At 30.7% G+C, this 115,343-nt stretch carries 95 protein-coding genes and 2 pseudogenes (1 of these 97 only partly in view); 72 read left to right on the top strand and 25 right to left on the bottom strand.

Annotated features, from left to right (window positions below):
- The 3 genes from ES045_RS00720 to ES045_RS00710 form a co-directional block, all read left to right on the top strand.
- On the top strand, positions 1–19 hold the final stretch of the coding sequence (locus ES045_RS00720; protein ID WP_147110856.1) for an exodeoxyribonuclease III. The gene continues 743 nt to the left of window position 1, outside the view; the window shows 19 of its 762 coding nt (coding positions 744–762); its start codon lies off the left edge, out of view; it ends in the stop codon at positions 17–19.
- Between the two features lie 116 nt (positions 20–135).
- Complete coding sequence (locus ES045_RS00715) at positions 136–1,620, top strand: lytic transglycosylase domain-containing protein (protein ID WP_147110853.1); 1,485 nt, start codon at positions 136–138, stop codon at positions 1,618–1,620.
- Between the two features lie 2 nt (positions 1,621–1,622).
- Entirely contained in the window at positions 1,623–2,606 is a 984-nt protein-coding gene (locus ES045_RS00710; RefSeq protein ID WP_147110850.1) for a DUF4837 family protein, read from the top strand.
- 133 nt (positions 2,607–2,739) lie between these two features.
- Here the strand turns inward: ES045_RS00710 and trpS are convergent, their stop codons facing one another.
- A complete protein-coding gene (gene trpS, locus ES045_RS00705) occupies positions 2,740–3,708 on the bottom strand; it encodes a tryptophan--tRNA ligase (RefSeq protein WP_147110848.1) in 969 nt (322 codons plus the stop codon).
- Between the two features lie 309 nt (positions 3,709–4,017).
- On the opposite strand from trpS, the gene ES045_RS00700 reads away from it, so the two are divergent.
- Both ES045_RS00700 and trhA read left to right on the top strand, forming a co-directional pair.
- Positions 4,018–4,611 (top strand): lysophospholipid acyltransferase family protein, encoded by a 594-nt coding sequence (locus ES045_RS00700; RefSeq protein WP_317131291.1) that lies wholly within the window; start codon positions 4,018–4,020, stop codon positions 4,609–4,611.
- Positions 4,608–5,249: a PAQR family membrane homeostasis protein TrhA gene (gene trhA, locus ES045_RS00695; RefSeq protein ID WP_147110842.1), complete on the top strand. Its 642-nt coding sequence runs from the start codon at positions 4,608–4,610 to the stop codon at positions 5,247–5,249. The genes ES045_RS00700 and trhA overlap by 4 nt, the downstream gene beginning before the upstream one ends.
- A 236-nt stretch (positions 5,250–5,485) precedes the next feature.
- Here the strand turns inward: trhA and ES045_RS00690 are convergent, their stop codons facing one another.
- Positions 5,486–5,959, bottom strand: coding sequence for a CYTH domain-containing protein (locus ES045_RS00690; RefSeq protein ID WP_147110839.1), 474 nt, complete (start codon positions 5,957–5,959; stop codon positions 5,486–5,488).
- Positions 5,960–6,046: 87 nt separating this feature from the next.
- On the opposite strand from ES045_RS00690, the gene ES045_RS00685 reads away from it, so the two are divergent.
- Genes ES045_RS00685 through ES045_RS00675 form a run of 3 tightly spaced genes read left to right on the top strand, consistent with a single transcriptional unit; the run spans position 6,047 to position 11,571 of the window.
- Entirely contained in the window at positions 6,047–8,374 is a 2,328-nt protein-coding gene (locus ES045_RS00685) for a two-component regulator propeller domain-containing protein (RefSeq protein WP_147110836.1), read from the top strand.
- Complete coding sequence (gene recO, locus ES045_RS00680; protein WP_147110833.1) at positions 8,375–9,097, top strand: DNA repair protein RecO; 723 nt, start codon at positions 8,375–8,377, stop codon at positions 9,095–9,097.
- Positions 9,097–11,571, top strand: coding sequence for a TonB-dependent receptor plug domain-containing protein (locus ES045_RS00675; protein ID WP_147110830.1), 2,475 nt, complete (start codon positions 9,097–9,099; stop codon positions 11,569–11,571). The genes recO and ES045_RS00675 overlap by 1 nt, the downstream gene beginning before the upstream one ends.
- Here ES045_RS00675 and ES045_RS00670 read toward each other — a convergent pair.
- From ES045_RS00670 to ES045_RS00660, 3 genes are read right to left on the bottom strand one after another with little or no spacing between them, the layout of a single operon-like run.
- Complete coding sequence (locus ES045_RS00670) at positions 11,561–11,920, bottom strand: SdpI family protein (RefSeq protein WP_147110827.1); 360 nt, start codon at positions 11,918–11,920, stop codon at positions 11,561–11,563. The genes ES045_RS00675 and ES045_RS00670 overlap by 11 nt on opposite strands.
- A gap of 34 nt (positions 11,921–11,954) precedes the next feature.
- Complete coding sequence (locus ES045_RS00665) at positions 11,955–12,824, bottom strand: acyl-CoA thioesterase (RefSeq protein WP_147110823.1); 870 nt, start codon at positions 12,822–12,824, stop codon at positions 11,955–11,957.
- 6 nt (positions 12,825–12,830) lie between these two features.
- Entirely contained in the window at positions 12,831–13,997 is a 1,167-nt protein-coding gene (locus ES045_RS00660) for a GNAT family N-acetyltransferase (protein ID WP_223267146.1), read from the bottom strand.
- Between the two features lie 438 nt (positions 13,998–14,435).
- Between ES045_RS00660 and ES045_RS00655 the strand changes: the two genes are divergently transcribed.
- The 8 genes from ES045_RS00655 (at position 14,436) to ES045_RS00625 (ending at position 23,047) form a co-directional block, all read left to right on the top strand.
- Positions 14,436–15,551, top strand: coding sequence for an efflux RND transporter periplasmic adaptor subunit (locus tag ES045_RS00655; protein ID WP_147110821.1), 1,116 nt, complete (start codon positions 14,436–14,438; stop codon positions 15,549–15,551).
- A 3-nt stretch (positions 15,552–15,554) separates the two neighbouring features.
- Positions 15,555–18,755 (top strand): efflux RND transporter permease subunit, encoded by a 3,201-nt coding sequence (locus ES045_RS00650; protein ID WP_147110818.1) that lies wholly within the window; start codon positions 15,555–15,557, stop codon positions 18,753–18,755.
- On the top strand, positions 18,742–20,061 hold the full coding sequence (locus ES045_RS00645) for a TolC family protein (protein WP_147110815.1): 1,320 nt from the start codon (positions 18,742–18,744) through the stop codon (positions 20,059–20,061). Before ES045_RS00650 ends, ES045_RS00645 begins: the two co-directional genes overlap by 14 nt.
- Before the next feature lie 66 nt (positions 20,062–20,127).
- The gene (locus ES045_RS16705) at positions 20,128–20,259 is read left to right on the top strand and encodes a hypothetical protein (RefSeq protein WP_262712844.1); all 132 of its coding nucleotides are present in this window, start codon (positions 20,128–20,130) and stop codon (positions 20,257–20,259) included.
- Positions 20,260–20,382: 123 nt separating this feature from the next.
- Complete coding sequence (locus ES045_RS00640; RefSeq protein WP_147110812.1) at positions 20,383–21,015, top strand: Crp/Fnr family transcriptional regulator; 633 nt, start codon at positions 20,383–20,385, stop codon at positions 21,013–21,015.
- 52 nt (positions 21,016–21,067) lie between these two features.
- The gene (locus ES045_RS00635; RefSeq protein ID WP_147110809.1) at positions 21,068–22,078 is read left to right on the top strand and encodes a DUF3365 domain-containing protein; all 1,011 of its coding nucleotides are present in this window, start codon (positions 21,068–21,070) and stop codon (positions 22,076–22,078) included.
- A gap of 15 nt (positions 22,079–22,093) precedes the next feature.
- A complete protein-coding gene (gene trxA, locus ES045_RS00630; protein ID WP_147110805.1) occupies positions 22,094–22,390 on the top strand; it encodes a thioredoxin in 297 nt (98 codons plus the stop codon).
- 75 nt (positions 22,391–22,465) lie between these two features.
- Positions 22,466–23,047, top strand: coding sequence for a methyltransferase domain-containing protein (locus tag ES045_RS00625; protein WP_147112060.1), 582 nt, complete (start codon positions 22,466–22,468; stop codon positions 23,045–23,047).
- A 39-nt stretch (positions 23,048–23,086) separates the two neighbouring features.
- Here ES045_RS00625 and ES045_RS00620 read toward each other — a convergent pair whose 3' ends face one another.
- From ES045_RS00620 to ES045_RS00610, 3 genes are all read right to left on the bottom strand, one after another.
- Positions 23,087–25,117 (bottom strand): TonB-dependent receptor domain-containing protein, encoded by a 2,031-nt coding sequence (locus tag ES045_RS00620; protein ID WP_223267145.1) that lies wholly within the window; start codon positions 25,115–25,117, stop codon positions 23,087–23,089.
- A 135-nt stretch (positions 25,118–25,252) separates the two neighbouring features.
- Complete coding sequence (locus tag ES045_RS00615; RefSeq protein WP_147110798.1) at positions 25,253–25,561, bottom strand: hypothetical protein; 309 nt, start codon at positions 25,559–25,561, stop codon at positions 25,253–25,255.
- Between the two features lie 186 nt (positions 25,562–25,747).
- On the bottom strand, positions 25,748–26,359 hold the full coding sequence (locus ES045_RS00610) for a TlpA family protein disulfide reductase (protein WP_147110795.1): 612 nt from the start codon (positions 26,357–26,359) through the stop codon (positions 25,748–25,750).
- Positions 26,360–26,712: 353 nt separating this feature from the next.
- On the opposite strand from ES045_RS00610, the gene ES045_RS00605 reads away from it, so the two are divergent.
- The 3 genes from ES045_RS00605 (at position 26,713) to ES045_RS00595 (ending at position 29,567) form a co-directional block, all read left to right on the top strand.
- A complete protein-coding gene (locus ES045_RS00605) occupies positions 26,713–28,044 on the top strand; it encodes a cytochrome ubiquinol oxidase subunit I (protein ID WP_147110792.1) in 1,332 nt (443 codons plus the stop codon).
- A 3-nt stretch (positions 28,045–28,047) separates the two neighbouring features.
- A complete protein-coding gene (cydB, locus tag ES045_RS00600; RefSeq protein ID WP_147110788.1) occupies positions 28,048–29,121 on the top strand; it encodes a cytochrome d ubiquinol oxidase subunit II in 1,074 nt (357 codons plus the stop codon).
- Positions 29,122–29,258: 137 nt separating this feature from the next.
- A complete protein-coding gene (locus ES045_RS00595; RefSeq protein WP_147110785.1) occupies positions 29,259–29,567 on the top strand; it encodes a hypothetical protein in 309 nt (102 codons plus the stop codon).
- 178 nt (positions 29,568–29,745) lie between these two features.
- Here the strand turns inward: ES045_RS00595 and ES045_RS00590 are convergent.
- Positions 29,746–30,876, bottom strand: a pseudogene (locus ES045_RS00590) (IS3 family transposase).
- A 116-nt stretch (positions 30,877–30,992) separates the two neighbouring features.
- Positions 30,993–31,118, bottom strand: a complete 126-nt coding sequence (locus ES045_RS16700) for a hypothetical protein (RefSeq protein WP_262712843.1) — start codon at positions 31,116–31,118, stop codon at positions 30,993–30,995.
- Between the two features lie 302 nt (positions 31,119–31,420).
- Here ES045_RS16700 and ES045_RS00585 point away from each other — a divergent pair, with 302 nt between their 5' ends.
- The 6 genes from ES045_RS00585 to ES045_RS00560 all read left to right on the top strand — a co-directional run bounded on the left by ES045_RS00585 (position 31,421) and on the right by ES045_RS00560 (position 39,748).
- Positions 31,421–32,878 carry an NAD(P)/FAD-dependent oxidoreductase gene (locus ES045_RS00585; RefSeq protein WP_147110782.1) on the top strand — a complete coding sequence of 486 codons (1,458 nt, stop codon included), beginning with the start codon at positions 31,421–31,423 and terminating at the stop codon, positions 32,876–32,878.
- 61 nt (positions 32,879–32,939) lie between these two features.
- Positions 32,940–33,077 carry a hypothetical protein gene (locus ES045_RS16245; RefSeq protein ID WP_189662986.1) on the top strand — a complete coding sequence of 46 codons (138 nt, stop codon included), beginning with the start codon at positions 32,940–32,942 and terminating at the stop codon, positions 33,075–33,077.
- 157 nt (positions 33,078–33,234) lie between these two features.
- Positions 33,235–34,545: a TolC family protein gene (locus ES045_RS00580; RefSeq protein ID WP_147110779.1), complete on the top strand. Its 1,311-nt coding sequence runs from the start codon at positions 33,235–33,237 to the stop codon at positions 34,543–34,545.
- Between the two features lie 159 nt (positions 34,546–34,704).
- On the top strand, positions 34,705–35,781 hold the full coding sequence (locus ES045_RS00575) for an efflux RND transporter periplasmic adaptor subunit (RefSeq protein WP_147110776.1): 1,077 nt from the start codon (positions 34,705–34,707) through the stop codon (positions 35,779–35,781).
- Positions 35,782–35,937: 156 nt separating this feature from the next.
- Positions 35,938–39,132: an efflux RND transporter permease subunit gene (locus ES045_RS00570; RefSeq protein ID WP_147110773.1), complete on the top strand. Its 3,195-nt coding sequence runs from the start codon at positions 35,938–35,940 to the stop codon at positions 39,130–39,132.
- Between the two features lie 406 nt (positions 39,133–39,538).
- On the top strand, positions 39,539–39,748 hold the full coding sequence (locus tag ES045_RS00560; RefSeq protein WP_147110768.1) for a DUF2892 domain-containing protein: 210 nt from the start codon (positions 39,539–39,541) through the stop codon (positions 39,746–39,748).
- Between the two features lie 88 nt (positions 39,749–39,836).
- Here the strand turns inward: ES045_RS00560 and ES045_RS00555 are convergent, their stop codons facing one another.
- Entirely contained in the window at positions 39,837–42,578 is a 2,742-nt protein-coding gene (locus tag ES045_RS00555; protein WP_147110765.1) for an outer membrane beta-barrel protein, read from the bottom strand.
- Positions 42,579–42,787: 209 nt separating this feature from the next.
- Here ES045_RS00555 and ES045_RS00550 point away from each other — a divergent pair, with 209 nt between their 5' ends.
- Together ES045_RS00550 and ES045_RS00545 are read left to right on the top strand one after the other, a co-directional pair.
- Entirely contained in the window at positions 42,788–43,369 is a 582-nt protein-coding gene (locus ES045_RS00550) for a methyltransferase domain-containing protein (RefSeq protein WP_147110762.1), read from the top strand.
- Positions 43,370–43,516: 147 nt separating this feature from the next.
- Complete coding sequence (locus tag ES045_RS00545) at positions 43,517–44,353, top strand: ion transporter (RefSeq protein WP_147110759.1); 837 nt, start codon at positions 43,517–43,519, stop codon at positions 44,351–44,353.
- 776 nt (positions 44,354–45,129) lie between these two features.
- On the opposite strand, the gene ES045_RS00540 is transcribed toward ES045_RS00545, so the two are convergent.
- Positions 45,130–45,312, bottom strand: coding sequence for a hypothetical protein (locus tag ES045_RS00540; protein WP_147110756.1), 183 nt, complete (start codon positions 45,310–45,312; stop codon positions 45,130–45,132).
- 49 nt (positions 45,313–45,361) lie between these two features.
- On the bottom strand, positions 45,362–46,540 hold the full coding sequence (locus ES045_RS00535) for an acyl-CoA dehydrogenase family protein (RefSeq protein WP_147110753.1): 1,179 nt from the start codon (positions 46,538–46,540) through the stop codon (positions 45,362–45,364).
- 163 nt (positions 46,541–46,703) lie between these two features.
- Here ES045_RS00535 and rnpA point away from each other — a divergent pair, with 163 nt between their 5' ends.
- From rnpA to ES045_RS00445, 18 genes are all read left to right on the top strand, one after another.
- Entirely contained in the window at positions 46,704–47,102 is a 399-nt protein-coding gene (gene rnpA / locus ES045_RS00530) for a ribonuclease P protein component (protein ID WP_147110750.1), read from the top strand.
- Entirely contained in the window at positions 47,083–48,717 is a 1,635-nt protein-coding gene (locus ES045_RS00525; protein WP_147110747.1) for a S41 family peptidase, read from the top strand. The genes rnpA and ES045_RS00525 overlap by 20 nt, the downstream gene beginning before the upstream one ends.
- A 27-nt stretch (positions 48,718–48,744) precedes the next feature.
- The gene (locus ES045_RS00520) at positions 48,745–50,433 is read left to right on the top strand and encodes a DUF6909 family protein (protein WP_147110744.1); all 1,689 of its coding nucleotides are present in this window, start codon (positions 48,745–48,747) and stop codon (positions 50,431–50,433) included.
- A gap of 19 nt (positions 50,434–50,452) precedes the next feature.
- Positions 50,453–51,508, top strand: a complete 1,056-nt coding sequence (locus tag ES045_RS00515) for a hypothetical protein (protein ID WP_147110741.1) — start codon at positions 50,453–50,455, stop codon at positions 51,506–51,508.
- Between the two features lie 2 nt (positions 51,509–51,510).
- Entirely contained in the window at positions 51,511–52,518 is a 1,008-nt protein-coding gene (gene rfbB / locus ES045_RS00510) for a dTDP-glucose 4,6-dehydratase (protein ID WP_147110738.1), read from the top strand.
- Position 52,519: 1 nt separating this feature from the next.
- Complete coding sequence (rfbA, locus tag ES045_RS00505; RefSeq protein ID WP_147110735.1) at positions 52,520–53,374, top strand: glucose-1-phosphate thymidylyltransferase RfbA; 855 nt, start codon at positions 52,520–52,522, stop codon at positions 53,372–53,374.
- Entirely contained in the window at positions 53,374–53,913 is a 540-nt protein-coding gene (gene rfbC, locus ES045_RS00500) for a dTDP-4-dehydrorhamnose 3,5-epimerase (RefSeq protein WP_147110733.1), read from the top strand. The genes rfbA and rfbC overlap by 1 nt, the downstream gene beginning before the upstream one ends.
- A gap of 3 nt (positions 53,914–53,916) precedes the next feature.
- Complete coding sequence (locus ES045_RS00495) at positions 53,917–55,185, top strand: hypothetical protein (protein ID WP_147110730.1); 1,269 nt, start codon at positions 53,917–53,919, stop codon at positions 55,183–55,185.
- 46 nt (positions 55,186–55,231) lie between these two features.
- Positions 55,232–56,455, top strand: a complete 1,224-nt coding sequence (locus tag ES045_RS00490; RefSeq protein ID WP_147110727.1) for a polysaccharide pyruvyl transferase family protein — start codon at positions 55,232–55,234, stop codon at positions 56,453–56,455.
- A 2-nt stretch (positions 56,456–56,457) separates the two neighbouring features.
- Positions 56,458–57,702: an oligosaccharide repeat unit polymerase gene (locus tag ES045_RS00485; RefSeq protein WP_147110724.1), complete on the top strand. Its 1,245-nt coding sequence runs from the start codon at positions 56,458–56,460 to the stop codon at positions 57,700–57,702.
- Positions 57,703–57,714: 12 nt separating this feature from the next.
- On the top strand, positions 57,715–58,980 hold the full coding sequence (locus ES045_RS00480; RefSeq protein WP_147110721.1) for an O-antigen ligase family protein: 1,266 nt from the start codon (positions 57,715–57,717) through the stop codon (positions 58,978–58,980).
- Positions 58,973–60,064 carry a glycosyltransferase family 4 protein gene (locus tag ES045_RS00475; RefSeq protein WP_147110717.1) on the top strand — a complete coding sequence of 364 codons (1,092 nt, stop codon included), beginning with the start codon at positions 58,973–58,975 and terminating at the stop codon, positions 60,062–60,064. The genes ES045_RS00480 and ES045_RS00475 overlap by 8 nt, the downstream gene beginning before the upstream one ends.
- Positions 60,051–60,596, top strand: coding sequence for a putative colanic acid biosynthesis acetyltransferase (locus ES045_RS00470; protein WP_147110715.1), 546 nt, complete (start codon positions 60,051–60,053; stop codon positions 60,594–60,596). Before ES045_RS00475 ends, ES045_RS00470 begins: the two co-directional genes overlap by 14 nt.
- A complete protein-coding gene (locus ES045_RS00465) occupies positions 60,589–61,755 on the top strand; it encodes a glycosyltransferase (protein WP_147110712.1) in 1,167 nt (388 codons plus the stop codon). Before ES045_RS00470 ends, ES045_RS00465 begins: the two co-directional genes overlap by 8 nt.
- Before the next feature lie 34 nt (positions 61,756–61,789).
- Positions 61,790–63,145 carry an exopolysaccharide biosynthesis polyprenyl glycosylphosphotransferase gene (locus tag ES045_RS00460; RefSeq protein WP_147110709.1) on the top strand — a complete coding sequence of 452 codons (1,356 nt, stop codon included), beginning with the start codon at positions 61,790–61,792 and terminating at the stop codon, positions 63,143–63,145.
- Entirely contained in the window at positions 63,145–63,897 is a 753-nt protein-coding gene (locus ES045_RS00455; protein ID WP_147110706.1) for a glycosyltransferase family 2 protein, read from the top strand. Before ES045_RS00460 ends, ES045_RS00455 begins: the two co-directional genes overlap by 1 nt.
- A gap of 113 nt (positions 63,898–64,010) precedes the next feature.
- On the top strand, positions 64,011–65,285 hold the full coding sequence (gene purD, locus ES045_RS00450; protein ID WP_147110703.1) for a phosphoribosylamine--glycine ligase: 1,275 nt from the start codon (positions 64,011–64,013) through the stop codon (positions 65,283–65,285).
- Positions 65,285–66,334: a glycosyltransferase gene (locus tag ES045_RS00445; RefSeq protein ID WP_147110700.1), complete on the top strand. Its 1,050-nt coding sequence runs from the start codon at positions 65,285–65,287 to the stop codon at positions 66,332–66,334. The genes purD and ES045_RS00445 overlap by 1 nt, the downstream gene beginning before the upstream one ends.
- Here the strand turns inward: ES045_RS00445 and ES045_RS00440 are convergent.
- Together ES045_RS00440 and ES045_RS00435 are read right to left on the bottom strand one after the other, a co-directional pair.
- Positions 66,299–67,339 (bottom strand): sensor histidine kinase, encoded by a 1,041-nt coding sequence (locus ES045_RS00440; protein ID WP_147110697.1) that lies wholly within the window; start codon positions 67,337–67,339, stop codon positions 66,299–66,301. The genes ES045_RS00445 and ES045_RS00440 overlap by 36 nt on opposite strands.
- Before the next feature lie 10 nt (positions 67,340–67,349).
- Entirely contained in the window at positions 67,350–68,048 is a 699-nt protein-coding gene (locus ES045_RS00435) for a response regulator transcription factor (protein ID WP_147110695.1), read from the bottom strand.
- A gap of 366 nt (positions 68,049–68,414) precedes the next feature.
- Here ES045_RS00435 and ES045_RS16830 point away from each other — a divergent pair.
- Together ES045_RS16830 and ES045_RS00425 are read left to right on the top strand one after the other, a co-directional pair.
- Positions 68,415–68,507, top strand: a pseudogene (locus ES045_RS16830) (T9SS type A sorting domain-containing protein); the annotation flags it as partial.
- Positions 68,508–68,603: 96 nt separating this feature from the next.
- Complete coding sequence (locus tag ES045_RS00425; RefSeq protein ID WP_147110689.1) at positions 68,604–69,320, top strand: 3'-5' exonuclease; 717 nt, start codon at positions 68,604–68,606, stop codon at positions 69,318–69,320.
- 107 nt (positions 69,321–69,427) lie between these two features.
- Here the strand turns inward: ES045_RS00425 and ES045_RS00420 are convergent, their stop codons facing one another.
- Together ES045_RS00420 and ES045_RS00415 are read right to left on the bottom strand one after the other, a co-directional pair.
- On the bottom strand, positions 69,428–71,299 hold the full coding sequence (locus ES045_RS00420) for an ABC-F family ATP-binding cassette domain-containing protein (protein ID WP_147110687.1): 1,872 nt from the start codon (positions 71,297–71,299) through the stop codon (positions 69,428–69,430).
- 609 nt (positions 71,300–71,908) lie between these two features.
- Entirely contained in the window at positions 71,909–75,298 is a 3,390-nt protein-coding gene (locus ES045_RS00415; RefSeq protein ID WP_147110684.1) for a GEVED domain-containing protein, read from the bottom strand.
- 667 nt (positions 75,299–75,965) lie between these two features.
- Here ES045_RS00415 and ES045_RS00410 point away from each other — a divergent pair.
- The 7 genes from ES045_RS00410 to ES045_RS00380 all read left to right on the top strand — a co-directional run bounded on the left by ES045_RS00410 (position 75,966) and on the right by ES045_RS00380 (position 84,819).
- Positions 75,966–76,982, top strand: a complete 1,017-nt coding sequence (locus ES045_RS00410; RefSeq protein WP_147110681.1) for a sugar nucleotidyltransferase — start codon at positions 75,966–75,968, stop codon at positions 76,980–76,982.
- Positions 76,982–77,956: a tetratricopeptide repeat protein gene (locus ES045_RS00405; RefSeq protein WP_147110678.1), complete on the top strand. Its 975-nt coding sequence runs from the start codon at positions 76,982–76,984 to the stop codon at positions 77,954–77,956. Before ES045_RS00410 ends, ES045_RS00405 begins: the two co-directional genes overlap by 1 nt.
- Complete coding sequence (locus ES045_RS00400; protein ID WP_223267144.1) at positions 77,871–78,728, top strand: DUF4292 domain-containing protein; 858 nt, start codon at positions 77,871–77,873, stop codon at positions 78,726–78,728. Before ES045_RS00405 ends, ES045_RS00400 begins: the two co-directional genes overlap by 86 nt.
- Entirely contained in the window at positions 78,728–79,963 is a 1,236-nt protein-coding gene (locus ES045_RS00395; protein WP_223267143.1) for a murein hydrolase activator EnvC family protein, read from the top strand. The genes ES045_RS00400 and ES045_RS00395 overlap by 1 nt, the downstream gene beginning before the upstream one ends.
- 117 nt (positions 79,964–80,080) lie before the next feature.
- Positions 80,081–83,062: an ATP-binding protein gene (locus tag ES045_RS00390; RefSeq protein ID WP_147110675.1), complete on the top strand. Its 2,982-nt coding sequence runs from the start codon at positions 80,081–80,083 to the stop codon at positions 83,060–83,062.
- A gap of 10 nt (positions 83,063–83,072) precedes the next feature.
- Entirely contained in the window at positions 83,073–84,104 is a 1,032-nt protein-coding gene (locus ES045_RS00385; protein ID WP_147110672.1) for a mechanosensitive ion channel family protein, read from the top strand.
- Between the two features lie 154 nt (positions 84,105–84,258).
- On the top strand, positions 84,259–84,819 hold the full coding sequence (locus ES045_RS00380) for a type 1 glutamine amidotransferase domain-containing protein (protein WP_147110669.1): 561 nt from the start codon (positions 84,259–84,261) through the stop codon (positions 84,817–84,819).
- A 145-nt stretch (positions 84,820–84,964) separates the two neighbouring features.
- Here the strand turns inward: ES045_RS00380 and ES045_RS00375 are convergent, their stop codons facing one another.
- From ES045_RS00375 to ES045_RS00365, 3 genes are all read right to left on the bottom strand, one after another.
- Positions 84,965–85,474: a mechanosensitive ion channel domain-containing protein gene (locus ES045_RS00375; RefSeq protein WP_147110666.1), complete on the bottom strand. Its 510-nt coding sequence runs from the start codon at positions 85,472–85,474 to the stop codon at positions 84,965–84,967.
- A gap of 11 nt (positions 85,475–85,485) precedes the next feature.
- Complete coding sequence (locus ES045_RS00370) at positions 85,486–85,995, bottom strand: acyl-CoA thioesterase (RefSeq protein ID WP_147110663.1); 510 nt, start codon at positions 85,993–85,995, stop codon at positions 85,486–85,488.
- A gap of 74 nt (positions 85,996–86,069) precedes the next feature.
- Positions 86,070–86,981, bottom strand: a complete 912-nt coding sequence (locus ES045_RS00365; protein ID WP_147110660.1) for an SPOR domain-containing protein — start codon at positions 86,979–86,981, stop codon at positions 86,070–86,072.
- Positions 86,982–87,076: 95 nt separating this feature from the next.
- Between ES045_RS00365 and dprA the strand changes: the two genes are divergently transcribed.
- Together dprA and ES045_RS00355 are read left to right on the top strand one after the other, a co-directional pair.
- Positions 87,077–88,177 carry a DNA-processing protein DprA gene (dprA, locus tag ES045_RS00360; protein WP_147110657.1) on the top strand — a complete coding sequence of 367 codons (1,101 nt, stop codon included), beginning with the start codon at positions 87,077–87,079 and terminating at the stop codon, positions 88,175–88,177.
- 34 nt (positions 88,178–88,211) lie between these two features.
- The gene (locus ES045_RS00355; RefSeq protein WP_147110653.1) at positions 88,212–89,279 is read left to right on the top strand and encodes a hypothetical protein; all 1,068 of its coding nucleotides are present in this window, start codon (positions 88,212–88,214) and stop codon (positions 89,277–89,279) included.
- Positions 89,280–89,452: 173 nt separating this feature from the next.
- On the opposite strand, the gene ES045_RS00350 is transcribed toward ES045_RS00355, so the two are convergent.
- Positions 89,453–90,316, bottom strand: coding sequence for a DMT family transporter (locus ES045_RS00350; protein WP_147110650.1), 864 nt, complete (start codon positions 90,314–90,316; stop codon positions 89,453–89,455).
- Positions 90,317–90,459: 143 nt separating this feature from the next.
- Entirely contained in the window at positions 90,460–93,789 is a 3,330-nt protein-coding gene (mfd, locus tag ES045_RS00345; RefSeq protein ID WP_147110647.1) for a transcription-repair coupling factor, read from the bottom strand.
- A 127-nt stretch (positions 93,790–93,916) separates the two neighbouring features.
- Here mfd and ES045_RS00340 point away from each other — a divergent pair, with 127 nt between their 5' ends.
- The gene (locus ES045_RS00340; protein WP_147110644.1) at positions 93,917–94,456 is read left to right on the top strand and encodes a hypothetical protein; all 540 of its coding nucleotides are present in this window, start codon (positions 93,917–93,919) and stop codon (positions 94,454–94,456) included.
- 28 nt (positions 94,457–94,484) lie between these two features.
- Here the strand turns inward: ES045_RS00340 and ES045_RS00335 are convergent, their stop codons facing one another.
- Positions 94,485–94,958 (bottom strand): thioredoxin family protein, encoded by a 474-nt coding sequence (locus tag ES045_RS00335; RefSeq protein WP_223267142.1) that lies wholly within the window; start codon positions 94,956–94,958, stop codon positions 94,485–94,487.
- 10 nt (positions 94,959–94,968) lie between these two features.
- Positions 94,969–97,269 (bottom strand): TonB-dependent receptor, encoded by a 2,301-nt coding sequence (locus ES045_RS00330; RefSeq protein WP_147110638.1) that lies wholly within the window; start codon positions 97,267–97,269, stop codon positions 94,969–94,971.
- A 128-nt stretch (positions 97,270–97,397) separates the two neighbouring features.
- Between ES045_RS00330 and ES045_RS00325 the strand changes: the two genes are divergently transcribed.
- The 12 genes from ES045_RS00325 to ES045_RS00270 all read left to right on the top strand — a co-directional run bounded on the left by ES045_RS00325 (position 97,398) and on the right by ES045_RS00270 (position 111,532).
- Complete coding sequence (locus ES045_RS00325) at positions 97,398–98,054, top strand: metal-dependent transcriptional regulator (protein ID WP_147110635.1); 657 nt, start codon at positions 97,398–97,400, stop codon at positions 98,052–98,054.
- Complete coding sequence (locus tag ES045_RS00320; protein ID WP_147110632.1) at positions 98,051–98,887, top strand: ZIP family metal transporter; 837 nt, start codon at positions 98,051–98,053, stop codon at positions 98,885–98,887. The genes ES045_RS00325 and ES045_RS00320 overlap by 4 nt, the downstream gene beginning before the upstream one ends.
- A 140-nt stretch (positions 98,888–99,027) precedes the next feature.
- On the top strand, positions 99,028–102,174 hold the full coding sequence (locus tag ES045_RS00315) for a UvrD-helicase domain-containing protein (RefSeq protein ID WP_147110629.1): 3,147 nt from the start codon (positions 99,028–99,030) through the stop codon (positions 102,172–102,174).
- A gap of 49 nt (positions 102,175–102,223) precedes the next feature.
- Positions 102,224–103,417: a glycine C-acetyltransferase gene (kbl, locus tag ES045_RS00310; RefSeq protein ID WP_147110626.1), complete on the top strand. Its 1,194-nt coding sequence runs from the start codon at positions 102,224–102,226 to the stop codon at positions 103,415–103,417.
- 116 nt (positions 103,418–103,533) lie between these two features.
- The gene (locus ES045_RS00305) at positions 103,534–104,889 is read left to right on the top strand and encodes an OmpA family protein (RefSeq protein WP_147110622.1); all 1,356 of its coding nucleotides are present in this window, start codon (positions 103,534–103,536) and stop codon (positions 104,887–104,889) included.
- Between the two features lie 161 nt (positions 104,890–105,050).
- Complete coding sequence (gene atpD / locus ES045_RS00300) at positions 105,051–106,562, top strand: F0F1 ATP synthase subunit beta (protein WP_147110619.1); 1,512 nt, start codon at positions 105,051–105,053, stop codon at positions 106,560–106,562.
- Positions 106,563–106,630: 68 nt separating this feature from the next.
- Entirely contained in the window at positions 106,631–106,924 is a 294-nt protein-coding gene (locus ES045_RS00295; RefSeq protein WP_147110616.1) for a hypothetical protein, read from the top strand.
- A 344-nt stretch (positions 106,925–107,268) separates the two neighbouring features.
- Positions 107,269–107,883 (top strand): hypothetical protein, encoded by a 615-nt coding sequence (locus ES045_RS00290; RefSeq protein WP_223267141.1) that lies wholly within the window; start codon positions 107,269–107,271, stop codon positions 107,881–107,883.
- 621 nt (positions 107,884–108,504) lie between these two features.
- Positions 108,505–109,257 carry a sensor histidine kinase gene (locus tag ES045_RS00285; protein ID WP_147110610.1) on the top strand — a complete coding sequence of 251 codons (753 nt, stop codon included), beginning with the start codon at positions 108,505–108,507 and terminating at the stop codon, positions 109,255–109,257.
- Positions 109,254–109,898, top strand: coding sequence for a response regulator transcription factor (locus ES045_RS00280; RefSeq protein WP_147110608.1), 645 nt, complete (start codon positions 109,254–109,256; stop codon positions 109,896–109,898). The genes ES045_RS00285 and ES045_RS00280 overlap by 4 nt, the downstream gene beginning before the upstream one ends.
- 20 nt (positions 109,899–109,918) lie before the next feature.
- Complete coding sequence (gene rbfA, locus ES045_RS00275; RefSeq protein WP_147110604.1) at positions 109,919–110,314, top strand: 30S ribosome-binding factor RbfA; 396 nt, start codon at positions 109,919–109,921, stop codon at positions 110,312–110,314.
- Between the two features lie 15 nt (positions 110,315–110,329).
- The gene (locus ES045_RS00270) at positions 110,330–111,532 is read left to right on the top strand and encodes an ABC transporter permease (RefSeq protein ID WP_147110600.1); all 1,203 of its coding nucleotides are present in this window, start codon (positions 110,330–110,332) and stop codon (positions 111,530–111,532) included.
- Position 111,533: 1 nt separating this feature from the next.
- Here ES045_RS00270 and dusB read toward each other — a convergent pair whose 3' ends face one another.
- The gene (gene dusB / locus ES045_RS00265) at positions 111,534–112,535 is read right to left on the bottom strand and encodes a tRNA dihydrouridine synthase DusB (RefSeq protein WP_147110597.1); all 1,002 of its coding nucleotides are present in this window, start codon (positions 112,533–112,535) and stop codon (positions 111,534–111,536) included.
- A gap of 261 nt (positions 112,536–112,796) precedes the next feature.
- Here dusB and ES045_RS00260 point away from each other — a divergent pair, with 261 nt between their 5' ends.
- From ES045_RS00260 to ES045_RS00250, 3 genes are all read left to right on the top strand, one after another.
- Positions 112,797–113,072, top strand: coding sequence for an EF-hand domain-containing protein (locus ES045_RS00260; protein ID WP_147110593.1), 276 nt, complete (start codon positions 112,797–112,799; stop codon positions 113,070–113,072).
- A 110-nt stretch (positions 113,073–113,182) separates the two neighbouring features.
- A complete protein-coding gene (lepA, locus tag ES045_RS00255) occupies positions 113,183–114,979 on the top strand; it encodes a translation elongation factor 4 (RefSeq protein ID WP_147110590.1) in 1,797 nt (598 codons plus the stop codon).
- A gap of 49 nt (positions 114,980–115,028) precedes the next feature.
- On the top strand, positions 115,029–115,208 hold the full coding sequence (locus ES045_RS00250) for a hypothetical protein (RefSeq protein ID WP_147110584.1): 180 nt from the start codon (positions 115,029–115,031) through the stop codon (positions 115,206–115,208).
- The last annotated feature ends 135 nt before the right edge of the window (positions 115,209–115,343 follow it).

Here is a 115,343-nt window from a genome sequence, read left to right as displayed (position 1 = left end):
TGTAGAATTAGACCTTTAAAATAAATAAAAGCTATCACATAAAAATATAGTCTGTATTTCTATGTGGTAGAAAAATTATAGAGTTCTCGAGAGGTTTTATTAGACTTCGACTGCACTCCATCAGACAAATGTTTTATGAAAAAAATCCTCCTATTATTCCTTTTTACTACAAGTGTTTTTGCGCAAACGCCAAAAGAGACAATTCCTAAAAAAATAACACAAGCAGATTTATTTTCTGATTATGATATTGTGTTGATCGATAGCTTGTTAATGGATACAAAATACAAGTCTCCGTTATATGAAACACCAACCTATATTATAAAAGATGCAGAAACAAAAGATGTTTCTAATGTGGCATTATCTACAGAGGTTTTAAAAGAAAGATTGCAAAATATCAATTCAAAAACTCCTTTTCATATTGCATACAACCCTGCATTAGAAAAAGTAATAAAATCTTATTTAAAATATAGAAAAAGGTACTATCCAGCTTTAATGGCAAAGGCAGTATATTATTTTCCAATGTTCGAGAAATACCTAGATCAATATGACATTCCGCTAGAAATGAAATATTTAGCAATTGTAGAATCTGCTTTAGATCCTACGGCAAAATCTAGAGTTGGCGCAACAGGTTTGTGGCAATTTATGTACCCAACAGGTGTGCAGTACAATTTAAAGGTAAGTTCTTATGTAGATGAGCGTCAGGATCCTGTAAAAGCAACAATTGCTGCATGTAAATATTTATCTGATTTATATAACATCTTTGGAGATTGGGATTTGGCATTGGCAGCCTACAATTCTGGTCCGGGTAATGTTGTGAAAGCCATAAAACGTTCTGGCGGTTACAGAAATTATTGGAATATTCGTCCGTTTTTACCACAAGAAACAGCAAGTTATGTACCCGCATTTTACGCAACGATGTATCTGTTTGAATATCAAAAAGAGCACGATTTAATTGCAGATGCACCACAAATACGTTATTTCGAAACAGATACCATTCACGTTAAAAAGACTATTAATTTCGATCATGTTTCAGAAACTACAGGAATAAGTTTAGAATTAATTCAGTTCTTAAACCCGTCTTTCAAGTTAGATATTATTCCTTTTGTTGAAGGGAAAAATTATGTAATTACGTTACCAAGAAAAAATTCTTTCAACTTTATCGAAAACGAAGCTGCTATTTATATGTTAGCAGAAGCAGATGCTTCTAAAAGAGAAAAACCTTTGCCAAAGTATTTTGAAATGGATAAGCGTATTCGTTACAAAGTAAGAAGTGGCGATTTTTTAGGGAAAATTGCGAATAAATTCGGCGTAAGAGTTAGCGATATAAAACGTTGGAACCGAATGAAAACAAGTCGATTAAAAATAGGACAACGTTTAAGTATTTACCCTAAAAAGATGGCAATTACTAAATCTTCGGTAAAAGTTTCATCAACAAAAAATAAAGTAAAAACTACTCAAAAAGGAGCGTTTGAAACCTATACAGTAAGAAAAGGAGATTCTCTTTGGATGATCTCTAAAAAGTTTGAGAATGTTTCTATTGATGAAATTAAAAAGTGGAACAATATTTGGAGTGTTAAAAGTATAAAACCAGGAACCAAACTTAAAATCTATAAAAGCTAATTATGAAAAAAATATTTTCGATATGTATTGTCGCAATTTTGCTTACCTCTTGTGTAGGAACAGATAAATTTGTGCTAAGAAATTCTCTTGGTAAAATTAATAAAGTGATGGTGGTTACCAAAGTGAGTGACTGGAATGGAGATTTAGGAACGTCAATTAGAAATTCTTTTGGCGAAATTATGGTTGGTTTACCACAACCAGAACCCATATTATCGGTTTCACAAATTGCGCCAAATGCTTTTGGAAGCATGATGAAAGTCTCTAGAAACGTTCTAATTATTGGAGAAGGAAAGAAAGAAGCTTTTTATATTAAGAAAAATGTCTACGCACAGCCACAAACTATTATTTACGTGTATGGTACAGACGATGCAAGTGTTATGAAAGTATTCAATAAACACAAAAAAGAAATTATAGCGGCTTATATTTCTTCGGATGTCTTAATGACTCAGAATATTTTTAAGGAAAATAAGTTAGACGAATCTCAGTTTAAAACGACACAAAATTTAGGGATTTCTTTTACTGCACCAAAAAATTTTAAAACAGTAGATGATACAGGAGATTTTTTATGGTTAAGACAACATTTAACAAGCGGAATTGCAAAAACAGGGAGTAATAACATCTTAGTATATTCGGTTCCTTTAGAAGATGAAGCTAGCGTTTCTGAAAACATTGTAGCTGTTAGAAATAGCATTGGAGAAAAATACATTCCTGGTACAGACCCAGAAACCATGCACATGATTACAGAAGAAGCGTACACACCTTTTACTTCTGAAATGACTCTAGATGGTAAAAAGACGTATGAAACAAGAGGGAAATGGGAAGTGAAAAATGATTTTATGGCAGGCCCATTTGTAAACTATTCTGTAGTTGATAAACAGCACAATAGAATTGTAGTTTTTGAAGGTTTTACCTATGCACCCTCAGTAAATAAGAGAGCATTCTTGTTTGAGTTAGAGGCTATCGCAAAATCGATGAAGATTAAATAAATTCATCTTTTAATGATATCATTAAAAGCGCCTAAAAGATATTCTTTTAGGCGCTTTTCTTTTTTAATATTTACTGTTCCGTCAAAATAAACTTTATAGTACTCTTTATTGCAGCAATATTATGCTTCAATAGTTAATACCCTATTTTTTCTCTAACTCTTTTTATAACGGCATTTGCAGTAACTTTTGCTTTCTCCGCACCAATATTCAGCGCTTCGTCAATTTCATGTTTGTTTTCCATAAAATGATGGTAACGTTCTCTAACAGTAGCAAATTTCTCTAAAATTAGCTCATATAAAGCTTGTTTTGCATGCCCATAACCATAATTTCCACCTTCGTAATTTGCTCTCATTTCTAAAATTTGAGCTTCTGAAGCTAATAAATGATACAACGCAAAAATATTATCTGTATCTGGGTTTTTTGGATCTTCTAGAGCCAAACTATCGGTTTTAATTCCCATAATTTGTTTGCGTAATTTTTTATCAGTAAGAAAAATATTGATGGTATTTTCTCTCGATTTACTCATTTTTTCACCATCCGTTCCTGGAACTAATTTTGTACCCTTTTGTATCTCTGCTTTGGGTGCCACCAACGTTTCACCAACAATATTGTTAAATCTATTGGCAACGTCACGTGTCATTTCTAAATGCTGTAATTGATCTTTTCCTACAGGAACAATTTCTGCATCGTACAATAAAATATCTGCCGCCATTAACATTGGGTACGTAAATAAGCCAGCGTTTACGTCTCCTAACCTGTCTGATTTGTCTTTAAAACCATGTGCTAATGTTAATCTTTGGTACGGAAAAAAACAACTCAAATACCAAGTTAATTCTGCTGTCTGAGGGATATCACTCTGTCTGTAAAAAACAGTTCTATTAATATCTAAACCACAAGCAAGCCAAGTAGCTGCAACACTATATGTGTTTTCTCTTAATAATTTACCATCTTTAATTTGTGTTAAAGAATGCATGTCTGCAATAAATATAAAAGACTCGTTTTCTGGTTTGTTAGCCATTTCTATTGCAGGTAAAATAGCTCCTAATAAATTACCTAAATGTGGGGTTCCTGTACTTTGTACACCTGTTAAAATTCTTGACATTAATTTTTGTTTTTACTGCTTTTATGAACCTTAAAAAATATGACTTATTAAGATTTATAAATTTTTTAGAGGACAAAAATAAGGTTTTGATTAGTAAAATCAATAAACAAAAAGAAATTAGTATTTTTGGTCTTTATGAAATTTCTAAAAATATTTTTAATACTGGTTTGGCGACTCTGGTTCTACATTTTAATGTTTGCGTCTATTTTATTGCTATTCCCTTTTTTATTAATTTTTTCTATCAAAGAAGCCCATTATCATATATTCTGGAAGTTCGCAAGATTGCTGTCTAAAATATTAATTTACGGAATGGGTTTTCGAATAGATTTTAAGTCTGAAGAAAGCATAGAACAAGATAAGAGTTATATGTTTTGCCCAAATCATGCTTCTTTATTAGATCCTTTTTTATTGATCGCTATTAGTAAAAATCCAATTGTGTTTGTAGGTAAAAAAGAACTTGCTAAAATACCTGTATTTGGCTTTCTTTATAAAAGAACCGTTATTATGGTAGACAGAAGTAGTTTAGAAAGTAGAAAACGTGTTTTTAAAATGGCGAAAAAGCGTTTGCAAAACGGAGTAAGTATGGCAATTTTTCCTGAAGGATTAGTGCCGTCTGAAGACATTATTTTGGCACCATTTAAAAAAGGAGCGTTTAGTTTGGCTATAGAGTTTGAAATACCAATTGTACCACAAGTTTACTATGATTGTAAACGTTTTTTTTCGTGGGACCCTTTTAAAGGTAGACCAGGTATTCTAAGAGTGCACCAATACGATTTTATAGAAACAAAAGGAATGTCTGTAGCAAAAGATATGGATGCCCTAAAGTATAAAACTTTTAACCTTCTTTACAGTGATCTAGAAAAAGACACCAAATACATGAAAGACACAAATAGAAAAAAATGAGTGAAAAACTAAACCATGCATATTCAACATCAGAAGAAAATTTAAACATTTGGTCTCACGCTTTCGGTTTGTTCCTAAGTATAATTGCCTTTCCTTTTTTAGTACTAAAAGCATTTAATTATACTGGTTTTTGGAAACCTGCAAGTTTTATTATTTACGGCTTTAGTTTAATTGTTCTTTATGCAGCTTCAACTTTTTACCATGCAGCCAAAGAACCTAAAAAAAGAAGAAAATTAAACATTTTAGATCATGCTGCAATTTATGTACTAATTGCAGGTAGTTACACGCCACTTTGCTTGGTTGGTTTAAATTCTAGTTTAGGAATTTATATGGCTATTTTTGTGTGGCTTTTTGGGTTAATTGGCATTGTTTTAAAATTATTTTTTACAGGAAGGTTTGATAAAATCTCTACCGCAATGTATTTATTAATGGGTTGGCAAGTTGTCTTTTTTATCACCCCTTTAATAGAAAGTTTATCTTCCTTTAGTTTAAATTTTTTATTTATTGGAGGTGTGTTTTATAGCATAGGTGCCATTCTTTATATGATAAAAAAGTTGCCTTACAATCATGCCATATTTCACCTTTTTGTTCTTTTAGGTAGTTTTAGTCACTTTTTGACGATATATTATATATTGTAAATATTTATTTTTATTATGATATTAATAGTTTAATAACTATTTTAATAGAGGATACTTGTTAGTTTGAGAAAAATTAACAAAATACTTTTAAAAAGTTATGTTAATTTTGTTGTTGTAAGAAATAATAGCTATTTTTGTGTTAATCAGTAACTTAGCTTTTGGTAAGTTATTGGGCATTTTATAAATTTATTTAGGGGTAGATTTATTAAATTTCCTCGAACATTGTTCGAGGTTTTTTATGTCCAACTTTTAAAAGGAAATTTGCTAACACTAGAGTTATAATATTTAGATTCTCCAGTGACTTCTTTGGCTAACCAGATTGGTCTTTCGAAGTTTTCCTTTTCAGAATTTAACTCAATTTCAGCAACAATTAAACCTAAGTTATCTCCTAAAAATTCGTCAACTTCAAAAGTGTGTTTTCCTTTTTTTACTAAGTATCGATACTTTTCAATTAAACCAGGTTCACATAAAAGCATAAGTTCTTCAGCTTCAAAAATAGGAATCTCTTTTTCCCATTCAAACCTGCTGGTGCCTTCTGTGTTCGATTTTCCTTTTATTGTAATGTAGGCAGTTTCATCAGAAATTCTAATCCGTACCGTTCTATTTTTATCAGCATTTAAATACCCTTGTTTTAAATAGTTCTTTTTAAAACTCTCTTTTTTAAATGCTACGCTTTTTACTAAAAACTTTCTTTCTATTTCTATACCCATAAAATCCTATTCAATTTTGTACTAATGTATTATGTTTTAGCGTTATTGTAACAATAAATAAATATCTTTGAATTATAAATTACTTTAATGAAAAAACTCTTTTCTTTTTATTTACTAATTTCTTCTCTAGCAATATTTTCGCAAACAGATTATAGTGCTTCTTGGGAAGATTTTTACTCTTATAATAATGTAAAAGATTTTACAAAGGTAGCAACTATAATTTATGCTTTAACCGATAATGCTGTTTTTACGTATGATGTAAAAAGTAAGGAAATAAACAAACTTTCTTCTGTACAAGGTTTGTCTGGTGAGCCAACAACAGCGATACATTATAATAAAGAATTTAAAAGGCTTGTAATTGGGTACGAGAATGGTTTGGTAGAGGTTGTAGATGAAAACGGAAGGATTACGATTTCATCTGACATTGTTAACTTTAATCAATCTGGAGAGAAGAGTATCAACCATATATCTGAATTTAACAACAAACTTTATTTAGCTACCCCTTTTGCAGTGGTGGTTTATGATATAGAAAAGTTAGAATTTGGCGACACGTATTTTATAGGAAACAATTCAGCATCCATAAAAATAAATGAAACAATTATTGCAAATGATACCATTTATGCTGCTACAGAAACGGGTATTTTTAAAGCAGATATTTCAAATAACTTATTAATAGATTTCAATAACTGGGAACAATTATTTGCAGGTAGAAATTTTAAAGGAATTGCTTTTTTAAATAGTTTATATGTGATAGAAAACTCTAGATTATTTGCATTTGACGGAACGTTTTTAACAGAAATAGAAAGTTTTTCTGAAGAAATAAAAGCCATAAAGTCCTCAACATCACATTTAAGTATTTCTCTAAATGACAAAGCGATTATATTAGATTCTTTAATGGTTGAAAAGGGGCAATTTATCCCCAACACGTCTTATGATTACTCGTTAAATAATGCTTTTTTTGAAAATAATACGGTTTATTTAGCAACCAAAGAATTCGGTATTTTAACAACAACAACAATTTCTCAACCTTCAACTTATTTAGAAATACATCCAGAAGGTCCTTTGTCTAATGATGTTTTTTCGATAGCAGCGCATAATAGTAATTTATGGGTGGTTTATGGCGGTTATAATGCTGTTTTTGGCCCTTCTTTTAATCGGAAAGGGTTTAGTCATTATAATGGAGAAAACTGGATCAACACAAAGTTTAATATAGATAAACCATATACAGATTTAAGTCACATCACTATAGATACAAATGAAGAAAATAAAGTATATATTAGTTCTTTGGGAGATACAAGAAATGTGAGTTCTGTTGCAACTGGTGGAATCTTAGTTGTTGAAAACAATGAAATTAAAACTTTTTACAACCAGTTAAACAGCGCTTTAGAAGATATCGAAGAATTAGATCTAAACCGGGTTACCATTAGAGTAGTTGGTTCTGCTATAGATAGCCAAGGGAATTTATGGGTAACAAATATAGGAGTGCCTAATGAATTGAAAAAACTTTCTGTAAATGGGCAATGGTCTGAGTTTGATATGAGTTCTGTTAAAACCAATCCCGCATTTGGTTTAAGTGAAATGGCTATAGACAGAAATAATAGTATTTGGTATGGTTCTAGAAATAACGGAGTTTTTGTTTTTAATGAAAACGGAAATCGAAAAAAAGCATTAATTGCAACTCCTAATTTAGGAAATCTACCAGATGCAAACGTGAACACCGTTGCTGTAGATAGAAGTAACAGAATTTGGTTAGGAACAAAATCTGGTTTGGTGGTTTATAACAATGCGTCTGGTGTTTTTGAAGAAACAGTTTCTAATGCAAATCCTATTATAATATTAGATGATGGTATTGCTAAGAAATTGGCAGGAGACCAAGCTGTAAATTCTATTTTTGTAGATGGCGCAGATAATAAATGGATTGGTACAGATAGTGGAGGTGTTATATATACCAATCCAAGCGGTCAAAAAACAATTGCAAATTTTAGCAAACAAAACTCACCCTTACCTTCTAACAGAATTTTAAAGATTAGAGTAGATAATACTACAAGTAAAGTATATTTTGCAACAGATAAAGGTATTGTGGCATATAATAGCAATGTTGCTCCTTTTGGTGACGTTTTAGGAGAAGTCTACGCATACCCAAACCCTGCTTTAAAAAATCACCAAACAATTACTATAGATGGTAGAAATGGCACCCATTTACCTAAAGGGACAAATGTAAAAATTTTAGACGTTGCAGGGAATTTAGTCTATGAAACTAATGTTGTAGAAGGGCAAGAAATACAGGGAGGAAAAGTAGTTTGGAACAAGAAAAACTTAGCAGGTAATACAGTAGCGTCTGGGGTCTATATTGTTTTACTTTCTAATGATGATGCCTCTGAAACTTCAGTTACTAAAATAGCGATTGTTAATTAAATGGCTGTTATAACTACCAAAGCAATTGTACTAAGTAGCTTAAAGTACAGCGATACCAGTTTAATAGTAAAGTGCTATACCGAGCAAGAAGGTATCAAGTCTTACATTATAAAAGGGATTTTAAAAGCTAAAAAAGGCGGAATTAAAATAGCTTATTTTCAACCCTTAACGCAACTAACCTTGGTTGCAAATCATAGTTCTAAGAGTTCTCTTCATACTTTAAAGGAAGTTCAAATTTTAAATCCGTACCAAACAATTTACAGAGATATTGTAAAACAATCTGTAGTTTTATTTCTTTCTGAAGTTCTTTCTAACAGTATTCAAGAAGAAGAAAAGAATGTAGATTTTTATAATTATTTAGAAGCGAGTTTAACGTGGTTAGATGTTCATGATAAGATCGCTAATTTTCATTTACTCTTTCTATTGAACGCTTCTCGTTTCTTAGGATTTTATCCGGATACAACAGAAACCGCCGTTTTTGGCTTCGATTTATTGAACGGAAATTTTTCGGAATCTAGAACGAATAAAGATATAATTTCCGGTAACGAATTTTATCAATTTAAAAAGCTATTGGGCATAACTTTTGATGGTATAGAAGATGTGTCTTTTAGTAAAAATGAAAGGCAGTTGGTGTTACAGATTATAATTAGATATTTTGAATTACATTTGGACGGTTTTAGAAAACCAAAATCGTTACAAATTTTAGAAACAGTTTTTAATTGATGAAGAATTTATTTTTTACAGTCATTTTTTTAATTAGTAGTTTTACTTTTTCACAAAAAATTAAGGTTTTAGACCACCAAACGGGCAAAATCATTAAAAATGTAAGTGTTTTTAACGATAAACATACCATTAATATTACTACAAACAATAACGGTGTTACAGATATTTCTGATTTTTCAAAGAATGAATTTGTAGTTTTTTCACACCTTTCTTATGCTGTTTTAAGAATGAGAAAATCGGTTGTAAAATCTAAAAACTATATTATTTATTTAACAAAAGAATCTGAGCAATTAGATGAGGTAGTAATTTCTTTATTTAAAACAGATGAAAAAACAAATAGAATTGCAGAACAAATTGCGGTCTTAAACGCGAAAGATATTCAGAAAGTTTCTGCACAAACTTCTGCAGATTTATTAGCAACAATTCCTGGTATAAAAGTGCAAAAATCTCAATTTGGTGGGGGAAGTCCTGTAATTCGTGGTATGGAATCTAACCGTGTTTTATTGGTGGTAGATGGGGTTCGAATGAACAATGCTATTTATAGAAAAGGACATTTACAAAGTTCAATAACAGTAACACCAAATATGTTAGATAAAACAGAAGTTGTCTTCGGACCTTCTTCTGTAGTTTATGGTTCAGATGCTTTGGGTGGTGTAATTCATTATTACACAAAAACACCAAAATTATCCGAAGAAAAAGAAGTGAAGAGTCAGTTATTTTCTAGATTTTCAACAATAAACCATGAAATTACAACCAATGTTACCGCAGAAATTAGAAGAAAGAAATGGGCTTCTTTAACAAGCGTTTCTTATAGTGATTTTGGCGATTTAAAAGCAGGTAAAAACCGTTCTCATGGTTTTGATGATTGGGGTAAAGTGTTTTTCTACTCAGAAAATACCAATGGGAATTACAAAGAGAATCCTACTGTAAACTCAGATCCTAATTTGCAAAGAAATACAGGATATAATCAGACGGATGTTTTACAAAAGTTCTTTGTACCATTATCTAAAAACACAGATTTAAAGATAAATCTTCAATACTCTACATCATCTGACATACCAAGATTTGATAGGTTAGCAGAATTAAAAAACGGGCAATTAAAATTTGCAGAATGGTTTTATGGTCCACAAGAAAGATTTTTAGCATCTACGCAGATAGTGCTAAACCCTAATAAAAATTGGATAGAAAACGGAGTTATAACCGCAGCATATCAAAATTTAAAAGAAAGCAGAATTCAGCGTAAATTTGGAAGTTTAGATAGGTCTTACAGAGAAGAAACAGTAGACGTTTTTAGTTTGAACGGAGATTTTTCTGTATCGTTAACAGAAGATAAAAAAAGAACACTTTCTTATGGTTTTGAATTTGCTTATAACGATGTAAAATCGAATGCTATTGGTAAAGAATTAAATATTGTAAACGGAGAAATAGACGGTTTTTCTAACACCTTTAATGTACAGTCTCGTTACCCAGATGGCGGTAGTACTTATTTAAGTTCTGCAGCTTATGTAGATTATAGACAAGATATTAATAGTAAATCTACTTTAAACTCGGGTATTCGTTTTACAAATACCCATTTAAATGCAACATGGATAGATCAAACATTTATCCAACTAGCAGAAACAGATATTAAGGCAAATCATTCGGCTGTAACGGCAACTTTAGGGTATGTTTATAAGCCGAATAAAAATTGGCAATTAAACAGTGTTGTGTCCTCTGGTTTTCGTTCTCCGAATATAGATGATGTTGGTAGAGTTCGAGAAAAATCGGGCAATGTTACCGTACCAAATATACATGTTACGCCAGAATTTGCTTACAATGCAGAAATAGGAGTTCAGAAATATTTTAATGATAAGAAATTTCGTTTTGGTGCAAATGTGTATTACACTTTATTAGATAATTATATTCAAAGAGACTTTGTGTATAACACAGATGGAAGTATACAACAAGTTGAATTTGATGGTGAATTTGGCAACGCAGTTTCAAACCAGAACAAAGAAAGAGCTTATATTACTGGTTTTACAGCCAATTATTTAGGTAAAATTTCTAATGCTTGGAAAACGTCTGGTTTTATAACGTATACAAAAGGAAGAACTTATGATACCAAGGAACCAATGTCTTCTATTCCGCCTTTATTTGGGCAGTTTGAAGTGAATTATAGCATTGATAAAATGGAGTTAGGAGCAGCCATTCGTTTTAATGCTAAGAAAGAGATTAAAGATTTTAATATTACAGAAGGAATCGATAACCACGATTTAACTCCAATTGTTAATGCCAATGCAACCGAGGAAGTAGCCATGTATTTTGGTACACCAAGTTGGGTTACTTTAGGGGTAAACGGAAGATATGTAGTTAGTTCTAACTTTTCTGTGCAAGCCAGGTTAGATAATTTACTAGACCAACATTATATAGAATTTGCATCTGGTGTTGCTTCACCAGGAAGAAATTTATCGGTTTCTTTTATGGCTACTTTTTAATCTTTTTCTTTTTTCCTTCATCTGTAAAATTTTCATTCAAGGCTTTTTCTGTCTTTACAATACTTACAATTATCGATAAAAACACAAAAGCCATGGGTTGCCATGTTAATTCTGCGTTTAAAAAAGTTGCAAAAGCCAAACCAGCTATAAAAGAAATACCAGCATAAATTAATAAACTTCTATTAAAAGTACTATTTGCAAAGTCCCATATTTGTTGGTTTTGTAGCGCTTTAGGTGTTTTATAACCATATAGACTATTAATTTTCTTTGGCGGAAATTTCCAGAAAATAATACTAATTAAAAATAACAATCCGTTGGTGGTAAAAACGTATAATAAAGCATCACTCATACTATTTTTTTTAATTTTGAATACTGAATACTGCTTACTTCTTTTTCGGTCTTAACAAACCTTCTTGTGCAAAAGAAGCAACTAGTTTACCGTCTCTGGTAAAAATATTTCCTTTGGCTAAACCTCTCGCTCCAAATGCATTTGGCGATTCTGCTGAAAATAACATCCAGTCATCAAAATCGAAATCTCTAAAAAACCACATCGAATGATCTAAACTTGCGGTTTGTGTGTTGCCAAAATTATGAGCGCTAGCATTCGGATTAAAAGCAGCATTTAATACATTATAATCAGAAATATAAGTTAGAATTTCTTGTTTCATTCTCATGTCTAAATCGGCATGATTATCTCCTTTTAAACGAAACCAAACTTGTTCATTTGCGGGTAAATTTTTTGGATCTAATGGGTTTTGAACTCTAACAGGTTTAAATTCTATAGGTCTTTTTACACTTAGAAAATCTTTAGTAGATTTTGGTAAAAAATCTCCAAACTGGGCTAACATATCTTCCCAACTTAATAATTCTTCTGGCTGTTTTATATCGTTGTTAAAATTCGTTTGATGCTCAAAACCATCTTCCTTTTGATGAAAAGACGCCGCTAAAATAAAAATTGTTTTTTCATGTTGAATTGCAGTAACTCTTCTTGTAGAAAAACTTCCGCCGTTTCGCATTTCTTCTACCTTGTAATGAATAGGAACTGTTAAATCTCCTGCTTCTAAAAAATAACCGTGTAAAGAGTGTAAAAATCGGGTTTCTGGTATGGTTCTATAAGCGGCGTTTACAGCTTGCGCTAATACTTGGCCACCAAAAACATTCGGACTTCCAATAGTAAAACTATTTCCGAGGAAGGTATTATTACCCACATTTTTTAAATCTAAAAGGGCAATTAATTCTTTACTAGTTTGCATTTATTTCTATTTTTTAAAAGGAAATTTTTGTTGAAAAGGAGTTGGTTGAACTCTTTGCAAAAATAACTTTAAAATTTTGTTTTTAATCGTTTTTTTGTGACGAAGATACATGGTTAAATCTTGCGGAACCGCACCAACAGAACTTTTTATTTCGCTAGCAGTTCTTCCGAAATTTAAGGTTTTTAGTCCTTTATCAATTGCAATTTCAATGTAATCATACAACATTCTTTGGTAAATTGCATGTTCTCTGTTGAGTTGATAATCGATGCCAACAAAATGGGCGTCCAAAGATTTTTGATTGACTACACCAGAGATAAAACCTACAATTTTATCTTCTAACCAATAGGTTTTAAGAATGTAGTTTTCGCCGAATGAGTCTTTTAAGTTTTTGTAAGCTTCTAAATTAAAATTCCCCAAATTAAATGCTGCGTTCGAGGTAACTTTTTTGTACAAACTGGTCATTTCTGGTAATTGCTCTTCAATGTTTTGTAACGTAACTTCTTTAATTTTAAGGTGTATACTTTGTGCAAAAGCTTTTTTTGCTTTTACTCTAAACTTTGTTTTCATTGCAGCTAAATAAGCATCAAAATTCAGCCAATTTTCATCAATTTGAAGCACCATATTTGGTTCTACAGAAAAAGGGTGGTATTTGTAATTTTTTAATTCATCAGTAATAAAAAGCGATTCGTTCATAAAGTCTTTTATCAGAAAAGCATCTATCTGTTTTTTTAATTTTTTATTAGAATTTACAAAATGATTGATACTTTCTGCAAGCTCTTTTATAATTGCTTTTTTACTTTGGTTTTCATTTATAAAAACGCCATGTTCTCCACTCACAAAAGTATTGCCACAAATTAATAATTTTAAAGGCTTTTTATCTGGAAATACGTGTAGTTTTCTACCAATTTTTCTTAAAAATTCTAAATCGTTTTTAATTGAATTTAACTGAAAATCAATAATTTTTATACTTGCAAAAGCTGTAGGTTTATTTTTATTGTTCACTAAGACAATATAAGAAAAGGTTATTTCGGGATGATTTTTTTCTAATGATTTTAAAAAATTGGGGTGAAAATAAATATTTTCTGTATGTATTAGGGTTTCCCAAATATGGGAAGGAATTTCATCTATTGAAGAGAAAAATAACGCGGTATTTGTGTTAGTATAACAAATCAAATTACTTCATATAATATATTATGCTATTTTTATTTGTAAAGTTCCGTTTTCTAGTTTAATAATCGGCTATTTTACAAAGAGAATTTCTCTTTTTGTGATTTTAAACATTAAAGTATACTTTAAGAGTGCGCAGTTTTTATTGTTTCACATTACCAAATAAATGGATGTTTGTAAATTTTTTAATATATATATATTAGGATCATTTACCTATTTTGGTAGTATGTAGAATTAATATGTATTCTATAAAGTCTCCTAAAACAAGAAGTTAAAAATAATAATTGAAAAGCGATTTTGTAAATTTCAACTTAAATTAACCGATTATAACATTTATTTAACATTTTAATTTTAAGCTGAAGGATTTTTTTTTATGTTAAAAACTACCTTTGTAAAAATGATCAAAACCTTTTTTTATTCTAAAAAAGGCAAACTTTATACATTATGAGAAAAATTATTCTAGCAGTTCTAGGAGTTTTAACTATTGTTGGTGTTATTCTTTTAGGGAATTACCTAATTGATAAAAACCAAAAGCCCAGACCAAAATATAAGAAACAAATAAAAACAGTTTTTGTAGCGACTGTAAAAAACAAAGAAGTTCCTATTATTTTGTCTGCCAGCGGAAACTTAACAGCTAGAAATAAAATTGAAATATTTTCTGAAGTTCAAGGGATTTTGAAAGTATCTAAAAAGCCTTTTAAAGCGGGTACTAATTATTATAGAGGCGAAAATTTATTGAGTATTAATAGTGATGAGTTTTATGCAAGTATTCAATCTCAGAAAAGCAATTTAAACAATTTAATAACCGCTATTTTACCAGATTTACGCTTAGATTATCCTGTAGAGTTTGCAAAATGGGAGACCTATATTAAAGGATTTGATATGAATAGGTCAACTCCGAAATTACCAAAATTTTCATCAGATAAAGAAAAGTATTTCATATCTGGTAGAGGAATTTTAACAGCCTATTATAATGTAAAGAATTTGGAGGTACGTTTTGCAAAATATCAAATAAAAGCACCTTTTAAAGGAGCTTTAACAGAAGCTTTGGTTAGTCCTGGAACCTTAGTTAGAGTGGGACAGAAATTAGGTGAGTTTATAGACCCTAGCGTTTATGAGATGGAAGTTTCTATCAATTCAGAATTTGCAGACTTATTAAAAGTTGGCAATGCTGTGGCACTTTCAAATTTAGAAAAAACTAGAGATTATACTGGTAAAGTTGTGCGTGTTAATGGTAAAGTAGATCAAGTTTCGCAAACCATTAAAGCATATATAGATGTAAAACACCCAGATTTAAAAGAAGGAATGTTTTTAGAAGCCAATTTAGTAGCAAAAGCAGAAACTGCTGCTATTGAGATTCCTAGAAAATTATTGGTAGATAATGTATCTGTCTATACCGTTAAAAACGATAGTGTTTTAAGTTTAGTAACCGTAAACCCTGTGTATTTCGGGTCTAAAAATGTTGTAATTAAAGGATTGAAAAATAACGAAAAAATATTAACACAAACTTTACCTGGTGCATTTGACGGTATGATTGTAAAAATCAATAAAAAGAAATAAGCTATGAAAAAAATCATTACTTATTTTATAAAATACCCAGTTGCTGTAAATGTGATGATTATTGCATTTATTATCTTTGGAGCCGTTGGTGCTTTTAGCATGAAATCGTCATTTTTTCCGTTAGTAGATTCGCAGTTAATTAGAATTAGTTTAGCGTATCCAGGAGCATCACCAGCAGAAATGGAAGAAGGTGTTGTCTTAAAAATTGAAGACAATCTAAAAGGAATTGTGGGTGTAGAAAGAGTGACCTCTGTTTCTAGAGAAAATTCTGCAAGTGTAAATATAGAAGTAGAAAAAGGCAAAAATATAGATGTTGTTTTATCTGATGTTAAAAATGCGGTAGATAGAGTTCCGTCTTTTCCGTCTGGTATGGAACCCGCAGTAATTGCTAAAGTAGAAAGCGTTAGACCAACCATAAGTTTTACGGTTAGTGGAGAAGATATTCCTTTAAAATCTTTAAAACAATACGCTAGAAATGTAGAAAATGATATTCGAGGAATTGATGGCATATCTCAGGTTGAAATTTCTGGTTTTCCAGACGAAGAAATAGAAATTTCGGTAAGAGAAAGCGATTTACGTTCGTATGATATGTCTTTTACAGAAGTTGCAAATGCTGTTAGAAATTCTAATATATTAATTACTGGTGGTAACATAAAAACGTCTGAAGAAGATTATCTAATTAGAGCAAGTAATCGTTCTTATTATGGTGTAGAGCTTCAGAATTTAATTGTTAGAACAAGTCCTAACGGAAATATTATTCGTTTAAAAGACATTGGTACGGTAAAAGATACATGGTCCGAAAATCCAGATAGATTGTATTACAATGGTAACTTAGCCATTAACGTAACCGTTAGTAATACCAATAATGAAGATTTAATTTCTTCTGCGGATAAAATTAAAGAGTACATTCATAAATTTAATCAGCAGCAACAAAATGTGCAATTAAATGTTTCTAGCGATGCTTCTATTACTTTAAACGGAAGAACAAAATTATTGATAGAAAATGGAGTTGTAGGTATTTTATTAGTGCTGTTTTTTTTAGCATTATTTTTAAACTTACGTTTGGCTATTTGGGTAGCCTTTGGTTTGCCAATCGCGTTCTTCGGAATGTTTATTTTTGCGGCGCAATTTGATGTAACTATCAACGTGTTGTCATTATTTGGTATGATCATCGTTATTGGTATTCTGGTAGATGATGGTATTGTTATTGGAGAAAATATTTACCATCATTATTACGACCTAGGGAAAACGAAAATTCAGGCAGCAATAGATGGAACGATGGAAGTAATTCCACCAATTGTTTCCGCAATTCTAACAACTATTATTGCATTTTCAACCTTCTTTTTTGTGGATGGTAGAATCGGAAGCTTCTTTGGCGAAGTTTCTACCATTGTACTTTTAACATTAACAGTTTCTTTAATAGAAGCCTTAATTATTTTACCTGCACATATTGCACATTCGAAAGCTTTAGACAGAAAAAGATTAGAAAATGGCGAAGAAAAAAAGACGAATGTAATTGATACTTTTTTTAATAAAATAAACAAAGCTGCAGATGGTTTGCTGGTAAAATTGAGAGATACTTTGTATTTACCCTTTTTAAAATTCTGCTTACAAAACAAAATTTTTGCTTTTTCAATACCGATAGCGTTGGTCATTTTTAGTGTTTTAGCAATGAAAGCAGGTATTGTAAAACAAGCCTTTTTTCCAAGGGTTGCGAGTGATCGAGTTCAGATTACCTTAACAATGCCACAAGGAACCAATGAGCAGATTACAGATTCTATTATTTCTTCGATAGAAGAAAAAGTTTGGATTACAAACAAAGAATATAAAGAAAAACAAACAGGAAATATTTCGGTTGTAGAAAATGTAATTAAAAGAATTGGTCCTGGAAGTGCAAATGCTACTTTAACTGTAAACTTGTTACCTGGTGAGGCAAGAGATTTTTCATCACCAGAAATAACCAATTCTATTAGCGATAAAGTAGGAAAAGTATATGGTGTAGAAAGTTTAATTATTGGTTCTGGAGGTAATTTTGGGGGAAGTCCTATTGCTGTTTCTCTTTTGGGAAATAATATAAACGAACTAAAAGCAGCCAAACAAGAATTAAAATTAGAGTTAGAAAACAATGCACTTTTAAAAGATATTTCAGACAATGACCCTGCGGGAATTAAAGAAATAAAAATTACGTTAAAAGACAACGCTTATTTATTAGGACTCAATTTACAGTCTATTATGGCGCAAATTAGATATGGTTTCTTCGGTTTCCAAGCACAACGTTTTCAACGCGGACAAGATGAAATTAAAGTTTGGGTTCGATATGACAAAAAAGACAGGTCTTCTATAAAAAACTTAGATGACATGCGTATTTCTACACCAACAGGAAGTAGAGTTGCGTTTTCTGAAATTGCAAATTATACCATAGAAAGAGGAGACATTGCAATTAATCACTTAAAAGGGCAACGAGAAATACAAGTGACAGCAGATTTAAAAGATCTTGAAACAAGTGCAACAGAAATTCTAGATGATATTAAGACGAGAGTGTTGCCAGAAATAATTTCTAAATACCCAACAGTTTCACCATTGTATGAAGGGCAGAATAGAGAAGCAAATAAAACAACAGATTCTGTAGGTGTTGTAGGGCCAATTATTTTATTGTTGATTTATATCGTTATTGCATTTACATTTCGTTCTTATAGTCAGCCAATTTTATTAATTATTATGATTCCTTTTAGTATGATTGGTGTTGTTTGGGGGCATTATTTTCATAATTTTTCAATAGGAATTTTATCCTTCTTAGGAATTATTGCGCTCGTAGGAATTATGGTAAATGATGGGTTGGTTTTAATTGGTAAATTCAACAATTACTTAAAAGAAGGAATGAAATTTGACGATGCATTAATTGCTGCTGGTCAATCTCGTTTTAGAGCAATATTCTTAACTTCCTTAACAACGGTTGCAGGTTTAGCACCTTTATTATTAGAGACCAGTAGACAAGCACAATTTTTAATTCCGATGGCAATTTCTATTTCTTACGGAATTGCAATTGCAACCATTTTAACGTTGGTAATGTTGCCTTTATTATTGTCTGTTTCTAATTCGATAAAAGTGAGTGTAAAGTGGTTAAAAACCAATAAAGAAGTTACCAAAGAAGAAGTAGAGAGAGCTATTATAGAATCTAAATTTGACGAAAATGAAGATCATTAAAAATACAGTATTGGCAGTCGTTTTTTTATCGACTTTACACGGAATTTCACAAGAAATTTTAACCAAAAAAGAAGCGCTAAAAATTACCTTAGAAAACAACTTCGGAATAAAAATAGCAAACAACAACTTAGAAGTTGCCAAAAATAATACCAGTATGTATAATACGGGGTTTTTGCCAACGGCTTCGCTTTCTTCTGGCGCAAATTATAGAAACGATAATCAGACGGTTAATAGACAAGACGGTACTTCTACGAGTGTAAGTGGTGCCGTCACAAAATCGTATAATGCATCTGTAAATGTAAACTATATTCTTTTTGATGGTTTGGGTAGAAAGTACAATTATCAGCAATTAAAAGAAACCTATAATTTAACAGAGCTACAAGCAAAAGAAACGATAGAAAACACCTATTTACAGTTGTTTACAACCTATTTTGAAATTGCAAGATTGTCTGAAAATAAGTCGAATTTAAACGAGGCTTTGTCTATTTCTAAACAACGATTACAGCGCGCAAAATATCAATATGAATATGGGCAATCTACCAGATTAGCGTTGTTAAATGCAGAGGTAGATGTTAATAATGATAGCATTACTTTAATAAATGCCAATCAGCAATTAAGTAACGTAAAACGTGGCTTAAATATTATTTTAGGAGTAGAGAAAGAGGTGGATTATGTGGTAGAAACCGCAGTAGATTTTATTGAAATGATGAATTTTGAGGAGCTTCAACAGAAAACAACCGCAAATAATTCTATCTTAAAACAAAACGAAAAAAATATTGCTATTAGCGAATTTAACATCAAAATAAACAAGGCAAATTATTTACCTTCTTTGGGCTTAAATACTTCTTACGGATGGAATAAAAGTGAAAACCCCGCAACTTCTTTTTTGGCAGGTTCAACTTCTAATGGCTTAAATGCAGGCTTGAATTTAACATGGAATTTGTTTGATGGTGGAAGCACAAAAACACGCGTTGCAAACTCAAAAATTGCAGTAGAAAATCAGCAAATACTATTAGAGCAACAAAGAGTAACCATAGAAAATAACCTTAAAAATACTTGGGGAAATTATCAAAACCAGTTATTTATCTTAAAAGCGCAAGAGAGAAATGTCTTTACAACTCAGAATAATTTTGATAGAACTAAAGAGCGTTACAAGTTGGGGCAAGTTACTTCTATCGAGTTTAGACAAGCTCAGATTAACTTTATCAATTCTAAAACAGCTTTTAATAACGCAAAATTCGATGCGAAATTAATTGAGTTACAACTTCTACAATTAAGCGGAGATATTTTAAATGTAAAATTCTAAAAACTGATTTTTATCATATTTTAAACTTTGTATTCTGTTTAGTTTTGCAATAAAATTAAACAGAGTATGAAATTTATAAACTTACCACTGGTTTCTTGGGTAAATGGTACAATTATGATTGGTGTTTTTGCAGTAGTTGTTGTTGGTTTAGTTGTTGCAGTTTATTTATTAATGAGCACAGACAAAAAAGCAAAATAATTACCATTTTTACATTAAGAAAACCTGAGTTTTACTCGGGCTTTTGTTGTTGCAATAAGTGTTGGTTATATGCTGTTTTTACAAACCATTTTATTACTTTTATAAATGTAAAAACAAGTAATAATGACAAATAAACTAGACATTAGTTTTGGTTATCTTTTTGAAGAAGAATTAATTAAAGAAATAGCTAAAGTTGGTGTTGCTAAAACTTTTTCTGCAGAAACTACAATTATAGAAATAGGAGATTATATAAAATGGATGCCATTATTATTATCTGGTGCTATTAAAATTCTTCGAGAAGATGAGAAAGGCGAAGAGTTGATTTTATATTATTTAGAAAAAGGAGATACTTGCGCGATGACATTGTCTTGTTGTTTGGGGCAAACTAAAAGTAAAATTAGAGCAATAGCAGAAACAGATATTGAGTTAATTATGCTGCCAAAGGAAAAAATGACAGAATGGTTAAGTAATTATAAAAGTTGGCAATCTTTTATTTTACAAAGTTATCATAATAGAGTAGATGAACTTTTAGAAGCGGTAGATACAATTGCTTTTTTAAAGATGGATGAACGTCTTTTTAAGTATTTAAAAGACAAAGCAATGGTAAATCAGAATGATGAATTAACCACCACCCACAAGCAAATTTCAGAAGATTTACATACCTCTAGAGTGGTGATTTCTAGATTGCTTAAAAAGTTAGAAAACGAACATAAAATTCAACTTTTTAGAAACAGTATCAAAATTTTAGAACTGTAACTAATGTTACTTACAAAGGATTTTATTTTTTTTAACTTTGAAATAAAAATAAATGAAACAATTTACGCTACTTATAGTATTTGCTTTTTTGTTTAGTTGTAAAGACGCACAAAAAACATCTAATTTCACGAAAAAAGAAGATGCAGCAATAGTAACAGCACACAGTTATCCAGGTAAAAAATTAATGGAAACCAATTGTTATGTATGTCACAGTCCAAGCGCATCTCATGATAGCAGAATTGGACCTCCAATGGTTGCAATAAAAAAACATTACTTAAGTATTGGAACTACAAAAGAAGAATTTACAACATCAATGCAAGATTGGATTAAAAACCCAACAAAAGAAAATGCAAAAATGAATGGTGCTGTAAAACGTTTTGGAGTAATGCCGAAACAAGATTTTCCAGAAGAAACTATAAAACAAATTGCAGAATATATGTTTGATAATGATATTGAAAAACCAGCATGGTTTGAAGATCATTTAAATGAAAAAAAGGGTAAAGGAAAAGCAAAGGGAGCTGGAAATGGAATGAAAAATAAAAAAAGAAAACACAATCAAGTTGATAATTTAAAAGACTTATCTTATTCAGAAAAAGGATTAAAATATGCATTGAGTACAAAAGCCGTTTTGGGTAAAAATTTAATGAGAAAAATTCAAAAAGAAGGAACTTTAGCGGCATTAAAATTTTGTAATATTCAAGCTTATCCTTTAACAGATAGCATGTCTGTTGTACATAATGCTGCTATAAAAAGAGTTTCAGATAAACCTAGAAACCCTAAAAACTTTGCAAATAATAAAGAAAATGAATATATAAGAATTTTTAAAAACGACGTAAAGTTGAATAAAAGCTCTGAGCCAATTGTTGTAGAGAATGAGAGTAATGTTTCTGTTTATTACCCAATTATAACAAACGGAATGTGTTTGCAGTGTCATGGAAACCCAAAGACAGATATTAAACCAGACATTTTTAAAGAAATAAGAAAAAAGTATCCAAATGATGTGGCAATCGGTTACAGCATTAACCAAGTTAGAGGAATTTGGAACGTTACTTTTGATAAATAAAATAATATCTTAGATATGAGTAAATTTTCAGAATTAATAAATCAAGAGAAACCTGTTTTAGTAGATTTTTTTGCAGAATGGTGTGGACCTTGTAAAACGATGAGTCCAATTTTAAAAGAAGTAAAAGATTCACTTGGAGAAAAAATAGCAATTATTAAAATAGATGTTGATAAAAACCAATCTTTGGCGGCAAAACACCAAGTAAAGGGTGTGCCAACATTTATTTTATACAAAGCAGGAAAGCAAGTTTGGAAACAATCTGGAATGGTACAAAAGAAAGATTTAGTTTCTATAATAAATAGTTTTAGTTAGTTTTTAATAGTTAGTAAAAGCACCTGAGTGAAAATTTAGGTGCTTTTTCTTATGAAAACACGCATATTTTAAATGATGAATTTAGACAATCAATTTTGGAGTAATAAATATAAAACCAATAAAATTGGTTGGGATTTGGGTGAGGTTTCTCCGCCTTTAAAAGCATATTTTGATCAACTTGAAAATAAAAAAATTAAGATTTTAATTCCTGGAGGTGGAAATTCTTACGAAGCAGAATATTTGTTCGATAATGGATTTAAAAATGTGTTTGTTGCTGATTTATCTGAAGCTCCTTTGAAAAATTTGCAAAATAGAGTTCCAAATTTCCCTTCATCACAATTAATAAATGCTAATTTTTTCGATTTAGAAGAAACGTTTGATTTGGTAATTGAACAAACTTTTTTCTGTGCAATTAATCCAGAGTTAAGATTAAAATATGCATCAAAAATGCATTCCATTTTAAAAGAAAATGGAAAGTTAGTTGGTTTATTATTTGATGCAGTTTTAAATGAAGATCACCCACCTTTTGGTGGAAATAAAGAAGAATATTTAAACTATTTTGATCCACACTTTACAATGGATGTTTTTACAAAATGTTATAACTCATTTCACAATAGACAAGAAATGGAGCTATTTGTGAAGTTTATAAAAAATTAAAAAAAGAGCGCATTAAAAATTAATACGCTCTTTTTTAAACTAAAATTTATACTGTAAAAAAGCAGAGAAATTTCTTCCAGGTTCTGTAATTGGAGTTCTTCCAAAATTTGCTTGGTTTGTAAATGAAAAGTTTAAGTGACTATTATAACCTTTGTCAAAAACATTTAAAACAGCCAATCCTAAAGTTACATTTTTAAGCGGTTTTCCGCCAAAACGTAGATCTAGAGTTTGGTAACCACTTGTTTCTATTTCTCCAAAACTTTCAGAAATATTGTCTTGTTTAGAAACAAGGTTATATTGTGCATTTGCCCACAAACTATCCTTTTCAAAGCCTACTGTAAATTTGGTTGTAAAAGGAGGTGTTAATGGTAAAGCTTCTCCCAGATCCTTATTTTCTGTATATACATAAGAAAATTCGGTTTTAAAATTATAAAAATCCAAAAAATTCACCTGCGCCATGGCTTCAAAACCAGTTTTGTATGCATTGTCTAAATTTTGAAATACTTTTACATTTGTTGGCTGCATCATAGGGTTAAACTTGCGCGTAATAGTTGGATCTACAATACCAACGATATAATTTTCGAAAAATGAATAATAAATAGAGGTTTCAAATTGAAAACTATTAAAACCGTTCTTAAGTTCTTCAAAACCTTTAATTCCTATTTCAAATTGATTGTTTACTTCTGCTTTTAAGTCTGGGTTTCCTAGATATTCATAAGGATCTTGCCCAACTGTAAAATGATTAATAAATCGTTCAATCATATTTGCTGTTCTCACTCCGCGACCATAAGCAGCTTCAAAAGTTAGTTTTTCTGAAATTGCTTTTTTCATAGAAACAGTTCCGCTAAAAGTATGTTCTGTACGTTTTTCTAAATTATATCTTGCAGCAAAATCTGCTTCTGGATCTTGTATATCTGAGGTAACATTATCATAACGAACACCAGCTGTTAAAATAGTTTTTGGCGTGATATTGTATTTCGCTTCTGTAAAAAAACCAAGATCTGTGATGTAAGAATCTTGCCAAACTTTGTCATTAAAAGTCATTGGCATTGGCAAAGGATTGCCGTTCATTACCTTTACAATTCTTGTTCTGCCACCATCTCTAGCAATATTCATTAAATCGATACCAGAAAACATATTTAATTCTTTGTACGGTTGCCAATTCATTTCCATCTTACCACCAATTGTAGTTGCCTCAACGCCAGATGATGCTTCCATCATCATAAAAGAAGGTCTGTTAGTATTTGTCATTAAATGATCTACATAACTGTGATATCCTTTTGCAGAAATAGATTTTACAACGTCCCCAATATTATCAATTTTATAATCCAAAGAAAGAATGCTACTGTTGTCATAACCTGTGTCCATTGGTAAAGCTGCGTGTAAAACATCACGCCCAAAAGACTGTCTCCAATCAATTTTTAAACGCTGGTTTTTAGTGAAATTATACCCTAATTTAATTCCGTAATCAGAACTTTTAAAAGAAGACGGAATGGTTGTGCCGAAACCATCTTTATAATTTCCAAAATCTCGATAACCAACATTAGTAACAATATCAAATTTTTCATTGATGTATTGTAATTCGGCTAAATTTACCATGGCATTTCCATTGCTTTCAAAACCAGCAGAAACTTTACCATGAAAGCCATAATCTTCATAATTTGGTTTTTGTGTCACTAAATTAATTATACCGCCAAAAGTTGCGCCGTATCTAACAGTATAAGGCCCTTTTATGACTTCAATTCTAGAAACTTCTTCAGGAATTATATGTGTTGTAATTGGGTCCATTCTGTTAGGACATGCATGCATTGCTTTTGTGCCACCGTCATACTGTATGTTTAATTGCTCGTACTGAAAAGCTCTAAATGAAGGATCTATTGCATAATTACCTCTTTTTATTACAGAAAAACCGTTGATGTTATTAAATAGGTCTGCAACATTTTTAGGTTGCACTACTTTTTTAGCATATTGATTAGATGTTGAGCTAAATACAGGGTCTTTTTTTATTTTTCCTGTAATTATTATTTCATCAAGCTTTGTTACTTTTTGGATACTATCTTTTTGAACCATTTGTTTTTTTTGACTAAAAGATACCGCGGAAATTAGCGCGCATAAAACCACGCTGTAAAATGTTTTCATTTTAATTATTTTAATTTTGAGGATTTATTGTTTTTATAGGAGTTCTATAAAATTTTAAAAAAACAATTACGCGTTTGGTGGATGAAAACAAGTCTCTAACAATTTAAAATTATAGAGATTTAAATAATAAAAAGAATGTTTATTTTGATGTGTAGTATCGCTAATAGGAAAAGAAGAGGTTTGTTGGTTGTATACTAACAGGTCTTTAAAATCGATAAGTTGTATTGGTCTATTGTTTTCATTATCAGTAGTTTTAGTTATTTTTTTTAATTGACATTTACCATTACATTCTAACGCTGGTTTGTCTTTGTTTTCGCAAAAGGCTTCAATAAAACCTTTTGTATCTAAATTATAATATATATACGTTATAGACACTCTTAAACTATTGTATAGTATAAGGGTGCTAAATAATATAGCGAATATAATTTTCGAATTTTTCAACAGGGTAAAAATAACTTTTTCACTTTCTTATAAATATGATTTATATCATTATTAATCTTCTAAAAAAGTATCTTCATAAAAAAAAATAGCATTCTAAGTGTGGTACTTTTTCAAAAAAAACTACTTCAAACTTTTTAGAAAATTCTTAAATTCTGCGGTATTATAATCGGCCATTCCCTCGTGTTTTAATGCAATGTTTCCATCGACATCAATAATATAAGTTGTTGGTAAAGCAGATGATTTAAGCATTGCAGGCAAATTACTTGCTTGTGCATAAATTGGCAGATTATACCCTTTGCGCTTATCAAAAGCTTTGGCCGTTTCAAAATCTTTATCAAAAGACAGTAGTATAAAAGCAACATCATCTCCCATTTCTTCATGCAGTTTATCTATACTAGGCATTTCTGCGATACAAGGAGGACACCAAGTTGCCCAGTAATTTAAAAAAATTACTTTGCCTTTTAAATCTGCTAAAGAACTAACTTTGCCATCGCTGTCAATCAGTTTTAAATTTAAATCAGCCTTTATAGATTCTGAAACAGTTGTCGTTTCATTTTTATTTACTTGTGTAATTTCTTTAATATCAGGATTCATCAAGCCAGTAGCTAACACTCCTCGTTGTACAAAACCAATTACTTCTGTATGCAAACCCGTAGCATAAAGTGTAATGGCTATAAGGATAAAAATTCCGTTCTGAATCCATGTTTTTTTTGTGTTCCTTTCTTTTTTCATTTTAATGCCTTTTAAAATTATTTTATTGCTTTTTAAGTAGCTTTTGTTTTCTCATAATAAAAACTTCAGTCTATTTGCATATAAGACCAAAAGAAGAAATTTATTAAGTATAGCTGTGTATTTTTTAGTTTTTACATTGCACGCAAACATAAAGAAAATAAGACCTTACAGATGTAACCATTGTTACCAAACTTTGTTAAAATAGTATTAAATAATAAACAGTAGTTTTAGTTTCTGATTGTTTAAATTTACCAAGAACAATTCTAAATTTATGCTACTTATGTTACATATAGAAAATAAGATAATATGTAATTTTGTAGTTATTAATTTAAGTCATAATAAGCATTTTTAATATGGAAGACATGATCTTTTATGATAGGTTGCAATTTGCATTTACTATCACATTTCACTATATATTTCCGCAATTAACTATGGGGTTATCATTATTGATAGTCTTCTTTAAGTGGAAATATTTAAGGAACAAGAATGAAAAGTATAACAATGCTGCAAAGTTTCTAATGAAGATTTTTGCTATTAATTTTACTATGGGTGTTGTAACAGGAATTCCGATGGAATTTCAATTTGGTACCAACTGGGCAAAGTTTTCTGAATTAACAGGCGGAATTATTGGTCAGACTTTAGCCATGGAAGGCATGTTCTCTTTCTTTTTAGAATCCTCCTTTTTAGCACTTTTTATTTTTGGTGAAAAATTAATGGGACAAAAATTACATTTCTTAACAGCTTTTTTAGTCTTTTTAGGTTCCTGGGCAAGTGGTTGGTTTATTCTAGCAACCAATGCTTGGATGCAACACCCAGTAGGATATGAAATTTTAGACAACGGTAAATTTGTTTTAGAAAACTTCTCTGCACTATTTAGTAATCCTTGGTTGTTGCCTGCTTTCTTGCACAATCAAATGGCATCTGTTGTAACATCTTCTTTTGTGGTAGCAAGTATCGGTGCTTTTTATATTTTAAGAAATAAACAAGTAGAGTATGGAAAACTATTCTTAAAAACAGGAGTTATTTTCGGATTAATTTCTAGCCTCTTAGTCGCTTTTCCTACGGGAGATTGGAATGCTAAAAACGTAGCAAAATACCAGCCAGCTGCGTTTGCAGCTATGGAAGGAATTTTTGAAACTGAAGAAGCAGGAGCAGAAATTGTACTAATTGGTCAGCCAAATATGGTAGAGAAGAAATTAGATAATAAAATTGCGGTTCCAAATATTTTAAGTTTTTTAACACATCAAGATTGGAACAAACAAATTCCAGGAATGGATCAATTTAAGGAAGAAGAATTGCCAGACAATATACCTGCCTTGTATTATTCGTATCACATAATGGTTGGTTTGGGTACTATTTTTATTGGAGTGATGGTATTGGCACTTTTCTTTTTATGGCGTAAAAAACTGTATACTTTTAAGCCATTACTTTGGTTTATTATGATTTTAGTTCCGTTTCCTTATATCGCAAATATTACGGGTTGGTACACGGCAGAATTAGGGAGACAGCCTTATTTGGTATATGGTTTGTTAAAGACAAGCGATGGTGTTTCGCCTACCGTTTCGTCTGGTAATACACTATTTACGTTACTAGGTTTTGTTGCTTTATACATGCTGCTAGGTTTATTATTTTTAGTCTTAGTGGGTAAAACTATTAACGAGGGTCCTAAACCTCAAAAACATTAAAGGATGGAAATATTTTGGTATATTATTATAGCAGTTGTTTTAGCGGTATTTTTTATTTTAGATGGATACGATTTCGGAACAGGAATTATTCATTTATTTTACGCTAAAAAAGACAAAGACAAAGAAGTAATTGCAAAATCTGCAGGATTGTTTTGGGACTCTAATGAGGTTTGGTTAGTCGTTGCAGGAGGAATGCTCTTTATGGCATTTCCTACATTTTACGCATCGGTTTTTAGTGGTTTTTATTTACCATTGATTATTGTTTTGTGGTTAATTATTTTTAGAGCGATTGGACTAGAATTTAGGAGTCAGTTTAAATTTCAAATGTGGAAAGATATTTGGGATGCTTCCTTCGGAGTTTCTAGCTTATTATTGGCCTTATTTTTTGGTATTGCTTTAGGAAATATTGTGAGAGGTGTAAATTTAGGTGGTGTAGAAAACGGAGTGTCTGTTTATGAAGGGCATTATTTTTTCTTACCATTGTGGAATAGTAGTTTTAGTCCGTTAACAGAGCACCCAGGAGTTATCGATTGGTTTACAATCATAATTGGTCTAATAGCTGTTGTTACCCTAGCAATTCATGGTGCAAATTGGATTATTTTAAAAACAAATTCATCTATAAACAAAAAGCTTAAAGGCGTTATTTTTAAGTTAAATATTGCATTAACGGCACTTACTGTTTTTTCGCTGTTTGTTTGGCAAATAGTGAATCCTAATTCGTTAGAAAACTTTATAAATAAACCTTATTTAGTCATATTTCCTCTTATTTATCTAACAGGATTAATCGGATTATTTTTTATCAATAGGTTAAAAAAAGAAATCTATGGTTTCGTGCTATCAACCTTTCTAATTTTAGGCGGAATTACTTCGTCTTTAGCGTCTTTGTTTCCGGTATTGTTACCGTCGGTTAATGAAATAAATGAACCTTTAACGATCTACAATACATCGGCGTCAGAATATGGCTTGTCGGTCGCTTTAGTCTGGGGAATTATTGGTTTTATCCTTCTTTTTGTATACATGATTATTCAAAAAAGATTAATGGGAGGAAAAGTAGATAAAATGGATTATGGACATTAAGGCATGCATATTTCATAATATTTTTTTCTGCGAACATCGGCTGCGAAGCCTGTTAGAAATAAAGACACATGCATAAAAAACTTATCTCCATCAGATTTACTTAGTTTTTTTTAATTGAATGACAAAATGAATAGACAATGACAGGAACATTAATTTCATTATTAAGCATTCTCATTGGGATAATTGCTGCTAATGCTACAGGTTTTGTATTTAAAAAATACACATTTGGTCTTATTGGCAATACCCTTGTGGGTGTTTTTGGTAGTGTTTTATTGATAAAATCTTTTGGTAGACTTGGTTTTAATCCTTGGTCTATAATGAATAATGGAGACTTCGATAGTTTCTTGTTAGTCATAAATATGTTTGTTTCTGCTTTAGGTGGTATTTTAGGACTCATATTAGTGAAAATGATTTATCATAAAATGAATAAAAAAATTGAAAAATAATTAAACAGTATTACGGTTGATTATTTTTTGTACCGTTGTTAACTATTTGTTTAAACTTTATTATCAATTCTATAATGAACTCATAAAATGAAACGGTTCATATTTATTTTTATAATCATAATATCACTTCCTGGTTATGGGCAACATTGGACTACCTCGTAAATTTGTGACTATTTTTTTAAGCTACATTTTTAATAATTCCTTTTAATTTTGTTTCCATTTTTAGCGGTGAGAGATATCCTAAACTAGAATATAATCTATCCTATACTAATTAATCTAGTCTTTAATAGTGTTGTATAGTAAATTATACGATGTGAATTTAAACTGATATAACCATTCGTATTTAATTGTTTTAGAAAAAATTTCAGCGACAGCATTATCCTAACAATTACCATTTCCACTCATGCTTTGAGTTACTTTAAGATTAAAGTTACAGAGATTTATCATTTTGTTTGAGGGATCCTGAGCTCCTTTATCTGAGTGAAAAATAAAACAATTGCTAATGTTTCTTGTTTTTTGGGCGTCAACCCAAGCTTTTATTACGGTGTTATAAGTTGTCATATCCTCGCTAAGGGACCATCCAACAATCTTTCTATCGGCTAGATCTATAATGGTTTTCAAATAGTTTCAATCGTCATGAACTCTAATATAAGTGATATCAGACACCCATTTCAGCCCTAAATTTTGACTGTAAAAACCTCTATTTAATTCATTTTGAGTAATTAAGTATGGGTGATTAGATTCTTTTATAACCACAAATTTTCTTTTTAAAACACTTCTTAATCCCATTTATTTCATTAGTAACCCAAGGTAAGAACGGGAGTAAATAAGACCTTCTCGTTCAAGCTTTTTTTGAATCCTACAGCTACTATAAATTTCTCGACTTTGCTTAAAAATAACTTTAATCCTCTCCTTTAAATACGTTCTTGGTGTGATACCAAATAGAATATATTTGTTTATAAGTCAATGATAGTTAGCGTTTTTGCTAACTTTCATAGATTTAGACATCTTTTCAGCTGGATATATCAATATTATCTAAAATGAATTGATATCTTATAAGTCGCTCTTGGAGATTTGATATTAAGAGGAGGAAACATCGTTTTGGGTATTCTGCCCACTGCCTTTTTTAAAATGTCACGTTCCATTGTTCATCCTTTAATTCTTTTTTTAGTGCTTTGAGTTCTTGAGCTTCAAGAGGTGTTTCTTTCTTTTTTAAAAAATCTTTAGATTTCAATTTGTATTCGTCTTTCCAGCGTCCAACCATACTAAGGCTTTAGCCATAATCTCCACGAATTTGTTTGGTTTTAATATCAGAATTTTATGGTGCTATTATCATAACTTTAAATTCATTGCCATGCTTTTTTGCCATAAGTCAACTATAAAATTTATAAGCGCATAAAAAGTGTCACATTAAACGTAGACACTCTAAGATGATGATGATGATGATGATGATGATGATGATGATGATGATGACGGAAAAGCCAAGTTTTCATTAAAAGCAGAAGCAACATTGATACTTGACAACTTTAATAACTTGATTTGTTTTATCATGGAAACAATTATTATAACATAAATTATGAGCAGCAACTATAAATTATCTGTTTTGGATTAACGATAGAAACGCTAAGGTTTTAAAAATCAAACTTTATTTGAAAAAAGTTTGATCTTTAAGTAAGGTAAAGCATTAAGAAAAGAACTTTATCTCTATGTAACAAAAGTTACTGTGCTGTTCGTATAAAAGGGTAATCTTTACAATATAAATAAGGTGTCTTACTCCTTAGAAAATCAAACTGATATATATCAGTTTGTAGCCTCAATTTTTAAACTAATTTCACAGTATCAAATTATAAAACATGTCTAAAATAGTTATTTTAGGAGCCGGAATTTCAGGTCACGTTGCAGCAGCTCATTTAAGAAGAAAGCTGCCTAAAGATCATGAAGTTGTTGTGGTTTCTCCAAACAGTAATTACCAATGGATTCCTTCAAATATTTGGGTAGGAATTGGTAGAATGAAATCTGAAAAAATATTGTTTCCGTTAGCGCCTTTATATAAAAAGAAAAACATTGGTTTTAAGCAAGCAAAAGCAATTTCGTTTTTTCCTGAAGGGGATAAAGAGGAACAAAAACCGTACGTTTTATCAGAATATGTTGCTGGGGATAAAAAAGGACAACTAGAAAAAGTAACCTACGATTATTTAATAAACGCAACAGGACCAAAATTAAATTTTGAAGCGACAGAAGGTTTAATTCCTGGTACAAACAAAACCTATTCTGTTTGTACATATACGCATGCAGATCATGCTTGGGAAGGATTAAATGCCTTAATTCAAGAAATGAAAAAAGGTAAAAAAGCCAAAATTTTAATTGGTACAGGTCATGCAAAATCTACTTGCCAAGGTGCAGCTTTTGAGTATATTTTAAATGTTGAACACGAGTTACACAGACATAATGTGCGTGATATGGCAGAAATCACTTGGGTTGCAAACGAATATAAATTAGGCGATTTTGGGATGGATGGTATGCTTTTAAGTTATGGAGGTATGACTATGAAATCTAGTGAAATGGTTGAGATGGTTTTTGAAGATAGAGGCATTAAATGGATAACAGGAGCAGCAGTCAATAAAATAGAAGATGGGGTAGCGCATTATGAAAATTTAGAAGGGGAGTACAAAACAGAGTCGTATGATTTTGCCATGCTCATTCCTTCCTTTTCTGGTCATGGTTTTAAAGCGTATGACAAAAATGAAAATGATATTACAGAAAAACTCTTTCGAGGTTTTATGATTGTTGATGCAGATTACACTGTAAAGCCTTATGAAGATTGGTCTGTTCAAGATTGGCCAGAAACCTATCAAAATCCAACGTATAAAAATATATTTGCACCAGGAATTGCATTTGCGCCGCCACATTCTATTTCTAAGCCTAGAAAAAGCAAAAATGGAACAGATATAACACCTGCACCACCAAGAACAGGAATGCCTTCTGGAATTACAGCTAAAATAGTAGCAGATAATATTATAGATTCTATTAAAAACGGAAAAGAATCCTTAAATCATAAAGGTTCTATGGGAAATATGGGCGCTGCATGTATTGCTTCTGCAGGTTTTGGTATGACAAAAGGAAGTGGTGTAAGTATTACTACTTTCCCAATTGTTCCAGATTATGAGAAATACCCAAAAACACAAGGTAGACAATTAAGTAAGACTTTTGGAGAAATAGGATTAGCAGGTCATTGGTTAAAACTGGCTTTGCACTATGCCTTTATTTACAAAGCTAAAATGAAACCATTCTGGTGGTTGATTCCGGAATAGGATAAGTATTTAGTATTAGCTCTTAGTTGCAGTATTTAGTAAGCAGTAAAAAAAGAAAATCATGACAGAAAGAATATCAAAATATCAAAGATTTAAAATGATGAATCCTATCATTCAGTTTTTTAAATTCATTTATTTAAGTATAAAAATAATGTTTATTGTTGCTGGAGGACATGGAGGAACAAGAAAAGTAAACTGACATGATTCTCAGTTTTTGATTCACTAAAAACATTGATTAATCTTAATGTCTTAAATAAGAGGGCTTAATGTTCTCTTTTTTATTTTAAGCATGTAACATAAGTTACATACCGTTACTTATTCTAAACTTACTTTTGTACTAGATAATTGAATATTATATGAAAAGCACAATATACATTACTTTATTTACTTTATTTGCAAGTACACTGCTGATGCAAGCACAAGAAATAAAACCAATTTCAAAAGCTGAAGTCTTGGTTAAAGTCGCAGAAAAGAATACAACTATTCAAATTTCTATTGCTGAATTTAATGCTGCAAAAGGAGATTATAGTCAAACAAATGCGGTGTTTTTACCAAATATTTCTGCAAGTTATACAGGTATTTCTACCACAAACCCTTTAATGGCTTTTGGTTCTAAATTAAATCAGGAGATTTTAACTCAGAACGATTTTAATCCTACGTTGTTAAATAATCCAGAAAGAACGGAGAATTTTGCAACAAAAATTGAAATTCAGCAACCATTAATCAATTTAGACGGCTTTTATCAACGGAAAGCTGCAAAATCTAAAATGGAGGCAATGTCTTTAAAAACAGTCCGAACACAAGATTACTTGGTATTTGAAGTAGAAAAAGCATACATGCAATTACAGTTAGCCTACAAAGCAGTAGCCGTTTTAGAAAAAGCGTTAGCCGCTGCAAATGCAAATAAAGAAATGGCAGATAATAGCTTTAAACAAGGGTTTTTACAGCGAGCTGATGTTTTAAATATTGAAATACGCGTTACAGAAGTTAAAAATCAGTTGCAAGCTGCAAAAAGTAATATAGAGAATGCTTCTAATTATGTATCTTTTTTAATGAATGATGAAAGCGATGTTATCTACGAACCAACAGAAAGTTTAACCCTTGTTAGTGCAGCTATTGATGATAAAGTTATTTCTAAAAATAGAGCAGATATCAAAGCAATGCAATTCGCTTCTAACGGATTTGAAGCAATGAACAAAGCCGATAAAATGGCATTTCTACCACGTTTAAATGCTTTTGGAAGTTATGAAATGTATGATAAAAAAATGTTTCAAGGAAGTGCAAATGGTTATGTAATTGGTGCACAATTAAGTTGGGATATTTTTCAGGGTTCTAAACGTTTTGGGAAAGCACAAAAAAGTAAAGCAGAATTCGAAAAATCGAAGCTAGAATATAAGCAGTATGTTTCTAAAAGTAATTTAGAATTAAACAAAGTAAAACGACAATTAGTCGATGCAAAAAACAGTTTAGAATTAAAAGATTTAGCTGTTCAGCAATCTAAAGAATCTTTGAGAATTAGAAAAAATAGATTTAAAGAAGGATTAGAAAAAACATCAGATTTACTATTAGCAGAAACGCTGTTTGCACAAAAACAATTGGAATATTACCAAACAATTTTCGAATACAATTTCACACAAACGTATTTAGAATTTTTAACCAAAAAATAAAAGATAAACAAGAATTAAGAACCAAGAATCAAGACAGTTGTTTGTGTATTTCTGGTTGGAAACAGTTTGCAGTTGAGAGTTGCTGTTTTCAGTAAAAAAAAATAAACTAAAAAAAACTTGTCTGGTCGAGCGCAGTCGAGACCTATAAAAACGAAACAAATGAAAAAATACGTATTTCTATTAATAGTAATTACAGCATCAGTATTCATGACTAGTTGTGGAAGTGAAACCAAAAAAGAAGTAAAAGATACTACGCCTGCAATTAAAGTTACAACAAGTAAAGTTGCAGTAAATAACAACAACCCTTTTTTGTCTGTAAGCGGAACAATACAAGCAACTAACAGTGCAGATTTAAGCACAAGAATGATGGGTTACGTGAAGAAAGTACACGTTAATGTTGGTGATAAAGTTAGAAAAGGACAATTATTGGTGTCTATAAATAATGCCGACTTACAAGCTAAAAAAGGACAAGTAAACGCGGGAATAACACAAGCTAAAACGGCTTTTACAAATGCTGAGAAAAATTACAATCGTTTTAAAATTTTATTTGAGAGTGCAAGTGTTACTCAAAAAGAAATGGACGACATGACGGCTAATTACCAAATGGCAAAAGCGGGTTTAGAAGCTGCAAATCAAATGAAGAATGAAATTAATGCACAACTGGCATATTCTAATATTACAGCTCCTTTTTCTGGTGTAGTTACTCGTAAAAATATTGATAATGGAGATATGGCAAACCCAGGAATGCCCTTAATTAGTATAGAAACGCCTAAAGAATTTGAAGTACTTGCAATGGTGCCAGAAACGGAGATTTCACAAATTAATAAAGGGACTACTGTAAGCGTTTTAGTAAAAGCTTTAGAAAAAACTATTAAAGGAAAAGTAATAGAAGTAAGTACCTCTGCAAAAAATACGGGAGGACAATACTTAGTGAAAGTTAATTTAGAGAAAACGGATGCAGTTATTTTATCTGGCATGTTTGCTACGGTTCAGTTTCCTGTGGAAAGAAAAGTAAAGTCTGAGTTGGTTTTAATTCCTGCAGATGCAATTGTTAAAAACGGACAATTATCTGGTATTTACACAGTAAGTCAAACTAATACAGCACTATTGCGTTGGTTGCGTTTAGGAAGAACATATGGAGACAAAGTGGAGGTTTTATCTGGTTTAAATGCTGATGAATCTTACATTGTTTCTGCGGATGGTAAGTTGTTTAACGGAGCTAAAGTGAGTCTTTAGTTGGCCGTTTACAGTCGCAGTTATCAGTAAAAATAAAATAGTAGTAAGAATTGTCGCGTTAAGGATAGCAGTGGAAATCCTTTTTTTGCTGACATAAATGGCAAAAAAAGATTGCAACGGATAGCCTGTTAAAACGCCCAAAAAAAATAGAATAAAATGAAAGAAGGTTTAGCTGGAAAAATTGCAAAAGTCTTTATTGGATCGAAATTGACGGTGTTGCTAATGATCGTTTTTATGGTGGTTGGTGTGTATGCTTCGTTTTTAATTCCGAGGGAAGAAGAGCCACAAATAGATGTGCCAATGGCAGATATTTTTGTTGGATATCCTGGTGCGAGTCCTAAAGAAGTAGAAACGAGAGTTGTAAAACCTTTAGAGAAATTAATTTCGAATATTAAAGGTGTGGAGTATGTGTATTCTACTTCTATGAACGAGAAAGCAATGGTAATTGTGCAGTTTTATGTGGGCGAAGATATTGAGCGTTCTTTTGTAAAATTATACAATGAGATTAACAAACACATGGATCAAATGCCTGCAGGTGTTACGTTTCCGTTGGTTAAAACCCGTGCTATTGATGATGTGCCAATGTTGGGCTTAACGTTGTGGAGTGAGAACTACAGCGATTATCAATTAGGCCAAATGGCGCAAGAGTTAGAAAACGAAATTAAGAAGGTAAATGATGTTTCTGTTACCCATAAAATAGGAGGTAGAAATCGTCAATTACGTGTGGTTTTAGACAAAGATAAATTGGCAGCAAGTGGATTGGATTTCTTGTCGGTTTCTAAAATGATAAAAGCCAATAACACACAATTAAGCTCGGGAAGTTTTGATAAGAATGATACGGAGTTTTTAGTGACTACCGGAAATTTTTTAGCATCTGTAACAGATGTAGAAAATTTAGTGGTTGGTGTACAACAGAACAGACCTATTTATTTAAAGCAAATTGCTGCGATTGTTGATGGACCAGAAATTCCGCTGAATTATGTGTCTTTAGGGTTCGGGCAGGCAAGTGAGAAATCTGAAACTTACAAATCTGAATATCCGGCAGTAACTATTTCTGTTGCTAAAAGAAAAGGCGCAGATGCCATGAAAATTGCTGAAGTTATTTTAACTAAAGTAGACCATTTAAGAAGTACTTTAATTCCAGATGATGTGCATGTAGAAGTGACTAGAAATTACGGAGAATCTGCTTCTAATAAAGTATCAGAATTATTGTGGCACTTGATCGGTTCTATCTTTGCTGTTACTTTAGTGGTAATGTTAGCAATGGGTTGGCGTGGTGGTTTGGTGGTGTTTTTATCGGTACCAATTACGTTTGCGTTAACGTTGTTGAGTTATTATATGATGGATTACACGTTAAACAGAATTACGTTATTCGCATTGGTATTTGTAACGGGTATTGTGGTAGATGATTCCATAATTATTGCGGAAAATATGCACCGACACTTTAAGATGAAACGACTGCCTTTTAAACAAGCTGCTTTATATGCAATTAACGAAGTTGGAAACCCAACAATTTTAGCAACATTTACAGTGATTGCTTCTGTTTTACCAATGGCTTTTGTATCTGGTTTAATGGGGCCTTATATGGCGCCAATGCCAATTGGAGCATCCATAGCAATGATTCTGTCTTTATTTGTAGCGCTGACAATAACCCCTTACTTAGGATATATTTTCTTAAAAGAAAAAGATAAAAAAGGAGGCGTAGCGAAAGTAGAAAAGCCTTTAGAAGAAACTTTTATCTATAAAATTTACAACAAGTTTGAAAGACCTTTATTAGAAAACGGAAAGAAACGTTGGTTGTTTTTAGGTGGAACATTTGTTGTGTTGATGGCAACGATGGTGTTATTTATTACCAATTCTGTAGCTGTAAAGATGTTGCCTTTTGATAATAAAAATGAGTTTCAGGTTATCATAGACATGCCAGAAGGAACAACGTTAGAAAGAACTGGTGTTGCTACCCAAGAAATTGCGCAGTATTTAGCTACAAGACCAGAAGTAGTAAATTATCAGAATTATGTTGGTACTTCTGCACCGATTACTTTTAACGGTTTGGTGCGTCATTATGATTTGCGTGGTGGATCTAATATGGCAGATATTCAAGTGAATTTGATTGATAAAGGAGAACGAGATATTCAGAGTCACGGAATTGCGAAATTATTACGACCAGAAATACAGCGAATTGCTGCTAAATACAATGCGAATGTAAAGTTGGTAGAAGTGCCACCAGGACCACCAGTATTATCTACAATTGTAGCTGAGGTTTATGGGCCTGATTATCAGGAACAAATTAAAATTGCGAATAGCATTCAGAATATTTTAAAAAATACTGCTGATGTTGTGGATATCGATTGGATGGTAGAAGACGACCAAATTGAATATCAATTCGAGATTAATAAAGAAAAGGCAATGCTGTATGGAGTGGCACCGCAGCAAATTGCGTATACTATGAATATGGCTTTGTCTAACAGACCTATTACTAATTTGTATGATGAAAATGCTATGCATCAAGTTGGGTTGGTCTTGACTTTAGATGAAAAAGAAAAATCTACCATTTCTGATATTTCTCAACTAAAAGTAACTTCGAAACAAGGAAATCAAGTTCCGATTGCAGATTTAGTGGAAATTAAAGAAACGATTGCTGCAAAAAGTATTTACAGAAAAAATCAAAAACGTGTTGTATATGTGCTGGCAGATATGGCTGGAGAATTAGAAAGTCCTGCGTATGCAATTTTAGGAATGGAAGAAAAGTTAAAAGAAATTCCGTTACCTGAAGGCTATAAATTAAACGAAATGTATTTAGGGCAGCCAGATTTTGAAGACAATTATACGGTAAAATGGGATGGAGAATGGCAAATTACTTTAGAAGTTTTTAGAGATTTAGGAATTGCATTTTTAGGAGCAATTATCTTAATTTATATTTTAATTGTAGGATGGTTTCAAAACTTTAAAGCACCTATTGTAATGATGGTGGCAATCCCATTATCATTAATAGGAATTATTTTAGGACATTGGATAATGGGCGCATTTTTTACCGCAACTTCATTTATTGGAATGATAGCACTGGCGGGAATTATGGTACGGAATTCCGTCTTATTAATCGATTTTATCAACTTAAGATTAGAAGAAGGTATTCCGTTGAAACAAGCTTGTATAGAAGCTGGAGCTGTAAGAACAACGCCAATTTTATTAACGGCAGGAACGGTAGTTATTGGAGCATTTGTTATCTTATTTGATCCTATTTTTCAAGGATTGGCAATTTCATTAATGGGAGGAACCATTGTTTCTACCGTACTAACCTTGTTGGTTGTACCATTGGTGTATTATATGATAGAGAAAAAGAATTATAAGTAATAAATAATAGTCCCGCTGATTTCGCGGATTTACGCAGAATCACAGAGTAAAAAAATCTGCGCCTATCTGCGAAATCTGCGGGATATAAAAAAAAACTTATGAAATTAGTAATCGTTACAGCAATCGAAGAATTTCAAGAAGCTATTTTAAAATCTTTCAAATAGCAAATATTGAGAGCTTTAGTAGTTCAGATATTGATGGTTATAAAAATGCGTTTTTTTTATTAAAGGCAACTAATTGGCTTCCAGTAGAAAAAGGAGGTAATGAATCTAGTTTGTTTCTTTTATTGATGAGGAACCTATTGATACATTATTCAATTTAATAATAATGTAGAAATTAATAACCCTATAAAAGCAATTGTCGTTCCTATAGAGAGATGTATATAAATTAAAAAAAAACAGAAATTATGTTGAATAAATATTTTAGAGTTATTGTAGGAGTAATGGTATTATTAAGTGTGTTGCTTACATACTATGTGCACCAAAATTGGATGTGGTTTACCGTATTTATTGGTGTAAATTTAATACAATCTGCGTTTACAAAATGGTGTTTGTTAGAAACCATTTTAGTGAAATTAGGTGTTAAAAAAGAAGGAGGTTCTTGTTCCTCTTGTTAAAATAATACCGCAATTATTATTTTAAAAATAAGCATAAAAAAAAGGGTGATAAATTATTTTATCACCCTTTTTCTATAAAATTTATTTCTTACCCTCCGTGTCTCGTTCTTTTGCTAGGTTCAAATTTTTTACCTGCATTACCTAAGCTGTTAAACTTCCAAGTAAAAGATAACATTGCATATTGGTTTAAAACCGTACTAGAAGAATCTTGAATATAATCTTCTGTAGCCACTCTTCTTGCATTTGTGTTTTGGTCTAAAATATCATACACTCTAATACTAATTGCACCTTGATCTTTTAAAATAGAATAGCGTAAAGAAGTGTTCCAGAACCAAGCACTTTTTTGAAAACCATCTGCGATATTAGGATTGTAATTGTAGTTGATGTCATTTCTCCATTCTAATTTCTTAGGAAGAAATGTAGCGGTTTGAATTGTTACATCATGGCTGATAAAATTTTTATTATCGAAACTTTGAATATCATAGGTATTGTTATTAAATGAGATAGAATATTCTGGTTTAATCTGCAAAATTTTATCCCAATTAAAATCGAAACCAATTCTAGGAGAAACCGTGGCAGTTTTACTAGAGTATTGAATGCCATTGTTAAAGTTAATATTCTTGTTATAATTACCGAAAACTCTAAATTCTGTTTTTAGGCTCCCAAAATCTTCCCATTTTTTTGTAGTACTATAACTTCCACCAGCTCTAAAACTATAGAAACCATCTACGTTTGCATAGGTTGTTTCTCTAATTAATGTATTTGGGTCTATAATGGTACTTGCAACAACTCTATCATTTGTAAAAGATAGGTTTGCAAAAGACCAAAAACCCGTTCTTTGTTGCCAATTAAAATTAGAAGCACCAAAACGAATATTATGTGTTTTAGAAGGTGTTAGTGTAGGGTTACCAGTAACAATGTTTAAAGGATTAGATTCGTCTCTAAAAGGTTGTAATTGAGATAGGTTTGGTACGCCATTTCTAAAGTTATATCGAAGTCTAAAACTACTACTTCTACTTTTTCTAAACCTTGTACTAAAACCGTATTCTAAATTATTAAAATCTCTTATAAGGTTTGTTTCTGGTCTTAAGAAATCTTTGTTCTCTAAGGTTCTGCCTACATGTGCAATTTCTGCGGATGCAGACCATTTGCTGTTTCTAAACTCAAGCTCTGCACTTGGTCTCTTTGTTGCATTTAAATATTCGAAATCGGTACTCAACAAATCACTAAAATCGGTATAATCATTTGTAGTGTCGTTAAAGTCGAATGTGTTCCGTATGGTTTTTGTTTTTGTATTGCTGTATTCATAAGCAACATCCAAAAAGAGTTTATTAGCTAATAATGGCAAACGGTAGGTAAACTCACTCCCAAATTTTTTGCTGTCAGAAGTTCCATCAGAATATTGATCCCTTATAATTTGATCTGGATTTGAACCATAAATATTTGTTTCAGATTTCACATAATCATCTGTTTCACGGCTATTAAGGTTTGCAGTAATTTCTGCTCTTATAAAGGCACCTTTGCTACCAAATTTCTTAGAGAAATTTATTTCATTATCAAAACTCTTCCTATCGGAATCTGCAACAGATTTTGTATCAGAGTCGTTGGTTAATGTTTTGCTGTTATTTAAACTTTCAGAAAAACTTTTATAAGTATTTGTATTTAAGTTGCTATTAAAATCAGATTCGATGTCTATTCTAAACGTACTGTCTATTTCAATTTCAAAATCGATGCTTGCATCATGACTATCACTTTTATTTAGTGAACTACTTCTAGAGTTTCTAAAAAAACTTTCTCCATTAGATAAAAAAGTTTCTCTATTGCTAGAAGAAGTATTCTCAGATTCACTATTTTTATAAAAATAATCTGAAGAAACTTCAAATATTTTGTTGAAAGAATTAATATAGTTTACACCATAATTGTTAGAGGTAACAATACCTTGTCCGCCACCAAAACTTCTATTATTTCCACCAAATTGTAATCTTTGGTTACCAAAACTAAAACCGGGCGAGTTTATATTGTTTCCACCAGCAAGCAAACCTATTCTTTCACTTTGTTGAAAACGTGTAGCTAAACCAGCATATTCATATTTATCATCAGTTCCAATTCCTGCAGCTACTTTACCAAAATACCCTTTGTTGTTTTCTTTTCTTATGGTAAGATTAATGGTTTTGTTTTCACCATCTGAGTCTTCACCAGAAAAAGCTTGTGCATTGGTTTTAGTATCTGTAATCTGAATTTTTTCAATAATTTCTTTGGTTAAATTTCTTGTTGTAATTGTAGGGTCATTTCCAAAGAAAGGTTTCCCGTTTACTAGAATTTTATTTACTTCTTTTCCGTTTACAGTAATTTTACCATCTGCATCAACTTCTACGCCTGGTAATTTTTTAAGTAAATCTTCTACGTTTGCATCTGCCTTTGTTTTAAAAGATTTTACATTAAATTCTACCGTATCTTTTTTAATGGTAATAGGTGCCGAAGATCTAATAACAATTGCATCTAAAGCATTTGCAGATTTTAAATATAAAGTACCCACATTTTGGTTTTTTACGCTTATCGTTTTAGCGTAAGGGTTAAAACCAATAAAAGAAACGATTAATTTAATTTTAGCATCTGATGTGCTCGCTGCAATTTTAAAGTTCCCTTTTTCATCTGTAATTGTGTAGGCTACAATACTACTGTCTTTTATTCTTTCAATATGCACAGTTGCAGACTCTAATAATTCCTTTTCATCTGCAGATTTTATATTTCCTGTTATTTGAAAATCTTGTGTTTGAGAATAAATAATGGACGTAATAAAAAAGCTAAAAAGAATTAAAATTTTTTTCATTTGAGTTGGTTAATGTTGTTGATAAAGTATTAAGACAATTTTTAAGTGCAAAGGTTTAATTAATTATGCAAAGTATTTTTCTTTTAACAGAACTTTAAGATAACCAGACTTAAACAATCTTCTGCAGATTCTAAAAGAATTAGAAAAACCTCCTTTAGATTGTTGCAGAAGAATTAAATGTATTTTTGTTGAAATTAAATTTTATAAAGATGGATTTATCTTCGAATGCTTGGGACAATAGATATGTAAATAATGATATTGGTTGGGATTTGGGAGAAGTCTCTACGCCTTTAAAAGCGTATTTTGATCAACTAGAAAACAAAGAAATTAAAATATTGATTCCAGGAGGAGGAAATTCTTACGAGGCAGCGTATTTGTTTAAAAACGGATTTAAGAACGTTTTTGTGGTAGATTTATCTAAGACAGCAATTGATAACATTCAAAAGAGAATTCCTAATTTTCCGAGTTCACAATTAATTCTTGGCAATTTTTTTGAGATGAAAGATGCTTTCGATTTAATTATTGAACAAACTTTTTTTTGTGCGTTAAATCCGAATTTAAGAGAAGATTATGTTGTTAAAATGAACCAATTATTAAGACCAAAAGGTAAATTAGTTGGTGTGCTTTTTAAGGTTCCTTTAAATGATGATAAACCTCCTTTTGGTGGTAATAAAGCAGCCTATTTAAATGGTTTTAAAGAGTATTTCCAGATAGAGAAAATGGCGTCTTGTTATAATTCTTTTGGGAACAGAAAAGGTAGAGAGTTGTTTATAAAGTTGCTTAAAAAGTAGTTGTAGATTCTACGGTTTATTTTTAATTACAGTTGTGTCTAGCCGTTAAAATTGGGTCAAGATATTTTAATTGTAATATAAAGAGTTTAAACTTTTAATTTTCACTTAGATATATTTAAGTTTGCAACTGCATTTGATGCGATTCCTATGAAATTTGAAAAACCCAAATTTGTTCAGAAAACTACTGATGTTGTTAACAATCTAAATGACTCTACAAAAGAAAGAATAAGAGTTATTATAGAAGAGACTGATACCAGGTATGGAAGAATCTTTGATATATCCATTCAGGCATTAATTTTCTTGTCAATATTAGTCTACTGTTTAGGAACGCTGCCTAATTTGTCTCCACTCTGGAACAAGACACTGAACATTATAAATAACGTTTGTTATATTGTTTTTACGATTGAATATTTTGGAAGAATTTATATTACCAAACACCGATTAAAGTATATTTTCAGTTTTTTCGGAATTATAGATTTACTAGCTATTTTACCCTTTTTGTTCGCAAAACAATTCGATTTAAGAGCTATTAGAGCATTAAGAATTTTTAGGATTTTAAGTGCGCTTAAGATATCTAAATATAGCGACGCGATAGAAAGATTTGCAATTGCTTTGAGAATTATTCGTCCGGAACTTACTTTATTTTTCATACTTACGGGTGTTTTCATCTTTCTTTCTGCAGCAGGTATTTATTATTTTGAAAATGAAGCGCAACCTCAAGCTTTTGCTTCTATTTTTCATAGTTTATGGTGGTCTATTATCACGTTAACTACCGTTGGTTATGGAGATGTGTATCCCATAACATTGGGTGGTAGAGTTTTTACTTTCTTTATTTTATTGATAGGTTTGGGAATAATTACAATACCTACAGGTTTAATTGCAAGTGCACTTTCGTCTGCAAGAAATCTCGAATCAGAAGGATTAAAAGAGCAACACAAAGAAAAAAATAAAGAAAAACAGAAAGAAAAAGACAATAAGAATTAATTTATAAACACTATTTTTATTTATTCTAAATAAAGGGTTATCTTTGCCGAACTATTATATAGCATATGATTGTTTTTTATACAGAAAGTTCGCCAACCATACAATTGTCTCAAGCAACGGCTTGTAGTGCTGTTTGTTCAGAAAATTGCATAAAACCTAAAGGTAAGTGTTGTAATAAGTACAAAAAAAAGGGTGTCAATTGTAAAAGATGTCCAAATATTTTATTGCAAAAAGCTTCTTAGTTTTTTGTTTTCTTGAAGGCAAAAGGCAAAATTATTTTTACAAATTTTGAATATGTCAACTCAGAAGTTGTAAGCCGTCACTAGCCACGAAAGCTGTGTTTGTTAATCCTTGTCTTGTAATGTTGGTGATTTTTGCAAACGTAATATCATTTTCTTTACAATAACTTTCAGCGAAATTATTGCAGGTATTTATCTCTTCAGAAATTATTTTATTACCGCGACCAAAAGGAGTAAAAGCATAACCTGGTATTGAAACTACAATTACTTTATTTTTAGTGCCTTTTGTCGCTTTTAGAGAAGTGTTTACAAGTGCAGGAAACTCATTTTTATAGATAGAGAAGTTTTTTTTCTGAAAACTGATTATTTACGCTAATTAACAATGTTACTAAGCTACAATTATTAGAAATACTATTGTTTTTTATTGCTTTAATTAAGTTTGTGGTAGTCTAACCTGTTTTTGCAATTACTTCTAAATTAAAGGTAGTATTCGATTCAAATTTAGTTTGTAGATTTTCCTTTAATTGTACTGGAAATTTACAAGTAGTGCCCACTTTCTCTAATTGTGTAAAGATCACCTAGTGCTAAAATTTTATAGACATTACTAGTTTCAGAAATAGAAACATCCGTTTTAAGTGCTGATACTTGTTCGTTTATACTTTCACTAGAAATACTTAGGAAATAAAAAAAGAAAAAGACAAAATAAATATAGTTTTTCATATTTATTTTGTCTGATGATGCATCGTTTTCTTATAAAATTGTAAGCGTATTATTTAAAAGCATTTAAGCCGGTAACATCTAAGCCAGTAATTAAAAGGTGAATGTCATGTGTGCCTTCATATGTAATTACACTTTCTAAATTCATCATGTGACGCATAATAGAATACTCACCAGAAATACCCATTCCACCTAGCATTTGTCTTGCCTCTCTGGCAACTTTTAAGGCCATGTCTACATTGTTACGTTTTGCCATAGAAATTTGAGCAGAGGTTGCTTTTCCGTCATTTTTTAAAGTACCTAATCTCCAAGCCAACAATTGTGCTTTGGTAATTTCGGTTATCATTTCTGCTAATTTCTTTTGTTGTAATTGAAACTGTCCTATTGGTCTGCCAAACTGCTCACGTTCTTTAGAATATCTTAAAGCCGTATCATAACAATCCATTGCAGCACCAATTGCGCCCCAAGCAATACCAAATCTTGCAGAATCTAAACACCCTAACGGTGCTCCAAGTCCAGATTTATTTGGCAATAAATTCTCTTTTGGCACTTTTACATTGTCAAAAATTAATTCACCTGTAGAAGAAGCACGAAGAGACCATTTATTATGTGTTTCAGGCGTAGAGAAACCTTCCATTCCTCTTTCTACGAGTAACCCATGAATTCTACCTTCTTCATTTTTTGCCCAAACAACTGCAACTTGTGCAAACGGTGCGTTAGAAATCCACATTTTTGCACCATTTAATAAATAATGATCGCCTTTGTCTTTAAAATTAGTTTCCATTCCAGAAGGATTAGAACCATGATTGGGTTCTGTTAAGCCGAAACAACCCATCCATTCTCCAGAAGCTAATTTTGGTAAATATTTTTTTCGTTGTGCTTCATTTCCATAAGCAAAAATAGGATACATTACCAAAGAAGATTGCACCGAAGCGGTAGAACGCACACCAGAATCTCCGCGTTCTATTTCTTGCATAATTAAACCATAAGAAATCTGATCTAAACCTGCACCACCATATTCTTCTGGAATGTAAGGACCAAAAGCACCAATTTCTGCCAAACCAGCAATAATTTGCGTTGGAAATTCTGCTTTTTGAGCATATTCTTCAATAATAGGCGTAACGTCTCGTTTTACCCAATCACGAGCAGCATTTCGCACTAACTTGTGTTCTTCGGATAATAAATCGTCTATATTATAGTAATCTGGCGCTTGAAATAAATCAGGTTTCATATCTTAAAAGTATAATTTTAAATAAATCTATGAAATATTGTTTAATATTTAACAATATTTCAAGAAAAGCAAAGTTTTAATATTTCTTAAAAATACGGAACTTTTTTAAAGTTAGCGATTAGAAATTGTTAAAAAGTTGTCGATTTCGAGTAAGTTTGTAAAGATGAAAAATACGCTAGGAAAAGAAGAACGTCTAAAGAGTAAAAAATTAATAGAAAAACTTTATTCTAAAGGAGATGCTGTTAAGACTTTTCCTTTAAGAATGATGTATGTAAAAACGCCACATACATCCAATTTTCCTTGTCAGGTTGGTGTTTCTGTCTCCAAAAGAAATTTTAAAAGAGCGCCAGATAGAAATAGATTAAAGCGTCTAATGAGAGAAACGTATCGTTTACAAAAAGAAATTGTGTACAACAACCTAGACGAACCGTACGTTTTTATGATTTCGTATATTGGAAGAGAAGAAATGAAATATGAAGAATTGTATGCGAAAATGGAGAAATTATTGACGCTATTTATCAATAAAACAAAAAATACAACAGATGAAAATATTCAACCTTAAAAAGAAAACCGTTGTTTTATTATTGATAGGTACTATTTTTATCACCTACTCTTTTAAATCGAAGTTTTTTGAAGTTGCAAAACAAATAGAGATTTACAATACATTATTTAAAGAATTGAATATGTATTATGTAGATGAAATTAATCCTGCAGAATTTACAAATAAAGCAATTAAAAACACACTTAAAGACCTAGATCCGTATACCAATTTTTACAATGAACAAGATGTAGAAACTGCAAAAATAAGAAGAGCAGGAGAGTATGGCGGCATTGGAGTTGCGGTTTATTACACCAAACAAGGAATTGAAATAAGTGAAGTTTATAAAGGGTTTTCTGCAGATAAAGCAGCTTTAAAAGCCGGAGATGTTATTGTTTCCGTAGACAATCAATCGATAAAAAATATGGAAAGAGACCAACTTTCTATGTTTTTAAAAGGCACCCCAAATAGTAAATTTTCTATTGAAGTTGAAAGACAAGGAAGTGTTCTGAGAAAAGAGATTACCCGAGACAAAGTTGTCATCAATCCTGTGCCATTCGCAGAAATGATAGATGAAGAAACAGGGTATATTACATTAACTCGTTTTAATGAAAAAGCATCTTCCGAAGTAAAAAAAGCCTACAGAAAATTAAAGAAACAAGGAATGACGAAGCTGGTTTTTGATCTTCGTTACAATCCTGGTGGCTCTTTGTTAGAATCGATTAGAATTTCCAATTTCTTTTTACCTAAAGGGAAAAAAATAGTAAGCACAAAGGCAAAAATTAAAAAGTGGAGCAATACATATAACACTAAAAACGATCCGTTAGATTTAGAAATTCCGATCGTGGTTTTAATAAATGAACGTTCTGCATCGGCATCGGAAATTGTAAGTGGTTCTCTGCAAGATTACGACAGAGCAGTAATTATGGGAAAACGTTCTTTTGGTAAAGGTTTGGTGCAACGTTATAGAGAATTAACTTACGGTACGCAGTTGAAGCTTACAATCTCGAAATATTACACACCAAGCGGAAGATGTATTCAAGAGTTAGATTATGAAAACAGAGATGCAAAAACGGGGATAGTGCCTAAGTTTTCAGACAAGGGAATTAACGCTTTTAAAACAGCAAATGGTAGAACTGTTTATGATGGTGGTGGCGTACAACCAGATATTGAGATTAGTACATCAAATAGAAATGAAGCTACAGATAAGTTGCTAGAAACAAAGGCTATTTTTAATTATGCAACTCAATATTTTTATGAAAACCAAGCAATAAAAAAAATAGAGGATTTCGACTTTAAAAGTTCAGACTTTAATACCTTTACAAAGTATTTAAAAGTAGACACCACTTTTGTAACTGCGCAAGAATCTTTGTTTAAAAAAGCCTTTTTAGCATCCAAAGAAAATAACATTTCGAAAGAATATTATCAAATAAAGGAAAAGTTAGCAGAAGATAAAATCACTGAAATATCAAAAAATAAAGACATTATTTCTGAAGTAATCAAAGCAGAAATTTTAGAAAGATTTTTTTATAAAGAAGGCGTTTATCAGTATCATTTAAAATATGATAAAACGATCTCTGAAGCAGTTGTTTTATTGCAAAATGAAGCTAAATACCGTGAAATTTTATCAGGTAAATAGTTTTATATTTATACCTTAAATAAGAATATGTCAGAAGTAAAAAAAATAGCAAGAACACGCGCGCAAGAATCTACAAATGCCATAGAAAAATTATATATTTCTATGCGTCATTTGTTTAGTAGAGGTTTTTACAAACCAATGGGAATTTCAGGAGAAACTTTGCGTAAATCGTTACTTTCTTTAAGGCCAGAGATTTATGGTTCTATAGGCGAAGAAAGAATAGAGTTGAGTGGTTTAACGTATGTGATAGAAAGGCTTCCTGAAGGAATTGAAGAATGCCAGTATATTAATTTAACAGCAGATGAAGGATATAAAAATTCGCATTTTAACTCAATTATTCCACCAAAAAGAAGAAGAAATTGTTATCGAATAGATAAAGATCAAATGAATATTGAGATAACCAGAGGAAGGTCTGAAATCTATGATATTCTAACGCATTTAACCTTCTTATTTATAGAATCTCATAAAATTCAAGAAAGAGTTACACTAAATGATGGTGAAGATTTTACAAGAGAATGGAAACATTTAGAAGACATTGTACTTTACCAAAAAGAAGTTACAGACGAAGAAAGAGAGGTAACTATTGCCCATTTAGGGAATATTTTAGGAAGAACTTTTGACGAGGTTTTAAGTATTTATAAGAATTTTTCATCGGAAGAAAATCCGGATCGTTTTTTTCAACTAATTTATTGGTTGGGTAAACTCGCGATAAATGAAGTTTTAGAAAATAAGAAAAGAACGGTAACATTTAGTTCTATTTTAATAGAAGAAATAGGACATCATATTTATGGTGAAATTTGGGCGAATGACATTAAAAAAGTTTTAAATGAGCATCGTTTATTAGAAAGACCCATACACATTATAAGTGCAAATATGCACAGTGTATTAAATTCTATATATGCAAAAAATGCATTGCCAAAAGAAGTAAAGGATTTAAAAGGATTTGAATTGTATCAGGTTTTAAGTAACTCAGACAGTAAACCTTTGCAGAAAAAAGTGAAAGATTTTGCTTCTTCAAACGGCCTTATTTATATCAAAGATACTTCTGGGACAAATATTAATGTTCAGATTATAGATACAGCTAAAATAAATTTTGAAGTATTAACGTTCTCTAAAAAAGAAAAGTTAGCAGAAAACCCTGTGATTATTGTAATGGACTATGCTTTTGGTGAGCAGGCCTTTGAAACAATGGATGAATTGTTAAAACCTTACACTTGTGAAAAGAACACTAAAACTCATTTAGATGTAAAATCTGTTTCTATTATGGGTAAAGCAGGTATTCTTGAAGGAGGAAAAGGAGATATTATGATACCTTCTGCACATATTTTTGAAGGAACAGCAGATAATTATCCGTTTAAAAATGAATTAACAAAAGAAGATTTAGAAGGCTTTGGTATTGAAGTTTTTGATGGTTCTATGGTGTCTGTATTAGGAACTTCTTTGCAGAATAAAGACTTATTGAAATTTTTTCATGATTCTACCTGGAATGTTATCGGTTTAGAAATGGAAGGAGCTCATTACCAAAAAGCCATACAATCTGCTTCTAGAATTAGAGGAAATATTTCTGAAGATGTACAAGTAAGATATGCTTATTATGCATCAGATAATCCTTTAGAAACTGGTGCAACATTGGCTTCTGGCGGATTAGGAATGACTGGCGTAACACCAACATATGCCATTACACAAAAAATATTAGAACAAATTTTTAACAGTTAAACTGTATTTATAACCAAACATGTTAACAAACCAACAACCCACAAACAGTAACAATAATAACGAAGAAGAAGTAGATTTAGGTTCTTTATTTGTAATTATAGGAAAAGGATTTTCTAAGCTTTTTAATTTTATAGGAAGTATTTTTAAAGGAATATTTCACTTCTTTATTTCAATATTAATTTTTCTTAAAGATAATTTATTAAAAATTGGTATTGCAGCAATTATTGGCTTTGTAGCAGGCTTTATTTTAGAAACTAATAAAGGAAACACTTATGCTTCTGATTTATTAGTAGAACCAAACTTTAAAAGTGCAAGGCAACTGTACAATAATGTTAATTTTTATAATGACCTTGTAAAACAGAAAGACACTGCAAGAATTCAAAAAACATTTCAATTAGACAAAGAAACTGCAGGCTCGTTAAAGAAGTTTACAATAGAGCCAATTGTAAATAAGAATGATATCATAGAATCTTACAATGATTTTGTACTAGCTGTGGATACTACAACTGTTAAAAGTTACACTTTCGAAGAGTTTAAAACTTCTTTTACAGAGTTAGATTATAAGATTCATAGGATACATGTTGTAGCGCAACAAAATGATGTCTTTAATAAATTAGATGAGGTTATTTTGTCTTCTGTAGTAGAAAATAAATACTTTAATAGAGTTAAAGAGTTAACAAATGAAAACTTAAATAGATCAGATTCTTTGCTTCGCCAAAACCTAGGTCAAATAGATTCTTTAAGAAGAGTTTATATGCAAGTAATGTTAGACGAAGCAAAAAAACAGACTAGTGGTACAAATATTGATTTAGGAGGTGAAAAAAGAACAACGAAAGAATTAGAACTTTTTGAAACCAATCGAAAGTTAAATGCTGAACTGAAAGTTGTCGTCAAAGAAAAATCGAATACATATGAAGTTATAAATGTGATTTCTAATTTTCAGCCTATTGGTTACGAAATAAAAGGAATTACAGAAAATATAGCATTGCAATTAGCTGCTTTAGGTGCTTTTCTTATGATTTTTGTATTGCTGCTAATTAAGATCAACACTTATTTAAGCAATTATAAAAAGTAAGTATGCAAACGATTCTTATTACGGGAGGCGCTGGTTTTATTGGCGCTAATTTTATTCCTTATTTTTTAAATAATAATAAAGAATATCATGTTGTAAATCTAGATGTCTTAACATACGCAGGTGATTTACAAAATCTAAAAGAAATAGAAAATAATGCAAATTATACTTTTATTGAAGGGGATATTTGTGACAGGAGCTTAGTTGAAAATTTATTTAAAAAATATAATTTTTCTGAAGTAATTCACTTTGCTGCAGAATCTCATGTAGACAATTCGATTAAAAACCCGGATGCTTTTGTAAGAACCAATGTTTTTGGCACGTTTAATTTGTTAGATGTAGCGAAGAATTATTGGATGGAATCGCCCAATGTATTTAAGAAAAATTTTGAAAATTCAAGGTTCCACCATATTTCTACAGATGAAGTGTATGGCACTTTAGGTGAAATAGGTTTGTTTACAGAAGAAACTCCATACGCACCAAACAGTCCTTATAGTGCTTCCAAAGCATCATCAGACTTTATGGTAAGAAGTTATTTTCATACGTATGGTATGCACGTAGTTACTACAAATTGCTCAAATAATTACGGACCAAAACAACATGATGAAAAACTAATACCAACCATTATTAGAAAAGCAATTTCAGGAGAAAACATCCCCATTTATGGCGATGGAAAAAATATAAGAGACTGGTTGTATGTTTTAGATCATTGTAAAGGGATTGAATTGGTTTATAAAAACGGTAAATCTGGAGAAACCTATAATATTGGTGGTAAAAACGAGCGAGATAACTTATATATTGCAAACAAAATTTGTGAAGTTTTAGATGAAATTCATCCAAAAGAAAAGTCTTACAAAGCACAAATAAGTTTTGTAAAAGATAGACCTGGGCATGACTTTAGATATGCAATTGATGCAACTAAGTTAGAGATTGAATTGGGTTGGTCTGCAGCTGAAAATTTTGAATCAGGTATTTTAAAAACCATTCAATGGTATTTAAATAAATACAATTAATATGAAAGGAATAGTTTTAGCAGGAGGTTCTGGCACACGGTTACACCCGCTTACATTAGCGGTTAGTAAGCAATTGATGCCCGTGTATGATAAACCAATGATTTATTATCCAATTGCTACCTTAATTTCTGCAGGAATTAGAGAGATCTTAATAATTTCTACACCACAAGATTTACCCCTATTTAAAAAATTATTAGGAAACGGAAACCAGATTGGTTGTAGTTTTGAATATGAAGTGCAAGAAAATCCTAATGGGTTGGCAGAAGCTTTTATTATTGGTGAAAAATTTATTGGGTTAGATAAGGTTGCTTTAATCTTGGGAGACAATATTTTTTACGGCTCTGGATTGTCTAACTTGTTAAAAGCAAATAACAATCCGGATGGAGGGATTGTATATGCATATCATGTAAATGACCCAGAAAGATATGGTGTGGTAGAATTTGATAAAGATTTAAAGGCAATTTCAATTGAAGAAAAACCAGAAAAGCCGAAGTCTAATTATGCAGTACCTGGTATTTATTTTTATGACAATGATGTCATTGAAATTGCTAAAAATATAAAGCCAAGTAAAAGAGGCGAATTAGAAATTACAGAAGTAAATAATGTCTATTTAAAAAAAGGGAAACTATCTGTAGAAATTTTAGATAGAGGAACTGCTTGGCTAGATACCGGTACTTTTAATTCTTTAATGCAAGCAGGTCAGTTTGTACAAGTAATTGAAGAAAGACAAGGTTTAAAGGTTGGTTCTATTGAAGAAGCTGCATATAGCGCAGGTTTTATAACCAAACAAGAAATGATAGAAATAACAAAGTCCCTGTTAAAAAGTGGATATTCAACTAATTTATTAAACATTTAATGAAGGTTACAGAGACATCTTTAAAAGGCTGTTATATAATAGAGCCTATCGTTTTTGGAGATAAAAGAGGAAGCTTTTTTGAAGTTTTTAATAAAAAAATATTTAGAGAAAAAACAGGTTTAAAAATCGATTTTGTACAAGATAATCAGTCTATTTCTCAAAAAGGAGTTTTAAGAGGTTTACATCTACAAAAAGGCGGATTTGCTCAGGCAAAACTAGTAAGAGTTGTAAAAGGAAAAGTATTAGATGTTGCTGTTGATGTTAGAAAAGATTCACCAACGTATGGAAAACATTTTTCAATAGAATTATCTGAAGAAAATAACAAACAATTATTTGTGCCAAGAGGTTTTTTACATGGTTTTATTACTTTAGAAGACGATACTATTTTTTCTTATAAGTGTGATAATTATTATAATAAAGAATCGGAAGATGGGGTTTTGTTTGATGACAAAAATTTAAATATTGATTGGAAGTTAGAAGAGAAAGAAATACAACTTTCTAAAAAAGATAAAAACCTACCGAATTTTAATACTAAATAAAAGATGAGTGTTTTATCTAGAAAATATCAAATTTTATTTGAACAAGGGATCATTAGTTTATTGAATTTTGCTTTAATATTTGTTCTATCAAAATTAATTTCTTCGACTCTTTTTAAAGATTTTTTTTTAGGTTATTCTATTGTTATCATTATTAGTTTGGTTATCTCAAGTTTTGCAAATCAACCATTACAAGTTTTTTTAAAAAGAGGTGAAAACAATAAAAATTATATATTTAAAATATTTTTTATTAACCTATTATTATTTCTCATAGTATCTTTAATTGTTAGTATTGTGGTGATTAATTATTATCAATTTTTAGTTGATGATCTGATTTATATCGTAATTCTAGCTTTCTTTACCTCTATTTATGACTTTATAAGAAGATTGAGCTTTGTCTATTTTCAGGATAGTTTTACTAGTAATTTACTTTCTTCTTTCTCTATACTTTTGTTTTTTTTTACAACATTAATATATTATTATTCGATTGATAATATAAGCTTATCAACAGTGTATATTACTTTAATTATTAGTTATTTATTAGGGATTTTTATTTTTATTGTTTTAAAAAAAAATAAAATTAAATACATCTTTAATTTAAAGGCAAAATCCATTCAACTAAGTTTTTATGAAATATTAAAGAAACATAGTAATTATGCTATATGGCTTGTAATAGGAATACTTTTTTTTTGGCTTTATAGTCAAGGAGTATATTTTTTAGCAGAAAAATATTTAATAGTTAAAGATTTTAATGCAGTTAGAATTTCTCAAAATTTGGTAGGAGTTTTGTCAGTATTCTTTGTGACATTTGAAAACATAATGTTGGTTAAATTAGCGCTAGTATTTGATGGAGAAGATTTTCAAGGAATTAATGAATATGTACAAAAAACATTGAAGAAACTGCTACTTCCTTTCATAGGCGTTTTGATAGTAACTGCTGTAATTATGACATTTTTATTTAAGTTATACTATCATGATAATTTGTTTTACTCTGATAAAGCGGTATACTTATTGTATTTTTTTGTGTATCAATTTTTTTTCGGTATTTCAAGAGTTTTTGTCGTAGCCTTGAAGGCAGTTAATGCCACAAGATATATTTTGTTTAGTCATGCTTTTACTGCTATTTTTGCAGTTCTTTTGAGTGTGATTTTACTTCCAAAATTTAGTAACGGTCATACATTAGCATTAATTATGATTAATTCTATATTTTTGTTTTCTATAGGAGTTTATATGTATTATAGGAAAATAATGATTAAAAGTAATCATATAGAGTAAAATCATATTTACTTATTTTTCATCAAACCTTAAATGTGCAATCAAAATGAATAAAACAAAAAAGAATATTTTAATTATTAATGCTTATTCATACAAAAATAGAGGGGATTCTGGAATTATTGTTGCTATGATAAATCTAATCACTAAGGCATATCAGAATAATGTAAGTATTTCGGTGATGTCACAATTTCATGAAGAGAATTCAAGTTTTTATAAAAAACTAAATGTAAAATCGGTGCCTCCTGTCTGGGATATTTTAAACCAAGGAGGTTTTATTAATAAATATTTCACGGGCTTAAAAAAAGTAATAAGCTATAAAAAACAATCTGCCGATGCTATTAAACAAGCAGATTTAGTATTGTCAGCCGGAGGAGGATATTTATACTCTTCAAGAAAAGGACCATTAGGAATTGGTTTTATAAATGTTTTATATCATTTATGGTTATCTAAAAAACACAAAAAAAAAATAATTTTATTTCCTCAGAGTATTGGTCCACTAAACTTCTTTTTGGATAAATTTTTATTAAAAAAAGTTTTTTGTAAATTAGATCTCTTGTTTAGTAGAGAAAATATCACAACAAAGTTTTTAAACAACAACAACGTTAACATCAAAATTAAAGAGTTACCTGATGTTGCTTTTATACTAGAACCTCAAAAGAATGATTTGATAGACGATATGGGAATTTCTTCTGTGGATTGTTTGAAAATAGGAATTACTGTATTAGATTGGAGATTTGCTAGCAGTGGCAGTGATGTAAAAGATGTAGATGATTACCTTGATAGAATTGCCAATGCCATTAATAATCTTAGTAAAATAGTCAATCAAAATATAAAGGTTTATATCTTTCCTCAGGTTACAGTTAGTGATACGGATGGAGACCTTAAAGTATCTAAAGAATTATTAAATAAATTAAATGTAGAGTCTCAAGTGTTCTCTCTTGATAGTATAAACAATCCAAAAGAGCTTGTTTATTTATACTCTAAAATGGACGTTTTTATTGCTAGTAGAATGCATTCTGCTATATTTTCTTTAGCAGGAGGTGTACCTACAATAGGATTAGCATATCAACCAAAAACAACAGGAACATTTGATTTAATTAATTTAAAAGATTTTGCATTAGATATTAAGTCTTTTACAAAAGGTGATTTACAGGATATTATTTTAAAAATAATTAAAAATAATAATCAATCAATCGAAAAGATTAAAAAAGAGGTAGAAACGGTTAAACTAGAAATTACTAAAACTTTAGTTAATGCCTTAAAGGATTAAAAATGATCATACAATTATTACAAAAAAAAGAACATAAGGTATATTTATTTATTATTTTCTACATAATACTTGATTTTTTTTTAAGTATTGCATCTAATTTTTTTGAAGCTAAGGGATTCGCTTTGACTCCATATTTTAGAATACTACTTATTTTATTTACAGTTATTTATTTTGTTATTGATTTCTTTAATATCAACATGAAAAGGAAAGTTAATAAACTATTTACCTTCAATGAAATCTTTGTGTACGGTTGGTTTGCTTTTGCAATGCTCTCAATTTCTCTGGGTTTAATAAATAGAAACCCAATTATTTATATTATTACCGATTTTTTATATGTTCTAATAGGAACAGTATTGTTTTATATTTTCCAATATCTAAAAAGTAATCAAACGTATGATTTTTTTGATATTAGTAAAATACTTATCGTACTAGGAATTATTTGTATAACCTTTAATCTAAAGGTTCCTGCTATATTGTTAGTACTAATGATTGTATTTGTCTATGTAAATATTATCAAAAAAAAATATTTTAGTAGTTTATTTTTATTAATTCCATACTTTATAATGGTGCTTTCTTCCAATCGCACTCAGTTAGTTGTTTTTTTTATAATGGTACTTCTACTTCTTTTAAGAAAATCCAGGAATTACTTCAGCACGAATTCAGTTATTGTTTTTGGAATAAGTTTACTTATTCTTGCTTTTTGTTTTAAAGTAGAAGTATTGCAAACATTGTTGTATTTTTTTAATCCAAAAAGTAATATAGGTTTTAGAATTTATCAAATAATAGTTATTTTTAAAGAAGGAATAGATTATTCCAGTTCTTTTTTTGTTTCTATATCTCAAAGAATTATAGAAGTTCAAGTTGTTATTGAGTATTGGACAAGTGATTTCGTTACGTTTATTTTTGGATCTGGTTCTGGAGGTACAATAGATGGATCTAAACTTTTTAACGATAATTCAGTTTTAAATTCTGCTCTTTTAGGGGGTGAAAAAATACATAATATACATATATTACCTTTCTCTTTAATTTTTAGATATGGTTTTATAGGATTGATGCTATTTTTAATGTTACTTTTAATTGTTTACAAGTCAATTATCAAAGTGCTAAATGAAAAAACCAATGAGCAAAAATTGTTTTGGAATTTATTTTTGATTTTTTGGTTTTTCTTCTCCATACCAGCTGCTTCCTTTTTATGGAGTATGCCTGTTTTTTGGATCAGTTTAGCCTACACAAATAGACAAACCTAAAAGGATGCATAATTGAAAAATTTACAGAATAAAAATAGCAATAACTCTAACCAATTCTTAAAAGATAAAAAATTTTCAGCAATTGATTTTTTATTTATTTTGTTTGCTCTTTTCCCGTTATTACCTTTTGGAATTAAGGGTGCACCTGTTATTTTGTTGGCTCTTTTTGTCATTTCTATTTTAAAAAAAAAGAAAAAGAAGTTTGAATATATTTATTTAATAAATTCAACACTTTACATTATATATTTTATTAGTATTTTTTATTCTGATAATAGTAAAAATTCACTAACGTTATTAGAAACAACACTATCCCTCTTAATAGTACCCATCAGCTTTGTTCTGTATTCTGGTATTAAACTACCTAACAAAACTATATTAAAGCAAGAGTTTATCTTTAAAACCTTTTTTATTATTTCCTCTTTTGTTCTGTCCATTTTTATTTTTATTATTTCATTTGAATATGGAGATTATATTTCAACAAAAATTGAATTACGCCAATTTTTATCAAGATTAGATAGTGGCTTTTTTTGGTTAAAAGAGCACCCCATTTATTTATCAATTTATCTTTCAATCTCATTATTAACAATAATCAGTTTATTTAAAACATCTAAAAGAAAAATTGTTCTTATTGTTATGGGTTTGTTTCAGTTTTTTATTCTCATGCTTCTCTCTAGAAAAGGAGTCATTATTTCCTTTTTATTTACTGCAGTGGCATTCTTTTTAATGATTCAAAAAAGAAAGAGAATAGGATTATTATTTATTGTATTTTTTTCTGTTATAGCTAGCTTTTTTGTCTTTAAATATACACCAGACACTATAAAAAGGTTTGAAGAGGTTTTCGATGTAAAAAGTTATAATAAAATTGAAAAACATTCTTCAACAAGCATTAGATATGGTGTTTACAAATGTGCTTTAGAAAAAATCAATGAATCTTGGGTTATAGGTTATGGTATTGGAGATGTTAAAAGCGAATTATTAAAATGTTATGAAAAAAAGTCCAAAATTTTAGTGAATCAAAACCTAAATAGTCACAACCAATATTTAGGAATCTTACTTTCCGTTGGTCTTTTTGGGTTGCTTGTTTTTATAATTCCATTAATAATAAATTTAAGATTGTTTTTTATCAATAAAGATTATTTTGCTTTTTGTTTACTTTTGATGTTCACTTTTTTTATGTTTTTTGAAAATATTTTAGATAGGCAGAATGGTGTAATTTTGTTTGCTTTTCTATTAAATTTCTATACCTTTAAAAACTATACTCTAAAGAAAAATGAATAAAGTTCTCATCATAGGCCCGTTTCCAAAACCAATTTCAGGGGTTTCTTTAGCGAACCAAGTAGTAAAAGAAATTATAGACAACTCTAATGATTTTAAAGTAGACACTATAGATACTTCCTATAGTGTTTTTGAAGACGCAATAGGAAGCTTTTCCTTCAAAAAGTTTTCTTTCTTCTTAAAAATGAATTTTAGTGTTTGTAAGATTTTTAAAAATGATATTGTTTATATAACACCAGGTCAAACTTTTTTCGGAATTACAAAGTATACTTTATTTATCTTATTCTCTTCAATTCTAAAAAAGGAATTAATTATACACGTTCATGGTAACTTTTTAGGAACACAATACCAAGAATTAGCAGGTGTTAAAAAGAATTTTTTTTATTTTTTAATATCAAAGTTTACCAAAGGAATTGTATTATCTGCTTCTTTAAAACAAAATTTAACTCCATTTTTAAAAGAGAAAAACATCTATATATTAAATAATTTTGCACAAAATTATTTGATTGAGAATGAACAAAAAATTGATAATAGTATTTTAAAAATCTCTTATTTAAGTAATCTTATGGAAGAAAAAGGAATTTTTCGGCTTTTAGATTCACTAAAAGATTTAGAAAATAAAAACATTAATTATAAAGCAAAAATAGCTGGTAATATTGATGTTAAGCTAAAAGATAATATCTTAGAGAAAATTTCAAATCTAAAAAATACTACTTATATAGGTATTGTTTACAATAAGGATAAGAAAAGACTACTTGATTGGAGTAATGTTTTTGTGCTTCCTACTTTCTATAAAATGGAAGGTCAACCAATTTCAATTCTAGAAGCTTTAGCAACAAAAAATGTAATTATTTCTACAAAGCACGCAGGTATAGAAGATATCGTTACAGAAAATAAAAATGGATATTTAGTTGAGAAACAAAATTCTGATAGTATAACCAACAAATTAATATACTTAAATGAAAATAAATCTGAAATTTTAGAAATTTGTAATTACAATAAAATGTATTTTGCGAAAAACTTTACAATTGAAATTTTTAGTAAAGAGATTATAAAAATTATTAAAGAAAGAAATGCAAGTACTTAATACATTTAAGTTACCTAAAAATTTCAGAGGAAAAAATGCCTTTGTAGTTCAATTGTGGTGGCTTATTCAATCTTTATTTTTTAGAAACTCACCCCAGTTTTTATATGGTTTTAGACGTTTTGTCTTAAGGTTATTTGGAGCTGAAATTGGTAAAAAAGTAATTATTAGACCTACCGTAAGAATAACCTACCCTTGGAAAGTTTCTATTGGAGATTATTCTTGGATTGGAGATGACGTAGTTTTGTATTCTTTGGGTAAAATAGAAATAGGTAAAAATGTAGTAATCTCACAAAAATCATATTTATGTGCGGCTTCTCATGATTATTTAAAACAAGATTTCCCCATTTTTGCAAAAAAAATCACCATTAAAGATGAATGCTGGTTGGCAACAGATGTTTTTGTTGCACCAGGAATTACCATAAATAAAGGGACTGTGGTAGGATCTAGAAGTAGTGTTTATAAAGATTTGCCAGAAAATAAAATTTGCATGGGCAATCCTGCAAAAGTAATTAGAGAAAGAAAAATTGAATAACAAGAAAAACATTTTAATAATCTCTCCATTTTTTTACCCGGAACCAATTTCTACAGGGAAATTTAACACCAATTTTGTAACAGGGTTGGTAGATCACGGGCATGAAGTAACGGTATTATGTTTTCATCCATTTTACCCAGATTGGAAAGCAAAAAAAAGTAAGGATCAATTAAAAGGAGTAAAAATAATAAGAGGTGGAAAACATCTATTTTACACAAAAAAAACAATTTTTAGAAGGTTAATTCTAGAATTTAGTTTCGCTTTTTTTGTGTTAAGAAAATTATATGAAAATCAAAAAAATAAAGATTTAATAATACCAATATTTCCACCAAGTTTTGCTTTTTATTTTATACTGCCCTTTCTTAGTAAAAGGATACGAAAAGTAGGAATGGTACATGATTTACAAGAAATTTATTCGGAAGGGAAAACAGGTTTTTTAAATAATTTTATTAAATTTTTTATTCATAAAATTGAAAAAAAATGTTATCAGAATTGTAATAAATTACTATTTTTATCTCATGAAATGAAAAATGAGGCTAAAAAATTATATAATTTAGCTGAAGATAAATTAGAAGTTCAATACCCTTTTATAACATTAAAAGATCATATTACTAACGACTTAGATTCAATATTCGATAAACAGAAAATTAATGTTGTTTATTCTGGTGCTTTAGGAGAAAAGCAGAACCCTATGGAGCTTTTTAGCTTTTTTGCAGAAGCATCTAAAAAAATAGAAAATACGATGTTTTATATTTTTTCTGAAGGAGAAACTATTAAGAAATTAAAAAAGTTAAATAACAACAAGAAAATCATTTTTCATAATTTAGTAAATAAGGATAATTTAGAAGAGTTATATAGTAAGAGTTCTATTCAAATAATTCCTCAAAAAGAAAATACATCAAAGGGTTCCTTACCATCAAAGTTACCTAATTTATTGGCTTCGGGTTGTAAAGTTTTAGTAATAACCGATCCTAAAAGCGAAATTGAAGAATTCTTTGCAAGTAATAATTTAAGCTTAGTTGCTACTAAATGGAATAATAATTTATTGGTAGAAAAGTTGAAATTTTTAATAGATAAGAATGTAGACATACAACATCAACAAACTGTTGCAAAAAAAAAGTTTACAATTGATGAAATGATTCTTAAAGTTTTTCGTTAAAATTATATATTTGTTTTGAATTAACCTACCAAGTTTGAAAAAAAGATACTCTTACCTAATAAAACCCTCAAAGGTTGTTCTAGACGTTTTAATTATTAATTTTGTTGTGTACTTAGTGTACGATAAAGAATATTTAAACACATATTTTTTATCATATATTACTATTTTTTGGCTACTTACCTCTTATTTTTTGGGTTTCTATAAAGTACATAGATACACAAGTGTTCTTAATGTTTTTAGTCTTTTAGGTAAACAGTTTCTAATTTTTATTTTAGGATATTTTGCCTACTTTGGAATTTTTAGAGAAGGAAATATTGTAAATAATCAAATTTTAATTTTAACATCTATTGGAGTAACTATTTCTTTTGTGAAATTTTCATGGCTTTTGTTGCTTAAAAAATATAGATCACTTGGTAATAACCTTAGAACTACAATTGTTGTAGGTTGTGATGATTCTACAAAAAATGTTATCAAACTTTTTAAAAGTAAATCTAATTTAGGATATAAATATTTAGGGTTTTTCTCAGATAAGACTTATAAGAAGAATGAATATCTGGGGGATTTAAAAGCTGTTTTCGAATATGCCTCTAAAAATACAGTTGATGAAATTTATTGTTCATTATCCTCTTTAAATAAAGATCAAATAAAAAAAATCAACAAATTTGCAATCGATAAAAACATTGTATTAAAGCTGATTCCGAATTCTAATGAGTTGTATAGCAAAAACCAAAGTACGGCGTATTATGATGATGCTTTAATGGTTTTAAACGTTCATAAACTTCCTTTTGAGTTCACAGAAAATTTTTATATTAAAAGAGTGTTCGACATATTTTTCTCAATTTTTGTTTGTGCTACAATTCTTTCTTGGTTAATTCCAGTTCTTTGGGTTATTGTAAAACTAGAGTCAAAAGGACCATTAGTATTTAAACAAGGTAGAGAAGGAATTAATGGTGAAGAGTTTGTTTGTTACAAGTTTAGGTCTATGAAAGTTAACGAATTATCCGATAAAGTGCACGCAACAAAAAATGATCTAAGAGTTACTAAGATAGGAGCATTTTTAAGAAAAACAAGTATGGATGAACTACCTCAGTTTTTAAATGTGCTTTTTGGCGATATGAGTGTTGTTGGTCCAAGACCACACTTAGAAAGTCTATCTTTAGAATATCAAAAAGAAGTAGACGATTATCTTAAGAGACATATTGTAAAACCTGGTATTACGGGTTTAGCGCAAGTAAGTGGTTATAGAGGAGAAATAAAAAGAAAGTTAGATATTAAAAACCGTGTACGATTAGATATTTTTTATATAGAAAACTGGTCTTTTTTATTAGATATTAAGATTATTATAAAAACGATTTTAAATGTTTTTAAGGGAGAGGAAAAAGCATATTAATGAATAAAAAATTCAAAATAACTGCTACTATCGTTCTCTATAAAGAAAATATTTCTGTTTTAGAAAAAACGATTGAATCTTTTTTACAAGTACCTTTTTCAAAAAAACTTTTTCTTGTTGATAATAGCCCAACAGATAAATTAAAAAACGAATTTAATCATCCAGAAATCATTTATATTTTTGTTGGTAAAAACATTGGTTTCGGTAAAGCTCATAATAGTGTTTTAGATAAAATTAATTCAGAATTTCATTTAATTTTAAATCCAGATGTTATTTTTACATCGGATGTAATTCCGAATTTAATAAAAGTTTTAAATAAAGAACCAGAAGTGTCTTTTATAACACCAAAGGTGCTGTACCCTAATAAAGAAGTGCAATACGTATGTAGAAAGCACCCAACTTGTTTTAATTTGATAAACAGAAAGTTAAAGTTTTCTAGTCGTGAAATAAAAAATAACGAGTATCAAAACAAAGATTTAGAAAAATCCTTTTATCCAGAATTTATTCATGGATGTTTTATGTTTTTTAAAACAGAGGATTTTAAAAGGTTAAAAGGTTTTGATTGTAGATATTTCTTGTATATGGAAGATGCAGATTTATGCAGAAAAATTGATGATATTGGAAAAAAGAAGCTCTACTACCCAAAGGTTGATATCATACACCAGCATCAAAAAGGATCATCAAAAAGGATAAAATTATTTTTATATCACCTTTCATCAGCATTTAAATATTTTTTAAAATGGGGGTTTTAACTGAATATTTTTTTACCCATTAAGATTTGCCATAAAATGTATTTCTAATGAAAGCAAGAATCCAAAGAATTTAAAATATATTTGCAGCAACAACACAACACAACACAACACAAATGAATGTACTTATATTAGGTTCTGGAGGAAGAGAACACGCTTTTGCATTAAAATTATCAGAAAGTAAAAAAGTAACTCAGCTTTTTGTAGCGCCAGGAAATGCCGGTACAGACAAGTTGGCTACCAATATTGATATTAACATAACAGATTTTGAAGCAATTAAAGAGATTGTTTTAGAAAATGCTATTAAAATGGTAGTCGTAGGGCCAGAAGTTCCTTTGGTTGCAGGAGTACATGATTTCTTTTTAGCAGATGATGAGTTGAAAGACATTCCTGTTATCGGACCTAAAAAAGACGGAGCATTGTTAGAGGGAAGTAAAGACTTCTCGAAGCAGTTCATGCAAAAACACGGCGTGCCAACAGCTAAATATCAATCTTTTACGAAAGATAATTTAGAAGATGGTTACGCATTTCTAGAAATGTTAACACCGCCTTATGTTTTAAAAGCAGATGGTTTAGCTGCCGGAAAAGGAGTCTTAATTTTAAACTCTTTAGAAGAAGCAAAAACGGAATTAGAAGACATGGTTTCTAATAAGAAGTTTGGTGAGGCCTCTACAACAGTTGTAATAGAAGAATTTTTAAAAGGAATAGAATTGTCTGTTTTTGTTTTAACAGACGGTAAAAGTTATAAAATATTACCTTCAGCTAAAGATTATAAAAGAATTGGAGAAGGAGATGCTGGTTTAAACACTGGCGGAATGGGTGCAATCTCTCCGGTACCATTTGCAGATGCTGCTTTTTTAAATAAAGTAGAAGAATTGGTTGTAAAACCAACAATTGCTGGTTTACAAAAAGACGGAATTGATTACAGAGGTTTTATCTTTATTGGATTAATGAATGATAATGGAAATCCTTCTGTGGTAGAGTATAATGTGAGAATGGGAGATCCTGAAACGGAAGTTGTCTTACCAAGAATTGAATCTGATTTATTTGATTTGTTTGAAGGTGTCGCGCATCAAAATTTACATGAAAAGTCTTTTTCTGTAACAGATAAAACGGCCACCACAGTAATGTTGGTTTCTGGCGGATACCCAGAAGCGTATGAAAAAAACAAAGAAATTAAAGGTTTCGATGCTGTTGATGAATCTATTGTTTTTCATGCAGGTACTACAATGAAAGATAATAAAGTTGTTACAAGCGGAGGTAGAGTGATGGCAGTAACTTCTTTTGGAGATACTATTGAAGAGGCTTTAGAAAAAAGTTATAGAAGCATTGATAAAATTCATTTCGATCAAATGAATTACAGAAAAGACATTGGTTTTGATTTAGTCTAATGAAGAAAAAAATAATTGTTGCACCTTTAAACTGGGGACTGGGTCATGCCACCCGTTGTGTACCAATTATTAATGCTCTAATTAAAGAAAATTATACACCAGTAATTGCTTCCGATGGCAATGCTTTAAAGTTTTTAAAACATGAGTTTTCAGATTTAGAAACTTTAGTGTTGCCTTCTTATCATATTAAGTATGGTAAAAATTTAAAAAGGAATCTTTTTTTACAATTACCAACGATTTTAAAAGCAATAAAAGAAGAAGAGAGAGTTATAGCGTTTTTTGTAGCCAAAAATAGGGATGTTGTTGGTGTTATTTCAGATAACAGATTTGGTGTGAGAAGTTCTAAAATTCCTTCTGTATATATTACACATCAATTAAATGTTTTATCTGGTTTTACTACTTACCTTACAAGTAGCATTCATCAAAAAATTATAAATAAGTTTGATACATGCTGGATTCCCGACAACTCAAGTTCTAATTTTTCAGGAAAATTATCTATATCAAATCGAAAATTAAATCAGAAATTTATTGGTGTTTTAAGCCGGTTTAAAAAAGAAGAATTAGAGCAAAAAATTGCTGTCTTAGTTATTATTTCTGGTCCTGAACCGAATAGGACTTTTCTAGAAGAAAAACTGATTGCTGCGTTTAAAAACGATAAAAGAAAGGTGGTTTTTGTTTTAGGAAGGATAGAAGAAGCTCAAAAAGAATGGACAAATAATAACTGCACATTTTATAATTTCCTTTTATCCGAAGAACTAGAAAAAAAAATAAATTCTTCTGAAGTTATTGTTTGTAGATCTGGGTATTCATCAATATTAGATGTTGCAACTTTAGGGAAGAAAGTATTTTTTATTCCTACTAAAAATCAACCAGAACAAGAATATTTAGCAAATTATTTACAAAAAAAGCACATTGCTCCGTTTTCTAAAATTGAAGATTTTACTTCAGAAAAACTAAAAGAGGTTGAACGTTATGCGGGTTTCAAATCAATAAAAAACGACTTTAATAGTGATTTATTTTGCCTTTTCCATCGTAAAAGAAAACTCTGACCCTTCACCATAAGTGCTTTTTAATAAAACAGTTTGGTTGTGCGCTTCAACAATATGTTTTACAATAGATAAACCTAAGCCAGAACCACCTTGTTCTCTAGACCTGCTTTGATCTACTCTGTAGAAACGTTCAAATAAACGAGATAAAGATTGTTGCTTAATACCTTCTCCGTTATCTATCACTCTAATTACAAATTTATTATCATTGTAACTATCTGCAGCAACAATGGTTGTTCCGTTTGGTTTTCCGTATTTAATAGAATTTACAACAAGGTTGATAAGTACTTGTTCTGTTTTTTCTATATCACCAATTACAAAAACAGGAAAGTCATAAACGCGATCAAACTTTAAAATGATGTTTCTTTTCTTCGCCTTCATTTCAAACAAATCAAAAACATTTTGAATGATTTCTAAAATATTAAAAACTTCCATATTTAGTTTCAATCCATCTGTTTCTAACTTTGCAATCATGTCTAAATCCTTGGTTACTGCAACCAGTCTTTCTACTCCTTTGTTGGCGCGTTCTAGATATTTTAAACGGATATTCTTATCGTCCATAGCACCTTCTAAAAGCGTAAGTATATAACCTTGTACGGTAAAAAGAGGTGTTTTTAATTCGTGTGCAACATTTCCTAAAAAATCTCTCCTAAAAGAATCTCTTTCGGTTAAACTTTTTATTTCTAAACGTTTCCCTTCTACATATTTTTGCATGCGTTTAGAAAGCTTATCAATGTCTGTAGTTACAGATTCTTTTCTTAAATCTTTTACATCTAAAATAGAAACATCTTCGTAAATTTTCTTTAATCTTCTGTAAATAAAATGTTCTGTTCTGTACTGTATAATGAAAAAATAAATAGTAAAAAGTACGAGTGTAGAAATTATGATACTACCTAATCCTATGTGTTTAATAAAGAAGAAATAGGCTATTACTACAATAGCAACCGTTAATAGTGTTAAATAGATAGCAGACCAAAGTGCGTAAGAATACGTTTTTTTAATTTTCATTAAAGCAATTTTATTTATCCGCGTCTAATAATACAAATTTATAGCCCACACCTTTTACGGTTTTAAAATGGTCGTCTCCTATTTTTTCTCTTAACTTTCTAATATGAACGTCAATAGTTCTTCCGCCAACAACCACTTCATTTCCCCAAACGGTATCTAAAATTACTTCTCTTTTAAATACTTTTCCTGGTTTTGAGGTTAATAAAGAAAAAAGTTCGAATTCTTTTCTAGGTAATGAGATTCTATTTCCTGCCTTATAAACAACGTATTCTTCTCTGTCTATAATAATATCTCCAATGGTAAGTGTTTCTTCATTTTCTTTTTCAGATTTTAATCTTCGTAGTAAAGATTTTACTTTGCTTACCAAAACTTTAGGCTTAATTGGCTTGGTGATATAGTCATCTGCGCCGGCTTCAAAACCTGCAACTTGAGAATAATCTTCTCCTCTGGCAGTTAAAAAAGAAATAATTACATTTTCTAAAGAAGTTATTTTTCTAATTTTTTCACAAGCTTCAATACCATCCATTTCTGGCATCATAATATCCAATAAAATTAAATGTGGACTATTTTTTTTAGCAGATTTAATGGCTTCTTGCCCATTGGTTGCTGTAAAAATTTGATAACCTTCGCTTCTAAGATTGTAACTAACAATTTCTATAATATCTGGTTCATCATCAACCAATAGAATTTTAATATCGCTTTTATTCATAATTTTATTAGAATGTAGGTCTCAAAAATAGCAATTATTAAATCATTACAAGCGCACTTAACAATCATTTAATTTTTAAAAGCTCATAGATAACGTTTAGTTAACGATAAAATTTTTTTTAAAAATTAATAACTGATAATCAGGTTTTTAGTAATTTGGCAGCAATTGAAACTTTAAAAATGGTATCTTTTTTTAAATGAGCTAATAAAACTACTGCCGCTTTAAAAGGTACTATAATAGAAGGTTTTCGAGCGATACAAATCTGATTATTTATAAATAATTTACATTAGATAGCACAAAATAGAGTGCTACTTTTAATGTTTTAGGAAAAAAAGTTTTGTAAAAGTTTTTTCTGGAACAAAGTTTACTATGGATGTTGCCACAATTAATGCCGCAATTTATATTTTAAAAGTGACTAAAGAAGGTAAGACAGCTGCAAAAAAAATAGTTATTAGATAATTCTCTAATATTTTGAAATTTTTAAATACTCCGAATTTATTTCTGAGCTTTTCTTTTTTCACTACCTTTCGTGTAGAAAAAGAAAAATGTATTGCTATGAATTTGTCTGTCAAATTAAATGATATCTTGTTTTTAGATATAGAAACGGTTCCGCAAGAAGAAAATTGGAACAACGTAGTTGCGGAAACACAAGAACTCTATAAGAAAAAAACACAATACCAACGCAAAGAAGAATTTACTGCAGAATCCTTTTATGAGCGTGCAGGTATTTGGGCAGAATTTGGTAAAATAATATGTATTTCTGTGGGCTATTTTGTAGATGTAGATCAGAAGAAACAATTGCGTTTAACTTCTTTTTTCGGGGATGATGAACACAAGCTTTTAACTGAATTTAAAGACTTATTAGACAAGCATTTTGTTAAGAAAAGTAATGTTTTATGCGCTCATAATGGTAAAGAGTTCGATTTTCCTTTTATAGCCAGAAGAATGATTGTTCATCAAATAGAACTGCCTAAAAAGCTAAACTTATTTGGTAAGAAACCTTGGGAGGTACCTCATTTAGATACCTTAGAATTATGGAAGTTTGGTGATTATAAACATTATACTTCTCTAAAATTATTGACTTCTATTTTGGGCATTGCTTCTCCTAAAGATGACATAGACGGGAGTGAAGTTGCTAAAGTATATTATCAAGAAAAAAACCTTCAAAGAATTGTAGCATATTGCGAAAAAGACACGGTTGCCGTTGCGCAAGTATTATTAAGGTTCAATAATCAAGCCTTATTAAAAGAAACAGATATTGTGCGTGTTTAATTTTTACCTTGCAAACTTTTAAAAGTCATGTAGGTATAAATTTAAAAAATATATACCTACAATGTTAAAAGAAACCTTACAAAAGAAAACCTGTTTTTAGCATGCTGTTATCCTTCTATTTTCATAGAAAGTTCTAACCAGCGTTCTTCTTTTTGTTCTAGATTTTCAATAGTTTTTTGCAATTCTTCAGATTTTTTAGCAATATCATCCGCATCAATTTCAACATTTAAAAATGCTGTTTCAATAGTTGCTTTTCTTTTCTGAAGTCTTTCAATATCGCCTTCTAAGGCACCAAATTCTCTTTTCTCATCGAAACTTAATGCATTCTTAGTGGCTTTTTTCTCTGGCTTTTTGTCTACTGTTTTTTTTACGACAGATTTCTCTGTAAGTTCTTTGGTTTCAGAACCATCATACGCTCTAAAGTCTGAATAATTTCCTGGGAAATTCTCTACAACACCTTCGCCTCTAAAAACAAACAGTGCATCTACAATTTTGTCCATGAAATACCTATCATGAGAAACCACTAATAAGTTTCCTGGGTAGTCTAACAAGAAATTTTCTAAGACATTTAAAGTAACCACATCTAAATCGTTGGTAGGCTCATCGAGAATTAAAAAGTTAGGATTCTGAATTAAAACAGCACACAAATACAAACGTTTTTGCTCACCTCCAGAAAGTTTTTCAACAAAATCATATTGTTTTTTCTTGTCGAATAAAAAACGTTCTAATAATTGTGAAGCAGATATTTTTCTTCCTTTAGAAAGCGGAATAAATTCTCCGAATTCCTTTACCACTTCAATTACTTTTTGTCCTTCTTTAATGTTAATACCGGCTTGTGTGTAATAGCCAAATTTTACAGTTTCACCTAGCGTCACTTTTCCGCTGTCTAACTCCGCTTTTTCTGTAATAATGTTTAAGAAAGAAGATTTTCCTGTTCCGTTTTTACCAATAATACCAATTCTTTCGCCTCGTTTAAAAATATAATCGAAACCCTCTAGAATTTTCTTGTCGCCAAAAGATTTAGATACTTTATGAAGTTCAAGAATTTTACTTCCCAAACGCTCCATATTAATTTCTAATTGAACTTGATGATCTTTTCTACGTTGGTGTGCACTTTCTTTAATTTGATAGAAATCATCTGTTCTAGACTTCGATTTTGTAGTTCTTGCTTTTGGTTGCTTTCGCATCCATTCTAATTCTTTCTTAAATAAACTTTTAGCTTTACCTAAATTGGTTGCTTCTAAAGCTAAGCGTTCTTCTTTATTTTGTAAATAGTAAGAATAGTTTCCTTTGTATTTATAGATTTTCCCTTCGTCTAATTCTAAAATTTCATTACAAACACGTTCTAAAAAGTAACGATCATGCGTTACCATAAATAACGTGATCTTTTCTTTTGCAAAAAAAGCTTCTAACCATTCTATCATTTCTAAATCTAAATGATTTGTTGGCTCATCTAAAATTAATAAATCTGGTTTATTAATAAGAACAATGGCTAAAGAGAGTCGTTTTCTCTGTCCACCAGAAAGCGAACCCACCTTTAGAGTTAAATCGTCTAACTTTAATTTTGATAAAATTTGTCTGTATTGTGTTTCAAAATCCCAAGCATTGTGTTGGTCCATCAAATCAAAAGCAGCTTGATAGGCATCAGCATCATCAAGATTTTTTAAAGCTTTTTCATATTGATTTACAATAGTTAGTATTTTATTATCAGTAGCGAAGATGGTTTCTTCAATAGTTAAATCTGGATTGATATCATCTTTCTGAGCCAAGTAAGCAATAGAAATTCCTTTTCTGCACACCACTTGCCCAGAATCTGGAACGTCTAAACCTGCAATAATATTAAGGATAGATGTTTTTCCACTTCCGTTTTTTGCAACGAAAGCAACTTTTTGATCTTTGCTAATTCCGAAAGAAATGTCTTCAAACAAAATGCGTTCTCCGTAAGATTTAGAGATGTTTTCTACTGATAAATAATTCACTATTTCTATTTTTTTACAAAGAAACAAAAAACCCAAGCAAAGGCTTGGGTTTTTGAATCATTTAATTTTTAGGGGAATGCATTAGGGTGCAAACTAAATGATTTATGATATGGTAAAAATATACTTAAATAAAGTACTTGTCAATCCCTGAAAACAGTATATTTTTAGTATCCCTGAATTCAGGGACGCCTATCCCTGAATTCAGGGATAGGCGCGTTAAAAATTGAAGCTATACCTGCGCTTATCTTTTTATTTTTATTGACATAATTTTTATCTTTTTACAAAATTATTTCACAACGGTTTTTATGTATCGTCAATTTGAATACTATAAGACCAGTTTTAATGCATTTATATAAATTGTTTTAGTTATTGGTTTTTCTATTTTAACAGTTTGTTCTAACGCATTTGTAATTTTAAATGTGTTATTCGCATCTGTTGTTAATAAAGCACACCTTTTTTTTCTAGATTCGTTATAAATACTTGTCAATTCTTAAAAATAGTATGTTTTTGCTTTACGGAAAACCGTGAGTATAATGTAAAAACCCCAAGCATGGCTTGAGGTTTTTTTAAAGGGTACTAAAATTAAATAATTTATAAGTTTAAATTATTTTACTGTTTAATGAATTTTTTGACAACAGATTTCTGTCCATCCGTTATTTCTAACATGTAAATACCTGTTCTAATAGTACTAACGTCTATAGGTTGCTTTGTTAAAACACCACTTTTTAAGGTTTGTCCTAATAGGTTTGTAATTGCAAAATTTACTTCTCTAGCATCATTTAAGTGAATGTTTAAAACAGTTCCTTTTACAGGATTAGGGTATACTGTAAAATCGAATGCTTTACTTTCATTTCCTAACTCATCACCAGAAGTAGTGTTGTTAAACGTGGTGTAATTTGCTGTAGCGTTTGTAATATTTACGGTGTAATCTTCTACTTCTCCATCAGAAAATGTTTCACAAGCTGCTTGTGCGCTGTCGTATTTCATTGAAACACGCATTCTTGTTTGACCAGTATTTGCAGAAGAAGGAATGGAAATAGTTGCAGTTAAATTAGCCGCACTAGAAGAAGAGCCAGAAGTAACTTTCTCGCTTTCTTCAAAAGTTCCGTTTTGATTAAAATCGATCCAAACGGCCCAATGTTCAGTATAAGCTGTGCTTGCAAAACCTGCACTAATTACTAGTTGGTTGTTGCTTCCTTTAGATACCGTTGCCGTTTTTGAAGTAAAATCTCCATATCCAGCATCTGCTGCAGTTGAATTTGTCATTCCTCCAAAACTCACATAATCGATCCATTCATACGTTACTCTGTTTCCTTTAGAAGAACAATATATAAGTGCATTCCCTAATGTTGTAAATGAGACACTATTACTTGAGTTAGATATGTTTGCTGCTGCATCTTTCGCTTTTACAGTATATGAATATGGTGTATTTGCTGTTAAGCCAGTAATGTTAGCAGAAGTTGCTGTCACGGTTCCAATACTTGTTCCGTTACTAAATATCTCATATTCTGTTACTCCTACGTTATCTGTAGACGCAGACCAAGATAATGTAGCTGTAGTTTGGGTAATAGCGGAAGCGGATACATTTGTAGGTGCGGTTGGTGCTGTTGTATCTGCATTACTTCCGGTAATATTTACAGTATAATCTTCTGTTTCACCATAATTATAGGCTCCACAAGCAGAAGGTACCGCATTGTATTGCATTACTACACGCATTCTTGTTGCTCCTGTAATTGCTGATGTTGGCACCGTGAATGAACCGCTTACAGGTTTCGTCTTAGAAGCTGTTTTTGTCCAAACGGTTTCTCCATTATCTGTAAAATCACCATCATTATTATAATCAATAAATACAGCATAACCTTCGTTGTATGCAGTTCCCGACCAAGTTGGAGTAATTGTAATTGTTGAAGAACCTCCTTTTGTTAAACTTGTAGATTGAGAGGTGTAATCTGCATATCCGCTTGATGAAGCTCCACTTGTATTATTTATACCTCCAAGAACTACTTTGCTAATGTATTCATCTGCAACACTATTTCCGTTTGAAGCACAATAATTAAGTTGAACATCTGAAGTTGTAAAACTAACAGTACCAGAATATGCTGAGGTAGAATTATTAGGGCATTTGCTTCTTACTTGTACTTGATAAGAAGTTTGAGCAGACAATCCTGATAAAGAAACCGAAGTCCCTGCAACAGCAGAAGTTGCCCAAGTTGAAGTCCCTGTTTTACGGTATCTAAAATCGTAAGAAGTTCCAGTAACAGCATTCCAAGAAATAGTTGCAGTTGAAGTTTTAGATTCATCAATAGTAAGATTAGAAGGAGTTGTTGCGTTACAAATAACAGGAGTTCCTGTTAAACCAGTTACAATTAATGAATAATTTTGACTTCCGCCAGTTAAAGAACCTTTGTGAGTTACGCTAATTGTGTAAGTTCCCGAAGCATTGGCAACATCAACTCTTTCGTAAGGGTCTACATTATTATCACCTTTGCCATTTGTTGTAACTCCTGTTAACCTCCATGGTCTGTAAGTGGTTCCGTTTTTAGAAACTCTAATATCTAAATCATTTACTAAAACAGGGGTACTTGAATTTGTTGTTGTAGTTGCAGTTCCTGCTCTATCCGTCCAAGAAATAGAAGCCATTAAACTATTAATTCCATCAGCAGCTACAGTAATTTGATAGGTTTGTCCGCTACTTAAAACTAATTCTTCAATTTTAGATTCAGTACCATTTTGAGTAATTGCTACGGCAGCTCTTTTCGCATTCATTAATCCCCAACCAAAAACAGCATCTGGTCCATTAGAGCCCGCATCATCTGCAGTATGTAAAGCAATTCCTTTTAAAGTAGCAGCTTTTATAAAAGAGCCCCTAACATTATTAGCGTGTTGTTGTAAAATTAATAATGTACCCGCAACGTTTGGCGATGCCATAGAAGTCCCTGTTATACTATTATAAGCTGTATTACTAGAGGAATAAGTAGAGTATACACCTGTTCCGTTTCCTGTAATGTCTGGTTTAATACGGTAATCATCCGTAGGACCTTCACTACTTGAAGAATTGATGCTTACAGAAAGTAAGTTTCCGTTTGTATCTATGTTTGCATCATTTGCATTTGCAACCACCATTCCGTTTTTTGCGGTAGCATGACCAGATAATTTGTCATAAGAAGCGTTTCCACCTAAAGGTGATGCGTTTGCCGAGTTGTCATTACCATCATTTCCTGCTGCAACTACCATTAAATAATTTGGTGCATTAAACATAACTTGATCCCAATCTCTAGAATCTGTAATGTATCCTCCAAAATAATAAGCAGGGAGTTGTGGTTCTCCTTGTTGATTTCTTGTAGCAAAACCATAAGAATGATTCGAAACTAACATTCCGTTAGAAGCTGCATTTATCGCTTCGGAAGTATCATTATTCCAATCATAACCAACAGCATTTCCATGAGGAGCCATTCCCTTTGCGTTTGCAACAACACCAGAAGCAATAATTGTTCCTGTTACATGCGCAGAATGGTAGTTTAAGGTTGTGGTGCCGTCACCAATAGAAAATCTATTTGTACCACCAGCACCATCATATTCTTGATGAGATGCTCTTGCTAGTCCACCATCCCAAACGTGTGCAGTCATATTTTGCCCCATAAGATTTAGGCCTAAAGAACCACCATTATTTAAATGATTTGTTCTTGTAGATTTTGCAGCATCCACATTAAATGTGGTAAAGTAAATTGGTTTTCCGTTTACTATCTTTTGAATTTCTAATAGTTGACCGCTCTTGTTGGTAAATCTAGTTTTCCATCCTTTACTTTTTGCAATTGTCATTGCATTTTGTTTTTCTAAAGAAGCTTTTTGTTTAAAATCGTTTTTTAACGTAGTAAGTTTTTCTTGATTGTACTTACTGCTAATTTTTGTTAATTCTTCTTGCTTTTGTGCATGCATATTAAAAGCAGAAATCATAAAGACTCCAATTGTAAGAAGTTTACTAATGTACCGTTTTTTCATCTTTGTAAATAGTTTTAAGAGTAGTGATTAATTGAATTAGTGATATCGTTTTTAGTAAAAGTCTAAACGACAAGACTTGTTTTTTTTTTTTTGAATAGCGTAGCAACGTGTTTTAAATGACGAATGAATTCTCTACAAAAGGATTATTGATGGTAATAAACGTTGCCGAATTGTTAGTCATCTTTGTAAGTTTAACTAAACGGTCATGAGATAATTTAATAAGCCAAGCTTTTGTTGTTGATAGAAGTTTATAGTGTTTTTTGTCATGTAGCGTGTGTTTTTAAAAATGGGATTTTGTTTAAAAGTTTAAATTATATTACTGATATTGGTGTTAAGTAGTTAAAATATCTTAATATTTTATTAATAACTCATCAAATGTATTAAATTATTAAACTTAATTCAATCCCTGAATTCAGTGTTTTTTTTCTATCCCTGAATTCAGGGGTGGTTATCCCTGAATTCAGGGATAGGGATTTTAGAATACAAAGCTATACGTGGTTTTGCTACATGTTTTGAAAAAGCATTTTTTCACTTTCTTAATTGTTGTAATTGAATGCTCTTTTTTAAAATCTTCTTAAAACATCTTTTTACTTTGACTTTTCTGATATTTTTTTAAAATCTTTTTAATAATAGTATATTGCACCCTTTAATTTTGATAAAAGAAAATATGAAAATAATTGTACCAATGGCAGGAATTGGTTCTCGTTTGAGACCACATACGTTAACAGTTCCGAAGCCTTTAACTATAATTGCAGGAAAATCGATAGTACAAAGATTAGTAGAAGATATTTCGTCTGTAATAGATGAAAAAATAGAGGAGATTGCTTTTATAATTGGGCCAGCCAAAAAAGGATTTCCTGCAAATACAGAAGATAATTTATTAAAAATAGCGAAAGAATTAGGTGCTAAAGGTACTGTTTACGTTCAAGAAGAAGCTTTAGGTACAGCGCATGCACTATACTGTGCTAAAGATTCTTTAAGTGGACCTTGTGTGGTTGCGTATGCAGATACTTTGTTTAAAGCAGACTTTAAATTAGATGCAAATGCAGATGGGGCCATTTGGGTAAAACAAGTAGAAGATCCTAGTGCTTTTGGAGTTGTAAAATTAGAAGATGGTTTTATTACAGATTTTATAGAAAAGCCAAAGAATTTTGTTTCAGATTTAGCAATCATCGGAATTTATTACTTTAAAGACGGAGACAAAGTAAGAAACGAAATTCAGTATTTAATTGATAATGATTTAAGAGAGAATAACGAATATCAATTAACGAATGTTTTAGAAACATTAAAAAGAGATGGCGCTAAATTTATTCCAGGAACGGTAAGTACTTGGATGGATTGTGGTAAAAAAGACCCAACAGTAGATACCAATAAGCAAGTTTTAGAATTTGAACAGAACGCAGGTAATAATTTAGTTTCTAAAGACGTTGTATTAGAGAATTCAGAAATTATTCAACCTTGTTTTGTAGGGAAGAATGTAGTTTTGAAAAACACAAAAATAGGACCTTATGTTTCTATAGGAGAAAATAGTCTTGTAGAAAACACAACAATTACAAACTCTTTAATACAGACAAATGTGGTGATTTCCAATGCAAAATTAGACAATGCAATGATAGGAAATCATGCGAAGTTTAATGGTGATTTTACCTCAGTTAGTATTGGAGATTATACAGAACTAACTTAATGAATCTTAGAATAAAAAAGACAATATATAGAAAAGAGAGACCGTTAGATTATTTTAAGGCGTCTCTTTTTTCTTTGCTCTTTTTTCTGATTTCTTTAAACTGTTTTACGCAAGATAGTATTCCTGCAGCAGTAGATTTTACAGAAGAAAAGGAGTTAGAGTTTCAACAGTTTTTCTTTAAAGCGTTGTCTGAGAAATCTATTGGAAATTACCAAAAAGCAATAGAAAACTTAGAGAGTTGCAACCAGATATTACCAAACAACTTAACTGTTTTTTTTGAATTTTCTAAAAACTATTTAGAACTAAATAATACGCTTTTAGCAAAAGAATACATACAGCGAGCCATCGAAAAAGATGTTGATAATGTTTGGATGCAGAAACACTTGGTAAAAGTTTTTGTAAAAGAAAATAACTTATCTGAAGCAATAAAAGTCCAACAGAAAGTTGTTGCTTTAGACTTAAAAGAAAGAACGTATTTAGCAAAACTATATTTAAGAAATAGAGATTATAAAAGTGCTTTACAAGTAATGAATACTTTACAGGAGGAGAATGTATTATCTGCCAATCTTAAAAGAGTAAAAGATAGTTTAGAAGAGAGAAAAAATACAGTAGAAAAAACAACAGAAGTTGTAGAAGATGTTTTTAAGAAGTTTGAAACCAATAAATCTTATACTACACTAAAAGAAATTTTAGAGGCTACTGCAGACAAACCAGCATTGCTTTTAAAATATAGTACAGAAGGTATTTCTCTGTTTCCTGCGCAACCTTTTGTATATTTAATGAACGGAAAAGCATTAAATGCTAAGAAAGAATATAAAAAAGCTTTAGAAACTTTAAAAAACGGTATTGATTTTGTTGTTGAAGAGGCAATGGAAGTCGATTTTTACAATGAAATGGCTATTTCTTATAAAGGTTTGGGAAATAAATCCGAAGAAAAAAAGTACAGAGAAAAGTCTAAAAACGGAAAGAAATAAAATGCGATATTTAAAGTATTTGGTAGTGTTAACAATTGTTTTTGCTTCTTGTAAAACAAAAAAATATGTAATAGGTTCTAATGTAGAAGCAACAGAAATGTCTGCGAAAAAAGTAGTAAGAAAACATCTTGCTGCTAAATTTGATAAAGAAACTGTAGATGCTAAGTTGAAGGCAAATTTTAACGATGGAATAATTAATCAAAGTATTTCTGTCTATCTAAGAATGCAGAAAGACGAAGTAATTTGGCTAAAAGGAAAGAAGTTTATCAATGTTTTTAAGGCTAAAATAACGCCAGAAAAAGTCAGTTTTTATTCCCCTTTAGAAAAAACATATTTTGAAGGAGATTTTTCGATGTTAGAAAAATTATTAGGCACAGAAATTAATTTTCAGCAATTGCAGCATTTATTTTTAGGTGAAGCAATTTTAGACGTTAAAAAAGAAAAGCAAGATGTATCAATTGTAAATAATTCATATGTTTTATCTCCGCAAGTACAAGCAAATTTGTTCGATGCTTTTTTTGCTGTGAATTCTGGGCATTTTAAATTAGACAATCAATCTATTGTAAACACTCTAAAAGGGCAGCGTTTAGAGATTCAATACCCTTCTTACAAACTGGTAGAAGACGAGGTGTATCCGCAAGAAATAAACATCAAAGCAACACAAGGAAATAAATTAATAACGATTGATTTTACATTAAAATCTGTTGAATTTAATACAGAAATAAATACTTCTTTTACAATTCCGAAAGGATATAAACGCATTCATATATAGTGATAAAAGCTCGATTTTACATTCCATTTTTAGTTTTACTTTTTACTTGTTTGTCTACTTTTGGTCAAACAAAAAGAGCGCTAGAGCAACAACGAAAAAAATTAAAAAAAGAAATTGCTCAAGTAAATAGTTTGCTGTTTAAAGAACAAAAAAAAGAGCGCAATGTTCTTGAAGATCTAAAAGATCTGAATCAGAAAATAGACGTTAGATTAAGATTGATACGTACTATTAATGCGGAAGCAAGATTGTTGTCTAGAGAAATTTCTAAAAACAAGAAAGAAATTACAAAATTAGAAAAAGAACTTTCGGCTTTAAAAGCAGATTACGCAAGTATGATTTTAAAATCTTACAAGAGTAAATCGCAACAGAGTAGAATGATGTTTTTGTTGTCTTCTCAGAATTTTCATCAAGCATATAAGCGTTTAGAATATATGAAACAATATACTTCTTTTAGAAAAAAACAAGGAGAAGAAATTGGTGTTCAAACAGATTGGGTAAAAAAAATGAACGATTCTTTAATGTATCAAAAACAGGTAAAAGACACGTTGATTCTTTCTGAAAAAGATCAAAAGGAAAAGATAGAGATTGATAAAAATAATAAGGTAAAGTTAATTTCTACAATTAAAAAGAAGGAAAGAAAGTACAAGAGAGAAATTCAGAATAAAATAGATGCAGAAAGAAGAGTTGCTGAAAAAATAGATAAAATTATTAGAGATGAAATTGCAAAAGCAAACAGAAAAGCAAATGCAAATGTTAAAAATAAACCTAAAGTTACTGTAAAGAATGAGTTTGTTTTAAGTCCGGCAGCAAAAGCTTTAGCAGCAAAATTTGAACTTAATAAAGGAAAATTACCATGGCCTGTAGAAGAAGGATTAATAACGAGAAGGTTTGGCAAACAATCGCATCCTACTTTTCCGGGAATTACAATTAATAGTACGGGTTTGCACATGGTAACCAGAAAAGGTAAAAGTGCATCTGCTATTTTTAACGGAAGAATATTAAATATTCTAGTTACATCCGAAGGTAAAAAGAACGTTTTAATTCAGCATGGAAATTATATTACTTCCTATAATAATTTAGATAAACTCTATGTTCAGAAAGGAGATAATGTGAAAACGGGACAGAAAATTGGACAGATATTTACAGATAAAGTTTCAGGAAAAACGACATTAATTTTCGTCTTGTATAAGAATACAACAAAGCTAAATCCTTCTTCTTGGATTTTGAAGAGATAGCTTTTTACTGTAAATAATGATGTTTGGTTTAATGTGTTTCGTCTTAAAAGGATCAAAAAATAAATAATCTGTCTATTCATATAATTATTTATCTTTGATACAAATCAACATGAATCTATGGATAAAATTATTTTACTGCAGCACGATACCATAGGTACTATTTATAATGAAAAATTGCTACCTCTTTTTTTTAACAGGATTAGAGTGCACCATGAAGCAATTTTAAAGATAGAAGAACTTCAAAAAAAACTTATTGAAAAAAACTTCGAGAAAGAAGATAAAAACTCAGTAGTCAATGCGTTAAATATTTATAAGAACGAATTAGAAATTATTGTTTCTGGTTATTTTTCTTCATTAAAATTAGAGGAAGAAATGCTGTTTGATGCCTATTATACATCACTAAATACACATTTAGAAACCTTAGATAGTACTCTAAAACGTACGCAAGATAAAGAACGTTTTTTTAGTTTAGACACAGATTCTAAAATGCTAAGGTTTAGAAAAACGATGAAGCGTTCATTGTTTAATTTATCAAAAATTCCTTTAAAGATTGGTAATGTTTTTAGAAAAACAAAAAAGGAAGTTACCTTTTGGCAGCAAGAAGTACCTTTTAAAAATGCGACTGAATATTACTTTAAAAGTGAATTCACCAATAATTTAGGGGGAGTTGTAGCTGCTGTATACAGTGAGATCTCAGAAATTACCCATAAATATTTGTTAATAGATAAGGGAATTAATGATGCTATTGAATATTTTTTATCAAACGATGTAGCGTTAATTTTTTCTGAGGAGTTACTTTCTAATGCAAGCGCAGTACCTTCTTTGAAAACAAGAATTGAAAACCATAGATTAACTATTCTAGATGTTTATGAAGCTACTGTTTTAAAATATACGAACGCATTGTACAAAGCTGATACGATAGAGCTATCTGCGGGCTTTTTTAATGATCAAAAAATTACCAAGCATCAAAAAAGTAGTTTAGAAAAAAGTCAAAAAGAGGAAGTGCTTTGGCAAAATACTTTTAGTGTTATTAAAAGTGATTGGGAATTAGACATCGAAATATTTCAGATTATTTTTAAAGTGATGACTATCTATCGAGAGCTTGAAAATTCAATTAACAAGCGAACGGCTATAGTTACAAAGGAGTTAGCGGGTATTAAGAAGTATATAAATGATGTAAAAGCTAGTCTTACAGATGCAGAGACCAATATAGCAATTAAAAACAGTATTGTTAATGAGTTGAAAAATTCAAATACAAGCTTCAAGAAAATTATTGAAGCAACCATAACACGCATTACTAGTCTAGACTTTCCTTTACAAATTAATCAATTTGAAGAAAGCGCGTTGCGTATTTTAAAAACACTTTCTACAAAAAGAGCAATTAGTACAGATAATGATTATTCGTCTAAAACACCAACATCATCTATCAATTATATATCACCTTATGAACTGGTAACTTACCAGAGTTGGCCAAGTCTAGCGGATAAAATTAATCAAGCGAAATTAGAACTAAATGTAAAAGTTACCACATTTATAGATGATATTAATGCGTTAGTGCAAGTAAGTGAGTTTAATTTAGAATCTGCATTATCACTTTTTGAAAATATTTCTAAAGAAAATACGCCTAAAAAAGTAGCGCTAGAAGGTTTAGAAAGAAGTGAAGATAAAATAGAAGACTTAAAAAATACGTTGACAAATGTAAATATTGCGAATGGTAAATTGTTATTACCAGGCATAGATAAATTTAATAAAAGTATTTTAGCTTTAACAGAGACCGAAAATATTCTAGAAATTAGGCTTACGATAGCCAAAGCAAAATCTATTGAAAAAAGCAAATTATTTAAGAAAAAGGTCATAAATAATGTTCAAAACTTTATACCAATTGCACTCCTTTTTCTAAAAACAAAGTATACAAAATCTGTAGCTTCTGTAAAAAACATATTGCTTCGAAGTGGTTTGTATAAGGAAACTACGGAAGTAAATGGCGATCTATCAGAGTTTTTAAAACAGGCAGAAAAAGCGTTAGATGAGTTGCCTTATGTGTATCAACGTTTATTTCGTTCGGAGACTTTACAGAATGAAGCGTTGTTTATTGGAAGAAGTGAAGCTGTAGAAACGCTACATACTGCTTATGATACTTTTAATAAGAACCAATATGCAGCTACCGTTATTGTTGGAGAACGCGGATCGGGTAAAACATCATTAATTCATTATTTTCTAAATAAAAATAAGCAGATTACCAATACAATTTTTTTATCATCAAGTGTTAATATCAGCGAACCGAATGAGTTTATTAGTTTCTTAAATAGTTCTTTTGATAAAGATTTGAATAGTATTGAAGAGTGGATTGCATATTTTAATAGCGGAAAAAAAAGAACCATTATTTTAGAAGACATTCAATATTTATATTTTAGAAAAGTAGGTGGTTTTAATGTATTGCATCTACTTTCTAGTTTAATTGCTGCTACAAAAAATACTGTTTTCTGGATTGTTACATCGGCTAAGTATGCATTTCAATATTTAGATAAATCGATACAATTATCAGAGGTTTTTGCATTCACAATTGAAATGAATCAAATAGATAAAGAAAATATAAAAGAAGCTTTAATAAAACGTCATAAAATTAGTGGCTATAATTTGCATTTTGAAAAGCCACCAATAGCCTATTTATCTAAAAAGTTTTTAAAATCAACAGAAGAGGTTCAGCAAGAAATTTTAAAAGAAGAATTTTTTAGTGATATTAATAAAATTGCACAAAGCAACTTTAGAATTGCATTTATGTACTGGATTCGCTCAACAGTAATGGTTTCTGGGAGTACCATTTACATGCGCTCTTTAAAAAGCATAGACACTTCATTTTTAAATAAAATACCGCCAGCGAAACTATTATTATTGAATAGTATTTTATTACAAGAAAGATTAACAATGAGTGATATTATAGAGCTTTCTAGTCTCGGTGCACAACAAACTCGAAACATAGTAAATGCTTTGTATGAAAAGGGATTGTTGACAATGGAGAATGGAGAGTTTTACACGATTAATATATTTTTATACCGCCAAATAACTTCTTTGTTGAAGAGTAAAAATGCGATACATTAAGCTTTATAACATGAAAAAAATAGTATTTATATTTCTTCTTCTTTTGGCCAATTTAATAGTTGCAAAAGAAAGTAAAACTTCATTTTTAGAACTCTCTTTGCTAAAAATACAGCAAGCAGATACTATAAAAACACAGCAAGTAGATACCATAAAGGTTAAAACCTCGGAAATTAAAGAGCTTGTAAAAGTAGAAGCTAAAAAAGAAGTTAAGGCAGAAGTACAGGCAACTAAAAATAAAATAGTTAAAGATTTAACGCCACCACCAATTTGGGATTTGTTTTCACCTGGAAAAATTATTTGGGCATTAATTTTTATGGTTGTTGGGTATTTGGTCATCCGATTTATCGTTTCATTATTAGAAAAATATGCAGAAAAATTCACAAATCAACGTATTACAATTAAAGGAATTGTTCCAATAATTAAAATATTTGGTTGGATATTTATTTTCATTATAATAATTGTGGGTATTTTTCAACCACCAGCCGCAACAATACTTGCCGTTTCTGCGTCTTTAGGCATTGCAGTGGGTTTCGCTTCGCAAGATATTATTAAAAATATTTTTGGGGGCGTAATTATTTTATTGGATAGACCTTTTATGGTTGGCGATAAAATTGAAGTAGGAAGCCATTACGGCGAAGTCGTAGAAATTGGTTTGCGTTCTATACGAATTGTTACCGCAGATGATTCTTTGGTAAGTATACCAAACGGAGAGTTGATGAATAAATCTGTTTCAAACTCTAATACAGGGGAAGCCAATTGCCAAGTAGTCGCAGAAATTTACTTACCAATTACTGTAGACACAAAGCGTGTGCGACAATTAGCAAATGAATCTGCACAGGTTTCTAAATATATTTATTTAAATAAACCAATTTACGTGTTGTTTTTTAATGAAGTAAAAGAAGGACGTTCTTATTTAAAAATGCGTTTGAAAGCCTATGTGGTAGATATTCGCTACGAATTTGCTTTTAAAAGTGATATGACAGAAATTGTAATAAAACAACTTTTAGAGCAAAAGATAATCGATCCTAAAGACCTAAGATAATTTGTAGGTTGTTTAAAAAAGATAAAACTTTCCTGAAATAGTATTTGCGTTAAAATCAAATTTGATACCACTCTAAAGTGCTATGGTTAATAATTAATTTTGTATCAGAATTTAGAAGTCATCTAAATTTGTATTAATTAAAATTTTATTAAAAATGGAAAACTTAAAAAGAAAGATTGTTGCAATTTTAGCAACTAATGGATTTGAAGAAAGTGAATTAAGAGAACCAAAAAAAGCCTTGGAGGACGCAGGTGCAGAAGTGCACATTGTATCTTTAGAGACTGGAGAAATAAAATCTTGGAATGATGGCAATTGGGGTAAAACATATAAAGTTGATAAGACTTTAGATGAAGTATCTCAAAAAGATTATAATGCATTGATGTTACCAGGTGGTGTTATAAATCCAGATTTATTACGTAATAATAGTAAGGCAGTGAGTTTTGTGAAATCTTTCTTTGAGAACCACAAACCGGTTGGTGCTATTTGTCACGGCCCTTGGTTATTGGCAGAAGCAGCTGTTTTAAAAGGGAGAAATGTAACTTCATATAGTTCAATTAAAACAGACCTTATAAATGCTGGGGCAAATTGGAGTGATGAAGAGGTAGTTGTAGATCAAGGTTTGGTTACTAGTAGAAATCCTGATGATTTACCTGCGTTTAACGCTAAGTTAGTAGAAGAGATTTATGAAGGTAAACACAACGGTCAAACAGCCTAGTTTCGTATTAAAATAAGATTTCTAGATGAGATAGGTACTATAACAAAGAAGCGCAAATTTTAATTTGCGCTTCTTTGTTATGTATAGAAATGTACAACGATTTTAGTAGGGAAAATATTCTGTAATAGAAGCGTGAACCTTAAGTTTATAATCGCGTTGGTTGTGGAGAATATTTTATGTTTTTCTGAAGAATAATTGCATTAGGTAATGTAACTAATTCTTTTTCAGGAGTTTTTAGTGTAATAAAAAATGCTCCAATATCTCTAATTTCTCCAGTAACAGGGTTTTCTTTGTCTAAAATGGTAATAGTATCTCCTATTTTTACAGGGTAATTTACGTAAAGTATAATACCTGCTGTAATGTTAGAGAGAATAGACCATTGTGCAAAAAAGGCAATCCCTAGAATGGTTAAAAAAGAAGAGATGTAAATTAATAATTGTTCTTCATCAACACCCCAAATAAAAGAAATTACAACAACTATAGTTATGTAAATAAGAATTGTAATAATTTTATTGGTTACCAAAATTCTTGAATTTTGAAATCCGAATTTTGTTTGAATCTTACGAAGCGATTTTGTAATAAATAAACGAATAAAAAAAGCAATCACAAAAACGATAAGAGATTCTATGATTTTAAAATGATTTAAAAATTCCATTAGTATAACTTTTAATTAAACAAAGCTTTTAAAGCTGTAGCTTCATTTGGTTTTAGTTTTCCTGCCAAGACCAAACTTAATTGTTTACGTCTAAGAGCACCCTCAAAACGCTCTTTCTCTAAATCTGTTTCTGGTTCTAATTGTGGTATTTGAACAGGTTTGCCCGTTTCGTCTACAGCAACAAAAGTATAAATTCCTTCATTTACTTTTGTTCTGTGTCTAGATTGTCTGTCTTCAATCCAAACATCTACATAGATCTCCATAGAAGAGTTGAACGCTCTAGAAACTTTTGCTTCTACGGTAACTACACTACCAACGGGTACAGACTTATTAAACGCAACATGATTTACAGAAGCGGTAACTACAATTCTTCTAGAATGTCTTCTTGCGGCAATACTACAAGCCCTATCCATTCTAGCTAATAATTCTCCGCCAAAAAGATTGTCTAAATAGTTCGTTTCTCCTGGTAAAACTAAATCTGTTAAAATTGTTAAAGATTCTTTAGGTGTTTTTGCGTCCATCAAAAAATAAATTTTGTGCAAAGATACATAATCACTTATTTAAAAGTGATGAAAAAATGGAAAGTAAAGTGAAATTATTGGTCAGTTTTAACAAGCAACCAAGCGTCTTTTGATACCGTTCTTTTAATCTTGTTTAAGCTGTTGATTGCGTCGTTTTTATCAGTATAACTATTAAAGGTGACTTGCGTTAATCCCCATTTATTTACGCCAATAATTTTAGCATCATAACCTTCAGAAATTAATTCTTTTACTTTTTTATCTGCATTTTCTGCAATTTGAAAAGCACCAGCAACTACATGGTAAGGTTTTAAAACTTCTTTAACAACGTTTAACTCTAAAGTTGGTAATGGATTGGAGATAACAAACGTAGCAGATTGTATCTTTTTTTCTAAAGCGATTTGCTGAATAGCAAGCACTTCTTTTTGTTGATTTTGTTCATAACCACTGTAACCAGCAACGCCTAATGTTAATAAGATTGCAGCAGTTGCAGCATATTTTATAAATGCAGAAGCTCCTTTTTTATCTGTAGCATTAACAACAGGTATTAAAGGTTTTACTGCTTGTCTGTATCTTTCTATAGAAGAAGATTCTACAGGAGTTAAACCAAAAGAAGCAGTTAAAAAATTGACTTCTTTTCTAGGTTCAAAAATAATTTGTTGATTTTCATTTAATGAAATAGCACCTAAGTTCTCTAGTTGAATGGCATTTTTTTGCAATTCATTTCGCCATTTTACTACAGACAAAGAGATAGCCGTAGCAGCCTTTTCGAAAGAAATTTGCTCTGTTGAAGCAATGTAATTAGCTAACAAACCATCATTATGTGTTAGATGACTATTAAACGCAATTTGTTTTGTTGGCGGATAAAATGTGTGTGTGTCACTATTTAATTTTGCACCAATTCTATTGGTTACAAATCCTCCAAAGTCAGGAACAATTACGCAATCGTATCTGTATAATAAATCGTTTATGTAGTTGGCTAAATTCATAGAAACAAATATATAATTTTTGGGGTCTCTTAAAGGAAAGTTCTGTGAAATTTATTAACAAATTTTTTATATATTGGGTGTCAAATTGTTAACTATTGAAAGAAGAAAAACTACTCGCTATTTTAAGATTGCAGAAAAGTAAAGCTGTGGGAGATATTTTGGCGAAGAAACTCATTGTAAATGTGGGAGATGTCACACAGATATTTAAAGAGAAAAGAGCAGCTTTATCAAAAATAAACGGAATAGGAAATCATGTTTTAAAACACCTTTTCGATGCCGAAAACATCAAATTAGCAGCACAAGAGTTAAAATACATACAAGAAAATAACATTGCCTACTCCTATTTTTTAGAAGACGATTATCCAACCAATTTACAACATTGTATAGACAGTCCTATTTTATTATTTAAAGACGGAAATATTGATTTTTCTAATCAAAAAATCATTTCTATAGTTGGTACGCGAAATATGAGTTCTTACGGTCGCGATTTTTGCAATAAATTAGTTGCAGATTTAGCAGCATACAATCCTATAATAGTTAGTGGTTTTGCTTACGGTGTAGATATTTGTGCTCACAAAGCAGCTATAAAAAATAAGCTACAAACTATAGCTGTTTTAGCGCATGGTTTAGAAGAAATTTATCCGAAGGTTCATAAGAAATATATTAATGAAGTGAATGAAAACGGAGGTTTCTTAACGGAGTTTTGGCACAAGGAAACACCTTTAAGAGAAAATTTTTTAAAACGGAATAGAATCGTTGCGGGAATTTCTAAAGCTACAATTATCATAGAATCTGCAGTAAAAGGAGGTTCGTTAGTAACCGCAGATATTGCAAATTCATATGATAAAGATGTGTTTGCTGTACCGGGTAGAACTACAGATTTGTATAGTAAAGGCTGTAATAATCTTATTAAAAATAATAGAGCATTTTTGCTAAATTCTGCAGAGGAAATTGTAAAAATGCTGAATTGGGATTTAAATGAAAAACCAAAAATAATTCAGAAACAATTATTTTTAGAATTGAATGAAAATGAGCAGAAAATTTATGATTTATTGCATGAGAAAGGGCAGCAAGTCTTAGACGTAATTTCTATAGAATGTAACATTCCTGTTTATCAATTATCGGCTATTTTGCTACAGATGGAATTAAAAGGAATCTCAAAACCTTTACCAGGAAAGATGTTTGAATTGGTGTAAATAGTCTTATTTTTGAGAAAAATCAACAGAATAGATGGCGGTAGGGAAAAAATTGATGTCCAAAAAGAAACCAACATTTCCAGTAAATGAAATGTTAAATGCATACTTAAAGAATTATAATAGAAATATAAAAATTTCTCTTTATTATGATGATTTGTTGCGTTTCCAAGGCTCAGTTACGGTTTATGATAAGAATGATGAAGATACTTTGTGGGTAAGAACCTATTATTCTCAATACGACAGAGAAGAAATCGATAGAAGTTTAAAGAAAATTTATACAAGATTACACTCAGATGGTAATGATGATAATATTCCGTTTTTAAATGTCGATGCCATCGATTATTGCACTTTTGGAAATTCGAAACCATTTCGAATAAAAATAAGAAATATTTTAAATGATAACTTTTCTTATTTCTACGTGAAAAAAGCAGATGCTTCTCGTATTTATGGCCTAGAATTAGAACATATTTTGTCTCCTCATAATATGAATTTCTTAGTTTTTAAAGACACTTTAATCGAAGAACACATTGCAGGAATTCCTGGAGACGATTTTATTAGAGATATTTTACCCGATTGTACAGAACTAGAAAAAGCTCAAATTGCCAAGGAATTTGTAAAATTTAAAGAACGTTGTTTGGTGCGTTTATTGGGAGATATGCGTTCTTACAACTATGTAGTTACACCAATCCACGATTTTGATCAGGTTATTTATAAGATTAGAGCCATCGATTTCGATCAGCAATCTTTTGAAGGGAATTTAAAAGTGTACAACTTACAGTTCATGAAAGAGAACTTTAAGATGATAGAAATGGTGGGTAAAAAATTACAAAACGATTCTATTCGCCAATACAAAATAGAAGAACGTTCTTTTATGGCAAAAAGAATGATTACCGCACCAAGAAGAACCGCGCGTTTGATAAAATGTATGAAAGCAGATACAATTTCTTTTCCAGAAAATGTAGCACTTTTAAAGAAGCAGCTCATAAAATATGTGGGAGATGTAAAGTTTAAAGACTGTAATAATATGGGCGAAATTTTAGAAACTATTTTAGCATTTGTAAAACGTAACTATTTAGATATTAGTAATAAAGAGCTTTTTTAGCGCATTTTTTTCGTTCCGAATTAAGAATGAAGAGCCATTTTTTTTAGAAGCTATTTCCAGCTTTCAGCACTCGCTTTTTTTGCCGAAAAAGACAAAAAAGAGCTCAAACAGATGCTTCAATCTGGGCTAAACTTGTTTGCTAGCTTATTGGTTATTCTACATAAACAAGAGATTTAAGCCTGCTTTTTACTCCGAATACTTTCAATAACAACTGTTAATAAAATCAATCCACCACCAATAAAAGTGTTTGTACTCGGTATTTCACTAACAAAAAGATAGGCAATAAAAATCCCGAAAATTGGCTGAACACTGCTAATAATACTTGCAGTAGCTACAGAAAAATGCTGTAAAGAATTTACCATCATAGTGTGTCCTATTGCGGTGGTTAGTAGTGCAACTAGTAATAATAAAGGTAATTGACTTTCAAAATTAGAAACATCACTAAAAAATAAAACAGGGAACAATAAAACAGCAACAATAATAAGTTGGTATAACATAATCATACTTCCGTTGTAGTTTTTAACGTGCTTTTTAGTGGTTAAATTTCTTAAAGCGTAACAGAGCGCAGACAAAATTCCTAATAAAATTCCTTTCGCTTCATCGTTTTCTATAGAAAAATCTGGCACTAAAACAGCCACACCTATCAATACTAAGATTCCTAGTAAAACATGAATTCCGTTTAACTTCTGTTTCGAGAAAAAAGGTTCTAAAAGAGCAGTCATTACCGGAAACGTATACATAGACAACATTCCTAAAGCTACATTAGACAGTTTTAGAGCGTAAAAATAAGTCACCCAATGTGCAGCCAAAAAAAAACCACTTATAAAAAATGAAAAGAGATCTTTTCTAGAATTTATTTTTAAGTTTACTTTCTTAATTCTACAAAAAACATAAATAAAGAGTGCACCAAAACAGCCTCTAAACCAAATAATGACTTCTGCAGGCATTGCAATGTATTTGCCTAAAACGCCAGAAGTACTTATAAAAAGAGTTGCTAATAGTAGAAGAGATATGTTTTTTAAGTGAGAGTTTTCCATTTTAGGTAGTGCTTGCCATTCCGATATGAGTTTTTTTAAGCAATTGAGAAATCTCATTTATAGATTTTCCTCATTGCTTAGCTAGATGCTTTCAATCAAAAAAAATATTTTTGACTTTAGAAGCATTCGAAATGGTATTATAATTAAATTTTTTGTAAAATATTTAGAGCTGTTTTAACCGTATTAATCTTAATAAAAGTAATTAATAAGCGCAAGCCATTTTTAGTTTCTTTTTCTTTCATTACACAGCTTTTAGGGTTTTGCTTAACATAATTTAGCATTTTAGAAAAAGCATCTGTTTGGTAAAAATCACTTTGTTGGTTAGATACAAAATATCCCATCATTCTTTTTTGTTTTAGAATAATTTTCTCTAATCCTAATTCTTTTGCCATCCATTTTATTCTTACCGAATCTAATAAATCGCTCACCTCACGAGGTGTTTCTCCAAAACGATCTACCATTTCACTTTCAAAAACCGCTAATCCTTTTTCGTCTTTTATATCCGACAGTTTGTTATATAAACTCAACCTTTCTGTAACGGAATTCACATAATCATCCGGAAATAAAATTTCAAAATCAGTATCTATCGTTACTTCTTTTACAAACTCTTTTGGTTTGGTTTCATCTGTAGGATATAAATCTTTAAATTCATTTTCCTTTAATTCTTGAATTGCTTCTTGCAGTATTTTCTGATACGTATCAAACCCAATATCATTTATAAACCCACTTTGTTCACCCCCCAATAAATCTCCAGCACCTCTAATTTCTAAATCTTTCATGGCAATATTAATTCCGCTTCCTAAATCAGAAAATAAAACCAATGCTTCAATACGTTTTCTGGCATCCTCTGTCATCATATGATAAGGCGGTGTAATAAAGTAGCAAAATGCTTTTTTGTTAGAACGCCCAACCCTACCACGCATCTGGTGTAAATCTGAAAGACCAAAATTATTCGCATTATTTATAAAAATAGTATTTGCATTCGGCACATCTAAACCACTTTCTATAATGGTGGTAGAAACCAAAACATCAAATTCATTATTCATAAAACTAAGCATCAATCCTTCTAGTTTTTTACCTTCCATTTGCCCGTGACCAACACCAACTTTCGCTGTAGGAACCAATCTCTGTATTAAGCCCGCAACTTCTTTTATATTTTCTATTCTGTTGTGAATAAAGAAAACTTGTCCGCCTCTAGAAATTTCATACGAAATTGCATCTCTAATTAATTCTTCGCCAAAACGAATCACATTACTTTCTATTGGATGTCTGTTTGGAGGTGCTGTTTTTATAACCGACAAATCTCTTGCAGCCATTAAACTAAATTGTAAAGTTCTAGGAATTGGCGTTGCAGTTAATGTTAATGTATCTACATTTTCTTTTAAAGTTTTCAGTTTATCTTTTACAGCAACTCCAAATTTCTGCTCTTCATCAATAATTAATAAGCCTAAATCTTTAAATTTTATACGTTGGTTTGTTAACTGATGCGTACCAATAATAATATCTACAGAACCATCATTAACACCATTAATAGCTGCTGATTTTTCTTTTGCGGTTCTAAATCTGTTTAGATAATCGATGGTGACAGGAAAATCTTTTAAACGTTCTGTAAATGTTTTATAATGTTGAAAAGCTAAAATTGTAGTTGGTACTAAAATAGCAACTTGTTTTCCGTTATCTACCGCTTTAAAAGCAGCTCTTACGGCAACCTCTGTTTTACCAAAACCAACATCACCACAAACTAATCTGTCCATGGGTTGCTCTTTTTCCATATCCTTTTTTACATCTTGTGTAGATGTAAATTGATCGGGTGTATCTTCATACATAAAACTTCCTTCTAGCTCATGCTGAATGTGCGTATCTGGACCAAAAGCAAATCCTTTTTGAAGTTTTCTTTTTGCATATAATTGAATTAAATTAAACGCAACATGTTTAACTCTTGCTTTTGTTTTTTGTTTGATTTTTTTCCAAGCACCAGAACCTAATTTGTATATTTTAGGAGCTTTCCCGTCCTTTCCATTAAATTTAGAAATCTTATGAAGCGAGTGAATGCTAACGTATAAAATATCTCTTTCGCCATACATCAGTTTTATGGCTTCTTGTTTATTTCCCTGGACATCAATTTTTTGTAAACCACCAAATTTTCCAATTCCATGATCCATGTGGGTTACATAATCTCCAATTTCTAATTTGGTTAATTCTTGAAGTGTAATTGCTTGCTTTTTAGCGTACCCATTTTTTAATCTGAATTTATGGTAACGCTCAAAAATCTGATGATCTGTATAACAAACCAATCGATTATCTACATCTACAAAACCTTGGTATAAAGGAAAAACAACCGTTTCATAATGCACTTCTTTATCAGAATCATCGAAAATATCATGAAAACGTTGCGCTTGTTGCTCGTTTGCGCAGAAAATATAATTGGTAAATTTTGCTTTGTGATATTCCTCTAAATTGTCAATTAATAAATTAAATTGTTTATTAAATGAAGGTTGCGGAATTGTATTAAAATTTATTTTTGAATTTTTTTCATCTTGACTCCCAATATCAACCAAAGAAAATGCTTGCAATTGATGCTCTATAAAAGCACCATCACAAAATAATTCACTTGGTTTCGAATGGTTTATTTCTTTGGATAAATCGTTAAATGCTTCCTCTGCTTTTTCAAAGAATTTATCTAAATTACCTACTAATAAACTCCTGTTTTTAGTAAAAATTACTGTTTTTGGTGAAATATATTTTAAGAAACTCTCTCTGTTTTCTTGCAATGTTTTATTTTCAACATTTGGCATTATAGAAATCTTCTTCAGTTTCTCTTTAGAAAGCTGCGTTTCTACATCAAAAGAACGAATACTATCTATGTCGTCACCAAAGAACTCAATTCTGTAAGGTTCATCATTAGAAAAAGAAAAAACATCGATAATTCCTCCACGTACAGAAAAATCTCCAGGTTCTGTAACAAAATCTACACGCTTAAACTTGTATTCAAATAACATCTCATTTACAAAGTCTAAAGATAAACTTTCGCCAACCGTAACTTTTAGGGTGTTTTTCTCAAGTTCTTTTTTAGTGACTACTTTCTCAAAAAGAGCCGTAGGATAGGTGACAATTACAGCAGGTTTCTTTCTAGAATTAATTCTATTTAAAACTTCAGAGCGTAACAAAACATTGGCATTATCTGTTTCTTCTATCTGATAAGGTCTTCTATAAGAACCTGGATAAAAAAGTACATTTTTATCCCCTAGAAGTTGCTCTAAATCATTCAAGTAATAAGCAGCCTCTTCTTTGTCATTAAAGATTAAAAGGTAGGGTTTGTCTGCTTTTTTAAAAGTCTCTGAAACAACAAAAGACAATGAAGAACCGACCAAATTCGATATTTGAAAATGGTTTTGTTCTTGTTGAAGTTGTGTTATAATCTGCGAAACGTTCTCAGATGTTTGGTATTGATTTACAATGTTCTGCTTGCTCAACGTACTAATTTTTATGCAAATGTAAGACGTAAATTAATAAAAACCCATTAACTGGTTTTGTTTTCTTAAATATTGCAATATATTTGCTAACAATTACTTATTGTTATGAAGCTAACTACCTACAAATATGAAAATTAAACTCTTAATCATATTGTTCTCATTTGTTTTTGCATTTCAAGCAAAGGCACAAAACGAACAACAAAAATGGACTGCAGGAATTAGCATTGCAGGTGCTAAATATTCTTTTGATGATGGTCTAGTGGTTGGCGGTCAATTAGCATACCAATCGCCTAGGTTTAATATTTCTAGATATATTTTTAAAGGGGTGTCTTTAGATGCAGGTTTTGCAACAGCCGTTGGAGATAACCAAAAATACACCACTTTTGATGGTCTTTTACGTTACGACTTTGGAACTTCTCGAAAAAGTGTAGTGCCTTATGTTTTAATTGGTGGTAGTTTTATAAATGCAGTACGTTTTACGCCGACAGCAAATTTTGGTGCAGGAACTACTTTTTGGTTTAATGCTAGTTATGGCTTAAATTTACAGGTGATGTATAAATTTTCTCAATCAGAATTTGAAAGTCAAACCTCTCATTTGTACGCGTCTTTTGGTTTGGTATATAGTTTTGGTAACAGATCTGTGCACCAAAGACTTTGGGAAGATTAATTTTATTTCTAGAAAAATCTCATTTTTTTTATTGCGATAAAACTTTGATAAGCTGCTCAACATTTAAATATTGAAAATATCTAGCTGTTGGTTTAAAATTTTTATCCATCAAAACAATTGCTGGTAAAGAAAATGGTTTGTTCTTTTTTCTTGCCATTAATAAAGGAATTTGATGTACTGGGTTTCTTTTATTGATGCGTTCATTAATAAATTTTTGCCCTCCGAATGTAATGGTGTCTTTTGTTTCTGCATCCATTTTTACGGCATAGAATTCTTTGTTTAAAAGTGCTATCACTTTTTTATCTGTAAAAACATCCCGCTGCATTTTGATACAAGGTCCACACCAATCTGCATAGAAATCGATAAAAACTTTTTTAGGTTTTATTAAAAGAGAATCTTCTAGTTGCTGAAAACTTAACCAACTAACCGCTCTTTCATTTTGTGAAGAAGCGGTGTTAGTTATTAATAAAACAAACGTACTTAAAATAAATAATTTTGTCAATTTCAAAATATTATAGTGAACTAATTTTTACTCCTACAAAATATGTACGTGGTGCTGCTGGACCATATACGTAATTACTATCACGGTTTTTACCAGTATCAAAATCATTCTGATAACTATCGGTTACATTCTTCACCCCACCAAAAAGTTCAAATCCTGTTTTTAATTTTTCCATTTCAATAGTATAACTTCCACGTAAACTTAATTCCGTAAAGTTTGGTGTAACGTCATATTCATCTACAGTTTGCCCTGTATTGTCTCCAGCAAAGTGAATAATATCCATTTTACCAGTATATAATAAGTTTGCACTAATTGCTAATTTTTTAATTGGCGTATAAGTAAGTGTTGCGTAACCATAATTATTTGGAGTACGTAAAAATTCTCTTTTTGAAGGTAAACCTTCAATATTTTCTACAGATTCATCAAACAAACTAGACTGTACTGTAAAACCTGCTTCTAATTCTACCACATAATCAAAATTTGCACGTGCCTCCAAAGTAATTCCTTTTACTGTAGCGCCACTTCCGTTTCTTTTTTCAAAACGCTCTCCAAATTGATCTTTACCTAAAGGAAATTGATAAAATGCGTCATCTAAATGTGTATAAAAACCTTCAACGGTAAAACCTGCAATAAAATGCTCTGTTGCTTTGTCGTAATTTACAGAAGCGGTATAACTATTAGAACGCTCTTCAATTAAATTATCTGCTAAAGAAATTCTAGAAACCCCACCACCTGCAAATGCAATATGTAAATCGGTATCAAAAGCTTGTGGCGCTCTAAAACCGGTACCCCAACCTAAACGAAACTGTGTAGTTTCTTTTAATTTATACAAAAGTGATACTCTAGGACTAAAAATTGCGTGCTCTACCAAGTTGTGCTTGTCAATACGGAAACCCGTTAGGAAGTTCACTTTTTCTGAAATATCCCAATCATTTTGTACAAAAGTGCCTAACGTCTTTGTAGTTTGGTCAATAAGGTAATTGTATGATTCAATTTCATCTAAAACATCATCATACATATATTCTAAACCACCCGTAAGAACTGTTTTTCCGCCCAAGAATTTATCAAAACTATAATTGAACTGTGTTCCACCTTGATGTGTAACAACCTCTGATATTCCGTAAGGCGGCGCCGCGAAAAAATCTTGTTTTTCTGTTGCACCATCTGGAATAATACCTGTGTAATGGTCACGATCTGTTCGTTGACCACCGTAATAGAAAATAAGCGAACTTCTTTCAAAATTTATTTGATAATCTAAGCTTCCCATTTTTACGTTGTGCGTTCTTTCCTCAGATTGATTTGCCAAAAATGCTGGTTTATCAACAATTTCTCCCCCAAATCGATACTCATAAAGACTACTAAAACTAGCTTCTAGTTTCGAGTTTTCTGTTGGTAAATAAAAAGCATTTACTCCAAAAGTATTGTCCTTTAATGCTGGTAGTTCAGAATAATTATCTCCATTAGCATCATAAGCTTCTCTTGTTCTATTGTTGATGAAAAAATTAACACCAGCATTTCTTTCTTCATTAACAACGGTTGCATTTCCACTGATTAAATTTTGATCAGATCCATCGATATTTTGATAACCGTAGCTGAAACTATAGCCGTTTTTCTTTGGTAGTTTTGTAATCACATTTACAGTTCCACCAATTGCACTAGAACCATATAAGGCAGAAACGCCTCCACGAACTACTTCTATTCGGTCTATCATATTTACTGGAATTTGTTCTAAACCATATAAACCTGTAAGTGGGCTAAAAATTGCTCGTCCATTTATAAGAACTTGAGAGTAGCCACCTTGTAAACCATTCATTCGAATCTGACTATAGTTGCACGTTTGGCAATCTACTTCAACACGCAGTCCTGGCTGAAAACGTAATCCTTCCGAAAGATCTGTTGCGGTTACTTGCTCTAATGTTTTGCTAGTTATTAAATTCACAATTACTGGAGAATCTGTTCTACGTTTTTCTGTACGAGTTCCTGTGACTACGATTTCGTTTAACACTACATTGCCTTCTTCAAGTGTGAAATCTACAACTTCATTAGAGTTTTTTAAAAGGGTTAACTCTTTTCTCGAAGATTTAAACCCTTGCGCTTGTGCAATAAGTGTGATTTTTCCTGCAGATAGTGTTATTTCGTACTTACCATTATAGTCTGTGCTTGTTCCTTGATTTCCTCCTTTTACGTATACACTTACAAAAGGGATAGGGTTTCCGTTGTTTTTTACAATACCCGAAATAGAGACTTGTTGACTTTGTGCAGATAAAAAGTTTGATATTCCTATTACCGCTAAAAATAGTATTTTCTTCATGACTAATTAATATTTTAATAAACCTATTATTTTAATTTTCTGCAAATGTAATATTATTTTTAGACTTGCCTAAAAATATATTGTAATAAAAATAAAAAGTATATATTTGCAGCCTAAATAAATAGAAAATGTTCACGCTTTCTGAAGAAAATTATTTAAAAACCATTTACCATCTAGAGTTAGAGACTAATAAAGGAATTAGTACCAATGCTATTGCAGAAAAGTTAGCCACAAAAGCTTCTTCTGTAACAGACATGATTAAGAAGTTATCTGAAAAGGAAGTTGTTATTTATAAAAAGTACAAAGGAGTTAAATTAACCGATTTAGGTAAAAAGTCTGCTGCCAACATTGTAAGGAAACACCGCTTGTGGGAAGTTTTTTTAGTAGAGAAATTAGATTTTTCTTGGGATGAGGTACACGAGGTTGCGGAGCAGTTAGAGCACATAAAATCTTCCAAATTAATAGATCAGTTAGACGGTTTTTTAAATTTCCCAACACACGATCCTCATGGAGATCCTATTCCTGATAGAGATGGAAATTTAAAAACAATTGAAAAAAGTTTACTATCAACATTAACTAAAAACGAAAGTGGAATTTGTGTTGGTGTAGATGATTCTTCATCCGAATTTTTACAATTCTTAGATAAAAAAGGCATCACTTTAGGAAAAAAAATAACCATTTTAGATAAAGAAGATTTCGATGATTCTTTATCTATCTTAATTGAAGACAAGAAATTATCCATTTCAAACAAAATAGCAAATAATTTATATATGAAAAAATCATGAGCACATTCGATCAATTAGTTGAATTCGGGAAAGAAAATCCGATTTTAGCAGCATTATACGCATCTCTCTTTACTTGGGGTTTAACCGCTGCAGGTGCTGCGTTAGTGTTCTTCTTTAAAAAAATGAATAGAGCAGTCTTAGACGGAATGTTAGGTTTTACCGGAGGAGTTATGGTAGCAGCAAGTTTTTGGAGTTTGTTAGCGCCAGCAATAGAAAATAGTCCTGGAGAAGGTTTTATGAAAGTTTTACCAGCTGCAATTGGTTTTGGTTTAGGGGCTTTGTCTTTATTCGGAATGGATAAAATTCTACCGCATTTACATATCAATTTTAAAGAAAGTGAGGCGGAAGGAGTGAAAACAGAATGGCATAAAACTACTTTGTTGGTGTTGGCAATTACGTTGCATAACATTCCAGAAGGTTTGGCGGTAGGAGTTTTATTTGGAGCCGCATCAACACTAGTTGGAGTAGAACAAACAGAAATGATTATTGCTGCAATTTCTTTGGCAATCGGAATCGGGATTCAGAATTTTCCAGAAGGTTTTGCCGTTGCAATGCCGTTAAGAAGACAAGGTGTTAGTAGATTAAAAAGTTTTTGGTACGGACAATTGTCTGCCGTTGTAGAGCCAATTGCTGCGGTTTTAGGTGCTTTGGCAGTTTCATTTTTCGTGCCAATTTTACCTTATGCATTGGCCTTTGCTGCAGGAGCAATGATTTTTGTAGTAGTAGAAGAAGTAATACCAGAAACACAGCGAGATAAATACACAGACATTGCAACACTTGGTTTTATAGGTGGTTTTATTGTGATGATGTCTTTAGATGTTGGTTTAGGTTAGTCTTTAAAAGATTCGTAAAATATGAAACGGTATCATCTTAGAATTTCTAAGGTAGTACCGTTTTTATTTTTATGTAATTCTCATCTTTTGCGTCTTGTCTTTTGATTCTAAAAAGTGTATTTTGCAATAAAAATATTTCTGTGCAACAACCATCTACTTTTCAAGTTTACAACGCTTCTGCCGGAAGTGGAAAAACATTCACTTTGGTAAAACAATATATTAAAGTACTCTTAAATTCAGACGATCTTTTTATGTTTCAGAAAGTGTTGGCAATTACTTTTACAAACAAGGCTGCAGGAGAAATGAAAGAACGAGTGCTGTCTAGTTTAGAAGATTTTGCAGCGGGAAAAGAGAATGATTTGTTGAAAATAATTCTTGCGGAAACAACTTTAGATAAAGCAATAATTAAGAAAAGAAGTAAGAGGATTTTAGATGCAATTCTTCAGAATTATTCTGCCTTTTCAATTACTACCATAGATAGTTTTACACATAAAATTATTAAAAGTTTTGCGTACGATTTAGGTTTGTCGCTAAATTTTGAAGTAGAAATGGATGCTATTTCACTTTTAAATGAAGCTGTAGATGTATTGATCTCTAAAATTGGTACAGATAAAAAACTCACCAATTTATTAATCGATTATTCTTTAGATAAAACAGATGATGATAAATCTTGGGATATTTCTAAAGATTTAAACGATTTTGCTAGAGTTTTATTAAATGAAGATGATGTAAAGCACTTTAGAAAATTATCGGATAAAAAGTTAGATGATTTTTTTGAACTGAAAAAGAAACTTCAGAAAGACAATAAACAAATAGAGAAAGAATACAAAGTATTTGGAGATGAGGTTTTGAGTTTTATTGATACAAACGGACTGTCAATATCGGATTTTGCGTATGCTGGTGAGTTGGTAAAGCACTTTCAAAAGTTAACCAAATTACGATTTTTAAAGAGTGAGGATTTAAAATTTGAGGGTCGGTTAAATACAACGATAGAAGATTCTAAAAACCTTTTTGCAGGAAAAGCTTCGGCAGCGACAAAAGGTACCATTGAAGGAATTTCAGAACAATTAAGAATGTATTATTATCAATCGAAAGATTTATATAATGGTTCTTTTTCTAAGTATTTACTGAATAAAATCACGCTAAAAAGTATCATTCCTTTGGCGGTTTTAAATAATATCAATTCAGAATTAAATACCATAAAAGAAGATAATAATATTCGATTAAATGCAGAATTTAATCAGTTAATTTCAGACAATATTAAAGACCAACCTGCGCCTTTTATTTATGAGAGAATTGGGCAACGTTTTCAACATTATTTTATTGATGAAATGCAGGATACTTCTGTGTTGCAATGGCAAAATTTAATTCCATTAATAGACAATGCACTCGCACAAGAAAGTAGCAACTTGTTGTTGGTTGGCGATGGTAAACAAGCTATTTATAGATGGCGTGGAGGTAAAGCAGAACAATTTATCGATTTAGGTTCAAATGAAGAGAATCCGTTTCATGTTCATAAAGACATCAAGAATTTAGAGACCAATTATAGAAGTTATTCCGAAGTAATCAACTTTAATAATTCGTTTTTTCAGCACACGTCTAATTTTCTTCAAAATGAATCTTACAAAAAGTTGTTTTACGATGGAAATACGCAGTTAGAAAATGCTAAAAAAGGAGGTTTTGTGTCCCTTACTTTCTTGGATAAAGAAGAAGAAAAAGATGATGAGAAAGTAAAATATCCAAAGAAAGTTTTAGAAAAAATTAATCAGTTAAAAGACGATTTTTATCTGAATGAAATTTGTATTTTAACTAGAACGAAGAAAGACGGAATTGCAGTGGCAGATTATTTGTCTGAGAACGGTATTTCTATCATTTCTTCAGAAACATTATTACTTCAAAATAACTCGTTAATCAATTTTATTATAGATGTTTTGCATATTATTCAGAATGCAAGCGATGAAGAAAGAAGGTTTGAGGTGTTGTATTTCTTGTATGAACATTTAGAAATTCAAATTCCGAAACATGAATTCTTTAAAAAACACATAAAATCTGCGAATGAATTAATTTTCGAAGAATTACAATCGTACGGCGTTACATTTAGTTTTTCTGTGTTTCAACAAGTTCCGTTTTACGAAAAAATTGAAGAAATAATTAGAGGTTTTAATTTGGTAGATTCCTCAAATGCGTATGTGCAATTTTTCTTAGATGTTGTTTTAGAGCAACAAAGAAAAGCAACAGATATTGGCGATTTTTTAGAATTCTGGGAACTTAAAAAAGAGAAGTTAAGCATTGTTGCGTCTGAAAATTCAGATGCGGTGCAAGTAATGACGATTCATAAATCGAAAGGATTGGAGTTTCCTGTGGTAATTTTTCCTTGTGATGTAGATATTTACAGACAAATTAGTCCTAAAATCTGGTTTGATGATTTGCCAGAAGATTATAAATTTAAGGAACTTTTAATCGATTATAAGAAAGATATCAGTCTTATAAACGAAAGAGGTTTAGAAATTTACAATCAACAAAGAGAAGAGTTAGAATTAGATAATTTTAATCTTTTATATGTTTCTTTAACAAGAGCTGTAGAGCAATTGCATGTAATTACAGAAAAGAAAATATCTGCAAAAGGCATTGAGAACGTCAATCATTATTCGGGTATTTTTATCAATTACTTAAAAGCGCAAAATCTTTGGCAAGAAGATGTTTTAGAATATAACTTTGGAAACATCCGCAGACTTAAAGAGAAACAAAAAGAAGCTTCGTTAACAGAGATTCATCAAAAATTTATATCAACGCCTTGGCAAGAACACAATATTGTTTTGTTGGCTAGTGATTCTAAACTATGGAACACAGAGCAGGGGAAAGCAATAGATTTCGGTAATTTATTCCATGAAATCTTATCGAAAATTATTACAAAAACTAATGTTGAAGCTATTGTAACGCAATACCATCAAAAAGGTTTGATTGATGAGGTTCAGTTAAAAACAATACAAAACACTATCGATTCGATTGTGAATCATTCGAAACTAACAACTTATTTTTCTGAAGAAGTAACGGTCTTTAATGAAAGAGAAATTGTAGATTTTGATAATCAGATTATTATTCCAGATCGATTGGTGTTTAACAAACAAAATGAAGTCACTATTATAGACTATAAAACAGGAAATGCATCTAACGACCATCATCAACAATTATTAAAATATGAACTAGTTTTAAAATCGATGAATTTTAAAGTAGGTAAAAAACTATTGGTCTATATTAATGATAAAATTGATGTGGTTGAAGTATAGGCAACGAAAATAAACTTTGTAACTTTGTAATTATAAAAATCTATAGAAAATGTACGGTAAAATAAAAGATACTTTAAAAAAAGAGATTCAAGAAATAAAAGAAGCAGGTTTGTATAAATCTGAAAGAATCATAACGTCTTCACAAGATGCCGTTATTAAAATTTCTACAGGAGAAGAGGTGCTTAACTTTTGTGCGAACAATTATTTAGGACTATCAAATCATCCAGAAGTAATTCAGGCTGCAAAAGACACGTTAGATTCGCATGGTTTCGGAATGTCTTCTGTTCGTTTTATTTGTGGAACGCAAGATATTCACAAACAATTAGAGCAAACAATTTCAGACTTTTACACAACAGAAGATACCATTTTATATGCAGCGTGTTTTGATGCAAATGGAGGTGTTTTTGAGCCTTTATTAACAAAAGAAGATGCCATTATCTCAGATAGTCTAAATCATGCTTCTGTAATAGACGGAGTTCGTTTGTGTAAAGCAGCACGTTATCGTTATGATAATAATAACATGGCTTCATTAGAAGAACAACTAATTGCAGCGAATAAAGAAAACCACCGATTTAAGATTATTGTAACCGATGGTGTATTTTCTATGGACGGAATTGTAGCGAAGCTAGATGAAATTTGCGATTTAGCAGATAAATATGATGCTTTAGTAATGGTTGACGAATGCCATGCAACAGGGTTTATAGGTAAAACAGGTAGAGGAACTGTTGAACTTAAAAATGTAATGGATAGAGTAGATATTGTTACCGGAACTTTAGGGAAAGCTTTAGGAGGTGCAATGGGAGGTTATACAACCGGTAAAAAAGAAATTATAGAAATTTTACGTCAACGTTCTAGACCTTATTTATTCTCTAACTCGTTAGCGCCTGCAATTGTAGGGGCATCATTAAAAGTGTTCGACTTAATATCTAATGATACGTCACTTAGAGATAAGTTAGAATGGAATACTAATTATTTTAGAACAGAAATGGAGAAGGCAGGTTTTGATTTGGTTGGTGCAGATGCAGCAATTGTACCTGTTATGTTATATGACGCAAAATTATCTCAAATAATGGCAAATAAATTATTAGAGAAAGGAATTTATGTGATTGGGTTCTTTTTTCCTGTTGTTCCTAAAGGGAAGGCTAGAATAAGAGTACAGTTATCTGCAGCACACACAGAAGAACATTTAAATAAAGCAATTAGTGCTTTTGTTGAAGTGGGTAAAGAACTAAAAGTTATTTAGAATAACATAAAATTAACATTTTCACGAATATTTTGTATATTTGTCTTTGTGGATACGTTTTAAGGTTTTACTTTTGCGTATTATAATAACGAACTTTTAATTTAAAAAATTTGATAATGAAACGATTAAAATTAGCTGTGATAGCTTTGTTTACGTTGGTAACAGTTGGTAGCGTAAGCGCTCAAGACGACAATAACCCTTGGGTTGTAGGTTTTGGTGGGAATCTTGTAGATTTTTATAATGGTGACGACTTTAGTGACCAAATTAAAGATTTATTAGGAAATAATGATTGGAATGTTTTACCTTCTATCTCTAGAATTTCTGTAGATAAGTACTTAGATAAAGGTTTTTCTTTACAATTAGCAGGTTCTTTAAACAAGATTGAAACTGTAAGAACTAAAAATGATTCAGATTTTCTTTACTATGGTGTTGATGCGATTGTAAAGTATGATGTAAATAACTTAGTAGGACAAACAGGTTGGTTTGATCCTTATGTATATTTAGGTGGAGGTTATACTTCTGTTGATTCAAGTGGTGAAGGTATGATAAACGGAGGTTTCGGTTTTAATACTTGGTTTAATGACAACTTAGGTTTAAACTTTCAGACAGGAACTAAAAAAGGTTTTTCTGATAAAGTAAGAGCACATTATCAAACTTCTTTAGGTTTAGTAATTAAATTTGGAGGAAAAGATACAGACGGAGACGGAGTATATGATAAAGATGATGCTTGTCCTGAAGTAGCAGGTTTAAAAGAATTTAACGGATGTCCTGATGCTGATGGCGATGGAATCAAAGATTCTGATGATGCTTGTCCTAATACTGCAGGTTTAGCAGCAATGAACGGTTGTCCTGATGCTGATGGTGATGGAGTAGCTGATAAAGATGATATGTGTCCTTCTGAAAAAGGAACAAAAGCAAACAAAGGTTGTCCTGATACTGATGGAGACGGTGTTGTTGATAAAAATGATAAATGTCCTTCTCAAGCAGGACCAATGGCTAACGGAGGTTGCCCTTGGCCAGATACAGATGGTGACGGAGTTTTAGATAAAGATGATAAATGTGTTAGCGTTGCTGGACCAGCTTCTAATGACGGTTGCCCAGAGAATCCTCTTAATGAAGATGAGTTAGCAATGTTAGTAGGACATACTAATGGATTATTATTTGATTTAGATAAAGCTACAATTAAAGCAGATGCAGCTGCAAAATTAGATAAAGTATATGATATAATTGAGCCTACAGAAAATGTGACTTTCGTAATTGAAGGTTATGCTGATAGTACTGGTGAAAAAGGTTATAACTTATATTTATCTGAAAGAAGAGCCGCTTCAGTAAAAGCTTACTTAGTGAAAAAAGGGATGGCTACTAGTAGATTAGAAACAGTTGGTTTTGGAGAAAAAAATCCATTAACAACTAACAATACTAGAGCTGGAAGAGCTAAAAACAGAAGAGTAGTTATAAAACTATCTGAATAAATAAAGAAGTACTTAATTTAAGTATAAAAACTCTGCTCATTTCGAGCAGAGTTTTTTTTATGGAGAAATCTTTTAAATTACAACCAAAAAGAATTATCTTTGCATCCTGAAAATGAGATGTTAAATCTCGTAATATAAATAATAATTATAATTAGATACAGATGTCTATAACAACAGGAAAAGTTTCTCAAATTATTGGGCCAGTAATTGATGTTGAATTCAATACAGAGAATGCTGAACTTCCTAAAATATATGATTCGTTAGAAATTAAAAAAGCGGATGGTTCTATTTTAGTATTAGAGGTACAACAACATATTGGTGAAGATACAGTAAGAACCATTTCTATGGATGCTACTGATGGATTAAGTAGAGGAACAGCAGTTTTAGCTACAGGGAATCCTATTCAAATGCCAATTGGAGACGATATTTATGGTCGTTTATTCAATGTTACTGGAGATGCAATTGACGGGTTAGGTAATTTAAAGAAAGAAGGAAAGGATGGATTGTCAATTCACCGTTCTGCTCCTAAGTTTGAAGATCTATCTGTTTCAACAGAAGTTTTATTTACAGGGATTAAAGTAATCGATTTAATTGAGCCTTATGCAAAAGGAGGTAAAATTGGTTTATTTGGTGGAGCCGGAGTAGGTAAAACTGTATTAATTCAAGAATTAATTAACAATATTGCAAAAGGACATGGTGGTTTATCTGTTTTCGCAGGAGTTGGTGAAAGAACTCGTGAAGGAAATGATTTACTACGTGAAATGTTAGAATCTGGAATTATAAAATACGGAGACGATTTTATGCATTCTATGGAAGAAGGAGGATGGGATTTATCTAAAGTTGATAAACCTGGAATGAGAGATTCTAAAGCAACTTTTGTTTTTGGACAAATGAATGAGCCACCTGGAGCACGTGCACGTGTTGCATTATCTGGTTTAACAATTGCTGAATACTTTAGAGACGGAGCAGGAGATGGTCAAGGAAAAGATGTGCTGTTCTTCGTAGATAATATCTTCCGTTTTACACAAGCTGGTTCAGAGGTTTCTGCATTATTAGGGCGTATGCCTTCTGCAGTAGGATACCAACCAACATTAGCAACAGAAATGGGTGCAATGCAAGAGCGTATTACATCAACTAAGAAAGGTTCTATTACATCTGTACAAGCAGTGTATGTGCCTGCAGATGATTTAACAGATCCAGCACCAGCAACAACGTTTGCGCATTTAGATGCTACAACAGTATTGTCTCGGAAAATTGCAGAATTAGGTATATATCCAGCAGTAGATCCATTAGATTCTACTTCTAGAATTTTATCTGCAGCTATTTTAGGTGATGAGCACTATAACACAGCAACAGCGGTAAAAGAAATCTTACAACGTTACAAAGAATTGCAAGATATTATTGCTATTTTAGGAATGGAAGAATTATCTGAAGAAGATAAATTGGTAGTTCATAGAGCAAGACGTGTACAACGTTTCTTATCTCAACCTTTTCATGTTGCAGAACAATTTACAGGTATACCTGGGGTTTTAGTTGACATTAAAGAAACTATTAAAGGTTTTAATATGATCATGGATGGTGAATTAGATAAATATCCTGAAGCAGCATTTAACTTAAGAGGGTCTATACAAGATGCAATTGATGCTGGAGAGAAAATGTTAGCGGAAGCATAAACAGTTGGCAGTTTGCAGTTGTTAATTTTTACTAACAACTAACAACTAACAACTAAAAACTAAAATATATGTTTTTAGAAATAGTAACACCAGAGGCAATCTTATTTTCTTCAGAAGTTGATTTATTTTCAGCTCCAGGAATAGACGGTGAGTTTCAAGTATTAAATAATCACGCTCCTATAGTATCTATTTTGAAAGAAGGTGAAATTAAGATTCATGTTCACAGTCAAGATCATCTAGAATTAGATGACTTACACGGCAAATTAGAATCTCATGCAGATGATGCTAAAGTGTTAATGCTAGCCATTAAATCTGGAACTTTAGAGTTAAATGATAATAAAGCTATTATTTTAGCAGATTAATTTTGCTTTAATAATTAAACTAATTAAACCTCAAAACAGAAATGTTTTGAGGTTTTTGGCTTCTTAGAGAACACTTTTCAGTAGAAATAGTGCTTTTAGCAATTCCCCCTTTTAAACTTCGATACTAATTAATTCAAGTATCAAAAGTCTTAATTTTTATTAGATTTATATAAAGTGTATACCTCTATTTTGAGCAAGGAAAAACACCCTTTTATTTTATTTTACTCCTCTTAAACATATTATAGTTCACTGGAATTCAATGTAATATGTATTATTATTCTATTTTTTATTTCATCTGAAGTAAAAAATTGTATTTTCGGAGATATTAATTTAACCTATTATTTATGAAAAAGTTTAATAAATTTCACATAATACTTTTACTTTCAATATTTATATTGAGTAGTTGTAATACAGATTATAAACAAGAACAACCTAGTGTAAATGATTCTAGACCAGCGAATGCTATAACTTATAAAGAAATGGCAGGCATGTTTCATCAATATGATATTGGTCAAAAGAAAGTATTAGACAGCTATAGGAAAGAGTTTACAAATGATGACAAAGATGCAATTGAAAGTATTTCTCATTTTTATGATTTGAATGACTTAAAGCAATACATTGCTTATCTAGAAAAACTATCTGAAGAAAAAGAAATTAAATTAACAGGTATTAGAATTTTTTCAGCGGCATATCCAAAAGAACATAGCGATATTTCTAGAAGTGGTAGACAAACCTTAATTTTTATGCCTACAGCAAAAATTGGAAATAGCAACAGTGTCGCTTTTGAACCTTTATATTCTAAAAAAGGAGAACCAGTAAAGTTTACAGAGTTTTTACACAAGTTTAGTAGCAAAGAAACCCAACAAGTGTTGAGAGCTTCTTTTTTTCCATCGTTTAATTCTCCAGAAGATATGGATAGTTCAGGAGCTAATAGATTAGACCCTACACCACCAATGTAATATGTTGTTATATACGGCCTACATATTATCATTTATATCAGCATTAATTTATGCTATATTCTATTTTAAAAAGTCTTTTGAGATTGATTTAAAGTATTTCTCTGCATACCTATTTTTTATGTTTTCATTTGAAATGATTGCAAGCTATGTGAAGCATAAAGGGTATGATAATTTATGGGTTTATAACAGCCTAATTTTTTTAGAGTTTAATTGTTTGTTCTTTTTTTCAAGAGAGATTTTAGATTCAAAAAAAACAAAAAAAATAATATTAAATATTATAATTATCTTTAATATTATTTATTTTTCATCAAATTTAATTTCTCTAGATAATTACCTAACTAAATATAATTCTTTAGCATCTATTTCTGGAAGTTTCTTAATAACGATCGTTTTATTTTTGTTTTACAAAGATTTTTTAGATTCGAATAGAATTTTAAACTATAAAAAATCACTTTCTTTTTGGATCGCATTTGGGCTTCTATTTTATTATTTAGGCACGATACCATTTACATCTATTATTAATTTTTTGAGTGCTATACCTCGTGAAATTAAATCATATTTTATAAAAATTCAGGTTTTTTTATCATTGTTTATGCATAGTTGTTTTATATTCGGGATATTATGGAGTCGAAAGCAAGTCAAGTAATACTTTATGCGTCAACAGTAATCATACTTTTGTTTGTTGTCTTTATTGTGCTGCTCTTTGGTTTTTTTCAGAAAAGGAAAAATCTACTATTAGAAGAACAAGAACAAAATAAAAAACGTTTTGAACGTGAAATAGCAGAAACACAAATAGAAATTAGAGAAGAGACTCTTCGGAATATTAGTTGGGAGCTGCATGACAATATTGGTCAGTTATTAACCTTAGCTAAAATTCAACTGCAAAGTGCCACTGCAAATAATCTAGATGAAGTTTCTGAAACGATTACTAAGGGGTTAACAGAAGTTAGGGCTTTGTCTAAACTAATAAATCCCGAAGCAATAAAAAATATGAATCTGAAAGACGCAGTTCAATTAGAAATTGATCGTTTTAACAGATTAAATTATATCAAATCAACCTTTAAAGTATCTGGTAAAGAACAGAAAATTGATAAAAAAGCAAGTATTATCATGTTTAGAATATTACAAGAATTCTTTTCCAATACAATTAAACATTCTAAAGCTTCTAATTTAAATGTATGCATAAATTTTAATAAGAATGGATTAGAAATTATAGCAAAAGATGACGGAGTTGGTTTTTCAACGATTAAAAATAAATCTAACGGAATAGGATTGCAAAATATAAAAAATAGAGCAAAATTAATTGGAGCTTTCGCAGTTTTTACCTCCGAAGTAAATAAGGGAACTTCCTTGAAAATAAGATATAAGTTATGATAAAATATTCAGTTGTTATTGTAGACGATCATACATTACTTTCTCAGGCTATTGCTGCCATGGTTAATACTTTTGAGAAATTTAAAGTGTTATATACTTGCAAAAATGGACAGGAATTAGTCGATAAGTTTTCTTCTTCAGCAAAGTTTATTCCAGATGTTGTTTTAATGGATATCAATATGCCTATAATGAACGGAATAGAAACTACACAATGGATTTCAGAGCATCATGAAGGTGTTAATGTTATGGCGCTTTCTGTGGAAGATGAAGATACTACTATTTTAAAAATGTTAAAAGTTGGTGCCATTGGTTATTTGTTAAAAGATACAGAAAAAGCAGTTTTAGAAAGAGCTTTAACAGAGATTGTAGAAAATGGCTTTTATCATACTAAAAACGTTACAAATTTATTAATGAAATCGCTTTCTGGCCACGAACCAGAAGAGATTAAATTAAAAGAAAGAGAAATAACGTTTATGAGATACGCTTGTTCAGAATTAACCTATAAAGAAGTAGCAGACAGAATGTGTTTAAGTCCGAAAACTATTGATGGTTACAGAGATGTTTTATTTACAAAATTGAATGTAAAAAATAGAGTTGGTTTGGTTATGTATGCTATAAAAAATAAGATTTATACTCCATAAAAATATTGTAAATTTGCACAATGGAAGAAACAAACAGACAACGTAAAATTGCAGGAGTTTTACAAAAAGATTTGGTAGATGTGTTGCAAAAAGCGGCACAAGATGGTATGAAAGGAGTAATAATCTCTGTTTCTAAAGTACATGTTACTTCAGATTTAGGAGTTGCGAAAGTATATTTAAGTATTTTTCCTTCAGAAAATAGAGAAGAAATTGTAAAAGGAATACAATCTAATACGCCTTTAGTTCGTCATGAAATGGCAAAAAGAACGCGTAATCAATTAAGAAGAATGCCAGAATTATTATTTTTTGGTGATGATACTTTAGATTACATAGAAGAAATTGACAAGTCATTAAAAGGGAATGATTCAGATCCTATAAAGAACCCAGATGTTTTGGCAAAACGTCAAAAAAGATAAATACGTTTCTTTATTTTGAGTTTTCCTTACTACATCGCTAAAAGATACCTGTTTTCTAAAACGAGCAATAATGCGATAAACATTATTACTATTATTGCTTCTTTTGGTGTAATTGTAGGGGCTTTGGCTTTGTTTATAATTTTATCTGGCTTTTCTGGCCTTAGAACTTTTAGTTATAGTTTACTCGATGTTTCAGATCCAGATATTAAAATTACCACTACAATTGGTAAATCTTTTTATATTACAGAAGATGTACATGAGGTTTTAACTTTGAATACCTCAATTAAAGAAACTTCAAAAGTGATAGAAGAGCGTGTTTTCTTAGAATATAATGAGAAAACAGAAATTGCCTTTATAAAAGGAGTTGAAGAAAATTACACTAAAATTTCTAAAATAGATTCGTCTTTAAGTATAGGTACTTGGTTGCAAAAAGACTTTAGCAATACTGCCGTTATCGGACGAGGAATTTCAAACAAACTTTCATTAGGGATTTTAAATTACGGAGAACCTCTAAAAATAATGATTCCGAAACCAGGTAAAGGTTTTGTGAACCCTAGAAATCCTTTTTATAAAATTGAAACACAAATTGTAGGTGTCTATCTAGGAACCGAAGAATTTGAAAGTAAATATGTATTTACATCTATAGAACAGGCCAGAGGTTTATTGCGTTTTAAAGAAAATGAAGTAACTGCAATTGAGTTAAAACTGCATAATAGTCAAGATTCAGATGACGTTGCAGATGTATTACAAACCAGTTTAGGGCAAGACTTCAAAGTGCAAACAAAAGAGCAACTAAACGAAGTTTTTTACAAAGTAATAAATACAGAGAATTTTGTGTCTTACTTAATTTTTACATTAATTGTTATTATCGCACTATTTAATGTTATTGGTGCAATAATTATGATGATTATTGATAAAAAACAGAATTTAAAAACCTTATTTAATTTAGGAACAACCATAAAAGAGATTAAGAAGATATTTATTCTTCAAGGTTTCTTACTTACATTTTTCGGAATGTGTATTGGTTTATTTTTAGGAATCGCTTTGGTATTTCTTCAAAAGAAATTTGAGCTATTTATGATTGTGCCAGATTTAGCATACCCTGTAGAGTTTAGATTTATGAATCTTCTAATAGTATTCTGTACAATTACAATTTTAGGCTTTATAGCAGCGAAGATTGCAAGTAGCAGAATTACCGAAGAATTTATAGAAAAATAGATTAATATTCTTGTGGAATAATGGTGTTTCCAAATTTAGCCTCCACTTCATTAAAAGCAGTAAAAACGTCATTTGCATCGTCAGAAGTAACCATTTTCATTCTATATTCTTTAAAATGCGGAATTCCTTTAAAGTAATTGGTATAGTGTCTTCTGGTTTCTACAACTCCTAAATGTTCCCCTTTCCAGTCAATGGCCATTTGCAAATGCCTTCTTGCCATTTCTACACGTTGTGCAATTGTTGGTTTTGATAAATGTTCGCCAGTTTTAAAAAAGTGTTTTACTTCATTAAAAAACCAAGGATAGCCAATAGCAGCTCTACCAATCATTGCGCCGTCTAAACCGTAAGAATCTCGCATTTCCATTGCTTTTTCTGGTGTAGTAATATCTCCATTTCCAAAAACAGGAATGTGCATTCTTTGGTTATTTTTCACAGCTGCAATAGGTCTCCAATCTGCTTCACCTTTGTACATTTGAGCGCGTGTTCTACCATGAATAGAAATTGCTTTACAGCCAACATCTTGCAAACGTTCTGCAACCTCTACAATTCTAATAGAATCATGATCCCAACCCAAACGAGTTTTTACAGTAATTGGTAAATTGGTATGTTTTACCATAGCTTCTGTAAGAGAAACCATTAAATCGATGTCTTTTAAAATTCCTGCACCGGCACCTTTAGAAACTACCTTTTTAACAGGACAACCAAAATTAATGTCTATAATATCTGGATTCGATTTTTCTACAATCTCTACCGTTCTTAACATCGACTCTAAATTTGCACCAAAAATCTGAATTCCTACCGGACGTTCTTTTTCATAAATGTCTAATTTCATCACGCTTTTTGCCGCATCACGAATTAAACCTTCCGAAGAAATAAATTCTGTATACACTACATCTGCGCCATGTTCTTTGCACAAAGCTCTAAACGGAGGGTCTGAAACGTCTTCCATCGGTGCTAATAAAAGTGGAAATTCAGGTAATTCTATGTTGCCTATTTTTACCAAAGTAAATTATTTTTATGCAAAATTAGTGTTTTTTCAACCTCTAGGAAATAAAATGTTCTTTTCTTCTAATTTTTGAAGGAGAATAGTGTTTTATTTCAATTCATAGAACAGTCTAAAATTAAGAAAGTTAGTTTTTTCTATAAGGCAATAACCATGTTCAATTTAATAATGTATTTATTTTTTAGTACAAAGGAAGTGTTGAATGTAGTGCTGTTTTAAAATATAATTATATCTTACAGAGTGAAAAGAATAATTTAAATTATGGGAGCAAAAGAAAATATTTTAAGAAAGATTAGAATTCTAATAACAAATCAGTTTGACTCACCAGAAGAAGCTTTTAGTTTTTTTGATTCTGACAAAGATGGAAGACTAAAAATAACTGAAATAAAAAAAATGTTAGAAAGCGCAGCAATCAATGGTTTTATAAGAGGTGTTGTTGCAAAAGAATTATTAAAAGGGTATGACAGGTCTAGTGATGATACCATAAATTGGGAAGAGTTTAAAGTCGCAATTGAAGAATTAGAAAGAGATTTGTAAAGCTACTAAAACGAAAAGAAAAGTACAATGGTTGGCATTGTACTTTTTTTATTTGACAAGGTTTGTAAATAACATATCTTTGTAAGTTGAACGCAGTTAGAAAACGAAGTATGAAGAACATTAGAAACTTTTGCATTATCGCACATATAGATCATGGTAAAAGTACGTTAGCAGATAGATTGTTAGAGTATACAGGCTCTGTAACAGATCGTGAAAAGAAAGATCAGTTATTAGATAGTATGGATTTAGAACGTGAACGCGGAATAACCATAAAATCGCATGCCATTCAAATGGATTATACGCATAATGGAGAGCAGTTTATTTTGAATTTAATTGATACTCCAGGTCACGTAGATTTCTCTTACGAAGTTTCTCGTTCAATTGCTGCCTGTGAAGGCGCTTTGTTAATTGTAGATGCTGCACAAAGTATACAAGCACAAACAATTTCTAACTTATACTTGGCTTTAGATAATGATTTAGAGATCATTCCTATTTTAAATAAGGTAGATTTACCTTCTGCAAACCCAGAAGAAGTTACAGATGATATTGTAGACTTATTAGGTTGCGATCCAGAAGAAATAATTCACGCTAGTGGAAAAACAGGTTTCGGAGTTGAAAACATTTTAGAAGCAATTATAGCTAGAATTCCTGCTCCAAAAGGAGATCCAGATGCGCCATTACAAGCCTTAATTTTCGATTCTGTTTACAATTCTTACAGAGGAATTGAAACGTATTTTCGTGTTTTTAACGGAGAAATCAAAAAAGGACAACGTATTAAATTCATGGCAACTAATAATGAATATTTTGCAGATGAAGTAGGTACTTTAAAGTTAGAACAAGTAGTTAGAAAATCTGTAAAAACAGGTGATGTTGGGTATTTAATTACAGGAATTAAGACAGCAAAAGAAGTAAAAGTAGGAGATACAATTACAGATGCACTAAATCCTACCACAGAAAATATTGATGGGTTTGAAGACGTAAAGCCAATGGTTTTTGCAGGAATTTACCCTGTAGATACAGAAGATTATGAAGAATTGCGTTATTCTATGGAGAAATTGCAATTAAATGATGCTTCTTTGGTATTTGTACCAGAAAGTTCTGCCGCTTTGGGTTTTGGTTTCCGTTGTGGATTCTTAGGAATGTTACACATGGAAATTATTCAAGAACGTTTAGAACGTGAGTTTAACATGACTGTTATTACAACAGTTCCCAATGTGTCTTACCACGCGTATACTAAGAAGAATCCAAACGAAATATTACTTTTAAATAATCCTACAGATTTACCAGATCCGTCGAGATTAGACAGAGTAGAAGAACCTTTTATCAAAGCAAGTATTATTACAAAATCTGATTTTGTTGGACAAGTAATGAGTCTGTGTATTGAAAAACGTGGAGAAATTGTAAATCAAACTTACCTAACAACAGAAAGAGTAGAATTAACCTTCGACATGCCTTTGGCGGAAATTGTATTCGATTTTTACGATCGTTTAAAAACGGTTTCTAAAGGATATGCATCTTTCGATTACTCTCCGATTGGTATGAGAGAATCGAAGTTGGTAAGAGTAGATATTTTATTAAACGGCAACGGAGTAGATGCGCTTTCTGCACTTTTACACGCAGATAATGCCTTTACAATTGGTAAGAAAATAGTAGAAAAACTAAAAGAATTAATACCAAGACAACAGTTCGATATTCCTATTCAGGCAGCAATTGGTGCAAAAATTATTGCGCGTGAAACTACAAAGGCATTGCGTAAAGATGTTACCGCAAAATGTTATGGTGGGGATATTTCTAGAAAACGTAAACTATTAGAAAAGCAGAAAAAAGGAAAGAAAAGAATGCGTCAGGTTGGTAATGTAGAAATTCCACAAGAAGCATTTATGGCCGTTTTAAAGCTGAATGATTAGCAGAAAGAACAAGAACATTAGAACCAAGAGTCAAAACTAAAATATTGATATGAATACATATAAGATTATAGGAATTGTACTTTTGGTTTTTTGTGCTAGTCTATTGTTTATTTTTAAGTTAGAAAACGATATTGTAGATTTTATTACAGGATTACTAACTGCTCTAGGACTTTCTTTAACTTTTGGTTTGCTACCAAAAAAAAAAGAAAAAAATCAATTAGATTCTTAGATTTATAATATAATGTAAAAGCCTTTTTGAGAGATCAAGAAGGTTTTTTATTTGAAGCTACTTCCTGCTTTCCACTATATCTTTTTGTAAAAAACAAAAAGGATGCCGTTTCAATCAGGGCTAAACTTGTTTGCC

The sequence above is a fragment of the Polaribacter sp. IC073 genome, from assembly GCF_007997075.1.
GTDB lineage: Bacteria > Bacteroidota > Bacteroidia > Flavobacteriales > Flavobacteriaceae > Polaribacter.
This window is presented reverse-complemented; position numbering and strand designations above follow the sequence as displayed.

What these genes read in the sequence shown, in the direction of transcription:
- ES045_RS00375 (WP_147110666.1), bottom strand. Translation starts at nt 85,474, where the DNA reads ATGGAATTTTTAAATCATTTTAAAATCATAGAATCTCTTATCGTTTTT.
- ES045_RS00355 (WP_147110653.1), top strand. Translation starts at nt 88,212, where the DNA reads ATGGCGGTAGGGAAAAAATTGATGTCCAAAAAGAAACCAACATTTCCA.
- ES045_RS16700 (WP_262712843.1), bottom strand. Translation starts at nt 31,118, where the DNA reads ATGATAAAACAAATCAAGTTATTAAAGTTGTCAAGTATCAATGTTGCT.
- ES045_RS00400 (WP_223267144.1), top strand. Translation starts at nt 77,871, where the DNA reads ATGAAATGGCTATTTCTTATAAAGGTTTGGGAAATAAATCCGAAGAAA.
- ES045_RS00685 (WP_147110836.1), top strand. Translation starts at nt 6,047, where the DNA reads ATGAAAAAACTCTTTTCTTTTTATTTACTAATTTCTTCTCTAGCAATA.
- ES045_RS00445 (WP_147110700.1), top strand. Translation starts at nt 65,285, where the DNA reads ATGAAGAAAAAAATAATTGTTGCACCTTTAAACTGGGGACTGGGTCAT.
- ES045_RS00455 (WP_147110706.1), top strand. Translation starts at nt 63,145, where the DNA reads ATGAATAAAAAATTCAAAATAACTGCTACTATCGTTCTCTATAAAGAA.
- ES045_RS00515 (WP_147110741.1), top strand. Translation starts at nt 50,453, where the DNA reads ATGTTAACAAACCAACAACCCACAAACAGTAACAATAATAACGAAGAA.
- ES045_RS00485 (WP_147110724.1), top strand. Translation starts at nt 56,458, where the DNA reads ATGATCATACAATTATTACAAAAAAAAGAACATAAGGTATATTTATTT.
- ES045_RS00585 (WP_147110782.1), top strand. Translation starts at nt 31,421, where the DNA reads ATGTCTAAAATAGTTATTTTAGGAGCCGGAATTTCAGGTCACGTTGCA.
- ES045_RS00690 (WP_147110839.1), bottom strand. Translation starts at nt 5,959, where the DNA reads ATGGGTATAGAAATAGAAAGAAAGTTTTTAGTAAAAAGCGTAGCATTT.
- ES045_RS00580 (WP_147110779.1), top strand. Translation starts at nt 33,235, where the DNA reads ATGAAAAGCACAATATACATTACTTTATTTACTTTATTTGCAAGTACA.
- rfbA (WP_147110735.1), top strand. Translation starts at nt 52,520, where the DNA reads ATGAAAGGAATAGTTTTAGCAGGAGGTTCTGGCACACGGTTACACCCG.
- ES045_RS16245 (WP_189662986.1), top strand. Translation starts at nt 32,940, where the DNA reads ATGACAGAAAGAATATCAAAATATCAAAGATTTAAAATGATGAATCCT.
- ES045_RS00330 (WP_147110638.1), bottom strand. Translation starts at nt 97,269, where the DNA reads ATGAAGAAAATACTATTTTTAGCGGTAATAGGAATATCAAACTTTTTA.
- ES045_RS00380 (WP_147110669.1), top strand. Translation starts at nt 84,259, where the DNA reads ATGGAAAACTTAAAAAGAAAGATTGTTGCAATTTTAGCAACTAATGGA.
- atpD (WP_147110619.1), top strand. Translation starts at nt 105,051, where the DNA reads ATGTCTATAACAACAGGAAAAGTTTCTCAAATTATTGGGCCAGTAATT.
- ES045_RS00575 (WP_147110776.1), top strand. Translation starts at nt 34,705, where the DNA reads ATGAAAAAATACGTATTTCTATTAATAGTAATTACAGCATCAGTATTC.
- ES045_RS00700 (WP_317131291.1), top strand. Translation starts at nt 4,018, where the DNA reads ATGGGTTTTCGAATAGATTTTAAGTCTGAAGAAAGCATAGAACAAGAT.
- ES045_RS00390 (WP_147110675.1), top strand. Translation starts at nt 80,081, where the DNA reads ATGGATAAAATTATTTTACTGCAGCACGATACCATAGGTACTATTTAT.
- ES045_RS00645 (WP_147110815.1), top strand. Translation starts at nt 18,742, where the DNA reads ATGAAGATCATTAAAAATACAGTATTGGCAGTCGTTTTTTTATCGACT.
- ES045_RS00710 (WP_147110850.1), top strand. Translation starts at nt 1,623, where the DNA reads ATGAAAAAAATATTTTCGATATGTATTGTCGCAATTTTGCTTACCTCT.
- recO (WP_147110833.1), top strand. Translation starts at nt 8,375, where the DNA reads ATGGCTGTTATAACTACCAAAGCAATTGTACTAAGTAGCTTAAAGTAC.
- ES045_RS00435 (WP_147110695.1), bottom strand. Translation starts at nt 68,048, where the DNA reads ATGAATAAAAGCGATATTAAAATTCTATTGGTTGATGATGAACCAGAT.
- ES045_RS00650 (WP_147110818.1), top strand. Translation starts at nt 15,555, where the DNA reads ATGAAAAAAATCATTACTTATTTTATAAAATACCCAGTTGCTGTAAAT.
- ES045_RS00675 (WP_147110830.1), top strand. Translation starts at nt 9,097, where the DNA reads ATGAAGAATTTATTTTTTACAGTCATTTTTTTAATTAGTAGTTTTACT.
- ES045_RS00365 (WP_147110660.1), bottom strand. Translation starts at nt 86,981, where the DNA reads ATGAATTTAGCCAACTACATAAACGATTTATTATACAGATACGATTGC.
- ES045_RS00295 (WP_147110616.1), top strand. Translation starts at nt 106,631, where the DNA reads ATGTTTTTAGAAATAGTAACACCAGAGGCAATCTTATTTTCTTCAGAA.
- ES045_RS00490 (WP_147110727.1), top strand. Translation starts at nt 55,232, where the DNA reads ATGAATAAAACAAAAAAGAATATTTTAATTATTAATGCTTATTCATAC.
- trhA (WP_147110842.1), top strand. Translation starts at nt 4,608, where the DNA reads ATGAGTGAAAAACTAAACCATGCATATTCAACATCAGAAGAAAATTTA.
- rfbB (WP_147110738.1), top strand. Translation starts at nt 51,511, where the DNA reads ATGCAAACGATTCTTATTACGGGAGGCGCTGGTTTTATTGGCGCTAAT.
- ES045_RS00260 (WP_147110593.1), top strand. Translation starts at nt 112,797, where the DNA reads ATGGGAGCAAAAGAAAATATTTTAAGAAAGATTAGAATTCTAATAACA.
- ES045_RS00325 (WP_147110635.1), top strand. Translation starts at nt 97,398, where the DNA reads ATGTTCACGCTTTCTGAAGAAAATTATTTAAAAACCATTTACCATCTA.
- purD (WP_147110703.1), top strand. Translation starts at nt 64,011, where the DNA reads ATGAATGTACTTATATTAGGTTCTGGAGGAAGAGAACACGCTTTTGCA.
- ES045_RS00425 (WP_147110689.1), top strand. Translation starts at nt 68,604, where the DNA reads ATGAATTTGTCTGTCAAATTAAATGATATCTTGTTTTTAGATATAGAA.
- ES045_RS00290 (WP_223267141.1), top strand. Translation starts at nt 107,269, where the DNA reads ATGAAAAAGTTTAATAAATTTCACATAATACTTTTACTTTCAATATTT.
- ES045_RS00405 (WP_147110678.1), top strand. Translation starts at nt 76,982, where the DNA reads ATGAATCTTAGAATAAAAAAGACAATATATAGAAAAGAGAGACCGTTA.
- ES045_RS00520 (WP_147110744.1), top strand. Translation starts at nt 48,745, where the DNA reads ATGTCAGAAGTAAAAAAAATAGCAAGAACACGCGCGCAAGAATCTACA.
- ES045_RS00320 (WP_147110632.1), top strand. Translation starts at nt 98,051, where the DNA reads ATGAGCACATTCGATCAATTAGTTGAATTCGGGAAAGAAAATCCGATT.
- ES045_RS00715 (WP_147110853.1), top strand. Translation starts at nt 136, where the DNA reads ATGAAAAAAATCCTCCTATTATTCCTTTTTACTACAAGTGTTTTTGCG.
- ES045_RS00620 (WP_223267145.1), bottom strand. Translation starts at nt 25,117, where the DNA reads ATGGTTCAAAAAGATAGTATCCAAAAAGTAACAAAGCTTGATGAAATA.
- ES045_RS00595 (WP_147110785.1), top strand. Translation starts at nt 29,259, where the DNA reads ATGACAGGAACATTAATTTCATTATTAAGCATTCTCATTGGGATAATT.
- ES045_RS00545 (WP_147110759.1), top strand. Translation starts at nt 43,517, where the DNA reads ATGAAATTTGAAAAACCCAAATTTGTTCAGAAAACTACTGATGTTGTT.
- ES045_RS00605 (WP_147110792.1), top strand. Translation starts at nt 26,713, where the DNA reads ATGGAAGACATGATCTTTTATGATAGGTTGCAATTTGCATTTACTATC.
- rfbC (WP_147110733.1), top strand. Translation starts at nt 53,374, where the DNA reads ATGAAGGTTACAGAGACATCTTTAAAAGGCTGTTATATAATAGAGCCT.
- ES045_RS00340 (WP_147110644.1), top strand. Translation starts at nt 93,917, where the DNA reads ATGAAAATTAAACTCTTAATCATATTGTTCTCATTTGTTTTTGCATTT.
- ES045_RS00560 (WP_147110768.1), top strand. Translation starts at nt 39,539, where the DNA reads ATGTTGAATAAATATTTTAGAGTTATTGTAGGAGTAATGGTATTATTA.
- ES045_RS00535 (WP_147110753.1), bottom strand. Translation starts at nt 46,540, where the DNA reads ATGAAACCTGATTTATTTCAAGCGCCAGATTACTATAATATAGACGAT.
- ES045_RS00640 (WP_147110812.1), top strand. Translation starts at nt 20,383, where the DNA reads ATGACAAATAAACTAGACATTAGTTTTGGTTATCTTTTTGAAGAAGAA.
- ES045_RS00495 (WP_147110730.1), top strand. Translation starts at nt 53,917, where the DNA reads ATGAGTGTTTTATCTAGAAAATATCAAATTTTATTTGAACAAGGGATC.
- ES045_RS00470 (WP_147110715.1), top strand. Translation starts at nt 60,051, where the DNA reads ATGCAAGTACTTAATACATTTAAGTTACCTAAAAATTTCAGAGGAAAA.
- ES045_RS00570 (WP_147110773.1), top strand. Translation starts at nt 35,938, where the DNA reads ATGAAAGAAGGTTTAGCTGGAAAAATTGCAAAAGTCTTTATTGGATCG.
- kbl (WP_147110626.1), top strand. Translation starts at nt 102,224, where the DNA reads ATGTACGGTAAAATAAAAGATACTTTAAAAAAAGAGATTCAAGAAATA.
- ES045_RS00670 (WP_147110827.1), bottom strand. Translation starts at nt 11,920, where the DNA reads ATGAGTGATGCTTTATTATACGTTTTTACCACCAACGGATTGTTATTT.
- ES045_RS00285 (WP_147110610.1), top strand. Translation starts at nt 108,505, where the DNA reads ATGGAGTCGAAAGCAAGTCAAGTAATACTTTATGCGTCAACAGTAATC.
- rnpA (WP_147110750.1), top strand. Translation starts at nt 46,704, where the DNA reads ATGAAAAATACGCTAGGAAAAGAAGAACGTCTAAAGAGTAAAAAATTA.
- ES045_RS00350 (WP_147110650.1), bottom strand. Translation starts at nt 90,316, where the DNA reads ATGGAAAACTCTCACTTAAAAAACATATCTCTTCTACTATTAGCAACT.
- ES045_RS00635 (WP_147110809.1), top strand. Translation starts at nt 21,068, where the DNA reads ATGAAACAATTTACGCTACTTATAGTATTTGCTTTTTTGTTTAGTTGT.
- ES045_RS00540 (WP_147110756.1), bottom strand. Translation starts at nt 45,312, where the DNA reads ATGAAAAACTATATTTATTTTGTCTTTTTCTTTTTTTATTTCCTAAGT.
- ES045_RS00415 (WP_147110684.1), bottom strand. Translation starts at nt 75,298, where the DNA reads ATGAAAAAACGGTACATTAGTAAACTTCTTACAATTGGAGTCTTTATG.
- ES045_RS00305 (WP_147110622.1), top strand. Translation starts at nt 103,534, where the DNA reads ATGAAACGATTAAAATTAGCTGTGATAGCTTTGTTTACGTTGGTAACA.
- lepA (WP_147110590.1), top strand. Translation starts at nt 113,183, where the DNA reads ATGAAGAACATTAGAAACTTTTGCATTATCGCACATATAGATCATGGT.
- ES045_RS00250 (WP_147110584.1), top strand. Translation starts at nt 115,029, where the DNA reads ATGAATACATATAAGATTATAGGAATTGTACTTTTGGTTTTTTGTGCT.
- ES045_RS00550 (WP_147110762.1), top strand. Translation starts at nt 42,788, where the DNA reads ATGGATTTATCTTCGAATGCTTGGGACAATAGATATGTAAATAATGAT.
- ES045_RS00655 (WP_147110821.1), top strand. Translation starts at nt 14,436, where the DNA reads ATGAGAAAAATTATTCTAGCAGTTCTAGGAGTTTTAACTATTGTTGGT.
- ES045_RS00475 (WP_147110717.1), top strand. Translation starts at nt 58,973, where the DNA reads ATGAATAAAGTTCTCATCATAGGCCCGTTTCCAAAACCAATTTCAGGG.
- cydB (WP_147110788.1), top strand. Translation starts at nt 28,048, where the DNA reads ATGGAAATATTTTGGTATATTATTATAGCAGTTGTTTTAGCGGTATTT.
- ES045_RS00665 (WP_147110823.1), bottom strand. Translation starts at nt 12,824, where the DNA reads ATGCAAACTAGTAAAGAATTAATTGCCCTTTTAGATTTAAAAAATGTG.
- ES045_RS00555 (WP_147110765.1), bottom strand. Translation starts at nt 42,578, where the DNA reads ATGAAAAAAATTTTAATTCTTTTTAGCTTTTTTATTACGTCCATTATT.
- trxA (WP_147110805.1), top strand. Translation starts at nt 22,094, where the DNA reads ATGAGTAAATTTTCAGAATTAATAAATCAAGAGAAACCTGTTTTAGTA.
- trpS (WP_147110848.1), bottom strand. Translation starts at nt 3,708, where the DNA reads ATGTCAAGAATTTTAACAGGTGTACAAAGTACAGGAACCCCACATTTA.
- ES045_RS00280 (WP_147110608.1), top strand. Translation starts at nt 109,254, where the DNA reads ATGATAAAATATTCAGTTGTTATTGTAGACGATCATACATTACTTTCT.
- ES045_RS00410 (WP_147110681.1), top strand. Translation starts at nt 75,966, where the DNA reads ATGAAAATAATTGTACCAATGGCAGGAATTGGTTCTCGTTTGAGACCA.
- ES045_RS00625 (WP_147112060.1), top strand. Translation starts at nt 22,466, where the DNA reads ATGAATTTAGACAATCAATTTTGGAGTAATAAATATAAAACCAATAAA.
- ES045_RS00525 (WP_147110747.1), top strand. Translation starts at nt 47,083, where the DNA reads ATGAAAATATTCAACCTTAAAAAGAAAACCGTTGTTTTATTATTGATA.
- ES045_RS16705 (WP_262712844.1), top strand. Translation starts at nt 20,128, where the DNA reads ATGAAATTTATAAACTTACCACTGGTTTCTTGGGTAAATGGTACAATT.
- ES045_RS00370 (WP_147110663.1), bottom strand. Translation starts at nt 85,995, where the DNA reads ATGGACGCAAAAACACCTAAAGAATCTTTAACAATTTTAACAGATTTA.
- ES045_RS00385 (WP_147110672.1), top strand. Translation starts at nt 83,073, where the DNA reads ATGAAAAAAATAGTATTTATATTTCTTCTTCTTTTGGCCAATTTAATA.
- rbfA (WP_147110604.1), top strand. Translation starts at nt 109,919, where the DNA reads ATGGAAGAAACAAACAGACAACGTAAAATTGCAGGAGTTTTACAAAAA.
- ES045_RS00610 (WP_147110795.1), bottom strand. Translation starts at nt 26,359, where the DNA reads ATGAAAAAAGAAAGGAACACAAAAAAAACATGGATTCAGAACGGAATT.
- ES045_RS00440 (WP_147110697.1), bottom strand. Translation starts at nt 67,339, where the DNA reads ATGAAAATTAAAAAAACGTATTCTTACGCACTTTGGTCTGCTATCTAT.